Genomic DNA, 115,343 nt, shown 5'->3' on the forward strand with positions numbered 1-115,343 from the left:
GTTGAATCCACGGTTCACACGTTTTCGTATTGCCAAGTACCTCGTCCCTATTTTTTGAATTTCACTGGAGTTTCACCATGAACAAGTCTGTCCGTTTTCTCTCTATCGCCGCTGTTGCCGCTTTCACCGCTTTCGGCGCCCACGCTGACGAAGCCGATGGTTCGCAATTTGCCCTGAAGTTCGACACGAACCGCACCCGTGCCGAAGTGGCCGCTGAAGCCGCCACCGTGGCCCAGACCCGCAGCATCGAGCCCGCTGGTTCGCGTGTGGTGACCTACACGTCCACGGCTGACCGCGCTGCCGTGCGCGCCCAGGCTGCTGAAGCCCTGCGCACTGGCAAGATCCCTTCGGGCGAATTCAGCGCCATGTAATTCGCGCGGCAGGTACTGCGGTCGTTTTCACGGCTGCAGCCCGATGCTGAAAGCAAAGGGCCGAGGCCCCTCACGGGGCCTCGGCCTTTTTGCGTTTGAGGAACGCCCCCAACAACGGTCAAGGGATCAAAGTCACACCCGTTTTGGCTTGCAGGGCATCAAACGTCACGCCCGGAGCCAGTTCCACCACCTTCAGGCCTTGGGGGGTGACGTCCATCACCGCCAGGTCGGTGATGATGCGGTCCACCACGCCCACGCCCGTCAGAGGCAGCGTGCACTGGGGCAGGATCTTCAGGTCTTCGGTGCCGTCCTTCTTCTTGGCAACGTGTTCCATGAGCACGATCACGCGCTTGACACCCGCCACCAGGTCCATCGCGCCGCCCATGCCCTTGACCATCTTGCCGGGGATCATCCAGTTGGCCAGATCGCCCTTTTCGCTGACCTGCATGGCGCCCAGGATGGACAGGTTAATCTTGCCGCCACGGATCATGGCAAAGCTGTCATGGCTGCCAAAGATGGACGAGCCCTTGATGGTGGTCACGGTCTGCTTGCCAGCGTTGATCAGGTCCGCATCCACCTCATCTTCGTTGGGGAACGGGCCGATGCCGAGCATGCCGTTTTCGGACTGCAGCCACACTTCCTTGTCGGCGGGCACGAAATTGGCCACCAGCGTAGGGATGCCAATACCCAGATTCACGTAAAAGCCGTCTTCGAGCTCATGGGCGGCACGCGCCGCCATTTGGTCTTGACTCCACGACATATGTATTTCTCCAGCTTGTTCGGTGACGGCAGGCTTGCACGCCTGCTTTTCGATAAACGCAGGCTTAAACGCCCGCCTTCTCAGTGATGGTGCGCTTTTCGATGCGCTTTTCCGGGTTCGGGTTGTGCACGATGCGGTGCACATAGATGCCGGGCAGATGGATCTGGTCGGGCACCATGGCGCCGGTTTCCACCACCTCTTCCACTTCAACGATGCAGACCTTGCCGGCCATGGCAGCGGCAGGATTGAAGTTACGGGCCGTCAGACGGAACTGCAGGTTGCCCGACTTGTCGGCGCGGTGCGCCTTGACCAGCGCCACCTCAGGCACGAGCGAGCGTTCCATCACATAGGTTTCGCCGTCGAACTCGCGCAGTTCCTTGCCCTCGGCCACGATGGTGCCCACACCGGTCTTGGTAAAGAAAGCAGGAATGCCTGCGCCGCCTGCACGCAGCTTCTCGGCCAGCGTGCCCTGGGGCGTGAACTCCAGCTCCAGCTCGCCGGCTAGGTATTGGCGCTCGAACTCCTTGTTCTCGCCCACGTAGGACGAAATCATCTTCTTGATCTGGCGGGTTTCCAGCAGCTTGCCCAGGCCAAAGCCATCCACACCTGCGTTGTTGGAAATCACGGTGAGGTTCTTGACGCCGGAATCGCGCAAGGCGTCGATCAGCGCTTCAGGGATGCCACACAAACCGAAACCACCCACAGCCATAAGCTGGCCGTCTGCAACCACGCCCTTGAGGGCCTCAGCTGCGGAGGGGAATAACTTGTTCACCACGATCTCCTTGTGAATTTGGATGCGCTACGATACTACGTACCCGATTAAGTAGTATCCCGTAAAGACTTGCACTATGGACGTTGCCAATGGACGTTGATTACCGACTCGCTTTTGACATGGCCCCCGTGGGCCTGGTGCTGTCGCGCAACCGCACCATGGTCGATTGCAACCGGCATGTGTGCGAGATGTTCGGCGCCTCGCGCGAGGTGCTCATCGGTCAGTCGTTCCAGATACTTTATCCAAGCGCCGACGAATACGAGCGCCTTGGGGCGCACATGGAACCTATTCTGAACGCCAAGGGCCACTACGCCGACAACCGCATCATGAAGCGTGCCAACGGCGAGGTCTTCTGGTGCCATGTGTCAGGCCGTGCACTCAACCGAGATGCCCCGCATGAATCAGGCATCTGGAGCTTTGAAGACCTGAGTTCGCAACGCCCCGTGAAGGCCGAGTTGACAGGCCGCGAACGCGAGGTGGCCGCGCGCCTGTTGGAGGGACTGACTTCCAAGGAGATCGGCCGGGCCCTGGAGATCAGCCACCGCACGGTGGAGATTTACCGGGCACGCCTCATGCGCAAGTACAACGCATCCACCGCTGCCGACCTAGTACACAAATTGCTCGCTGGTTGAGCCCTACTTCGGGCCGTCGATCACGTCAGCAGCTGTGCGAAAAGCCTCGACTGCCGTCGGCAGGCCGCAGTAGATGCTGGCGTGCAGCAACACTTCCTGGATCTCTGCCGCTGTAGCGCCGTTGTTGAGCGCGCCGCGCACGTGGCCCTTAAGCTCATGCTGCTTGCCCAGCGCGGTAAGAAACGCCACCGTGATCAAGCTGCGCGTCTTCATGTCTAGCCCCGGCCGCTGCCATACATCGCCCCAGGCATTGCGGGTGATGAACTCCTGGATCGGCTGGGTGAACTCCGTGGCATTGCCAAAGGCATTGGCGACAAAGTCCTCGCCCATGACCTGCTTGCGTGTGGCCAGACCTTTTTCGAAGTCCTTGGTGGATGGGAGTTGTTGTGTCATGCGGGCTCTCCGGTTCAGTTGGGGCCGCCATCGTAGCCGCAGCGCCTGCACGAAAAACACAAAGCCACCGGCCATGCCCCGCGAAGGGCCAGGCAGGTGGCTTTGTCAAAGTCTAAGCCCCAGGTTTACGCTGCCGCGAGATCAAAGCGATCCAGGTTCATCACCTTGGTCCAGGCCTTGACGAAGTCCTGCACGAAGACGGCGTTGGCATCGCTGCTGGCATACACCTCGGCCAGCGCACGGAGCACGGCATTCGAGCCAAACACGAGGTCGGCCACGGTGCCGGTCCATTTCTTGGCGCCTGTGCTGCGGTCCACCCCTTCCTGCACACCGGTTGCGCTCGCTGACTTCTGCCATTGGGTGCGCATGTCGAGCAGGTTCACAAAGAAGTCATTGCTCAACGTTTCCGGGCGCTGCGTGAAAGCTCCGTGAGGCGTCTGGCCCATGTTGGCACCCAGTACCCGCAAACCGCCGACCAGCACCGTCATCTCTGGCGCAGTCAAGGTCAGCTGGTTCGCACGGTCGATCAGCAGTTCGGCCACAGCGCCCTCCAGGCCGGGGCGCACGTAGTTGCGAAAGCCATCGGCCACGGGCTCCATCACTTCGAACGATGGCACATCGGTTTGCTCCTGCGAGGCGTCGGTGCGGCCGGGGGAGAAAGGCACGGTCACGTCCTGCCCGCCTTGCTTCGCGGCAGCCTCCACAGCGGCGCCACCGGCCAGCACGATGAGGTCGGCCAGCGAGATTTTCTTGCCGCCCGTCTGCTCGGCGTTGAACGCGCGCTGGATGGCTTCGAGCTGGCCCAGCACCTTGGCCAGTTGTGCAGGCTGGTTTACGTCCCAGTCCTTCTGCGGAGCCAGACGAATGCGCGCCCCATTGGCGCCGCCGCGCTTGTCGCCGCCCCGGAAAGTTGAGGCAGAAGCCCAGGCCGTCGATACCAGCTCAGAGATCGACAGGCCCGACGCCAACACCTTGGCCTTGAGTGCCGTGATGTCTTGTTCGTTGACCAGAGCATGGTCCACTGCAGGAACAGGGTCTTGCCAGACCAGCACTTCGGCGGGCACTTCAGGGCCCAGGTAGCGTGCACGCGGCCCCATGTCGCGGTGTGTGAGCTTGAACCAGGCGCGCGCAAATGCGTCGGCAAACTGCTCAGGGTGCTCCAGGAAGCGGCGTGAGATCTTCTCGTAAGCCGGATCAAACCGCAGCGACAGGTCGGTGGTGAGCATCGTGGGTACCAGCTTCTTCGACGGATCGTGTGCGTGTGGAATCGTGGCCTCGGCACCCTTGGCCGTCCACTGGTGGGCACCGGCCGGGCTCTTGGTCAGCTCCCACTCAAAGCCGAACAGGTTTTCGAAGAAGTTGTTGCTCCATTGGGTGGGTGTGGTGGTCCAGGTGACTTCCAGGCCGCTGGTGATGGTGTCGCCGCCCTTGCCAGAACCATGGCTGCTCTTCCAGCCCAGGCCCTGCTCCTCGATGCCTGCGCCCTCCGGCTCCTTGCCCACCAGCGCGGCATCGCCCGCGCCGTGGGTCTTGCCAAAGGTGTGGCCACCAGCAATCAATGCCACGGTCTCTTCATCGTCCATCGCCATGCGCGCAAACGTGTCGCGGATGTCGCGCGCGGCGGCGACGGGGTCGGGGTTGCCGTTGGGGCCTTCAGGGTTCACATAGATCAGGCCCATCTGCACAGCAGCCAACGGGTTGGCCAAGTCACGGTCACCGCTGTAACGCTTGTCCCCGCCCAGCCAGGTGTTCTCGGCGCCCCAGTACACATTTTCATCGGGTTCCCACACGTCGGGGCGGCCACCGGCAAAGCCGAAGGTCTTGAAGCCCATGGACTCCAGTGCCACATTGCCAGCCAGGATCATCAGATCGGCCCACGAGATCTTGCGGCCGTACTTCTGCTTGATGGGCCAGAGCAGGCGGCGTGCCTTGTCCAGATTGGCGTTGTCGGGCCAGCTATTGAGCGGCGCAAACCGCTGCTGCCCGGCCCCTGCGCCGCCACGTCCGTCCGCCAGGCGGTAGGTTCCGGCGCTGTGCCAGGCCATGCGCACAAACAATGGCCCGTAGTGGCCAAAGTCTGCGGGCCACCAGTCCTGCGAGTCGGTCATCAATGCATGCAGGTCGGCCTTTACGGCAGCAAGGTCCAGGCTCTTGAATTCTTTTGCGTAATCGAAGCCGTCGCCCATGGGATCCGTGAGCGGGGAGTTCTGGTTCAGGGGACGGATATTGAGCTGGTCTGGCCACCAGTCGGCATTGCCACGGCCCTTGGGCGCGGCAGCCTTGGTGTGGTCAAACGGGCACTTGTTTGTCTCTTGTGTCATGAGGCACTCCTGTTGGCGTTGGTGAGCATCCGATGTTATGGAGTGCATATCCTTATGAAAAGGCAATAGTTTTGATTAATTCAATAGTTTTTCTCTAATTTCGGCAAATGCAGCGGACTACCGGCCTCCTTGCACCCACACGTATCGAACAGCACCGAGCGGACCCAGCGATGCCCCGGCGAGCGGTGGGTGCGTTCATGCCAGGCAGCAGTTTTAACGAAGCCAGGTATGGCCACTGGTGGCTCCAGCACAACCAGCCCGCGTGCATCAGCTACCACCCGCTGGGGCACCACCGCGATCAGGTCGCTATTGCGCAGGATCTCCGGCAGCACCAGAAAGCTGGTGATCGACAGCACCACCCGGCGCGACCGGCCCAGGCGTGCCAGCACCTCGTCCGTCACGCCGCAGAAGCTGCCGCCCGTGTACGAGATGAGCGCATGGTCCAGCGCGCAGAAGCGGTCCAGCGACAGCGCGCCGCCTTTCGCATCCGGGTGCCCGGCGCGCATCACGCACACGTAGCGCTCGTCAAACAGGTGCCGGGCATACAGGTCGGGCGCCGTGTTCTCGGGGCTGATCAGGGCCAGATCGATATCGCCCCGCTCCAGCCGCTCGTACACCGGCAGATGCTGGGCCGGCACCACGGCCACACGCACGCCGGGCGCGTGGCGACGCAGCATGGCCAGGAATGGCACCACCACCGCCTGCAGCGCATAGTCGGTGGATGCGAGCTGCACCGTCATCTGCGCCGTGGCAGGGTCAAAGACCTGAGGTTGCAGCAGCGACTCGATCCCACCCAGCAGTTCCTTTACCGGCGCGGCCAGCTCCTGTGCGCGCAGCGTGGGCGTAATGCCACGCTGTGTCCGCACGAAAAGCGGGTCATCAAAGCTCTCGCGCAGCCGGGTCAGCATGCCGCTCACCGCAGGCTGGGTGAGCGACAGGCGCTGGGCGGCGCGGGTTACGCTGCGTTCGTCGAGCAAGGCATCCAGTGCCTTGAGCAGGTTCAGGTCCATGGCCCTGATATCAATTGCCATGATTTCAGAAATAAGAACTATCGATTTGGTTTATGGCTGCATCGTACCCACCATCTTCACTGTGCGTGGCCGTGGTGTCTTTGCCCCCGCCCCCAGCCCGAAATTCCTTTTCTATTTAACCGACAAGAAAGCAAGCTGCATGTCTGCCCTGTTCACACCGTTCCAGCTCAAAAGCGTCACCCTGCGCAACCGCATCGCGATCCCGCCGATGTGCCAGTACAGCGCGGTGGACGGCTTCACCAATGAATGGCACCAGGCGCATTACGCCGGTCTCGCTCGCGGCGGCGCAGGCCTGGTGATTGTCGAGGCCACGGGCGTATCGCCCGAAGGCCGCATCACCCCGGCCTGCACAGGCCTTTGGAACGACCAGCACGTCGAAGGCATGGGCCGCATCGCCGCCAGCATCAAGGCCGCTGGCGCCGTGCCCGGCATCCAGATCGCCCACGCAGGCCGCAAGGCCAGCGCCCAACGCCCCTGGGAAGGCGATGACCACATTCCCGAGAACGACGCGCGTGCCTGGCAGCCGATAGCACCGTCCGCCATTGCTTACGGCGGCGGTCTGCCCCGGGTACCCCAGGCCATGACACTGCAAGACATTGCCCGCGTGCAGGCCGATTTTGTGGCCGCCGCACGTCGCGCACTGGCCGCAGGGTTCGAGTGGCTGGAACTGCACTTTGCCCACGGCTACCTGGCGCAGAGCTTCTTCTCGCCCCACAGCAACCAGCGCACCGACCAGTACGGCGGCAGCTTTGACAACCGCGCGCGCTTTCTGCTGGAAACCGTGGAGGCCGTGCGCCAGGTGTGGCCCGCGCACCTGCCACTCACGGCACGCTTCGGAGTCATCGAATACGACGGACGCGACGAGGAAACCGTGGCCGAGTCCATTGAGCTGGTGCGCCAGATGCGCGAACGTGGCTTGGATATGGTCAACGTCAGCGCGAACTTCGTGATTGCCGAGACGCAGATTCCCTGGGCAACCCCCGCCTTCCTGGCCCCGGTCGCACAGCGCGTGCGCAGCGAAGCCGACCTGCCGGTGGCCTCGTCGTGGGGCATCGATGACCCGAAAATCGCTGAACGTGCAGTGGCCGACGGCCAGATGGATTTGGTGATGATCGGCCGCGCCCACCTGTCCAATCCGCACTACACCTACCACCTGGCGCAGGTGCTGGGCGTGCAAAAGCCTGAATGGAACACGCTGCCCGCGCCCTACGCGCACTGGCTGTCGCGCTATCGCGGCGCCGCAAAGGTCGCCGCAGCCCAGTAAAGCTCTGAAAAACGCCCTTGCCCTTTGGCCCGACGTTCAGTCCGGGGTCGAGCGGTGCAGGGGTAGCCCCGGCGCATCCAGCTGTGCGTGCAGGATGTGGCCGTGGGTCGAATCGGTCACGAACACCGTTTGTCCGCCCTGCCCGCCATAAGCCAGATTGGTAGTGGAGGCTCCGGCAGACCCCCGCAGCACCAGCACGGGCTCGGCCCGGTGGTTGAGCACCCACACATAACCCAGGCCCGGGTTGGCCACCAACAGGCGCCCCGCCCCATCCACCGCAAGCCCGTCCGGGCCGCTCGGGCCGTACGACGTGAAGAACTGCCCCACCTTGGCCACGCTGCCATCGGGCAGCAGCGGCACGCGCCACACACAATTGCCACGTGTGGCGGCCAGGTACAGCACGCGGCCGTCGGGCGACAGGGCCACGCCGTTGGGGCTGGGCACGTTGTGCAGCAGCAAGTCGAGCTGACCATTGGGGCGCAGCCGGTACAGGCGCCCGCTCGGGTCGTGCAGGCCGCTCTGGCCCTGGTCGGTGAAGTACAGGTTGCCGTCGGCGTCGAAGATCAAATCGTTCACGCCCTTGAAGCGTTCGCTGTTGCGGCGCTCCAGGTACGGCGTGACCCTGCCGGTCGCGATATCGAGCCGCATCAACCCGTTCTTGTAGTCGGTGATGAGCAGCGTGCCCGCATCCATGAACTTCATGCCATTGGGCTCGCCGTCGTACTCGGCCACCAGCGTCCACGCGCCCTGCGGGTCGATGCGGAAGATGCGGCCCCAGGGGATGTCGGTCACGTACAGGTTGCCCACGCCGTCGAACACCGGGCCTTCGAGGAACGAATCGGTGACGGTGCCGCCCCGGTTGGCATCGGCCCAGACGCTGCGCTCGGGGCGGCGGAAGGTGTCGGGCATGGAGCTGAAAAACGCCAGCTCGCGGACCTCGGGGGATTGCAGCAGAAACATGGAAGAGGCTTTCTTTGTCAGGAGGTGGCGTCGAAACCATAAAGCCGCGCCGGGTTGTCCACCAGGATACGGTCCATCGCCGCATCCGAGCCCGCCCAAGCGCGCAGCAGGTCCACCAGGTCGGCATCGTTCACGGTGCCCGGCGCCTCGGTGGTGTGGGGCCAGTCGCTGCCCCACACCAGGTGACTGGGGGCAGCCCGCACCAGGGCTTGCCCCAGCGGCAGGGTGTCGGCGTAGCTGGGGCCCCGCACGGCAGAACGCATGTAGGCGCCCGAGAGCTTGACCCAGGTGTTGCCGCTGTCCAGCAAGCGGCGCAGCACGCCAAAGGCTTGGGCCGATGGCCCTTCGGCCGGGTCGATGCGCCCCAGGTGGTCGATGACCAGCGGCACCGGCAGCGCCTGCAGCACAGGCGCCAGCGCCACGATCTGCTCCGGGTGCGCGAACACCTGGATGTGCCAGCCAACGCAGTCCGCATGCCGTGCCACCTTGCCCGCCAGCGTGCTCAGCATCTGCGCCGTGGTGGTGCCCCACGATTGGGGTGAGACAAAGTTGACCCGCAGCCCGCACACGCGGCGCGCGGCCAGCCGGGCCAGCTCTGCATCGCTCACGCGGGGGTCCACCACTGCCACGCCGCGTGCGTCGTCACCCAGCTGGTACAGCGCATCCAGCGTGCAGGCGTTGTCGGTACCGTAGGTGGATGGCGTGACCACCACCGTGCGTGTGCTGCCCAGACGCTGCTGCAGCTGCCGGTAGGCGGCCACGGGCGCATCGGGCGGCGTGCGCGGCCAGTGGGCAGACTGTGCAAAACGTGCATCGAAGATGTGCATGTGGCTGTCGCACGCGCCGGGCGGCAGCAGGCGTTGCGGGCGGTTCAGACCCACCGAGTGCGGCACGGGCGTGGTCAGCGCGGGCAAAGGCATGGCTCAGTCGAGTTTGATGTTGCCCTTCTTCACCACCTCGCCCCACTTGCTGTCTTCCTTCCTGAGGAAGGCGGCAAACTCCGCAGGCGTGGAACCGATGGGCTTGGCGCCCAGGTCGGCCAGGCGCTGCTTCACTTCGTCTTCTTTCAGCACCTCTTGCAGGGCCTGCTGCAGTTTGGCGGCCACGTCGGCAGGTACGCCCGCAGGCAGGAACACGCCGTTCCACTCATAGGCCTCATAACCGGGGATGGCCGCCTCGGCCACCGTGGGCACATCGGGCAGGCGCTTGGAACGCTCGGGCGCCGACACGGCCAGCGCGCGCAGCTTGCCGCCTGCCACATGCGGGTAAGTCGCGGCCACCGTGCCGAACATGAAGTCCACCTGGCCCGCAATCACGTCGGTGATGGCGGGGCCGCCGCTCTTGTAGGGCACGTGCACCATGTCCAGGCCCAGCTTCTGGGCCATCAGCTCCGCCGCCAGGCGCTGCACCGTGCCGCTGCCGCCCGAGGCAAAGTTGATCTTGCCGGGCTGCGCCTTGGCCTTGGCGATCAGCTCGCCCACGTTCTTGTGGGGCGCATCGGCCTTCACGATGAGCACATTGGGCGCCAGCAGCACCAGCGACAGTGGCTGCAGCGCGGTGCTGGCATACGGCATCTTGGGGAACAGGTGCGGGTTGATGGAGTGCGGCGTGGCGTCGTACAGCATGGTGTAGCCATCCGCCGGGGCCTTGGCCGCAAAACTCGCGCCAATGGTGCCACTGGCGCCCGCCTTGTTGTCCACAATCACGCTGCCGCCCAGCTTGGCGCCCAGGCGGGTGGCCACCACGCGGGCCACCGCATCGGCAGCGCCGCCAGGGGCGTAGGGCACGACGAGGGTGATGGGCCGCTCGGGGAAGGCGGCGTGGGCCAGGCCTGCAGCCAGGGCACAGGCGGCGATCAAGGGTTTGAGAAAACGCAACATGAAGTCTCCTTATCTATTCAATCCATGAAGAACAAACAGGTATCGCTGGCCCATGGCCTGCGAAACTGGCGCTGACAAAGCGCAGGCAGCCGTGCAAGGGCCGCCCCGCCGCACTGGCTGCGTCCCCCTTCCCGCATCGCGCAGCGAGGCGAGAGAGGGGGGAAGGCGCAAAGCGCCTCAGGGGGGTCAATCCACTTTCAGATCAAGCTCGCGTGCAATCTGCGTATAGGTGGCCACTTCGCGGCCGACCTGGCTGGCAAACGCGGCGCCGCAGGTGGCATCGGCGTCCAGCCCCAGGCCGCGCAACTTGTCGTTGGCCGCAGGGCTTTGCACAAAGTCCCTGGCCACGCGCTCCAGCTGCTGGGCAATGGCGTCGTCCAGACCCGCCGGGGCCAGCAGGCCATACCAGGCATCGGCCGAATACTTGCCGCCACCGGCCTCGGCAAACGTGGCCACGTCGGGCAGCAGCGACGACCGCTTGGGCGATGCCACGGCCAGCGCGGTGAGCTTGCCGCTCTTGATCTGCGGCAGCACCGAGCCCAGCGTGGCAAACGAGCTGTCGAGCTGACCGCCCACCAAGTCCGTGACCACCGGCGCCGCGCCCTTGTAGGGCACGTGGTTCAGCTGCAGGCTGTTGGCGCGGGCAAACATCTCGGTGGCAAAGTGGCCTGAGCTACCCACGCCCGCCGTGCCTGCGGACAGACGCCCCGGCTCCTTGCGCGCACGGGCCATGTACTCAGCCAGCGACTTCACGGGCAGGGCCTGCCCCACCACCAGCACCGTGGGGCTGGTGGCCACGGTGCACAGCGGCTTGAACGACTTCACCGCATCGAACTTCACCCGCCCGGCGTACAGCCCCGGGATCATGGTGTGGTTGGTGGCGCCAAACAGCAGCGTGTAACCGTCGGCGGGCGCGCTGGCCACCGCCTGGGCGGCCAGGATGGTGTTGGCGCCGGGTTTGTTGTCCACCACAAAGGGCTGCCCCAGCGCGCGGCTGGCGTGGTCGGCAAACGCACGGGCCACCACGTCGGTGGGGCCGCCTGCGGCAAATCCCACCACCAGCTTGACGGGCTTGTGGGGGAACGCCGTTTGCGCCCCTGCTGCGCTGGATGCTATACAAACAATAGCTATCAGCGCATAATGGACAAGCGCAGAGGCCGTTTTTCTTCTCAAAATTTTGTGCATGTCTTTGTCTCCATGGGCCGGGGCTCCCTGCCCCGTGCCTTTTTTTCTCTTTGCTTTCAGGAAGGGGGCTGGCGTCAGGCTGCAGCCACCGCTGCGCCAGGCACGCGGGCCAACACGGCCAGCAGGTTCTGGGCGGCGCCCACGCCCATGTTCACGTAGGCATCGCTGGTCACACCGCCGATGTGGGGGCTGAGGATGAAGTGCTTCTCGCCCTGGAAGGGATGGCCCGCCACCATCGGCTCGACCGCAAAACTGTCCAGCCCCGCCGCCATCACCTGGCCCGAGCGCACGGCGGCCAGCAGCGCGCCCTCGTCGATCAGGCCGCCACGCGCCGTGTTCACCACGATCACGCCGCGCTTGCACTGCGCAAGCGTGGTGGCGTTCAGCATGCCCCGGTTCTCGTCGGTCAGCGGGCAGTGCAGAGACACGGCATCCGCTTCGCGCCAGATCGTCTCCAGGCTCACACTCTGCACATAGTCCGGCAGGTTCTTCGCAAACGGGTCGAAGCCGATCACGCGCATGCCCAGGGCGTCGGCCATCTTGGCAAAGCGCAGGCCGATGGCGCCCAGGCCCACCAGGCCCACGGTGCGGCCACCCAATTCCAGGCTTTTGTGCGTGGCTTTGTCCCAGTGGCCCGCGTGCATGCGCGCGTCGAGCTGCACCACCGATTTGGCGCAGGCCAGCAGCAGCGCCAGCGCCTGCTCGGCCACGGCCGCAGCGTTGGCGCCTACGGCGGCCACCACCTCAATGCCCCGGGCCTTGGCCGCCACCTTGTCGATGGTGTCGGTGCCACTGCCGTGCTTGGAGATGACCTTGAGCGCCGGGGCCGCGTCCATCACGGCCGCACCCACCTTGCCGTAGCGCACGATGATGGCCACGGGGTTGTGCGCACCGGACAGGGCCACCATGTCCTCTTCCGTCGGCGTCTTGCCAGCGTAGACGATCTCGTAGCCTGTGAGCAGGTCGAGGGCTTGTTGCGCCAGATCGGCGCCGGTGACGATGATGGTTTGGCTCACAGCGATTCCCCTTCCTTGAGCACGCCAGCAGCGCGCAGCGCGGCAGGCAGCCATTTCGATGCGGTGTCGCCGCGTGCAATGGCTTCGATGCGGGCGGCTTCGTCGGCCACCTTCTTGTCGGCCAGGGCCAGCATGGCGGGGGCTTTTTCGCGCTCGATCACCACCACGCCATCGGCGTCGCCCACTACCAAGTCACCCGCGTTCACCACAGCACCACCGGCGCAGATGGGGTGGTTGATGCGGCCGGGCACGTACTTGGTAGGCCCAGCGGGGTTGAAGCCCGCGCTGAACACGGGGAAGTCCAGCTCCAGGATCTCCAGCTTGTCGCGGATGGCGCCGTCCACGATCACGCCCGCCAGGCCGCGCTTCTTGCAGGCGCTGAGCATCAGCGTGCCCATCAGCGCGGCGGTCTGGTCGCCCTTGCCGTCGATCACCAGCACATCGCCCGGCTGGGCCAGGGCAATGGCACCGTGGATCATGAGGTTGTCGCCGGGGCGCACTTCCACGGTGAAGGCAGGGCCCGCCACCTTCATGTTCTGGTGCACGGGCGCCACGCGGCCATGCATGGTGCCGCGGCGACCCGCCACGTCGGCCAGAATGGCGGCCTGGTAGGTGGCCGCTTTGCTCACGACGTCGGCGCTGACGCGCTCGATGGTGCGGATGATTTCAGGGAGTTGGCTCATGGGGAATCCTTGGAAAGAACGCGGAGATGCTGTGGAGCGAATGGGCGCGGCTGACTGGGATGCGCGTGCAAGGCGCCCATGCCGCAGCACAACCAGCCCCGAAGTCAGCGGCTGGTGAAGTGCAGACGAAATGCGAAGGTGAAGAAGTGGGCGGGCAGATACGCGGGACAAACCGCCCCCCAGCGTGAGCCGGTCAGTCCAGGCTGGCGCCCGAGTCCTTGACGATCTTGGCCCAGCGCGGCACTTCGGCTTTGAGCAGCGCGCTGAACTGCTCGGCGGTGCCGCCCAGCACATCACCACCTTCGGAGCGCAGCTTGTCGGCCACATCGGGCTGCTGCAGGGCCGCGTTGATGGCCTTGTTGAGCTGCGCCACGATGGGTGCGGGCGTACCGACTGGGGCCAGGATGCCGAACCAGGTCACGGCCTCGAAACCCTTGTAGCCCGACTCGGCCAGCGTGGGCACATCCGGCAATTGCGGCGAGCGCTTGGCCGAGGTGATGGCGATGACCTTGAGCTTGCCATTGCGCACCTGGCCCAGCAGCGTGGGCACCGACGACATGTACAGGTCGATCTGCCCGCCCACCAGGTCCGTCATGGCCTGGGCCGCGCCCTTGTAGGGGATGTGGCGCAGCTTGATGTCGGCGGCGTTTTCGGCCAGCTCACCGGCCAGGTGGGCCACGGTGCCGTTGCCCGAATAGCCCAGCGTCAGCGCATCGGGCTTGCCCTTGGCGGCCGCCACCACATCGGCGTAGCTCTTGAAGGGTGAATTGATGGGCGCAGCCATGACGATGGGCGAGGACGAGACGAGCGCCACGGGCACCAGGTCCTTGAGCGGGTCGTACGGCAGCTTGGGGTACAGCGTGGGGTTGATGGCCAGGTTGCTGGTCTGGCCAATGACGAGCGTGTAGCCGTCGGCGGGTGACTTGGCAGCGGCGTCCACCCCCAGGTTGCCGCCCGCGCCGGGGCGGTTGTCCACGATGACGTTCCACTTGTTCTGGTCCGTGAGCTTTTGCGCCACCGTGCGGGCAATCATGTCGGTGCCTCCGCCGGGAGGGAACGGCACGATCAGGCGGATGGGTTTGCTCGGATACGTGGCTTGTGCGTGGGCGCTGGCAAAGGGCGCTGCAACGGCGGCAAGGCCGAGGACGGCGGCGCACAGGGGGGCGCCCAGGGCACGGGGAAGCAAACGGGGCGAAAAAGCGGGCATGCAGTTGTCTCCTGGTAGGTGGTTCTTCGCGCCGCCCTGCACATGCTGCTGCAGGCCCGGCGCTGTGGACGCGACTTTACGCAGGCGTTTCAACCCATACAATGACGTTGCACACAATGAAACGAATTGCACCGTGAGCAATCTTCCCAAAAAACCACCCTCGCCCCTCGCCACCGCCAGGGTGCCCTCGCCTGCCAGGTCCCCGTCACCCCGCAAGACCCTGCCGCAGGAGCCCACCGAACCGGAAAACAGCGCTGCCAAAGACACGGGCGGCGGCGTGATTGCCGTCACGCGCGCACTACAGGTGCTGGAAGCCTTTGCACTGGGCGAATCCAGCCTGCCCCTGGCCGAGCTGAGCCGCCGCTGCGGCCTGCACAAGACCACCGTGCTGCGCCTGGCGCGCACGCTGGCGCAGTCGGGCTTCATGGTGCAGCGCGAGGACGGCGACTGGCGCCTGGGCCCGGCCGCAGGCTGGCTGGGGGCGCGCTACCAGGCCGGTTTTGACGTGCAGAACGTGCTGGAGCCCGCGCTGCGCGAGCTGACCCTTGCCACAGGCGAAAGCGCCGCGTTTTATGTGCGCGAAGGCAATGTGCGGACCTGCCTCGTGCGCGTGGAAGGCCCGCAGGCGCTGCGCCACCACGCACGCATGGGCGAAGGCCTGCCGCTGGACAAAGGATCGCCGGGCCGTGTGATCCTGGCGTTTTCGGGCGAGCCGGGCAAGGCCTATGAAGAGATCCGCAAAAAGGGCTACCACTGGTCGATTGGCGAGCGCGAACAGGGCGTGGCCACGGTGTCGGCGCCCGTGTTTGGCATGCACTGGCGGCTGATGGGCTCGGTGTGCATTTCGGGCCCGGCCTCGCGCCTGCCGGCCGAAAAGCTCGAAGCGCTGGCGCAGACAGTGATGGCTGCGGCCACCCAGTTGTCGTATGCGCTGGCGGGCAATTCGGCCGCGCCCGCCCAGAGTCCGGTGCGGGCGACCCACTGGCACCCTTGAGGCATCCGTGATACTTGCGGCATCCACCACAATAACCCCAGGAGACCGCCGTGAGCCGCTACCCTTTTCCCGACCTGAACACCCTGCCCGAAGACATCCGCGCACGCATCGTGGAAGTGCAGGAGAAGGCGGGCTTCATCCCCAACGTGTTCTTGGCATTTGCGCGCCGCCCGGCCGAGTGGCGAGCGTTCTTCGCGTACCACGATGCACTCATGCTGAAAGAAGAAGGCAGCCTGACCAAGGGCGAGCGCGAGATGATCGTCACTACCACCAGCGCGGCCAACCAGTGCCTGTATTGCGTGGTGGCGCACGGCGCGATCCTGCGCATCTATGAAAAGAAACCCCTCATCGCCGACCAGGTGGCCGTGAACTACCGCAAGGCCGACATCAGCCCACGCGAACGCGCGATGCTCGACTTTGCGATGAAGGTCTGCCAGCGCTCGCACGAGATCGAGGACGCCGACTTCGCTGCGCTGCACGCCCACGGCTTTGACGACGAGGACATCTGGGACATCGCGGCCATCACTGCATTCTTTGGCCTGAGCAACCGCATGGCCAGCTTTGCGGGCATGCAGCCCAACCCAGAGTTTTACTTGATGGGACGGGTGCCCAAGCAGAAGTAAGTGCCCTGGCGCAATTACTACATTTTTGATAGCTACTGGCGCTTACCCAATAAGCGCTAGAGCCCAATTTCATTCAAATTCTATCCGCAGAGACCAGCGCCCGCATCCAGTCCGGCAAGGGCGCTGCCTTCTGCTGCGGGAAGTCCACCCAGATGGTGGTGGCGCCACCTGCCGCGCAAATCACGCCGGGCTGGTCCACGCGCTCCATCGTGCCCCAGGTCTCAAACGTGGTGCGGCCCGGGTCGCTCACGTAGAGCTTGAGCAGCACGTCAGCCGGGTATTCGAGCTGCTTGTAGAAATTGCAGAACGCATTGACGATGACCGGCCCCTGCCCGCGCGGATCGGGGTTGCAGCCCACCGACACCATCCAGTCGATGCGCGCCGTCTCCAGGTACCTGAAATACACCGTGTTGTTGACATGGCCCATCGCGTCCATGTCGCCCCAGCGCACGGGGAAGCGCATTTCAAAAACCAGCTTCTTGACTTCCGGGATTTCAATCTTCATGGTTTCGCACACCCGAGGGATCAGACCCCAAAGCCGTCGTCAGCCGCAATCACCGCACCATTGATGAAATGGCTCTGGTCGCTGGCCAGCATCACCAGCAGCGCATCCAGGTCTTGCGCGTTGCCCACGCGCTTGCGGGGCAGCATGTCGATGAGCTTCTTGCCCTGCTCGGTCTGCCAGTGGTGGTGATTGATTTCCGTGTCGATGTAGCCCGGGCAGATCGCATTCACGTTGATGCCGAACCTGCCCCATTCGATGGCCATGGCCTTGGTCATCTGCACCACGGCGGCCTTGCTCATGCAATAGGCGCCGATCTGCGGCAACACCTTGAGGCCCGCCATCGAGGCAATGTTGATGATGCGCCCGCCCGTGAAGCTGCCCGGCGCCGCGCCGCGCGAGCGGGCCAGCATGCGCTTACCCACCTCTTGCGCCACAAAGAAGGCGCCCTTCACGTTGGTGTCGAAGATGAAGTCGTAGTCCTCGGGCGTCACGTCCTGGATGCGCTGCGTGGTGCTCACGCCCGAGTTGTTCACCAGAATGTCGATGGAGCCCATTTCGGTCTCGGCATGGGCCACGGCGGACTTGATGGAGTCGTGGTCGGTCACATCGAGTTCGATCACATGGGCATCACCGCCCTCGCCTTCGATGCGCGCACGCAGCTCCTTGAGCTTTTCCACGCGGCGGCTGGCCAGCACGACGCCTGCGCCCGCGCGGGCCAACGTGCGGGCAAACTGAGCGCCCAGGCCGCTGGAGGCGCCCGTGATGAAGGCCACGCGGCCGGACAAGTCGATGCTGTATGCCATTTAGAGTCTCCCTACTGATCAAAATAGAACGGTCGTTCGATTGTCCATATTCCGTGAATACAATCAGTCGCCAGACAGACAGGGCGCGGTCGGCGCTCTGTAGAAAATAATCCATTATCAAACGCCCGACGAGAAGCCCATGACCAACGAAGAAATCCTCGCCCAATACGGCCCCCGTGAATCCATGGAATACGACGTGGTGGTCGTTGGCGGCGGCCCTGGCGGCCTTGCCACTGCGATTCGCCTGAAGCAACTGGCGGCCGAAAAAGGCCAGGACGTCTCGGTCGTGGTGCTCGAAAAAGGCTCCGAGCCCGGTGCGCACATCCTGTCGGGCGCCATCATGGACCCCAAGGCGCTCACCGAGCTGATCCCCGACTGGAAAAAGCGCGGCGCCCCGCTCAACCAGCCCGTCACCGACGACGCCTACATCTTCCTGTCTGAAAAATCGGGCTTTCGCGTGCCCAACATGTTCCTGCCACCGTTTGCGCAGAACCATGGCAACTACATCATCAGCCTGGGCAACCTGACCAAGTGGCTGGGCGAGCAGGCAGAGGCCCTGGGCGTGGAAATCTTCCCCGGCTTTACCGCCGCAGAGGTCCTCTACAACGACAACGGCTCCGTCAAGGGTGTGGCCACGGGCAATCTGGGCATCGGCAAGGACGGCGAGCCCACCGAGAACTTCCAGCTCGGTATGGAGCTGCTGGGCAAATACACCGTGTTTGCCGAAGGCGCACGCGGCCACCTGGGCAAGCAGCTGATTGCCAAGTACCAGCTCGACAAGGACCGCGACCCGCAGAGCTTTGGCATTGGCGTGAAGGAACTCTGGGAAATCGACCCCAAGAAGCACCAGCCCGGCTTTGTGATGCACACCGCCGGCTGGCCCATGGAGAACGACACCTACGGCGGCGCCTTCCTGTACCACCTGGAGGGCAACAAAGTCGCCGTCGGTTTTGTGACCGGCCTGGGCTACCAGAACCCCTACCTCAGCCCGTTTGAAGAATTCCAGCGCTGGAAGACGCACCCGAACGTCCGCTATTACTTCGAAAACGAAAAAGGCGAAATCACGGCCAAGCGCCTGTCGTACGGCGCGCGCGCCATCAACGCCAGCGGCATCAACGCCCTGCCCAAGACCGTGTTCCCGGGTGGCGCACTGGTGGGCTGCAATGCGGGCTACCTGAACGTGGGCCGCATCAAGGGCAGCCACGCCGCCATCAAGACCGGCATGCTGGCCGCTGAAGCCGCCTACGACGCCGTGGTGGCTGGCCGCCAGCACGACGAGCTGACAGCCTACCCAGAAGCCTTTGAAAAGAGCTGGCTGCACACCGAACTGAACAAGGACCGCAACTTCAAGAACTGGTTCAAGTACGGCCTGACCACGGCCACGCTGATGAACGGTTTCGAACAATTTGTGCTGCGCGGCCACATCCCCTGGACGTTGCACCGCGACAAGCCCGACCACGCGTACCTCAAGCCTGCGGCCGAGTGCAAACCCATCGTCTACCCCAAGCCCGATGGCAAGCTCACGTTCGACCGCCTCTCCAGCGTGTTCATCAGCAACACCAACCATGAAGAGAACCAGCCCGCCCACCTGACGCTCAAGGACGCGAGCGTGCCGGTCAACATCAACCTGGCCAAGTACGCGGGCCCCGAGGCGCGCTATTGCCCGGCGGGCGTTTACGAGTTCGTGCCCGACACCACCAAAGGCGGTGATGCCCAGCGTCTGCAGATCAATGCGCAGAACTGCGTGCACTGCAAGACCTGCGACATCAAGGACCCCACGCAGAACATCGTGTGGGTCACCCCTGAAGGCGGCGGCGGTCCGAACTATGCAGGCATGTGAGCACCATCAAAATTCATAGCGCCTAGTGCTTGAAGGGCCTGCGCTGCAGGCCCTTTTTTATTGATGTATCTGGCACTGGCGCTCACGCGGCTGCCCGCGTGAGTTGAAACTGCCCCATCGCACCCGCCAGCCGGTTGGCCTGGTCCTTGAGGCTCTGGGCCGCTGCAGCGCCCTGCTCCACCAGCGCGGCGTTTTGCTGCGTCATGTGGTCGAGCTGGTCGACCGCCTGGCTCACCTGGCCGATCTGCGTACTCTGCTCGCTGCTGGCCTCGTTGATCTCGGACATCAGCGTGGTCACCCGCTCCACGCTCTGCACGATGTCGCCCATGGTGGAACCTGCGGTGACCACCAGCCGGGCGCCGTCACTCACCTTGTCTACGCTGGTGGAGATCAGCGCCTTGATCTCGCGCGCCGCATTGGCACTGCGCCCTGCGAGGCCCCGCACTTCGCTGGCCACCACGGCAAAGCCGCGCCCCTGTTCGCCCGCGCGGGCGGCCTCCACGGCGGCGTTCAGTGCCAGGATATTCGTCTGGAACGCAATGCCATCAATGATGCCAACGATGTCGGCGATCTTCTTGCTACTGGCGTTGATCTCTTCCATGGTCTTGACCACCTGGCTGACCACTTCGCCGCCTTTGCTGGCCACCTCGGTGGCGTTCAGCGCCAGGGCATTGGCCTGGCGCGTGCTGTCGGCATTGGCGGCCACCATCTGCGCCAGCTGCGCAATGCTGGCCGCCGTCTGCTGCAGGTTGCTGGCGGCATGCTCGGTGCGCATGCTCAGGTCAGTGTTGCCCGCTGCCACCTCCGAACTGGCCACATGGATGGATTCGCCCGAGTCACGCACCTCGGTCACCACGTAGTGCAGCGACTCGACCATCTTGTCCAGCGCCGTGAGCAGCTGGCCAATCTCGTCGGTGCGCTGGGTTTGCATGCGCACCGTCAGGTCGCCCCGCGCCACCAGGTCCGCCGCTTCGCAGGCCTGGCGCAGCGGCAGCACGATGGAGCGCCGCAGCAGCCAGCCAAACAGCGCCGACAGCGCCACCACCACCAGCACCGCCACAGCACTGACCCATTGCGCACGGGACGCGTCGGTAATCATGCTGTCACCCGCTTTCAGGGATGACTGCTCGGAGGCTGCGAGCAACTGGTCAATGGAGCGCAGGTACTGGGTCAAAGCAGCAGCGTGTTCCTGCAACTCCTTCTGGCTGATGATCTTGGCTTCGAGGGCGTTTTGCACCAGCGCATCCCGCAACACTGCATATTTCTGGCGTTGTTCCTGGGCTTCGGTCCACAGCGGCCCGGCGCTCTCGCTGGAGGACGCCTTGGCCATCGCTTCTTCAATGCGCTTGCGCATCGCGTCTTCAGCGGCGATTTGGCTGCGCATCTCAGCCACCAGCGGGAACACGTCGGACGACAACGTGGCGCGCAATGCAATCTGGCCGATATAGACAGACTGCGTTTTCCAGTCCCGCACCGTGCGCTCAATGGGCAGCTGCTCTGCAGTCAGCAGCGTAGCCTGGCGGCTGGTGTCCTGGCCCGTCAGCCAGGTGGTGGCGCCGAGCAAGGCCACCGCGAAGCCCAGAATGCCAAAGCTGGCCGCCAGCTTCTGCCCCACGCTCAGGGTGCGGCTGCGCCGCGCAGGCTCTGGGCTCTGGGCGGCAGAGTCTGTTGTGGCACGGCTGACATCCGCGTGTGCAGGTGCGGCGGAGAAGGTGGCGCCACCAGGCGCCCCGGAAGTGGCTGGCAAGTAGTTCATGAGCGTTCTCCTGGTTCATTTCCCGCACCATGCGGGGGGTGGAAACCAGTGGTGGCAAGCGCTGTGCCCAGTGTGTCCCCGCAGGTACATCGCACACAGCACATGCCCCACTGGGGTCAGCGGCCCATCACGTCACGACGTGACACATTCGCCAAAGCCGCCACCGCCGGGGGTAGCGATCTCGAACACATCGCCAGGCTCCATCAGCGCCGCGCCGATATGGCCCAGCTCTTCCACCTGGCCATTCGCACGCAGCACGCGGTTGGCACCGGGCCGGCCGGGCTGGCCGCCTGCCATGCCAAAGGCGGGGTTCAGGCGCCCGTTGGACAAAATGCTGGCCGTCATCGCCTCCAGAAAGCGCACGCGCCGCACGCCACCATCACCACCCGCCCAGCGGCCTGCCCCGCCAGACCCGCGCTGGATCTCGTAGCTGTCGAGCACCACGGGGAAGCGAAACTCCAGCACCTCGGGGTCGGTCAGGCGCGAATTGGTCATGTGCGTCTGGACCACGCTGGTGCCGTCAAACCCGCGCACCGTGCGGCCCGATGCATCGAACACCGCACCGGCACCGCTGCCGCCGGCAATGGTTTCGTAGTACTGGTACTGCGCATTGCCAAAGGTGAAGTTGTTCATGGTGGGCTGGCTGCCCGCCATCACGCCCAAAGCGCCGAACAGCGCATTGGTGATGCAGGTGGAGGTCTCCACATTGCCCGCCACCACCGAGGCCGGCGGGTTGGGGTTGAGCATGGAGCCCTGCGGGATGATGACCTGCAGGGGTTTCAAGCACCCGGCATTGAGCGGAATGTCATCGTCGACCAGCGTGCGGAACACATACAGCACCGCCGCCATGCACACAGCACGCGGGGCGTTGAAGTTGTTGGTCTGCTGCGCACTGGTGCCTGCAAAGTCGATCACCGCGCTGCGCTCGGCCACATTGACCTTGACCGACACGCTGATCTGTGCGCCGTTGTCCAGCTTCAGGGTGAACTGCCCGTCTTTGAGCTGCGTGATCACGCGGCGCACCGACTCTTCAGCGTTGTCCTGCACATGGCGCATGTAGGCCTGCACGACATCCAGGCCAAACTGCCCCACCATCTTCGAGAGTTCCTGCACACCCTTCTCGTTGGCAGCGATTTGCGCGCGCAGATCGGCCAGGTTCTGCTGGGGATTTCGGCTGGGGTATGGCGTGGTGCCGCCACCCGTCGTCAGCAGGCTGCGCACCTCTTCTTCCAGAAAGATGCCACGGTCCACCAGCTTCACGTTGTTGATCTGCACACCCTCTTCGTCGATACGCGTGGAGAACGGTGGCATCGAGCCCGGCGTGGTGCCACCGATGTCGGCATGGTGGCCCCGGCTGCCCACATAAAAGGTGGGCTCGGCGCCTTCGGCCACGTACACCGGGGTGATCACGGTCACATCGGGCAGATGGGTGCCGCCATGGTACGGGTCGTTGAGCATGTACACATCGCCCGGGTGCATCTTCCCCGCGTTCTCGCGGATCACGGTCTTGATGCTTTCGCCCATGCTGCCCAGGTGCACGGGCATGTGCGGCGCGTTGGCAATCAGGTTGCCCGTGGCATCGAAGAGCGCGCAGCTGAAGTCCAGGCGCTCCTTGATGTTGACCGAGTAGGCCGTGTTCTGCAGCTGCAACCCCATCTGCTCAGCGATGTTCATGAACAGGTTGTTGAACACCTCCAGCAGCACCGGGTCTACCGTGGTGCCTGCGGCGTACTGCACCTTGCGCGCGGTGACGCGGTCCAGCACCAGGTGATCCAGGTCGGTGAGGCGCGCAGACCAGCCGGGCTCCACCACGGTGGTGGTGTTCTTCTCGGCAATGATGGCCGGGCCTGGGATCACGTCGCCAGGGTGCAGGTCCTCGCGCACCACCAGGGCGGCATCGTGCCATGCGCTGCCCGAGTACATCTTCACCGTCTCGCGCTGTGGGTGCTTGCGGTGCGGATGCACGGGAAGGCGCGGCTCGGCGGGGGCATCGCCCGCAATCATGGCCTCGACCGACACGGCCTCCACCACCAGACCCTTGCCTACCATCAGGAAGGCAAAACGCTGGCGATAGGCAGATTCGAAAGCGGCCTGGATGCTGGCCATGTCGCCAAACGGCACCACCAGGGCCGAATCGGTGCCTTCGTAGCGCACGTGCACGTTGTGACGCACCTGCACCGGGTTGGCGCTGACCTGCTGGCGCTCCAGCTCGGCCTGGGCCGCAGAGCCCAGTACGTCCAGGCGTTCTGCAATCAGCGGCAGCGATGCGGCGGCCAGCGGCATCTCCACCGCCTGTTCGCGGATCACCGTCTGGTCCGCCAGACCCATGCCATAAGCACTGAGCACGCCCGCCAGCGGGTGCACAAACACACGCGACATGCCCAAGGCATCGGCCACCAGGCAGGCATGCTGGCCGCCCGCGCCACCAAAACACTGCAGCGTGTAGCGTGTCACGTCGTAGCCGCGTGCCACGCTGATCTTCTTGATGGCGTTGGCCATCTGCTGCACAGCGATCTGGATGAAGCCTTCGGCCACTTCTTCGGGCTTGCGCTGGGTCTGCGCAGCAATTTCTTCAAAGCGGGCACGCACCGCATCGGCGTCCAGTGTTTCGTTGGCGGCGGGGCCAAACACGCTGGGGAAGTAAAGCGGCTGCACCTTGCCCACCATCACGTTGGCATCGGTCACGGCCAGCGGGCCGCCCCGGCGGTAGCTCACCGGACCTGGGTTGGCGCCTGCGCTTTCGGGGCCCACTCGGAAGCGGGCACCGTCGTAGGCCAGCACCGAGCCACCGCCAGCCGCCACCGTGTGGATGCTCATCATGGGGGCGCGCATGCGCACACCGGCGACGTGGGTTTCGAACTCGCGCTCGAACGCACCGGCGTAGTGACTTACATCCGTGGACGTTCCGCCCATGTCAAAGCCGATGACCTTTTCATGCCCGGCCAGGCCCGCCGTGCGCGCCATGCCTACGATGCCACCTGCGGGCCCCGACAGAATCGCATCCTTGCCCTGGAAGGTACCCGCATCGGTGAGGCCCCCCGAAGACTGCATGAAGAACAGCTTGACGCCCGGCATCTCGCTGGCGACCTGCTCCACATAGCGGCGCAGGATGGGTGAGAGGTAAGCATCCACCACGGTGGTGTCGCCCCGGCTCACGAACTTCATCATGGGGCTGGTTTCGTGCGAGGTGCTGATTTGCGTGAAGCCCACCTCTTTGGCGATGCGCTGAGCCGCCTGTTCATGCTGGGTGTAGCGGTAGCCGTGCATGAACACTATGGCCACGCTGCGCAGACCACGTCCGTAGGCGGCCAGCAGGTCGCCGCGCAGGCTGGGTTCGTCCAGTGCCTGCAGCACATCGCCATGGGCGCCCACCCGTTCGCACGCTTCGATCACTTCGGTGTACAAAAGCTCGGGCAACTGGATGTGGCGATCGAACAAGCGGGGGCGGTTCTGGTAGGCAATACGCAGCGCGTCGCGAAAGCCGCGCGTGGTCACCAGCAGCGTGGGCTCGCCCTTGCGCTCCAGCAATGCGTTGGTGGCCACGGTGGTGCCCATCTTCACGCACTCCACCAGCGCGGGTGTGACGGGCTCGCCAGGCTTCAAACCCAGCAGGTGGCGGATGCCCGCCACGGCGGCGTCCTTGTACTGCTCGGGGTTTTCGGACAGCAGCTTGTGGGTGGTCAGCGAGCCATCGGGCCGCTTGGCCACGATGTCGGTGAATGTGCCCCCACGGTCAATCCAGAACTGCCAGCGGGGAATGTGGGTGGTGGGTGCAAGTTGTGTCATGGTGTGATGGTTTGCAAAGTGAAATGAAAGGGTTCGGTGCTCGCTCAGGCCGCCAGGGCCAGAGGGGAGCGGGCCGGGGAGCGCGGCGCGCGAGCCAGTGCCTCCAGCACCGCGCGCACAGAAGGAATGGAGGGCGCTGTGACCATGGCCTTGTCCGCTCCGCACCAGGGGCGGCTAAGTGCAGCGATCCAGGGCATCACGACATGGATGTCCGAGGGCGGCAGGGTCTGCATGCTGTCCACAACAATGCTCAGCTCCTGCGCCAGGCGCGAGCCCGGTGCAAAGCGCCAGTGGTACTGGCCGCAACCCAGGCGCACCGCGCGGCTGTCTTTTTCGGTCATGGCCACGAGCCAGGGGCAGTGAAACTCCGCGCACGCAGGATCGGGAGGATCGGCCAGACAGAAGCTGTACACGTTTTCATAAGTGCGGCCAAAGCGGCGTACCAGGGTTTCGGCAATGGCGTCGCGGCCGTGGGCCACCGGCGGAAAGTCCATGTCGCCCTGCCGCACGTCCATGCGCAGCAGCGCGCCGCCGGCAAAGGCCCGCTCGATCAGGTGAGGCCGGTTGCCATCCTTGGCCAGCAGATACATCTCGATGGTGTCTGAAGGGGTTTGCATGGTGATTCCTTGGTGATGCCAACAATGCAATGGCCTAGCGCTGCGTGTAATACGGGATGAAGAGCTGGTTGGCCTCGCTCCCCACGGACCGCACCCATTCGCGGGAAAACCGTTCACCCAGGCGTTTGAGTTCGGAGTCCAGCACCGCGGTGGGGGGCTCGACCTTGATACCTTTGCGCTGCAGTTCGATCACCGACTCCTCGGCCACGGCGGCGCTCATCGCCCAGCCCCGTTTTTCGGCGTCTGCTGCAGCCTGGCTCACGGCCTGGCGCACCGGGGCGGGCAGTGCGTCAAACGCCTGCTGGTTCACAAAGACGATGTTCTTGGGGAACCAGGCGTTGATACCGTAGTACTGCTTGATCTGGCCCCAGACCTGGTTTTCCACCCCGGTCAGGGCCGATGTGATCATCGAATCCAGCTTTCCAGCCGCCAGGGCCTGGTTGACCTCGACCATGGGCACATCCACGGGCGTGGCGCCCAGCAGCTCGGCAATACGCACCGTGCCCGGGTTGTAGGTGCGCATGCGGGTGCCCTTGAAATCCACCGACGAACGCACCGGGACCGTGGTGAACAGCCCCTGCGGAGGCCACGGCACGGCGTACAAGGCTTTGAGCCCCTTGCGCGCCATGTGCACTTCGATCAACGGTCGCTGCACATCCCACATGCGCCGTGCGTCGGCATAACTACGGACCACGAAAGGCACGGAATCGCCACCTGCCATGGGGATCTCGCGCACCAGGCTCGTCATGATGGTTTCGCCCGCCTGGGCCTTGCCGTCCTGCACCGCCTGAGGAATCTCCGCCAGTTTGAACAAGGCGTTGTTGGCATGCACTTCAATGCGCAATGCACCGGCTGAAGCACGCTCCACGTCCTGCGCAAACTGGACGATATTGCGCGTGTGGAACGACTCCGCCCGGTAGCCCGTGGCCAGCTTCCACTGGGTCTGGGCGTGCAGCACCGGTGCCACGGCGAGCGCGGCCAACAACACGATGGTCTTCATGGTGAGCTCCTGTACGGACTTTTCGGCGAGGGGTGCTGCGGGGTCAGCCCTGCATCTGGCGTGGCAGCCAGAGCACGACGTCGGGCACGAAATACGTCAGGATGACCGCAACGATCATCAGTGCGAACAAAGGCAGTGCAGTGCGGGCGATCCAGGTAACTTCGCGGCGCGTCATGCCCTGCAGCACAAAGAGGTTGAAGCCCACCGGCGGCGTGATCTGCGCCATCTCCACCACCAACACGATGAAGATGCCGAACCACACCAGGTCAAAGCCTGCAGCCTCCACCGTGGGCAGCAGCACCGCGATGGTCAGCACCACCATGGAGATGCCATCCAGGAAGCAGCCCAGCAGGATGAAAAACACGATGAGCAGCAGCATCAGCGCAAAGGGCGACAGGTGCAGGGCGCCGATGAACTCGGCCAGGTGGCGTGGCAGGCCGATGAAGCCCATGGCCAGTGTGAGGAAGGCGGCGCCCGCCAGAATGAGGCCAATCATGCAGTACACGCGGCAGGCAGCGACCAGCCCGTCCTTGAAGCGCGCCCAATCGAGTGATCCCTCGATCTTCGCCAGGATCAGCGACCCGCCCACACCCAGCGCCGCGGCCTCGGTGGCGGTGGCAATACCGCTGTAGATGGCGCCCAGCACCACCACGATGAGCGACACCACAGGAATCAGGTGGCGCGACGCATAGAGCTTCTGCACAAAGCTCAGGCGGGCATCGGGCGCTGGCACCTTGTCCTTGTTGAACAAGGCCCACACGACGATGTAGCCCATGAACAGCGCCGCCAGCATCAGGCCTGGAATCACGCCGGCCAGGAACAGCTTGGAGATCGACACATTGGCCGCCACGCCATAGACGATCATGATGATCGACGGCGGGATCAGCAGGCCCAGCGTGCCTGCGCCAGCCAGTGTGCCCACCGAGATGTCTTCGGGATAGCCACGCTGCTTGAGTTCGGGCAGCGTGATCTTGCCGATGGTCGCGCAAGTGGCCGCCGATGAGCCCGAGATGGCAGCGAAGATGGTGCAGCCCACCACGTTCACATGCAACAGGCGGCCGGGCAGACGGTCCAGCCAGGGCGCCAGGCCTTTGAACATGCTGCTCGACAGCTTGCTGCGAAACAGTATCTCGCCCATCCAGAGGAATAGCGGCAAAGCCGTGAGCGTCCAGCTGGAGGTAGACCCCCAGATGGTCAGCATCATGCTGTCACCCACGGGGCGGCTGGTAAAAAGCTCCATACCGACCAGCGCCACCGCAAGCAGTGACAGGCCGATCCACAAACCCGAACCGAGCACTGCAAAGAGCACCACGATCAGGCCAAAGGCAATGATGACGTCCATGTTGATTTCTCCTGCGGGGGTTACTCGGAACGGGCCGATTCAGACACGGCCATGAAGGCCACGCCCTGAAAGCGCAGGATGAGCGCATGGGCAAACGACAGCGCAAAGCCGATGCAGCCCATGGCCATGCTGATCTGAGGAATCCACAGCGGCGAAGCATCGGCCGCAGGCGAAATGTCGTGCGTGACGTAGGAAATCCACACCGAGCGCACTGCGTAGCAGGCGATATAGGCCGTGAGCACCAGTGCACTGGACAGGCAGAACCATTCAAAGGCGCCGCGCCAGCGTGACGGCAGCCGGTCGAGCAACAGGGTCACCCGGATGTGGTCTCCGTTTTGCAATGTGCCGGGCAAGGCAAAGAACAGCGCTGCGGCGATGGCGTAGCCTGCATACGCGTCGAGACCGTCGATGTTGACGTGAATGACCTCGCGGGCAAACACGCCCAGCGTGACTGCAGCGAACGCAGCCAGCATGGACAGGCCGGACAGCAACATCAGCAGCCTGTAGAAATTTCGGACGAGTTTGTCCATGGCGTACTCCGGTAACGCTTGAAAAAAATGAGAGGGAGTGGCGACGAAAAAACTGGGCAGCATGCGCCTGTGCTACCCCGGCCCCACTGCGGGGGCCCGGAAAACGACGATTACTTCTTGCGGTAGGCGTCGATGATGGCCTGTCCCTCAGGCCCGGCAGACTTGATCCAGTCGGCCGTCATGGACTCGCCAATGCTTGCCAGCTCCTTCTTGATGCTTTCGCTGGGCTCGGCCACGGTCATGCCTTTGGCGCCGAGCTCTTTGATGAACTCCTTGTCCACACGCTCGCTCGTGGCCCAGCCGCGCTCTTCGGCGGCTGCCGCTGCCTTCAGCACGGCGTCCTGCAAAGGCTTGTCGAGGGCATCAAACGCCTTCTGGTTCACCACGGTGGCATTGCGCGGAAGCCATGCGCTGACGGGATAGAAGTGCTTCACCTGCTCATACAGCTTGGATTCCACGCCGCTGGCACTGGACGTCAGGAAGTTCTGCACGGTGTTGGTAGCCAGGGCCTGGCCCAGCTCCGACAGCTGGATCGTCACCGGCTGCGCCTTAAGCAGTTGCGCAATGCGCGTGGTGGCGGGGTTGTAGGCACGCATCTTGGTGCCTGCAAAGTCCGCTGGCGTACTCACGGGCTTGAGCGAGTAGAGCGACTGGCCGGGCCACGGCACGCTGAACAGCACCTTCACGCCTTGGGATGCGAGCAATTTCTCTTGCGAAGGCTTGGCGGCCAGATACAGGCGTTTGGAATCCGCATAGCTCGTGGCCAGGAACGGAATCGAGTCCACACCAAACAGCGGGTTCTCGTTGGATGCGCCCGAGAGAATGAACTCGGCCGAAGGCACCTGCCCGGTTTGCACCGCACGCTTGATTTCGTTGGCCTTGTACAGCGAGCCACCGGGGTGCAACACGATCTTGAGCTTGCCGCCCGTGAGCTGATCCACCTCGTTGGCGAACTGCTGCACGTTCTGCGTCTGGAAGCTGTTGGCGCCATAACCCGTGGGCAGGTCCCACTTGATCTGGGCCTGGGCGGCGCAGACGCTGAGGACTGCGGACAAACAAATTGTGATTTTCTTCATGGTGGAACTCCTTGTTGAAAGCGGATCAGAAACTGGCGAGCTGGTGGTTGAGAAGGTCGGTGACCAGCATGCAGCCCGGTGCATGCGTGATGCAGAACGCGGGTTGGGCATTCAAGATGGCCGATTGCGGGGTGACGCCGCAGGCCCAGAAAACAGGGATTTCGCCCGGCATCAGCGCTACGGCGTCCCCGTAGTCGGGATGGGCCAGATCAGCGATGCCGATCAGGGCCGGGTCACCGATGTGCACAGGCGCTCCATGCACGTTGGGAAAGCGAGAAGTGACTTGCACGGCGCGGATCACATCCGCTGCGGGCATGGGACGCATGGTCACCACCATGGCGCCGCCAAAAGGGCCGGCCGGCTCGGTTTGCACGTTGGTGCGGAACATAGCCACGTTCTTGCCTTCGTCGATGTGGCGCAGGCGGATGCCTGCCTCGATCAATGCGGACTCGAACGAAAACGAACAGCCCAGGATGAAGGTGACCAGGTCCGGCCGCCAGAGGCTGGCAATGTCCGCCACCTCCTCCGACATTTCACCGTGGCGCCAGATGCGGTACAGCGGCACATCACTGCGGATGTCGATGTCCTTGCCCAGCGAAGGCAGGGTGAACTGGCCGGGCTCGCTGACCGCCAGCACGGGGCAAGGCTTGGGATTGCGCTGGCAGAACCGCAGAAAGTCACTGGCAAGCACCTCGGGCAGGATGACCACGTTGCCTTGCACATGGCCGTCTGCGAGACCGCTGGTGTGCGATGTCCACAGGCCCTTGCGGATGGTGTCGCGGACGTGGTTCGGATTGCTGGTGCCCTCAGGGCCAAACACCGCGAGCGAATTTTCTTGAGCTAAGTCCACCGTATTTCCTTGCATTGAGAAAAGTCAATTGCATGACGTTGGACGGATTGTGTTGGGGTGTAACTGCGCTGGCAAATTCAAAAAATTTCTCTTAGCTCATCGATTTTTCCGATGCACTTCATTGGGGCGAAGCAAACCAATTTGGTGCTCAGGGTTAACCCTTGAACTTCTATTTAGGGTTAACCCGGACCCTAGAAAGGAGAATTTGCACAAGCGCAGCCGCACCGAACTGCGCATGTCGCTTCAATGCGAAATTCTCGGGGCTGCGCCGCAAACGCAGACACTGCAGCCGCAGTGCGCGCAGCGGAAAAGGAGCGTGCGTGGTCCCCGCGCTCAGGCGCGGGCCTTGCGGGGCTTGGGCTCTGGGGGTTGCTGCGCTTCGATGAAGCTGAGCGCCGAACGCACGATCGCCTCCATCGCGGGCGAAGACGGGTCTTCGCGGTAGCTCACGTGAATGGGCAGCGGACGCAGCGCAATGTCGCAGGCCAGCGCACGAAGATCCGGGAATGCCAGCATCCTCTGCACCGCCAGGCGCGGCAGCGTGGCAACGCCAAAACCGCCCTGCACCAGCTGCACCATGGCAGAGATTGAGGAAATGGTGTGCACGCAGCGCGGCTCCACCTGCGCCTGGCGCAGCGTGTCCAACAGGTACACATGGGGCTGAGAACCGCGCTGAAAGGTCAGGATGTCGGTGCCGGCAAAATCTTCCGATGCATAGCGCCGCTTGCGGTGGATCTTGCTGTTGCCGACGAACACCATCTCCATCGGCGTCAGCGCCTGGCTGCGAATGCCTTCTGCCGATGCGGGCAAGGCCGCAAACACTGCATCCAGCGTGCCCCGGCGGATCTGATCCAGCAGCACCGGCGTGGATTCGACCGCGAGTTCCAGCTCCAGCAGCGGGTTGTCCTTGCGCAGTTGTTCCACCCAGGGGATGAGCCACGAGTGGAGTACCGACTCAATGGCGCCCAGGCGAATCGACACTTCCAGCGGGCCGCCCGAGCCCATCTCGGCCTTGAGCTGGCGTTGCAGCTCCAGCATCCGCTTGGCGTACGTCAGAAAGCGCGTGCCCGCCACTGTGAGTTTGAAATGTTTGTCGCGCCGGTCCAGCAGCAGCACGCCCAGTTCTTCCTCCAGCGCCGCCACGCGACTTGACATGGCCGACTGCGTCAGAAAGAGCTTTTCCGCTGCGCGCGTCACGCTCTTGAGGGAGGCCACCCAGTAAAAGGCTTCGACAAAACGCAGGTTCATGGTGGTGGTTCTCCGGCCTTGCTGGCACGTTGCAAGCTCCTTGGCGGTGCACCGTGGTGGTGCAACATCCCCCAAGCCAGCGCCGAAAGGCGTGGCCATTCTGCCGTTGATCCGCGTGTTCCACAGCCTTTGAACCGCAAAAACAGAGCATCGCCGGGTTTCCTCGATGCCTGCGCAATGGAATTGCGACCGGATGCAAATGCTATCAAAACAATAGCTATTTACGCTTTACAGATAAGCGCTAGAGTCCATTTTCATTCAAACTCATGCGACAAACAGGGGCAGATCGGCCTTTTTGAGCGTGCGCAGCACGAAGCTGGAGCGGCTGTGCCGGATGCCTTTGATCTTGTAGAGCTTCTCACGCAGCAAGCGCTCGTAGTCGCGCGTGTCCTTCACGACGATGCGCAGCAGGTAGTCGTAGTCGCCCGACACCAGGTGCGCCTCGATCACCTCCGGAATGCTGGCGAGTGTTTCGCCAAATTTTTCGAGCGTGTTGTCGGAATGGCTGTCGAGCGTGACCTGCACCAGCACTGTGTCGGCCAGGTCCAGCAACTGCGGGTTGATGCGCACGGTATAGCCCTGGATCACACCCGCCTCTTCCATCTTCTTGATGCGGCCCCAGCAGGGCGATGCGCTCAGGCCCACGGCCTGCCCGATCTCTTGCAGGCTGGCGCGGGCGTTGCCCTGCAGCACAGCGAGAATTTTTCTATCCAGTCGATCCATCGGCTGGATTATTCACCAATCTTCGCCAACACAGAAAATTATTCTGCGATTCACTCCATTTGAAGCGAATTCAGCAAATTCATCTTATCCGCCCCACGCATACTTCTTCCATCAAGGCGCTCTTACCGGAGCGCACAAACTGACAAGGCCCCGGCTGGTTACCGCCAGCACGGGGCCCTTGGCATTTTTTGGCGTCGCCCATGGCCAACATAAGCGCCTTGGCTAGCGCCCTGGTGGGTAGTTAATAAGCACGCTTACCAGCACAAACCCCGATGCCTGCGCCGATGCTGCACCGCCATAATTTGGCAGAGGCTGGGGTCCGCTCTGCAAGGAGCAACCGTGCATCCCCACCAACCCAGCCCACCATTAACAGGAGACAGCATGCAACTGACCAAACTCGTCGTCGGCCTGAGCCTTGCGCTCGGCTTTGTGGCCACCGCTGCCGCGCAGACCACCATGCGCATCAGCATCTCGACAGCCCAGAATTCCCACCAGGGGATTGCCATCGACACGTTTGCCAAGGAAGTCGAAAAGCGCACGGCCGGCCGCTACAAGGTACAGACGTTCTACAACGGCGCCCTGGGTGGCGAGCGCGAATCGATTGAAGCCGTGCAGCTGGGCACGCAAGAGCTGGCCTTCAGCTCCACCGGCCCCGTGCCCAACTTTGTGCCCGAAGCGCGCATCTTTGACGTGCCCTTCCTGTTCCGCGACAAGGCCCATGCGCGAGCGGTGCTGGATGGCCCCATCGGCCAGGAGATGCTGACCAAGTTCGATAGCAAGGGCTTCAAGGCCCTGGCCTGGGCCGAGAACGGCTTTCGCCACATGACGAACAGCAAGCGCTCGGTGAACACGCCTGAAGACCTCAAGGGCCTGAAGATGCGCACCATGGAAAACCCCGTGCACATCGCCGCGTACAAGGGCTTCGGCATCATCACCACGCCCATGGCCTTCCCCGAAGTGTTCACCGCCCTGCAGCAAGGCACCGTGGACGGCCAGGAGAACCCGCTGCCCGTGATCATCTCGGCCAAGTTCGACCAGGTGCAAAAGCACCTGACGTTGACCGGCCACGTGTATTCGCCTGCCATCTTCGTGATGAACAAGGCCTCGTTCGACAAGCTCTCGGCCGCCGACAAGCAGGCCTTCATCGACGCCGCCAAGGAAGGCACCAAGGCCAACCGTGCACGCGTGGATGAAGACGACGCCAAGGGCGTGGCCGACCTGCGCGCCAAAGGCATGACGGTGGTGGACAATCCGGACAAGTCCAAGTTTGTGGCGGCGCTGGCGCCTGTGAACGCCGAGTTTGAAAAACAGTTTGGCAAGGCCACCCTGGACAAGATCCGCGACGTCAAGTAGTTGCATGCGCATCAGCTACTATATTTTTAGTAGCACACAACGCCCGTAGAATAAGCGCTACGGGCGTTTTTTATCTTCAATCTGATTCTCTCCACCGAATCATCTGAACCCATGGCGTTGTCCGCCCCATGAAAAAAGCTTTTCTGATGTTTGAACGCGGGGCCACGTTTGCAGCGTTGCTCGGCGCGTGCGCCATGCTGGTCATTGCCGCATCGCTGGGCATGTTCCAGATCGTGACCCGCTTTGTGCTGGAGCAGCCCGCCGAGTGGACTGAAGTGCTGATCCGTTTCAGCCTGATCTGGATGGTGTTCCTGGCCATCCCCAGCGCGTTCCGCCAGGGCGCGATGGTCAGCGTGGATGTGCTGTACCGCTGGAGCCCCCCGCGCGTGCGCCGGGTGCTGGACTATGTCGTGGCAGTGGCGGCGCTGGCACTGATTGGCGTGATCGTGTGGTGGGGCTGGGACTATGCCCAACGCGGCGGCGTGCAGTCGATGGCGGGGCTCGAATCCGTCTCCATGTTCTGGGCCTACGTGGCCATGCCGGTGGGTGGCGTGTTCAGCGCCATTGGCATCGTCGGCAACCTGCTAGACCCTCAACGCCTTGAGCTGGAGACCGCGCAATGACGCCCGTCATGATCACCACCATGGTGCTGTGTTTTGCACTCACTGTGTCCGTGGCCGTTTCCATCGGCCTGGCCTCCATCCTGGGCATCCAGGTAGCCAATGCCAACATGCTGATCTCTGTGAAGGAGATGTTTGGCTCCATCAACAAATTTCCGCTGGCCGCCATTCCGTTCTTCATCCTCGCGGGCAACCTGATGGAAACGGGCGGCATATCCCGCCGCCTGGTGGAGTTTGCCAAGAGCATCGTGGGCGGCGTGCAGGGTGGCCTGCCCATGACCTGCGTGCTGACCTGCATGATCTTTGCGGCCGTGTCGGGCTCGTCGGTGGCCACCACATTTGCCATTGGCGCCATCCTGATCCCCGCGCTCATCAAGCATGGCTACCCCACGAGCTACGCCGCATCCCTGCAAGCCACCAGCGCCGAGCTGGGCGTGATCATCCCGCCCTCCATCCCCATGATCCTGTATGGCGTGAGCGCCGAAGTGTCGATTGGCGAGCTGTTCATCGCCGGCTTTGGCCCGGGGCTGCTGATCAGTGGCGCGCTGATGCTTTTTGTCTGGGCGTACTGCAAGTACAAGGGCTGGGGCAAGAACGACGGCGACGGCCGCATGCCTCTTGGCAAGGCCACGCTGCAGGCGGGCTGGGCGCTGCTGATGCCGGTGATCATCCTTGGCGGCATCTACGGTGGCGTATTCACCCCCACTGAAGCATCGGCCGTGGCGGTGTTCTACGCATTGATTGTGGGGGTGGTGATATACCGCGAGATCCGGCTCAAGGACCTGTTTGCCATCCTGCGCAAATCGGCCATCTCGTCCGCAGTGATCATGTTCATCATTGCCAATGCGGGCCTGTTCGCCTTCCTCATCACCCGTGCTGGCGTGCCGGATGCCATTGGCCGCTGGCTGGAGGCGGTGCTGCAATCCCCCACCCTCTTCCTGCTCGGGGTGAACGCGGCGCTGTTCGTGATCGGCATGTTCATCGAGACCAGTGCCGCCATCATTGTTCTGGCACCCATCCTGGCTCCCGTGGCCATCCACTTTGGTGTGGACCCGGTGCACTTTGGCCTGATCATGGTAGTGAACCTGGCCATGGGCATGATCACGCCGCCGTTTGGCGTGAACCTGTTTGCAGCCTGCACCGTGGCGCGAATATCGCTGGACCGCATCGTCGGGCACCTGATTCCGTTTGTGCTTGTCATCATGGCTTGCCTGATGGTGGTGACCTATGTGCCGCAGTTGTCGCTGGGTTTGCGCGATCTGGTCTACGCAAAGTAGTTAGAATCGCCCGGTCAGGAGAGAGTGCGGACCCCGCGGGGAAACACACCGCCGAAGGCGCAGGCAGCAGCCGAACGCTCAGGCAAAAGGACTGACAACCGCCCGCAGTGATGCGGGCGTTCCCTTGCTGGAGAGAGATGGCCCACCGCACCGCGTGTTGAGGCCATCCACCGAAGGAGCAAACCGCACGGCCAGCCAGGGCGCTGCGGTGAATCTCTCAGGTAAAGCGGACAGCAGGGCAAATCCCGTAGCCACCTTGTGGCTGCGGCCCTCATTTGCCCCGGAGTTCCGCCATGTCAGCCACCGCCCCCCTGCTCACCACGCCCCTGAACGCCCTGCACATCGAGCTGGGCGCCCGCATGGTGCCGTTCGCCGGCTACTCCATGCCCGTGCAATACCCCGCTGGCCTGATGGCCGAACACCAGCACACGCGCAGTGCGGCGGGCTTGTTTGACGTCTCGCACATGGGCCAGCTCAAGCTGGTCGGCCCTGACGCCGCAGCGGCGTTTGAAACCCTGATGCCGGTGGACGTGATCGACCTGCCCGTGGGCAAACAGCGCTACGGGCTGCTGCTCACCGACGAAGGCACGGTCATCGATGACCTGATGTTCTTCAACCAAGGCGTGGTGGATGGCGAGCCCACGCTGTTCGTGATCGTGAACGGTGCTTGCAAGGTGGGCGACATTGCGCACATCACGGCCCGCATCGGCCAGCGCTGCAAGGTGGCGCCCATGCCCGACCACGCCCTGCTCGCTCTGCAAGGCCCGCAGGCCGTCACCGCCCTCGCCCGCCTCGCGCCCGGCGTTGAAAAGCTGGTGTTCATGACGGGCGGCGATTTTTCCATTGCAGGCTGTGACTGTTTTGTGACCCGCAGCGGCTACACCGGTGAAGACGGTTTTGAAATCTCGGTGCCCGCTGCGCAGGCCGACACCCTGGCCCGCGCCCTGCTTGCTCAGCCCGAGGTCAAACCCATCGGCCTGGGCGCCCGCAACTCGCTGCGGCTCGAAGCGGGCCTGTGCCTGTATGGCAACGACATCGACACCACCACCACGCCGCCTGAAGCCGCGCTGAACTGGGCCATCCAGAAGGTGCGTCGCACGGGAGGCGCCCGCGCAGGGGGTTTCCCCGGAGCAGACAAGGTGCTCGCGCAGATCGACAACCCCGCCAGCCTGCAGCGCAAGCGCGTCGGCCTCGTCGCACTGGAGCGTGTGCCCGTGCGTGAACACACCGAATTGCAGAGCGAAGACGGCCAGAAGATTGGCGAAGTGACCAGCGGCCTGCTGGGCCCCACGGTGAACGAACCCGTGGCTATGGGCTATGTCACACCCGCCTTCGCCGCCATCGGCACGCGGGTGAACGCCATCGTGCGCGGCAAGGCCGTGCCCATGGAAGTGCGTGCCATGCCCTTTACCCCCGCGCGCTACTACCGCGGCTGACCGTCTGAAACTGCGCCAGCCCGGCTACAGTCTTGGCTGGCATCGGCACTTTTGTTTGTTTTTCCCCTTTTTTCTGGAGCCCCCATGACCGTCAAGTTTTCCAAGGATCACGAGTGGATCGACATCTCCGACCACGAAGCCGCCACCGTGGGCATCACGGTACACGCCCAGGACGCGCTGGGCGATGTGGTGTTTGTGGACCTGCCCGAAGTCGGCAAGACCTTCACCCAGGGTGAAGTCGCCGGCGTGGTGGAGTCCGTCAAAGCCGCCGCCGACGTGTACATGCCCGTCAGCGGCGAAATCGTCGAGGTGAACGAAGCCCTGCGCGCCGACCCCTCGCTGGCCAACACCGACCCGCTGGGCGCTGGCTGGTTCTTCAAGGTCCACGTGACCGACATGATGCAATTCGACGCGCTCATGGACGAACCTGCGTACGCAGAGTTCGCCAAGAACGCCTGATCTCCGGATCTTTTGTTCCCCGAGGCCCGGCGCCCTGCCGGGCCAATGTGCCTCCTTGTTGTCCCACGCCGCCGCCGATGACCACCCTCGCCCCCCTGCCCACGCTCGCAGCGCTTGAAAACGCCACCGAATTCCTGCCCCGCCACATCGGCATCGATGCGGCCGATGAAGCGCACATGCTGTCGGTGATTGGCGAGGCCTCGCGCCGCGCCCTCATTGACTCCATCGTGCCGCGCTCCATTGCACGCAGCAGCGCGATGGACCTGCCCCTGCCGATCACGGAAGCGGCGGCGCTGGCCGAACTCAAGGCGATGGCATCGAAGAACCAGGTCCTGAAGAGCTTCATCGGCCAGGGCTACTACGGCACGCACACACCGGGCGTCATCCTGCGCAACATCCTGGAGAACCCCGCCTGGTACACGGCCTACACGCCGTACCAGGCCGAAATCTCGCAAGGCCGCATGGAGGCGCTGGTCAATTTTCAGACCATGGTCTGCGATCTGACCGGCATGCCGATTGCCAATGCATCGATGCTGGACGAAGCCACGGCCGCCGCTGAGGCGATGACGCTGGCCAAGCGCTCCGTCAAGAGCAAGAGCAATGTGTTTGTGGTGGCCGGTGATGCCCACCCGCAAACCATCGAAGTGATCCAGACCCGTGCCAAGCCCCTCAATATCGAAGTGGTGCTAGCCAACTCCGCCGCCGAATGGGATGCAGCGCTGAATGGCGAGTATTTCGCCGTGCTGGCCCAGTACCCCGCCACCAGTGGCCGCATTGATGACCTGCGCGCTGATGTGGAGAAGGCGCATGCCAAACAGGCGGCCTTCATCGCAGCGGCCGACCTCCTGGCCCTCACGCTGATCACCCCGCCCGGTGAATGGGGTGCCGACATCGTCGTAGGCACCACGCAGCGCTTCGGTATGCCCATGGGCGCGGGTGGCCCGCACGCTGCCTACATGGCCTGCCGCGACGAGTTCAAGCGCAGCCTGCCAGGCCGCCTGGTGGGCGTGAGCGTGGATACACATGGCAAGCCCGCCTACCGTCTGGCCCTGCAAACGCGCGAGCAGCACATCCGCCGCGAAAAGGCCACGTCCAACATCTGCACCGCGCAGGTGCTGCCCGCCGTGATCGCCAGCATGTACGCCGTGTACCATGGCCCCGATGGGCTCAAGCGCATTGCACAGCGTGTGGCCAGCTACACCGCCATTCTGGCCAAGGGGCTCACACAACTGGGCGCACCGGTGCGCCCGCAGGCGTGTTTTGACACGCTGACGCTCAAAACCGATGGCGCTACCAAATCCATAGCTGCTCGCGCAGTACAGCTGGGCGCCAACCTGCGAATTTATTTCGAAAACTACCTGTGCATTTCGCTGGACGAGACCACCACACGCGCCGACATCGAGCTGCTGTGGAAGGTGTTCGCCGCGGATGGCCAGGCGCTGCCCACGTTTGACGCCTTCGAGAAGGGTGTAGAGCCGCTGATCCCCACCGAACTGCGCCGCGCCAGCAAGTACCTGACTCATCCGGTGTTCAACACCCACCACTCCGAAACCGGCATGCTGCGCTACATCCGCCAGCTGTCTGACAAGGACCTGGCGCTGGACCGCAGCATGATCCCGCTGGGCAGCTGCACCATGAAGCTCAATGCCACGAGCGAGATGATCCCCATCACCTGGCCCGAATTCGCCAACGTGCACCCCTTCGCACCCGCTGACCAGTTGCAAGGCTACAAGGAGCTGGACGAACAACTGCGCGCCTGGCTGTGCCAGGCCACGGGCTACGCAGGCATCAGCCTGCAGCCCAACGCCGGATCGCAAGGCGAATACGCGGGCCTGCTGGCCATCAAGGCCTACCACGAAGCCCAGGGCCACGGCCATCGCAACATTTGCCTGATCCCCAGCAGCGCCCACGGCACCAACCCCGCCAGCGCCCAGATGGTGGGCATGCAGGTGGTGGTGACGAAGTGCGACGACAACGGCAACGTGGACATGGCCGACCTGCAGGCCAAGTGCGAACAGCACAGCGCCAACCTGGCCTGCATCATGATCACCTACCCCAGCACGCACGGCGTGTTCGAAACGCAGGTGAAGGAACTGTGCGCCCTGGTGCACAGCCACGGCGGCCGGGTGTATGTGGACGGCGCCAACATGAACGCCCTGGTGGGCGTGGCCGCCCCTGGCGAGTTCGGCGGCGACGTGAGCCACCTGAATCTGCACAAGACCTTCTGCATTCCGCACGGCGGTGGCGGCCCTGGCGTAGGTCCCGTGTGTGTGGTGGCCGATCTGGTGCCCTACCTGCCTGGTCATGCCACGGCCGGTGTGGCCGGCGGCGTGGGTGCCGTGTCGGCAGCGCCTCTGGGCAATGCCGCCGTGCTGCCCATCAGCTGGATGTACTGCCGCATGATGGGCGCCGAAGGCCTGCAGGCCGCGACCGAAACCGCCATCCTCTCGGCCAACTACATCAGTGCACGCCTCAAGGATCACTACCCCACGCTGTACGCGAGCGAAGGTAAGGATGGCAAGCCGGGCCACGTGGCGCACGAGTGCATCCTGGACCTGCGCGGCCTCAAGGACACCAGCGGCGTGATGGCTGAGGATGTCGCCAAGCGCCTGATCGACTACGGCTTCCACGCGCCCACGCTGAGCTTCCCCGTGCCCAACACGCTGATGGTGGAGCCCACCGAGAGCGAAACGCTGTTCGAGATCGACCGCTTCATCGACGCGATGATTGCCATCCGCGAAGAGATCCGCCAGATCGAATCCGGTGCCTGGCCGCAGGACAACAACCCGCTGAAGAACGCGCCGCACACGGCCGAGAGTCTGCTGGGCAGCGAATGGGCTCGCCCTTACGCCCGCGAAGCCGCCGCTTACCCCGTGGCCGCGCTTCGCAGCAACAAGTATTGGTCGCCCGTAGGCCGCGTGGACAACGTGTGGGGTGATCGCAATCTAAGCTGCAGTTGCATCCCGGTGTCTGACTACGCCTGAGACGCCTGAATTGCCTGAACGCAGTGACCTCGACCACCAGCGCCTGCACTGTCTGCCAGCCGCCTGCGCTGGAGGCGCTGGTCCGGTCTGAACCTGCCCTGGCCGCTCTGTGGCAGGCCCTGCCCCGCCGTCAGTTCGGCGCAGGCACGCTGCTGCAGCCCGCGGGCGAGACCAGCACGCGCTGCTGGCAGGTGCGCAGCGGTGTGGTTCGGCTGTTCTACCTGAACGAACAAGGCACCGAGCGCAACCGGTCGTTTCACGGCACCGGCAGCTGGGTGGCTGGCAACCTGCCGCCCCTGGCGCTGCCCAGCCCCTATGCCATCGAGGCCCTGGCACCCGTAGAGGCTGTGGAGCTGGCCTATGCCACCTTGCAGCAGTGGCAACGCAGCTTTGCCCACATCGGCCCCTTGCTGGAAGAGGCCCTGGGCTATGTGTTTCAGCAGCACGCACAGCGCGAAGCCGAGTTGTTGAGCCACCCGCCCGAGGTGCGCTACCAATCTTTTCTCGCTACACACGGTGATTTGACGCCCCACCTGCCGCAGCACCATGTGGCCAGCTACCTGGGCATCTCGCCGGTATCGCTATCACGCATCCGGGCACGGCTGGGCATGCTGGAAGCGTCACGCGGCGTTTGAGAATTTTCAGCGTTCCTGTGGCCACGCACTGACCGTGCGATCCCGCCCTGGCATCACCACCTGGGGCAATTTTTCCTTGTCCATGAGGGCGTCACCTGCCACCAGCCCGTTCAGATGCAGCAGGTGCGCGGTGATGCCGTACACCTCGTCATCGGTCAGGCTCTTGGGCGCGTGCATCGGCATGCCCCGACGCACATAGTCGAACACCGTCGTGGCATAAGGCCACATCGCGCCCACCGACAACACCTGCAGCGGGTACTTGCGCACGCGCAGGGGGCGCAGCGGGTCGCTCCAGCCGATAAAACCATCTGTGCCCACCAGCCGGGCGGCGGGCCCTTCGATGCCCTGTGCGCCGTGGCAGGCGGCGCAGTGCATGGCATACAGCCGCGCGCCCTGCTCCACGCTGCCCCGGCCGGGTGGCAGATTGCGGCCGTTGGGGAAGACGGTGATGGCATAGCGATCGATGTCGGCAGGCGACAGCGGCTGGCCTAAGCCGATGACAAGTGGCGGCGCAGCTGGTGCAGGAGCCGCAGCGGACGGCGCCTGGACCTCGCTGGCTCTGCCTGCACTCAGCAGTCCCACCACCATCGCCACGGCCACGCCCCGCCGCAGGGTGGCGCGTCCTGCGGGCAGCAACTGGCTGCACAGGTCTTCACGCATAGACGTTCTCCACGCGGCCATCGGCCTGCACGCGCCAGGCCTGCACCGCGTTGTAGTGGTTGAACGAGTGCATGGCATAGCGCCGCTTCCATTCACTGCGCAGTGGCTGTGTACGACCATGCTCGTCGGTGGCGCGGCTCATCAGGTCGGCCTTGCGGCCGTTCCACTGCCAGGGCAGCGTGAAGCGCGTAAAGGCCCGGTCCAGTACCGGGCCGTGCAGCTGCGCCGCAGCCCAGGTGCGACCTCCGTCCAAGGACACATCCACACGCGCTATGCGCCCCCGGCCCGACCAGGCCAGACCAGCGATTTCGCAAAACCCATGGGGCTCAGGCAAACGCTGCTGGCCGGAGGGGTGCGTGATCACCGACTTCACTTCCATGTGGAACGCGAAGCGCTCGATCCGTCCATCGGCCAGCACTTGCGTGTACAGACCCGACTCGTCCTTGGTGTAGGCGGGCGCGTCGGTCACTTCGAGCCGGTGCAGCCATTTCACGTTGACGTTGCCCTCCCAGCCCGGCATGAACAGGCGCATGGGGTAGCCCTGCGAAGGCCGCAGCCGCTCTCCGTTCTGGTACAGCGCCACCATGCCGTGCTCCAGCAAGGCCTTCAGCGGCAGGCTGCGGCTGTGCGATCCACCGTCAGCGCCTTCGGCCACCACCCACTGGGCACTGTCCTTCACCCCCGCTTCGTTCAGCAGATAGGCCAGCGGCACGCCCGTCCACTCCGAACACGACACCTCGCCCGCAATCTCGCCCAGCGTCTGGTCCAGAGCCGTGGGCGATAGCGCGTTGGCGGCTGAGTTGCCCGCGCATTCCAGAAAATGCACGCGGCTGACCATGGGGTAGCGCAACAGGCGTTCCAAGTCAAAGCGCAGCGGTTTGTGCACCAGCCCATGCACCTTCAGTGTGTGGCGCTCCGGCGCAATGTCGGGCACGCCGTTGTGGTGCACGGCAAAGTGCAGGCCGCTGGGGGTGATGATGCCGCGCTGGTGCTGCAACGGCGTGCGCCACACCGGAAAGCCTGCCGCAGTGGACAAGGTCCGCTCCACCTGTGCCTCCTGTGCTGCGGGCAGGCCGTACGGCAGATCGGCCCCACCGGGGCGGGTCATCGCATCGGGCAAGCGGGCGGCCAGTGGCTGTGGCGGCGCTGCCTGCGCCACCGCCATACCCACGCCCCCCGTCGCAAGCCCCCCCAAAAAAGTCCTCCGAGCCAGTCCGCTGTGGCCGTTGAATGAACGCATCCGTCATCTCCGCAAAAACAAGCACTCGGCACCCATTGGCCGCAGCTGCAGTGTTGTCATCCGCATGCCGCTGCGCATTAACGTTGGTTAACGCGCCCACAGTGGATTGGCACCAGCCACGGCGCCACGCCCTTTACACTGGCGCGCCGCTTGCAGCCCAACCGTTGCTGACGAGCAAAATGGCGTTCTGACTTTTCCCCCCTTTCTTTTTTGTTTCAAGGACTCCTCGTGCGCATTTCTTCCGCCCTTGTGCTCATTGGCCTTCTGGCTGCCCCCTTTGCCTCTGCCCAGGCCGCAGGCCCCGTCACCACGGCCAGTGGCCTGGTTTATGAATCGCTCAAGGACGGCACCGGCGATTCGCCCAAGGCCACCGACACCGTCAAGGTGCACTACAAAGGCATGTTTCTGGACGGCAAGGAGTTCGACAGCTCCTACAAGCGCGGCGAGCCGACGTCGTTCCCGCTCAACGGCGTGATCCCCTGCTGGACCGAAGGCGTGCAACGCATGAAGCCGGGTGGCAAGGCCAAGCTGACCTGCCCGCCATCCATCGCTTACGGCGCCCGGGGAGCCGGTGGCGTGATCCCACCCAATGCCACGCTCAACTTCGAGATCGAACTCATCTCCATCGGCCGCTGACCCCATGCTGCTCAAGGTCGGTGATCTCGCGCGGCGCACCGGCCTGACGGTGCGCACGCTTCACCACTATGACGAGATCGGGCTGCTCAAGCCTTCAGGCCGGTCCGAGGCGGGCTACCGCCTCTACAGCCAGGCCGATGTGCAGCGACTGCACGGCATCCAGACCATGCGCCAGATGGGCCTGGCGCTCAGCGACATCGGGGCGCTGCTGGCGGGTGACGGCATGGCCCCCGAACGCATCATCGGGCAGCAGATCCGCTCGCTGGACCAGCAAATCGCGCAGGCCACCGAACTGCGCGGACGCCTGACCATGCTGAGGGACGGCCTGATGGCCGGTGCCGAGCCAGACATGGGCAACTGGCTGGAGGCCCTGGCGCTGATGACGACCTATGGCAAGTATTTCAGCTCGGCCGAACTCAAGCACATCTTTCAGAACTGGAACCTCATTGAGGCCGACTGGCTGATCGTCAAAGACCTGGTGCGCAGCGCCATGGACCGCCAACTGGCACCCGACACACCCGAGGTGCAGGCGCTGGCCTACCGCTGGATGGCGCTCATGCTGCACTGTATGAAGGGCGATCTGGACCTGCTGGAGCGCTGGGGCCATATGTTCCGCACCGAACCCAGCACCCAGGGGCGCAACCATGCACCGCCGGGTGAAATGATCGAGTACATCGAAACGGCCATCAAGCTGCGCATGGCGCTGCTGGAAAAGTACCTGACCCGCAACGATCTGCGCACACTGGGCCATGTGCCCCATACCGACTGGGCAGCGCTGGAGCAGGACGTTCAACAGCTTCTGGCCCGCGCCCTTCCTCCCCACCACCCCGATGCGGTGGCTGCCGCTTTGCGCTGGAACGATCTGTTCGACACACTCACGCGGCGCAGACCCGAGTTGCGCCAGAAGCTGCTCATGGCCTCCGCCAACGAACCGCTGCTGCAGGCAGGTTCGCCCCTGAGTGCTCCCGTACGCGCCTATCTGCAGGCAGCGCTGGCGCATGCCATGCCAGCACCTGCGGCCGCTGTGGTATCCCCACACCGCTGACAACAACACCGCCCCAAAAAGTCGGAAAAGTGCTTGACCCTCACGCAACGTGAGGCTTCACAGTCGGTCCCTATGAATGGACCGACTCACACCACAGAATCCGCCGCCGCGGGGCGAAAGCTGCATGCCCTGGACAATCTGCGCGCCGCCATGATGTGGCTGGGCATCGTGCTGCATGTCTCGGTCATTTACATGAGCCGGCCGTCTCCCCTGCCCTGGCACGACGATTTGTCCACGTCGGTGGCCGACTTGCTGGTGGCGGTGATCCATGCGTTCCGCATGCCCCTGTTTTTTATCCTGGCCGGTTTTTTTGTGTCGGCACTGGTGCAGCACCGAGGGCTGGCGGGCATGGTGCGCAACCGGCTGCGCCGCCTGGGCCTGCCTTTTGTGGTGTTCTGGCCGCCCTTGTTGGCGGTCAGCGCCCTGCTGGGCCTGTTGTTCCTGCACCGCATGGCCCATGGCACCTGGGGCGTGGACCGCAGCCTGCTGCCCCACGGCCCCAACGTACCCAAAGGCCCGCCGACCATGCACCTGTGGTTTCTGTGGATGCTGCTGTGGCTGGCCGTGTTCACGCCTGTGGTGTGGGCTGCAGCACGTGCGCTGCCCGGCGGCGTACAAAAAGCCCTGGGGCGCTTCACCGCCTGGCTGGGCGGTTCGGCCCTGGGCATTGTGGCGCTCACACTTCCACTCGCCTGGATCGGCGCCCACTACGACCACGGAATCGTCACGCCCAGCGGTTCCTTTCTGCCTCCCTTGGCGGAATGGCTCCACAACGGGCTGTTCTACGGATTCGGGCTGTGCCTGTATACGCAGCGCATGGACTTGATGGTGCGCTACGCAAGGCACTGGCCCGTGCTGGCGGGTCTGGGGCTCGTGTGCTTCCTGATCACTGCATTCTTGTCGGAAGTGCTGGCCCAGCCTGAGGCTTCGGCCTTTGCTCTGGTCCTGGTCACCGGTGCCTTCACCGAGATCCTGGCCGAGCCCGTCTCTGCCACCCGGCACCTGCAGTTCTGGATGGCACTGGCTTACAACGCCGCGTCCTGGTTGTGGAGCTTTGCGCTGATCGGGCTCTTTCTGCGCCACGTCGGACAGCCCCGTGCCTGGCTCGCCTACCTGGCCGACAGCTCGTACTGGGTGTACCTCGTGCATCTGCCGCTGACGATTGGTTTAGCGCGCTGCTGTATGGGGTGCCGATTCCCGTCCTGGCCAAGATGGCTCTCAATGTGCTGGCCACCACGGCCCTGTGCCTGGTCAGCTACCACCTGTGCGTGCGATTCACTGCCGTGAGCCAGTGGCTCAACGGGCGCCGGCACACCCGCAAATCTTTTGGAGACCCTGTTCATGCGACCTGAAATGCCCCATCACCCTTCGCCCCCCCACCCAAAGAGCGCTCCCCAGGACCCGCGCGCCGCGCTGTTCAAGGACCCCAACTTTCGCTGGATGACGAGCGGCTCCTTCCTGTCCATGCTGGGCGACCAGTTCACGCTGATTGCACTGCCCTGGCTGGTGCTGCAGATGACGGGCGACACCCTGGTGCTGGGCACCGTGCTGGCCCTCATCAGCGTGCCGCGCGCACTGTTCATCCTGATCGGCGGAGCACTGGTAGACCGCCACTCGCCCAAGCAGGTGCTGATGATCACCAAATACATCAACCTGGTGCTGCTGGCCGTGCTGGCGGGGCTGGTGCTTGCAGGCACCCTGACGCTGTGGATGGTGTATGCGCTGTCGCTGGGCATTGGCCTGGCCACGGCCTTCAGCATTCCTGCTGGCACGGCCATGATGCCGCACGTGGTGGCGCGATCGCAGTTGCAGGCCGCCAACGGCATCAGCCTGGGCCTGCGCCAGCTGACCATGTTCCTTGGGCCCCTGCTGGCAGGGCTGCTCATTGCGCTGTTTGGTGCGGGCGACGCAGTCAAAGAAGTCGCCAGTGCACCGGCCCATGCCAACGCCGCCGGCATCGGCCTGGCCTTTGCGCTGGATGCCCTGAGCTTTGCGGTGTCCGCCTGGACGCTTTCCAAGGTGCAGACCCATGCAGGCAACTCGACCCCGGCTGCCGCACCCCAGGCGGTGCTGGCGTCGGTGGCGCAGGGCCTGGTTCACTTCTGGCGCGATGGAGAGCTGCGCACCTGCTTTCTCTACTGGAGCGCCATCGCCCTGTTCATCATGGGCCCCATCCACATCGCCATCCCCGTGCTGGCCAGCAGCACGCCAGCGCTGGGCGCGGCCGCGTTCGGCACCATGGTGGGCGCCCATGGCGCGGGCACGCTCCTGGGCATGGTGGTGTCGGGCATGTTGCCGAGGCTGCGTTTTGGCAGCCTCGGCATGACCATCCTGGCGTTCGACGCCATCATCGGTGTACTGTTCATGCCTCTGGGGCTGATCACGGCCGTGTGGCAGGGCGCAACGCTGATGCTGGTCATCGGCCTGCTCGGCGGCTTCATGCAGGTGAGCGTGTTCACCTGGATCCAGCAACGTGTGCCGCCGGCCCTGATTGGCCGGGCGATGAGCCTGTTCATGTTCATCTTCATGGGCTTGGCCCCCATCTCCGCAGCCGTCACGGGCTGGGTGATGAAAAGCATCACGCTGACCCAGCTGTTTGCGGCCAGCGGAGGTACGCTGGTGGTGCTAGCCGCAATGGCTTTTGTACTGACGCCCATGCGCCGCGTGACGGATGCAGCACCCGCCACACGCTGAGGCTCCCCACGCAAACCCACGCAAAAAAGGCTGGACCACTGTCCAGCCTTTTTTGTGCCTTAGGAGGAGATCCTCAGACTTCAGTCACGAACTGCTCGCGGGGGCGGCGCACCTTCTTCAGGTTCACCAGCCAGTCGCCTTCATCGGCGCGGTAACCCAGCGGCAGGATCGACACGCTGCGCAGGCCACGTGCCCGAAGGCCCAGGATCTCATCGAGCGCGTTGGGGTCAAAGCCTTCCATGGGGGTGGAGTCCACCTCTTCAAACGCAGCGGCGATCAGTGCGGCACTCATGCCAATGTAGGCTTGGCGGGCTGCGTGCTGGAAGTTCACCTCGGCATCGCGCTGGGGGTAGCTGTTCAGCAGCATCTGGCGGTAGTTTTCCCAGCCTTCGTTCTTGAAGCCACGCTGGTCATTGGTCAGATCGAACATCATGTTGATGCGGTCGGCCGTGTAGTTGTCCCATGCAGCAAATACCAGCAGGTGCGAGCCGTCGGTGATCTGGGCCTGGTTCCAGGCGATGGGCTGGATCTTGGCGCGCACAGCGGGATCGGTCACCACGATGATTTCAAAGGGCTGCAGGCCACTGGAGGTGGGCGCCAGGCGCGCGGCTTCGAGAATGCGCTCCACCTTCTCCTGCGGAACCGCCTTGGTGGGGTTCATCTTCTTGGCGGCATAGCGCCATTGCAGTTTATTCAGCAGGGGTTGGGCAAGGGAGGTGTCGTCGATGGGGTTCATGGCAAAAATTCCTGACAGTCAGTAGCGATCGGGTTGGATCTAAAAAATTCGGGATGGTGGAACTGTAGGGATCCGAATCTCCTTCGGTAAGCCCCGTGAGAGAAAAGGATTGTTCGCAATTGATCAACAATCGCCCCTTGAAAGAGGCGCTGAAGCCGTTCACCCCGGTCTCTGCGTGTACGAGACCCCGGGGCCTGCAGGATCCGCAGGCTTGCAGGCGTACACTCGTGGCCATGCTTTCTGGCCCACAGCATTGCGCAGCGCGCGCACTTTCCTCGCGCCAAAACCCCTGGCCGCGCCCCTCCCATGAGTGAACCCGACCTGTCGTTTCTGGACCCTGCGGGGCGGCAGCCCGCTCCCACAGGTCACGCGCCCGGGACTCCCACCCCGCGTGCCACGCCCCCCAGCACAGGAGCCGAGGGCCTGGTGGCTGAGCTGCGCGCCTACCAGGCAGAGCTGGAGAGCCAGAACAAGGTCCTGCGCTACAGCCAGACCGTGGCGGAAAGCGCCTACGAACGCTTCGAGACCCTGTTTGCCAGTGTGCCGCTGGCCCTCATGGTGGTGGACGAACACGACATGGTGGTGCAGGCCAACTCGATGGCGCACCGCTCGTTCCAGCCCACCGAACGCGACCGCCCGCTCACGGCACTGATGCCCTTTGTGCGCCCGCAGGACGCCCGGCGCGTGCGCGAGGCCTTCGCGCTGGCGCAGGACCTGGGCCGCAGCGAGGTCAAGGAGGTCGTTTTTTCCATCAATGCAGATACGCCCATCACGGGCGACCTGCACATCGCGCACATTGAGGCCCCGCAAAGCAGTGGTCCCCCCCCTGTCGCAGTTTCTGTGTGCAGTGATCGACCAAGGCCCACTGCTGGCCGAGCGCCAGGCGCTACAGCACAGCGCCATCACCCTGCAGCAGCGCAACGAACAGATCCGCGCCAGTGAGAAGCGGCTGGAGGCCATCATCAACTCCGCGCTGGACGCCATCATCTGCGTGGACCAGCACCAGCGCATCACCGTGTTCAACCCTACGGCGGCAGCGCTGTTCCAGTGCAGCGCCAGCGACGCGCTGGGCAGTACGCTGGACCGCTTTTTGCCCGATGCGGCGCAGGCACTGGCGTTTGCCCAGCTCACCACCCAGGCCCTGCTGGGCGAGATGACGGCGTTGACCGCCAGCGGCAAGGAACTGGCCGTGGAAGTGAGCGTGTCGTTCGAGCGCCATGCCGAGGGCGAAACCACCACCGTGTTCGCCCGCGACCTGACCGGGCGCAAGAAGGCCGAGGCGCACCGCAGCGAGCTGGAAGCGCAGCTGCGCGAGTCACACAAGATGCAGGCCGTGGGCACCATGGCGGGCGGCATTGCTCACGACTTCAACAACATCCTGGGCGCGATCCTGGGCAATGTCGAACTGGCCAAGGCCGACTGTGCAGCAGGTTCGCCCGTGCTGGAAAGCCTGATGGAGATCGACAAGGCCGGTCGGCGTGCGCGCGACCTGGTGCGCCAGATCCTCACTTTCAGCCGCAACGAGCCACCGCAGCGCTCCGCAGTGTCGTTGGCCGAAGTGGTGCACGACACCGAACGCCTGCTGCGCGTCACCCTGCCCCCCGCCATCGAGCTGCACATGCAGTTGCAAGCAGGCCTGCCCCCCGTGCTGGCCGATGCCACGCAGGTCGAGCAGGCCCTGCTCAACCTGTGCACCAATGCGGTCCACGCCATCCAGAGCCAAGGCACCGAGCGCGGCAGCATCCATGTGGAAGCCGCTGCCGTGCAGCCCGACCAGCGCCTGAGCGAGCGGCTGGGCCTGGCCCCCGTGGACTATGTCGCCCTGACCGTGCGCGACAGTGGCCCCGGCATGGACGCTGCCACGCTGGAACGCATCTTCGAGCCCTTCTTCACCACCAAGCCCGTGGGCCAGGGCACGGGCCTCGGCCTGGCGGTGGTGCACGGCGTGATGCGCACACATGAAGGCGGCGTGGACGTGCACAGTGCCCTCGGCCAGGGCAGCCGGTTCACGTTGTACTTTCCGGTCGCCCACAGCGCGGCGCAAAGCACCCTGGATGCGCAGCCCACTCAAGCGGTGCAGGCCGCACCAGCATCCTCCGCACCCTCGACGCCTCCCGCCACCGATACCCCCGGCAGCGCACCGCGCAAGAAGCACCACGTGATGTACGTGGACGATGACCAGGCCCTGGTGTTTCTGGTTCAGCGCCTGCTGCGCCGCCGAGGCTATGAGGTCAGCGGCTACACCGACCCGCACGAGGCCACGGCCGCGCTGCGCGCTGCCCCGCAGGCCTTTGACCTGCTGGTCACCGACTACAACATGCCCGGCTTCTGTGGAGTGGACCTCGTGCGCGAAGCCCGCCTGATCCGCCCCGACCTGCCCGTGGCCCTGGCCTCGGGCTACGTCACGGCCGAAATTGAACAGGCTGCGCTGGCCGAAGGCGCACAGGCATTGATCCACAAGCCCAACGACGTGGAAGAGCTTTGCGCCACCGTGCAGCGCCTGGTGGGCGGCGACAGCCATGCCGCAGGCTGAAACCAGCGCGCTGGCTGCGGACACTGCTGGCCTACCCGCCCCGGTGGCACTGTATGAGGATGCCGACCTGCTCGTGCTCTGCAAGCCCTCAGGCCTGCTGTGCGTACCAGGGCGCGGCCCCGACAAGCAAGACTGCCTGAGTGCCCGCGCTCAGCAGCACTGGCCCGGCGCACTCATCGTGCACCGGCTGGACCAGGCCACCTCAGGCCTGGTGCTCATGGCCCGGCATGCCGAGGCACAACGGCGCCTGAGCCTGGCGTTCGAACAGCGGCAGATTCACAAGCGCTACGTCGCAATCGTGCAAGGCCTGGTGGCAGAACCGCCCGGCTCCTGGGCAGACATCCATCTGCCCATCGCTGCCGACTGGGAGCGACGCCCCCTGCGCGTGATTGATGCAGAGCACGGCAAGCCCAGCCACACCCGCTGGCGCCCCCTGGACCACAACACGGCGGCAGGAACCACGCGGGTCGAGCTCGAACCCGTCACTGGCCGCACGCACCAACTGCGCGTGCATCTGGCCGCCCTGGGCCACCCGATCCTGGGAGACGCGCTGTACGCCAATGCCGCCACCCAGGCCCAGGCGCCACGCCTGCTGCTGCATGCCGGGGAACTGGCCTTGGCCCACCCCACCACCGGGCAGGCCATGCGGTGGAAGTTCGCAGCTGATTTTTGAAGTTATTTGCCACCCAGCGCTTGAAGGGTGTCATTTATAGCTATATATTTAATAGCAAACCATACTCAATGACTGGGCAGCAGGGCCGTCACCGAATGGCTCAATTGCTCCTGCCAGGGCAAAGCGTCCACCACCGTGGACAGCAGTTCCAGGTTCTTATGCCACCCGGTGTCGTTGCCCGTGGAATACACCAGCATCACGTTGCTGCGGGGCTGGCCCAGCCGTGCCCAGGCAAAGGGCCGTTGCGCTGTCCAGAGACTGATGTGCCAGTCCCAGCCAATGGAAACCACGGGGCAGGACGCGCTCACCCATTCGGTATAGCCGCTGATGGTGGTTTCGCAGCCGCACACGGCGGTGCGCGGCACCACCAGGTCCAGGTCTACCGCCGACATCAGATGGTGGATGGGCAGGGACAGCAACTCGTCAATCGACAGGCGCAGCAGGCCATCCGGCGACACCTGCATGGCGTTCACGCCCGCTCCCCACAGGCCGCCCAGGTTGCGGCCCATCCCAGCTTGGTGCGGTCTGGCTGTGCGCAAGGGCCTACAGCGCCCCCGGGCCGCTGCATCAGCCCAGCAACCCCAGCATGGCGGCACGCACGGTGGCAGCCGTCTTGTTGGTGGTTTGCAGTTTGGTCACGGCATTCTTGACGTGGAAGTTCACGGTGTTTTCCGACACATCCAGCAGCGAGGAGATGTCGGCAGAGGTCTTGCCGTCGGCGGTCCATTTGAGCACCTCGATTTCTCTGGCCGTCAGATGCGGCTGCATCTCTTCGGCCTGGCGTGTCGTAAAGATGCGCGACAGGATCAGGTGCGCAATGTGCGCCAGCCAGCGCATCTTCATCTCGCTGTGGGCAATCTCGTCGGGTGTCAGGGCATCGGACGAACGCGCCAGCGTCAGCATGCCGCGCACCCCGCCCCCGTCAATGCACGATTGCGCCCATCCAAAGCGCAGGCCAAACGATCGCGCGTCCTCCCAGAAATCCTGGGCCGATGCAAACACGTCGTCTGACCAGACCAGCGGGGTCTGCTTGCGGCACCCATGCTGCACCGTGGGGTCCACCTGCACATAGCCCTGCTGCACATACCGCTCCTGCCAGGCCGGCGGGTAGTTGTTCAAGAAAATGGTCTTTGGGTTGGACAGGGGCATGGGTACCCGCAGGCCATAGGCGCAGTACTCAAACCCCAAAGCGTGCGCAGCAAGCTCGATTTTGCAAAAAACCTCTTGCTCAGACTGCGCGCGGTCCATCACCCCCAAAAGATCTTCTTGCCAGCTTGTCATAGGACTCCAACACCGAGCACCACCCCACAGAGACTGACCATCCGCATGCGAATTACGCACCATCAACCGCCGTTACGTTTTTCCACATTCTGGCGGCATTGAAGCCCTTTGGCGAGTTGATTTTGAGAGGGACGGGGTCAGGCAACACCTACCAGAGTTGGTAGTTACAAATATTTTCGGGTGATTTTCTAATGGGGAAAACTCATGAGGGAATCTCCGATGCGCATCACCTCTGGCTGCTCTGCGGAACTGCGTCCACCACTGATGACCCGCATGGCCCGGTACCGGCACCGCGTTTTTGTGGAAAAACTGGGCTGGCAGCTGCACTGCCGCGATGCCCTGGAGCTGGACCAGTTCGACCGGGACGACACCGTCTACGTCATCGCCCAGAACGAAGACGGCGAGGTCATTGGCACCGCCCGGCTTCTGCCCACCACCCGCCCCTACCTGCTGGCCGAGGTGTTTCCGCAACTGCTCAACGGTGCACCGGCCCCCGACGCGCCGGAGGTGTGGGAGCTGTCCCGCTTTGCATCCATGGATTTTTCAGGCCCCACGGGCTCTGCACTCGACCAGTTCTCCTCGCCCATCACCACCGGCCTGCTGCAGGCGGCCAGCCGGTGCGCCATGGCACACGGAGCCCAGCGCATGGTCACTGTCTCGCCACTGGGGGTGGAGCGCCTGCTGCGCCGCACGGGTTTTGAATCGCATCGCCTGGGCCCGCCCACCGTGGTCCAGGGCCATCCGCTTTTTGCCTGCTCCATTCGGTGCAAGTGACAACACGAAACCGCCTGCTGACACGCTCGCCGCCCACAGCCTTTGTCTGACATGACCATGCCGCAGCCTTCTTCGCTCCAGCACCCGGCCCAGGGCCCGACCCCTGCGGCTGCGGCTGCCTCTCCAGGCCTGACGCCCCACGGCCTGCGGGTGGTGATCCCGCATGCCGGACGGGTGACCGGTCCCCTGCGCGAGGACCTGCTGCAGCAGCGCCCCGTCACCCTCTGGCTCACCGGCCTGAGCGGTGCGGGCAAGTCCACCCTGGCCTATGCGCTGGAGGAAGAACTGCATGGGCTCGGGTTTGCGAGTTTTGTGCTGGACGGGGACAACCTGCGGCACCGGCTCAACCGCGACCTCGGTTTCAGCGCCGCCGAGCGCTCGGAAAACATTCGGCGCGTGGCCGAAGTCGCCGCCCTCATGAACGACGCCGGGCTGATGGTGTTCACCGCACTCATCTCCCCCCAGCGCAGCGACCGTGCCATGGCCCGTGCGCTCATCGGAGAACACCGCTTTCTGGAGGTGCATGTGAGCACCCCGCTCAACGTGTGCGAGGGCCGCGATCCCAAGGGCCTGTACACCTTGGCGCGAGCGGGGCACATCCCACAGTTCACAGGGGTTTCCGCCCCCTACGAGGCACCCGAATCGCCTGATTTCAGCATCGACACCGCCCACCTGAGCCTGCCCGATGCCTGCGCCCAGGTGCTCGCGCTCCTGCGCCAGCGCGGGTACATCCGCTAGGGCTGTCTTTTTTTGCACGTTTCTTTCCATGTCTACCGACCACGCCCCAGTCTCCGCCCCGGCGCCAGCCCCCACGGCCCATGGGGTGCACGCCTATGACCTCTTCAACGGTGATGCCGACGGGCTGTGTGCGCTGCACCAGCTGCGCCTGGTAGAGCCCCGCGACAGCTTTCTCATCAGCGGGGTGAAGCGGGACATTGCCCTGTTCGACCAGCTGCCCTCCGGGCGGCCACTGCAGGTGACGGCGCTCGACATCTCGTGGGACCGCAATGCGCAGGGCGTGTGCCGGGTGCTCAATGGCGGCGGCAACGTGACTTATTTCGACCACCACAGCGCAAAAACCCTTTTTCGCCACCCGCAGCTCACCGCCCACATTGACACCGGCCTGGACGTCTGCACCAGCATCCTGGTAGACCGCCACCTGGGCGGCGTTTTGCGCCAGTGGGCCATCGTGGCGGCCTACGGTGACAACCTGGACGCCGTGGCCGACCGCATGGCGCGCGAGCATGGCTGCACGGCGGCCACACGCGGTGCGCTGGCGCAGCTGGGCTACCTGCTCAATTACAACGCCTATGGCGAAAGCCGCGAAGACCTGCACTTTTGCCCCGTGCAGCTGTACCGGTCACTCCATCGCTTTGAAAGCCCGCTCGACTTCATGGCCAAGGCCTACGAATTCCGCCGCCTGCAAGAAGGCCATGCCAGCGACCAGCAGGCCGTGCAGGACCTGGCCCCCTACACCGCCAACGACCGGGCCACCGTGTACGTGCTGCCCGACCGCGCATGGGCCCGGCGTCTGTGCGGCACCCTGGCCAACCAGCTGGTGGCGCGCAACAACGGGCGCTCGGTCGCCGTGCTCACGCCCCGTTCGGACGGCGACTTTCTGGTCAACCTGCGCATCGGCAGCGCCAGCGCCAGCCGTGCCGACATTTTCTGCAGCCGCTACCCGGCGGGTGGCGGTCGCCATGGCGCGGGCGGCATCGACCGGCTGCCCGACCAGGATATGGATCGCTTCATCAACGAGTTCTTCGCGCACCTGGAGTCAGACACACCATGAACCAGCCAACCCGCACTACACGCCCGCTTCCGCTGTTGATGATTCCGCTGCGGCGCTGCGGCAGCCATGCACTGCGCCTGCGCCTGAACGCCAGCCCACAGTTCCACTCCCCCTACCCCCTGCACATCGTGGACTTCATGCCCCTGGTGCCGCTGTATGGCGACCTGCGCGATGACAGCGCGTACCGGCAGATGGTCAAGGACGTGGTGGGACTGCAGCAATCCAGCATGGTGAAGTGGCCGGGGGTGCATTTCGACGCCGAGGAGATCTTCACCGCGCTGAAGAACGAACCCCGCAGCGTGCACCGCATTGTGTGGGAGCTGCTGCTGCGCAGCGCGGAGCAGCACGGAGCCAGCGTGGCCATGGACAAGTCGCTCGACAGCGTCCACTACGCGCACGACCTGATGGCCCTGTTTCCGGAAATGCGTTTTCTGAACGTGGTCCGCGACCCCCGGGCGCAGGTGGCTTCGATGAACCGGGCGATCATTCACGACTTCGACACCACACTCAACGCCCTGGCCTGGGTCAAGGCCCACGCCACAGGCCGCGCACTGGCATTGCGCTACCCGGACCGCGTGCTCACCATCCGCTACGAAGACTTCCTGGGCGACCAGGAACACACGCTGCGGCGCATCTGCCAGTTCATCGGCATCGAGTTCCTGCCGCAGATGCTGGACATCGCAGCATCGCAAGAGGCGCAAGACCTGTCCCGCATGTCCGCCCTGTGGGAGTCCAACTGCTTTGCCCCACTGCCAGCCAACAAGGACAAGTTCAAGACCCAGCTACAGCCCCATGAGATCGAGACCATCGAAAGCCTGGCGTGGGAAACCATGCACTACTACGGCTACGAATGCATGACCGAGGCCCAGGCCCTGCCCCCCACGCCCGTGGTGCTGGCGCAGTGCCACCAGCAGTCAGAAAAACGGCGCGTCGAGGCCTGGGAGCAGTTGCTGCGCAGTGCGCCGCGCGACTATGCGGCCCGCCGCGTGCGGGCCGACTACCTGGAGCGCGTGCGCCAGCGCCTGCAAAGCACCAGCTCCCTGGAAACCGGGGCAGCGGCCTTGTCCTGACCAGCGCGGCAAACCAACCTGGTCCACAGGCACCCGACCCCAGCCCCCTTCACACACCATCGCCACTGCACCCTCAAGGAACCGCCATGCGCATCAAAGACCTGAAACTGGGCATTCGACTTGGAGTGGCATTCGGGCTGCTGCTACTGATCACCATGGTCATCGCTGTACTCGGCGTCATGAGCGTGACCGCCCTGCAGCACAGCAACGAGCACATTGCCACCTCGGAACTCAAGCGCCAGGGCATCGTGCACCAGTGGCAGACCGACATCCAGATGAACTGGTTGCGCACCGAGGCCTTCCTCAAAGCCAACGACGCCCAGTACGCCGGCAAGCTCAAGAAAGACATGTCTGCCGTGGTCGAGGTGCAAAGCAAGCGCATGCAGGAGGTGCACAGCTACCTGTTGCCCGGCAAGGAAATGCAGCTTTACGACCAGGCTATTGCCGCGCGCGATGCCTACCGCGTCAAGCGCACCGAACTCGTCAAAGCCAAGGAGGCGGGACAGGACGTGGCCGCGCAGGCCGATACCGTGCTGGCGCCCGTCTTTCAGAGCTACGCGGCCGTGCTGCAAGAGCTGACCCACACGCTGGACGAAGGCGTGGCCAGCACCCTGAAGGACACCACGCGCAAGGCCGAGGCCAGCACCGCCTGGGTGAGCGGCAGCACCGTGCTGGCCATCCTGGTGGGGTTGTTCCTGGCGTGGTGGACCACCCGCTCCATCACCGCCCCCGTGCGGCAGGCCGTCCAGGCCACCACGGCCATCGCGGCGGGTGACCTGGCCACTCCCATCCCCCTGGGGGCCAAGGACGAGCCGGGCCAGTTGCTCACCGAGCTGGCACACATGCGTGCCAAGCTGGCCGACATCGTGGCCAACGTGCGGCAAAGCGCCGAAAGCGTCTCCACCGCCAGTGCAGAAATCTCGCAGGGCAACCACGACCTCTCGGCCCGCACCGAACGCCAGGCCAGCGCGCTGCAGCAAACCGCTGCTTCCATGGAGGAGCTGGGCTCGACCGTGAAGCAGAACTCCGACAGCGCCCAGCAAGCCAACAAGCTCGCCCGCAATGCCAACGACGTGGCCGTGCAGGGTGGCGAAGTGGTGGCCCAGGTGGTGGAGACCATGAAGGGCATCAACGACAGCTCCAAGAAAATTGCCGACATCATCAGCGTGATCGACGGCATCGCCTTTCAGACCAACATCCTGGCACTGAACGCCGCCGTGGAAGCCGCGCGTGCGGGCGAGCAGGGCCGGGGCTTTGCCGTGGTGGCCACCGAAGTGCGGGGGCTGGCGGGCCGGTCGGCCGAAGCTGCCAAGGAGATCAAGGAACTCATCTCGGCCAGCGTCAGCCGCGTGGACCAGGGCACGGCCCTGGTCGACAAGGCCGGGCAGACGATGACGGATGTCGTCCAGTCGATCCGGCGTGTGACGGACATCATGAGCGAGATCAGTGCCGCCAGCGCCGAGCAGAGCGACGGCGTGGGCCAGGTGGGTGAAGCCGTGATGCAGATGGACCAGGCCACACAACAGAACGCAGCCCTGGTCGAAGAAATGGCCGCCGCCGCCAGCAGCATGAAGAGCCAGGCCCTGGATCTCGTCCAGCTGGTCTCGGTGTTCCAGTTGGATGCAGCAGGCAGCAGCCCCCCGCTGCCTGCTGCCAGCCGGGCGCCCACACCATCGGCCCACACGGCCCACCCAGCCCTGGCACCGGTTGCGCGTGTCGGCGCGCCCCGCGCCATCGCTGCAGCCTGAGGCGCCGCAAGGCAAGGCGATGGTTTAGGGCCTTTTGAGGCCCTGGCGCTTGATGGTTCTCATTGTTAGCTATAACTAATATAGCAAACAAGACCGCATCCAGGCGCGACCAACGAACCTACCCTTGCACCGGCCTCGACATCGCCCACTGCACCGCCAAAATGCTGGCCAGCACCACCAGCATGCCCCCCAGCGCCACCCCTGTCATGGCCTGCCCCAGCAACACCCAGCCCAGCAGCACGGCCGTGACCGGGCTCAGCAGCCCTAGCGACGACACCGCCACCGACGGCAACCGCGCAATACCACGAAACCACAGCGCGTAGGCCAACAGGGCACCCGCCAGACTCAGATAGACATAGCCGCCTACCTGCGTGGCCGAGAGCGCGGGCAGCGGCGGGTCTACCACCCAGGCCACGGGCGCCAGCATGATGCCGCCCGCCAGCAGCTGCCAGCCCGTGAATGCCAGCACCGGCAGGTCCGACCGCCAGCGCCGCGACCAGAACGTGCCCGCTGCCATGCACACCGTGCCCACCAGCGCCGCAGCCACACCCACCATGTCCCACCGTGCCCCGGGCGTCAGCAGCAGCGCCGCCATGCCCAGCACGCCCAAGGCACCCGCTGCCAACGCCAGACCTGGCGGGCGCCGATGGTCCAGCGCCCAGACCAGCCCCATCACCACCAGCGGACCTATGGCGCCCACCACAGCCGCCACGCCCCCCGGCAGCCGATAGGCCGCCACAAACAGCAGCGCCTGGAAAACGCCAATGTTGAGCGCCGACAGCACCAGCAAGCGCCACCAGCCCACCCAATCGCCCCACGCCGGACTGCGGCGGCACCACAGCACCAGCAGCAGCCCCGCGGGCAGGGTACGCAGCAGCGCTGCAGTGAAAGGCCGGTCAGGTGGCAACAGCTCGGTGGTGACGATGTAGGTGGAGCCCCAAATGACCGGGCCCACGGCCGTGGTGAGCGCATCCAGCCAGGGAGAGGTGCGATGGTTTTGCATGGCAATTTATCTTCAATTCAAGATAAATAATCCTACCACGCCCGTACCCTACAATCTTGAATTCAAGATAATTTCATCACCAACACCATGGCCACTCAACGCCAACCCGACGCCGTGGACGCCATCCTGGCCCAGTGGCACCGGGAGCGCCCCGACCTGGACGTGAGCCCCATGGGCCCCATCGGCCGCATCAAACGCTGCGCCGCGCTGTTGCAGCGCAGGCTCGACGAGACCTTTGCCGAATTCGGCCTGAGCTATTGGGAGTTCGATGTGCTGGCCACGCTGCGCCGCAGCGGCGCTCCACACTGCCTAGCACCGACCACGCTGTTTTCCACGCTCATGGTCACCTCGGGCACCATGACGCACCGCATGGGCAAGCTCGAAGCCCAGGGCTGGATCACCCGCCGGCCGAACCCCGACGACGCGCGCAGCTCGCTGGTGCAGCTCACGCCCGAGGGGTTGGCACTGATCGACCGCGCCGTGGAAGCCCATGTGGCCAACGAGCACCGCATCCTGGCGCCACTGAAGGCCGCCGACCTCGCGGCACTTGACGCCCGGCTGGCACTGCTGCTGACGGCGCTGGAGTCGCCCACAGGGCAGTAATTACCCCCGGCCATGGGTACTGCGCAGTAACATGGCGGGATGCCCCAAAACCACCTCACCATCCTCACCGGCGCATCGCGCGGCATGGGCCTGGCCATGGCCCAGCAGCTTTTGAAAAGCGGCAACACCCTGGTCTGCATCGCGCGCAGCACCAACGCCGACCTGGCCATCGAAGCGAAAGCGGCAGGCGTCACCATCGAACAGTGGCAGCAAGACCTGTCGCAGGGCGAACAGGCCGCCCACAAGCTGCAGGCTTGGCTGCAGGCGCAAGGCCCGCAGGCATTTGCCAGCGCCACGCTGATCAACAACGCGGGCATGATTCCGCAGATTGCACCGCTGTCACACAGCAATGTGGACGACCTGGCCACCGCCCTGCGTGTGGGGCTGGAGGCGCCCATGCAACTGACCGCCGCCTTCCTGGGTGCAACGGACAGCTGGACGGTGCCCCGCAAGGTGCTCAACATCTCCTCGGGCCTGGGCCGCCGGGCCATGGCCTCGCAGGCCGCCTACTGCGCGGCCAAGGCCGGCATGGACCACTTCACGCGCTGCGTGGCGCTGGACGAGGCCCTCAAGCCCCACGGTGCCAAGGTATGCTCGCTGGCGCCTGGTGTGATCGACACCGACATGCAGGTCCAGCTGCGCGGCGCCGACCCGGCCGCATTCCCGGACCGCCAGAATTTCGCCAACCTCAAGACGGGTGGCCAACTCACATCGCCCACCGACGCCGCTATCCGCGTGCTCGCCTGGCTGGAACGCGCAGACTTTGGCACCAACCCGGTGGCCGATGTCAGAGATGCCTAAAGCCCCGAAACTCCTGTTTTTATAGCTGCTCGCGCTTTCTGGATAAGCGCTAGCGGCCAATTTAGCCTCAAATTCATCTGAAAGGACCTCCCCATGACCCGTGAAGTCGTCGTCGTCAGCGCAGTGCGCACCGCCATTGGCACCTTTGGTGGCAGCCTCAAGGACGTGCCTCCTACCGAACTGGGCGCACTCGTGGTGCGCGAATCGCTTGCACGTGCCAACGTGGAAGGCAAGGACGTGGGCCACGTGGTGTTTGGCCATGTGGTCAACACCGAGCCCAAGGACATGTACCTCTCGCGCGTGGCCGCCATCAACGGTGGCTGCGGCGAAGGCACGCCTGCTTTCAACGTCAACCGCCTGTGCGGCTCAGGCCTGCAGGCCATCGTCAACGCCAGCCAGTCCATCCTGCTGGGCGACACCGACGTGGCGATTGGCGCCGGAGCTGAAAACATGAGCCGCGTGCCCTTTGCCAGCCTGAACATGCGCTGGGGCGCCCGCATGGGCGACACCAAGATGGTGGACATGATGATCGGCGCTCTGCACGACCCCTTCCACAACATCCACATGGGTGTGACGGCCGAGAACATTGCCGCCAAATGGGGCATCACGCGTGAAGACCAGGACAAGCTGGCGGTGGAAAGCCACAACCGCGCCGAACGCGCCACGCAAAACGGCGTGTTCAAAGACCAGATCGTCCCCGTCACGCTCAAGAGCAAGAAGGGCGACGTGTTGTACGCCACCGACGAGCACTTCCGCCCCGGCGCCACGATGGACGACCTGGCCAAGCTCAAGCCCGTGTTCATCAAGGAAAACGGCACGGTGACGGCCGGCAACGCCTCGGGCATCAACGACGCTGCCGCCGCCGTGGTGCTGATGGAAGCCGGTGCCGCCAAGGCCCGTGGCGCCAAGCCCCTGGCACGCCTGGTGGCCTACGCCCACGCAGGTGTAGACCCCAAGTACATGGGCATCGGCCCCGTGCCAGCCACGCAGCTGGCACTGAAAAAGGCGGGCCTCACCGTCAACGACCTGGACGTGATCGAAGCCAACGAAGCCTTTGCCGCCCAGGCCTGCGCCGTGACCAAGGACCTGGGCCTGGACCCTGCCAAGGTCAACCCCAATGGCTCGGGTATTTCGCTGGGCCACCCCATTGGCGCGACCGGCGCACTCATCACCGTGAAGGCCATCCACGAGCTGCAACGCATCCAGGGCCGCTATGCGCTGGTGACGATGTGCATTGGCGGCGGCCAGGGCATTGCAGCGATTTTTGAACGCATCTGACCTCCCTGCGGGTGGGAACACTGCCATCGCCACCCGCGATGCTGCCACCCGCCATTGGCAAGGCGGGCGCCTCCGGTCATCAGCGATCATTGGCGCCCGCTGACCCAGATCAGCCAGGTGGCGTGTGCCCAGCCACCGCCTGCACATTCCATGAACCGACGGAGACAAACCACACCATGATTCGCACCCTGCTTTCCTTCACCGCGATCGCTTTTGCCGTGGGCACCACCGCGCACGCCCAGGCACCCGCACCGGCTGCGGCCTACCCCACCAAGCCCATCCGCCTGATCGTGCCCTTCCCGCCCGGCGGCGGCACCGACATCCTCTCGCGCCTGGTGGCCACCAAGCTCACCGAAAGCGCCAAGTGGACGGTGGTGGCCGACAACAAGGCCGGCGCGGGCGGCACCATCGGCATTGGCGAAGCTGTCAAGGCCGCGCCCACGGGCTATGACCTGGTGATGGGCCAAAAGGACAACCTCGTGATCGGCCCCTGGCTGTACAAAAACCTGCCCTGGGACCCCACCAAGGACCTGACCGCCATCGCCCACGTGGCCTACACGCCCGTGGTCATCGCCACCAGCGTCAACTCCAAGTACAAAACCCTGGCCGACGTGGTGGCCGCCGCCAAGGCCTCGCCCGGCACCATCACCTATGGCTCGCCCGGCAACGGCACGTCCATCCACCTGGCGGGTGACCTGTTCGAGAAGGCCGCAGGCGTCAAGCTGAGCCACATCCCGTACAAAGGATCGAACCCCGCGTTGATGGATGCGCTGGCGGGCAACGTGGACCTGCTGGTCTCGTCCCTGCCCTCGGCCATGGGCCAGATCAAGGCAGGCAAGCTGCGTCCGCTGGCCGTCACGTCGGCCAAGCGCAGCTCGTCGCTGCCCGAAGTGCCCACCGTGGCCGAGTCGGGCTTCAAGGACTTTGATGTGAGCACCTGGTACGGCGTGTTTGCCCCAGCCGGTACACCCGCCGCCGTGGTGACCACCGTGAACGCTGAAATCAACAAGCTGCTGGCCACGCCCGACATGAAGGCCGCCATCCAGGCCCAGGGCGCCGAGCCCGAAGCCATGTCGCCCGCACAGTTTGGCACCCTGCTCAAGACCGACTACGCCAAGTGGAAGGGCATCGTGGAAGCCTCCGGCGCAAAGATTGAGTGACCCCCTGAGGCGCTTCGCGCCTTCCCCCTGAAGGTGGACGCACCCGGTGGCCTGGCGGAGCCAGATCCACGGGTGCACTGGCGGGGGGCGTGCCTGTTCCGCGAGCTGTGGGATGCGGATGCGCAGCGTTATCGAGAACTGCCATGAAAAACGGCCCCGTAAGGAGCCGTTTTTTTATGGAGCAACGCCCTCAGTCGCGTACCACCAGCACGGGGATGTGCACCACACCCAGCACGCGCTGCGTGACGCTGCCCAGCACCAGCTTTTCAAGGCCGCGCCGACCGTGGGAACCCATCACGATGAGATCGGCGCCTGTGCTCTCCAGCGCGCGCAGGATGCCGTCGTGCACGGCATGGCCCTCGCCCACCACGGTGGTCACAGCCACACCGGCTTCGGCCATGGCTTTGCGCGTGGCTTCCAGGGCCGCGTTGGCTTCAGAGGTAGCAGCATTGATGTACTGCGCCTGGCCATACGCAAAATCGGCCCCTACGCCGGTGAAGGGATAGGGGTCTACCACATAGACCGCCGTCACGGCGCTGCCAAAGGTCTTGGCCAGCCCGGCCGCCTTGGACACGGCCAGCATCGAGGTGTTGGAACCATCGACTGGAACCAGAATGTGCTTGAACATGGTGCTTCTCCTTGGGTTGATGGGTGAGTCAAGCTTGTGGCCCGACTTCTTGAACCAGAGTGTGAACCGCCACCATACCCCGCATCTTGATTCGCATCAAATCGGCTGCACACATGCGCTGCTGCAGGCGCTTGTGTTCAGGCTGCCGGGGTCTGCCCCACCACGTCCGCCCCCTGAAAGTTGCCTCGGCGGCAGGTGACCACCAGGGTGTCACGGTACCCGCCTTCGGCCAACGGTTGAATCGGGGTGGACTCGTGGATCATGCGGGCATCGTCCAGCAGCAGCAAAGACCACGGCTCGGTCAGCGTAAAGCGCTGGCCGCTCGGGCCTGCGGCCTCGAACACGCGCGTCTCGCCGCCCTTGACGCCCTCGCGCCCCACCAGGAAGACGGCCACCAGGTCCACGCCATCGCGGTGCGCCCCCTCGGGCGTGGGTCGGCCAATGCCGTCGGTGGTGTCGATGCGGAACTGGTGCGCCTCGATGAACCAGGGCACGGGCGCATCGGACGGAGCAAACACGGCATCGGACACCCCGGCCAGCGCAGCCAGCAGCTGCTGCCACACCGGCTGGGCCACGGTGGCAGGCTCCATGGGCGCAAACCAGCGCTCCATGCCGCCATGCAGCGCGTTGTATTCCACAGGTTGCCAGTGCGCCCGGTGTGGTGCCTGCTGCAGTTGCCCGCCCTGCACCACAAAACACGCATGGCGACGGCGCCGGTAGCGGCCACCGTCCTTCAGAAAATCATCGGGCGGCAAAGCCGCCCAGTCGCCATTCAGGGCCATCAGCGACGAAAGATCGCAGCCCACCCAGCGGGCCACGTAGGCAGGCGACAAAACGGCGTAACCCGCCTGGCGCAGCTGGCTCGCCACATCGGAGGGAGCCGTGAACGGAGGAGAAAAAGTGACTTGGGCCATAGAAGCCCGAGCTTAACCGCTGGCACCGCAGGTCTTCTGCGGTGGCGCAAGCAAGGTGGGCAGGGCCTGCACCTGCTTGGCACCCCGCAGTGCTGCGATCGGCCTTCCCCCTCAGTCGTTAGCCGTTAGCCATCAATCGCGGTTGCCGTGGCCCTTGCCGTTGCCATGGCCGCGCCCCCGATCATGGTCACGGTCGTGCTTGCCACCGTGGCGGTGGTCATCGTCCCAGCGGCGGTCATCGCGGCCGTGGGCACGGGGTGGAGGGCCACGGCGTGGTGGTGGCTCCTGCACAAAATACACCGGCTGGTTGCAGGCGTTGTAGCGGCCACAGTGTTTGCCCCAGTTCTTGGCATGGCCGGGCGGCACATACAGGTAGATGGGTGCCCGTGGCACCACCACCGCCGGGCGGTGGATGATGACCGGCTCGGCGTAGATGAGCGGCGGCGGTGGCGCGTTGCCGATGTTGATGCGGCCGTACACGCCGGGCGCCAGTTCGCCGCCCACGGTGGCGTTGACATAGGCCTGCGCGTGGGCGCCGCCAGCGGCGGCCAGCAGCAGCGCGGCCATCGCGCCAGACAGGAGAAGACGGAGTGAGAGCATCGTGGTCATGGTTGTGTTTTTCATGGGGGACTCCTTGTTTTTGCCACCCGGAGCCGCCACCCGTTGGGCGGCTGCGGTAGGCTGGCCCTGGTTTGTAAAAAGGCCTGCCACACCCTACACCGCGCAGGGTGCACAGGATGTAAGGAAATGGCGACAGAACCCCTTGCCGGCCTCGCAGCGGTCAATTTCACAAGCAAAATTTGCTTCTAGAGCTTACCTATCAAGCGCTAGCAGCTATCAAAACAGAAGCACCCTCCAACAACAGATGGCCCTACACCACCGCCCCTGCCGGCGCCTCCCGCAGTGCGCTGGCAGGTCCGGGCCGCCCAAACAGGTAGCCCTGCCACATGTGGCAGCCCAGGCTGGCCAGCATGTCGCGCTGCTCGCAGGTTTCCACGCCTTCGGCAATCACGCCCAGGTCCAGACTTTGAGCCAGGGTGACGATGGTGCGAGCAATGCTGGCGTCGTTGGCATCGGTGAGCAGGTCGCGCACAAAACTCTGGTCGATCTTGAGCTGGTCCAGCGGCAGGCGCTTGAGGTAGCTCAGGGACGAATACCCGGTGCCGAAGTCGTCGAGCGAAAACCCCAGGCCCAGCGCCCGCAGCGTGGTCATGCGCTCGATCGTGTCCTCCACGTCGTCAAGCAGCAGGGTCTCGGTCAGCTCCAGCTTCAAGCGCTGCGGATTGGCGCCCGTCTCTTCAAGCACCCCCAGCACCTCGTCCACAAAGTGCGGGTGGCGGAACTGGCGCGCACTCACGTTCACGGCCAGAGTCCAGTGCGCGGTTGCGGGGTCTTGGGCCCACTCCACCAGCTGCAGGCAGGCAGTGCGCAATATCCACGCCCCCAGCGGCACGATGAGGCCCGAGGCCTCGGCCACCGGAATGAACTCGGCAGGCGACACCAGCCCCCGCTGCGGGTGCTGCCAGCGCACCAGCGCCTCGGCCCCAACCATGCCGCGGGCTTGGCTGATCTGGGCCTGGTAGTGCAGCAGGAACTGGCCGTCGCGCAGAGCCTCGCGCATCCCGGACTCCAGGGCCGTGCGCGCCGTGACGGCGGCCTGTGTGCGCGGATCAAAGAACCGCATCGTGTTGCGCCCGGCACCCTTGGCCTGGTACATGGCCATGTCGCCCCGCTTGAGCAGTTCGTCCACTGAGCCCTGCGCATCGGCATACAGCGCCACGCCGATGCTGCACGAGCTGTGGTACGTGTGCCCACCCAGCGGGTAGCCTTGCGCCAATGCGAGCAGCACCGCGCGCCCCACGGTTTCTGCCTGGGCGGCGGCTTCGTGGGCCTGTGGGCTCAGCCCCTCGATCAGCAGCACAAACTCGTCGCCCCCCAGCCGCGCCACGGTGTCGCCGCTGCGCACACAGCCGCCCAGGCGGGCCGCCACCTGGCGCAAGAGCTGATCGCCAAACTCGTGGCCCTGCGTATCGTTCAGATCCTTGAAGTTGTCCAGGTCCACAAACAGCAGTGCCCCGCCCGCACCGGAGCGCGCCGAGGTGGCCAGGCTGTGCTGCAGACGGTCGTTCATGAGGCGGCGGTTGGGCAGACCGGTGAGCGGGTCGTAGAACGCGAGCAGACGGATCTCCTCCTCGGCCGCCTTGCGGTGCGAGATGTCGGTCAGCGTGCCCACATAGTGCGTAACCTCTCCTTGTGCAGAACGCACAGCCGTCACCGTGATCCACGCGGGGTACACCTCGCCGTTCTTGCGCCGGTTCCACACTTCGCCCTGCCAGGCACCGGTGCTGCGCAGCGCACTGTGTAGGCCTTCGTAAAACTGCGCATCGTGGCGGCCAGACTGCAGCAATGCGGGGGTCTGGCCCACCAGCTCCTCCACCGTATACCCCGTGAGGCGTGCATACGACTGGTTGGCCTTCAGGATGCGCTGGTCCGGCCCCGTAACCACCATGCCCTCGAAGGACTCGAACACGGACGCCGCGATCCGCAACGACTCCTCGGCCCGGCGGCGCTCTGTGATGTCGGTGGAGATGCCGCACAGCGCGTGGATGCTGCCGTCGGGCAGGCGAAGGGGAATCTTGACCGACAGGTAGGCACGGGTCACGCCATCGGCCAGGTGGGTATTGACCTCTTCCACCTCCAGCCGCTCGCCGTGCTCCAGCACGCGCCGGTCGTTCTCCTGGATCTGTACGGCAGTGGCTTGGTCAAAAAAAGCCGTGTCGTCCTGCCCCACCACCTCGCTCGCGGGCCGCCCGAACAGCTCCAGGATATGGTGGTTCGCATACTGGTAGCGATAGTCCCGCCCCTTGATGTAGATGAAGGCGCCCACGCTGTCGAGGATGGCAGCCAGCTTCTGCTCGCTGACCTGAAGGTGGCGTGTGCGCTCCTGCACCTTGCGCTGCAGCACCACGGCCGAGAGCGCGGCCAGCAGCCCGAACAACGCCAGCCCCGCCACACCCCACCACGCCCAGGGGGGAATGCGCGCGCCCTGCTCTTGCCCGCCCCAGCGGCGCAGAACCTGGGTGTATTGCGTGTCGGCACCGCTGCGCCAGTCCTGCACTGATCGATCAATGGCATCCAGCACATCGGCGTTGCGTCCGAGGCCGGTGGCAAAGTACAAGGTGGCGGGCTGGAACACGATGCCCGAATCCGCCAGCCCATACTGGGCCGCATGAAAGTTGCCGAACAGGTGGTTGGCAATCACTGCATCCGCATCGCCGTTCTGTACAAATTCGAAAGCCTCGGTCAGTGTGGACGCGTCGATCAGCAGCACCGCGATGCCAAAACTGTCCATCATGCTCTGGAAGGTTGCGCGCTGCACCGAGCCCTTGAGCACCGCCACACGCTTGCCCGCCAGGTCGAACATCGACTGGATGGAACTGCCCCGCGCGCGGTAGACCTGCGACCAGCTGTGCAGCACAGGCGAGGCATGAAAGTCGAACAGCCGCTCGCGCTCGCTGGTGCGGGCGACGTCGGGCATCAGGTCAATCTGCCCGGCTGCCAGCGCATCCAGACAGTCCTGCCAATCGCAGGGCACATAGCGCAGTGTCCACTGCTCTCGGGTGGCCACCAGCTGCAGCAGGTCCACAAAGATGCCTGAGGGCTTGCCCTCCGCGTTCACAAACACCTTCGGTTCGTTGGAATACACCCCCACGCGCAGCTCGCGCGGAGCCGCCATCGCAACGCCACATGCCCACAGCAACGCCAACAGCACTGCCCATCGCAGCCAGCCGACGCAATGGCTCCCGAACCGGTACACGCATGGACTCACAGCTTGGCCCTATCGAAATCAGGGAAATAAGACCCATGGTAACGAAAGCTTGCAAAAACATCCAAATGCAATCTGCCACCGCCGGGCTTGGAGTAGCATGTGCCCACCCCCGCTTCGCCCAGGAGACAGCGATGCCCCACGAACGCCGCCACTTTGTCCGCGTCGGCTTTGACGCACCGGCCCTGCTGACCACATCCACCGACGCATTCAGCGTGCATGTGCTGGACCTGTCCCTCAAAGGCGCGTTGATCATGGTGCCCGCGCAGGCCGACCTGGAGCCGGGCATGCTCTGCCAGCTGACCATTCCCCTGGCCGAAACCGGCAACCACATCGCCATGTCCACCGAAGTCGCGCATACCGAAGGCCTGCACACCGGCCTGCTGTGCCGCGGCATCGATCTGGACAGCGTGACCCACCTGCGCCGCCTGATCGAACTGCAATTGGGCGACCCCGCCTTGCTGGAGCGCGACCTGGGCGAGCTGACGCTGGCTACGCCATCCCACTGACCCGGCGCATGGAAAAAGGGCTACCGATGGCAGCCCCTGATTCCGATTCCCGGCCTGGCCACACGCCCATGGGCCACTGCAACTGCTACTGCCACTTCCCCTACTGAGCCTCCTGCTCCTGCAGCGCCCGCCACATCACCTTGCCACTGCCACTCTTGGGCAACGCCGCCACAAACTGCACGATGCGCGGCACCTTGTAGACCGCCATGTTCTCGCGGCACCAGTCGATGATCTGCTGCTCGGTCGTGTCCTGGTGCGTGGCGCGCAGCACCACCACGGCCTTGACCGTCTCGCCCCGATAGCTGTCTTTGGCGGCGATGATGCAGGCCTCCTGAATGGCCGGGTGGCGGAACATCAGCGCCTCCACCTCGGCAGGCCAGACCTTGAAACCGCTCGCGTTGATCATGCGCTTGAGCCGGTCGGTCAAAAAGAAATAGCCGTCCTCGTCCATGCGCCCCAGATCCCCCGAACGGAAGAACCGCTTGCCCTCGAACTCGATGAAGGCCGAGGCCGTGGCATCCGGCCGCTTCCAGTAACCCTCGAACACCTCGGGGCCATGGATGATGATCTCGCCCTGCTCGCCCACCGGCAGCTCCTGCAGCGTGTCGGGGTCGATCACCCGCGCGTCGGTACTCATGAACGGAATGCCCAGGCACTGCTGCTTGGGGTGGTCGGGCGGGTTGGCGTGCGACGGAGCGGCTGTCTCGGTCAGGCCATAGCCCTCGGAATACCGCAGGCCATACTGCTCCAGCAAGCGTTGCGCCACTGCCTGCGGCATGGCGGCCCCACCCCCACCGATATAGGCCAGGCTGGACAGGTCATAGCTGGCAAAGTTCGGGCTGCCCAGCAGGTCGATGACCATGGTGGGAATGTTGGTCCAGGTGGTGACCTGGTAGCGCGATATCAGGCGCCCAGCCAGGTCGCGGTCCCACCGGGGCATGATGACCAGCGTGGCGCCGCAGTAGATCGACGTGTGCATCACGCTCACCATGCCGGTGATGTGGAACATGGGCACCACCGCCAGCGTCACATTGTCGGCTGACCCATTGCCCCACAGGCTGGCGGCCACCGTGTTGTGCATGATGCTTTTGTGCAGGTGCATGCAGCCCTTGGGCAGACCGGTGGTGCCACTGGTGTAGGGCAGCAGCGCCAGGTCGGCCGGGCCTACCGACAGGGCGGCTGGCGCTTCCGCACAGGCCAGGGCGTCCGTCCAGACATGGGCCTGCCCGCCCTCCAGTGCAGGCAGCGGGTGGCGCGCGCCCAGCCAGTCCATCCATGCTTCAGGCGGCGCATCGATGCCGGTCACGTTCACGTCGAACGCATCCGAAAACTGTGTGACCACCAGATGCGCCAGCCGCTCGCCAGGGGCCAACGCATTGCTGGCCTTGGCCATCTCCGGTGCCAGATCACCGGTAGTGATCGCCACCTTGGTGTCGGGATCGGTGATGTAGTGCTTGAGCTCTTCGGCCCGATTCATCGGATTGACCGGCACCACCACCGCATTGGCCCGCAGGATGGCGAAATGCGCCATCACCAGCTGCGGGCAGTTCTGCATGCACAGCACCACGCGGTCGCCCCGCTGCACCCCCAGTTGCCCCAGCCTGGCGGCCAGGCGCTCAGCGCTCTCCATCAACTGGCGGTAGCTCGTCGTGCTTCCAAAAAACACCAGCGCCGCCTTGTCGGGGTAACGGCGTGCATTGGTTGCCAGGTTGTCCCACAGTGAGGTGGCAGGCAGCGTGATGGACTTGGGCAAACGACGGGGCCAGAACTGGTAGTGAGGGCGCATGGGCAAACAGTCTCCTTGTTCACAGCAGCCTAGATGGCCCACCTGCACCAAGCAAGGGGAATGCCCCCATGATCGTCACCCATGTGACGCATGGCACCCCGCCGAAGGTCGGGCTTACTCGCCTTGTTCACGCAAGCACATGGCCGTGTGCTCGCAATCCATCGCCCTGCCACAAACCATTAACCAAATGTATCGGTCGCCCCTAGAATGGCCCGCAGGGAGGAACACGCATGACGCCAGAGGCGAAGGCCAGGCTAACTATCGATGCACTGCTGACAGCAGCAGGCTGGCACGTGTGCAACGTTGCAGACGCCAACATCCACGCAGCCGTGGGCGTGGCGATTCGCGAGTTCCCCCTGAACCCTGGCTTTGGCTATGCCGACCACCTGCTCTACGTCAACGGCAAAGCCTGCGGCGTGATCGAAGCCAAAAAAGAAGGCGCCACCCTGACCGGCGTAGAGCTGCAAAGCAGCCGCTACGCCAAAGGCCTGCCCACCACCCTGCCCGCCTGGAACCGCCCCCTGCCCTTTGTGTGGGAAAGCACGGGCGTAGAAACCCACTTTACCAACGGCCTGGACCCCGAACCCCGCGCACGCAGCGTGTTCGCCTTCTTCCGCCCCGAACTGCTGGTGCAATGGCTGGCGCTGCTGCCACCAATGATGAACGGCAACGGCGTCAGCGAACCACCCAGCACCTTCCTGGCCCGCATGCGCAACATGCCCAAGCTGGTGACCGAATGGGGCAGCGGCGGCGCGCACTACCAGCTGTGGCCTGCCCAAATCGGCGCCATTACCAACCTGGAAAAATCCTTGGCCGACAACAAGCCCAAGGCCCTGATCCAGATGGCCACCGGCAGCGGCAAAACCTTTACCAGCATCGGCTTCATCTACCGCCTCATCAAGTTTGGCGGCGCGCGCCGCGTGCTGTTTTTGGTAGACCGGGGCAACCTGGCCCGCCAGACCAAAAAAGAGTTTGACGCCTACGCCAGCCCCTACAACAACTACAAGTTTGGCGAGGAATACATCGTCCAGCACCTGCAGGGCGGCCAGCTCGACACCAGCGCCCGCGTGGTCATCTGCACCATCCAGCGCATGTTCAGCATGCTCAAGGGGCGCGAGCTGGCCGAGGAGGCCGACGAAGAAAGCACCGAACGCATCGAAGGCCTGTTCAAAGACCCCGAACCCATTGGCTACAACCCAGCCATCCCCATCGAGAGCTTTGACATTGTGGTCACCGACGAGGCCCACCGCAGCATCTACAACCTGTGGCGCCAGGTGCTGGAGTACTTTGACGCCTACCTCATCGGCCTGACCGCCACGCCCAACAAACAGACCTTTGGCTTCTTCAACCAAAACCTGGTCATGGAATACGGCCACGCCCAGGCCGTGGCCGATGGTGTGAACGTCAACTACGACGTGTACCGCATCAAAACCGAAGTGGGTGAAAGCGGCGCCAAGGTAGACAAAGGCTTCTGGCTGGAAACGCAAGACAAAGCCACCCGGCGCAAAACCGCCTGGCAGCTGGACGACGACTTTGAATACCAGCCCGAAGAGCTGGACCGCGCCGTACAAACGCCCGACCAGATCCGCACCGTGGTGCGCACCCTGCGCGACCGCTGGCAGCCCGACATGTTCCCCCAGCGGCAAGAGCTACCCAAGACCCTCATCTTCGCCAAAGACGACAACCACGCCGAAAAGATTGTCGAAACCCTGCGCGAAGAGTTTGGCCGGGGCAACGAGTTCGCGCAGAAGATCACCTACCGCAGCGCCCAGGGCGGCGGCACCAGCCCCGACCAGCTCATCAAAGACTTCCGCTCCAGCTACTACCCCCGCGTGGCCGTCACCGTGGACATGATCGCCACCGGCACCGACATCAAGCCGGTGGAAATCGTCGTCTTCATGCGCAGTGTGAAAAGCCGCAGCTTCTTCGAGCAGATGAAAGGCCGTGGCGTGCGCGTGTGCAAAGACGACGACCTGCGCAGCGTCAACCCCGGGGAACACATCAAGAAAGACCACTTCGTTATCGTCGATTGCGTGGGCGTGTGCGAGCGCGACAAAACCGACAGCCGCCCCATGGACGCCAAAAAGAGCGTGCCGCTGGACAAACTGCTGCAAGCCGTGAGCCTGGGCAACGTGGAAGACGAAGTGCTCAGCAGCATCGCCGCCAGGTTGGCCCGGCTGGACAAAGACGCCAGCGACGCCGACCGCGACAAGGTGGTAGAGCTGAGCGGCGGCAAAACCCTGCGCGACCTGGCGCGCGGCATTGTGGATGCGCTCAATATCGACGCTACCCAAGACATGCCGCCCGCCGAGGCAGAGCAGCGCTTAAGGGACGCTACAAGGCCTTTCGGCTCACCTGCATTGCGCGAGCAGCTATTAAAAATGAAGCAAAAGGCAGACTTGGTGATCGACACGGTCACCAAAGACACGCTGATCGACGCCCGCTTTACCATGGGCAGCGACCGCGCCACGGCCCTGGTGCAGAGCTTTGAAGACTTCATCAAGCAGCACAAAGACGAAATCACCGCCCTGCAAATTTTGTACAGCCGCCCCACGCGCGCGCCGCTCAAGTTTGAAGACGTGAAAGCCCTGGCCGACGCCCTGCACGCCCCGCCGCTGAATATTGACGAAGGCGCCCTGTGGCAGGCCTACGCCACCCTGCGCAAAGACAAGGTCAAAGGCGCCAAGCAGCGCCGCTTGCTCACCGATCTGGTCAGCCTAGTCCGCTTTGCCATGCAGCAGACCAACGAACTGGTGCCCTACCCCGAGCGCGTGCAGGCCAACTTCAAAGCCTGGCTGGCCCAGCACCAGCAGACAGACACAAACAAGTTCACCCCAGAACAACAACACTGGCTAGAAATGATCCGCGACCACATCGCAGCCAACCTTGGCATAGAGATAGACGACTTTGAATACGCCCCCTTCAACGCCCAAGGCGGCCTGGGCAAAGTGCACCAGCTCTTTGGCGCGGAACTGCCCAAGGTGATTGAGGAATTGAATCGGGAGTTGGCGGCGTGAGTGAGGCTTTTTTGCTGGGTGATGTGGCTGACGTTGTTGCAGGCGTTGGATTTCCAAAAGACATGCAAGGTGGTCAAGACGGTGCGATACCCGTTTTCAAAGTTGGCGACATTTCTGCTGCCTGGCTCCAGGGAAAAAGTCTATTGGCTGACTCGCGCAACTACTTGTCGGCGGAGGAAGCAAAGTCCCTCGGCAAGTGCGTGCCCGCCGGTGCAACGGTTTTCGCCAAGATTGGCGAGGCATTGCGACTGAATCGCAGGGTCATGCTTGGTCGCGATGCACTTGTGGACAACAACGTTATGGGACTGGTCCCAAAGCGAGAAAAGGTTTCGCCCAAATATCTGTACTACTTCATGCAGACGGTGGACCTTGGCGAGCTGTCTCGCTCGACTACTGTCCCTTCCATCAGGAAATCCGATGTGGTGGAGATCAGCATTCCTGTTCCTAGATTGGCCGCGCAAGATCAAATCGTCGCCGAACTCGAAAAACAGTTCTCCCGCCTCGACGAAGCCGTCGCCAACCTCCAACGCGTCAAAGCCAACCTCAAACGCTACAAAGCCTCCGTCCTCAAAGCTGCCGTCGAAGGCCGCCTCGTAGAAACCGAAGCCACCCTTGCCCACCGCGAAGGCCGCACCTACGAAACCGGCGAACAACTTTTGCAGCGGATTCTTGAGGAGCGGCGTGCTAAGTGGACGGGGAAGCGCAAATACCGGGAGCCAGTGAAACCTGAAACCGAGGCACTGTCAGAACTGCCTACAGGCTGGGTATGGGCATCACCCGAGCAGGTGTCTGCAGGCGAACCCTATTCATTGGCGATAGGCCCTTTTGGTAGTAGTTTGAAGGTGAGCGACTACAAAACCGAAGGTGTGCCCTTGGTCTTTGTGCGCAATATCCGTTCTGGGTCATTCGGTGGTGAAAACACTGTCTACGTCACTGCTGACAAGGCCGCAGAGCTTTCGGCACACTCAGTGGATGCTGGCGATGTTCTTGTGACCAAGATGGGTGACCCACCGGGGGATGTGTGTCGCTACCCGGCGAATCGCCCACCTGCCGTGATTACTGCCGATTGCATCAAGTTGCGGGTGACCAAAGTCGGCGTTGATCCGGGATTCATCGAGTACGCCATCGCGTCGCGGGTCGTTCAAGACCAAATCTTGGGCATTACCAAGGGCGTTGCGCAATTGAAGGTCAATCTGGCGAACTTCAGCTCGATTGCCTTGCCGCTACCGCCCTACGCAGAGCAAGCACGAATCGTCGTCGAAGTCGACAGCCACCTGTCCATCATCCGCGAAGTCGAAGCCGAGGTCGACGCCAACCTCCAGCGCGCGCAGGCGCTTCGGCAATCTGTATTGCAACGTGATTTTTCAACGGCGTCGCCAAATGCCGACGCCCTGCAACCTACACACTGATTTGTTAAGCCACACCCATTAACGACTTGATTGAAAGAAGAAGGTCAAATCCCCATGGCAGGTTCCACTTTTCAAACTAACCCCTATGACTTGTCCAAGTTGCTGGAGGACTGCCATCGTGGTGTTCTACAGCTCCCAGATTTTCAGCGGAGCTGGGTTTGGGACGAGGACCGCATCAAAAGTCTGATCGCGTCGATTTCGCGCTCATTCCCAGTGGGTGCATTGATGACGCTCGACACCGGAGGCGATGTCAACTTCAAACCTCGGCCAGTGGAAGGCGCGCCCGCCGCAGCGAAAGACATGAAGCCAAATTCGTTGCTCCTCGATGGGCAGCAGCGCATGACGTCTCTTTATCAGGTGACCATGCGGGGCAAAGTAGTTGAAACAGTGACGCCCAAGAAAAAGAAGGTCAAGCGTTGGTTTTATATCGACATTCGCAAGGCGCTGGACCCATCTGTGGACCGGGAAGAGGCCATCCTGGGCGTGCCCGAAGACAAGATTGTGCGAGGCGAGTTTGGGCGAGAAGCGGGACCCGATCTTTCAACCAGCGAACAAGAATACAAGCTACTCATGTACCCGGTTTCAAAGGTATTTGACTGGGATCGCTGGCAGGACGGCTTTGATAAGGCATGGCCCGGTGATTCCAACGAATCGGTGCGTGAAGAATTTCGCCGTTTTAAGCGTGATGTGCTGGAGAACTTCAAGTACTACCGGGTTCCCGTCATAGCGCTCGACCGTTCAACCACCAAAGAAGCCGTATGCGTCGTCTTCGAGAAAGTGAATACAGGCGGCAAGCCCTTGGACGCTTTCGAATTGGTGACCGCCATGTATGCAGCCGAGGGCCACGAACTGCGCAAAGACTGGTACGGAGATGATGGCCATAAGGGACGTCACAGCAGGTTTGTGGAAACCTTGCGGCCTGCTGGTTCGGAGGCCGGAATCATTGCCAATGTTGGAAACACCGATTTTCTGCAAGCGGTCTCTTTGTTCTACACCCGCGAGCGTCGGCGGGAAGCCGAAAAGGCAGGCAAGCAGGGCAAAGAACTGCCAGCAGTCACTGGAAACCGCCAAGCCTTATTGGACCTTCCGCTAGCAGCTTACAAGCAGTATGAAGAGCAGGTCGAGCAAGGATTCTTGAAGGCGGCGAAGTTCCTGCACATGCTTCACATTTATCGGATTTTCGACCTCCCCTATCAATCGCAAATCGTGCCGCTGGCTGCCATCCTTGCGGACATCGGAACGGACTGGGAACATGAAGCCAATCGCGCAAAGCTGGTCCGCTGGTACTGGAACGGTGTTTTTGGGGAGCTTTATGGCTCAGCTGTCGAAACCCGAATTGCAAAGGACTTCATGGAAGTACCGGCGTGGCTAAGAGGTGGGCCGGAGCCCTCGACAGTAAGCGAGACGATGTTCCGCGCTGATCGACTCAAAACCATGCGCATGCGGCTCTCTGCTGCCTACAAGGGAATCAATGCCTTGTTGATGAAAGAGGATGCCCAAGATTTTCGTTCAGGGCAAAAATTTGACCACACTGTTTTCTTCGGGGAGAACGTCGATATTCATCACATCTTCCCTCAGGACTGGTGCAAAAAGCAGGGCATCAAGCCGTCGGTGTTCGACTCCATCATTAACAAAACTCCTCTGTCGTTTAGAACCAACCGGATCATTGGCGGCGTGGCCCCATCGGTCTATCTAAAGAAATTGGAACAGGGTGACCCAACAACGCCCGGTATCGATCCGCAAAAGCTGGACACGTACCTCCGTTCGCACCTGATCGACCCACCACTGCTTCGCGCCGACAGTTTTGAGTTATTCATGGCTGATCGGCAAAAGCGGCTGCTGGCATTGATTGAGCAGGCCACTGGAAAAGCGGCATATGTTGGAGAAGCCGGGGAGGATGGTGTCGAAGTCGAAGCAGACGACGATGCAGTCGAAGCCGACATGACGATCACCGCGTGACCTCAGATCTAAACCATTGCTGATCGATGAGCACGCTCTCATAGTCCCCACATCGATGCTGTGGGGTCGCCAACCCTCTGAACGAACGGCTGGAGACCGAAAAAGATTCAAGAAACTGAAGCGGCACAGTAAGCCAATCACTTCATTTTTGATAGCTGCTTGTGCTTGACACATAAGCGATAGAGGCCATTTTCACTCAAAGCCTTGCCACTGATGTCAGATCAGCTTATATTCAATATTCGCGATTTACGAATATTGAATATCAATGCAACTCAAGCCCCAAGACTTTCTGGTCGCCCTCAAGCTCGTCGCCTGGGGTGAGCAGCGCTGGACGTATGCGCGGCTGGCGCAAGAGCTGGGCATCAGCGTTTCGGAGGCGCATGCCTGCATCAAGCGCGGGTTGTTGGCGGGGCTGTTACTGCCCAACCGTGAGCCGCAACCTGCTACCAGCGCGGGTGGCCCCGATGCAAACAAGATGGGCAGCGATTTGGCCGCACAAGAGCCCATGGGCATTTACCGCGTCACCCGCAAGCGGGTGCGCCGCGCAGCCCTGCCGGATGATGCGAAGGCGGCAGCCGACAACCCGGTGCGCCCCCACACCCGCAACCTGGCGGAGTTTGCCTTGCATGGGGCCAAGTACGCCTTCCCGGCCGTCAAGCTGCCTTTAGTGGCCGGGGTGCCCACCAGTCACAGCGCGCCCGCCTTTGCCGGGGTGTTTGCGCCGGGCAGCACCGATTTTGTGTGGCCGCACCCCAACGGCACGGTGCGCGGGGTGGGCATAGAGCCGCTGCACCCTGCCGTGCCCTTTGCGGCTATGCAAGACGCCAAGCTGTACGAGCTGCTGGCGCTGTTTGACGCCCTGCGCGTGGGCAAGGCCCGCGAGCGGGGCATGGCGCTGGAGCGGCTGCAGGCGCTGATCGACCCTGAGTCGCCCACCCAAGCCAAAGGCCCATCGTATGGCTAACCCCAACCTGGAACTGTTGCTGGGCATCGCCCGGGCCATGGGGCCGCTGTGCGAGCAGGTGGTGTTTGTGGGCGGCTGCGCCACTGGCCTGCTGGTAGACGACGCGGGCTTGATGGACGTGCGCCCCACCGAAGACGTGGACGCCATTGTGGAGGTGGCTACCTTGGGCGCTTACCACCGCCTGACAGAGCAGCTGATGCAGCGCGGCTTTACGCAAACCATGGCCGACAATACGCCGCCCTTTCGCTGGTTTTGGCACCGCATGCAGCTGGACTTGGTGCCGCTGGATGAAAAAGTGCTGGGCTTTGCCAACCCTTGGTACCGCGTGGGATTTGACGAGGCGTTGACGGCCACACTGACAGACGGACTTGCAGATGGGCTGGTGGTGCGGCACCTGTCGGCACCGCACTTTTTGGCGACCAAGCTGGAGGCCTTCAAAGATCGTGGCGGCAACGATGTGTACTTGAGCCACGACCTGGAAGACATCATGACCGTGCTGGAGGGCCGCGCCGCAGTGGCCCGCGAGGTGGCCGCCGCCAGCGCACCCGTGCGCCAGCATGTGGCGCAAGCAGCCGGTGCGCTGCTGCAAATGCCCGCCTTCCACAACGCCCTGCCCGGCCTGCTGAGCGACCCCGAGCGCGAACCCACAGTGAAAGCCCGGCTGGCACAGATTGCAAGATTGAAAGACTGATGAACACCACCACCCACTCCCTCGTCCAGAAGCTCTGGAACTACTGCAACGTGCTGCGCGACGACGGCATGAGCTATGGCGACTATGTGGAGCAGCTGACCTAACTGCTGTTCCTGAAGATGGCCGACGAACGCGCGCAACCGCCGTACAACCAGCCCAGCATAGTGCCCGCTGAATACGCCTGGGCCTCTCTGCTGGCCAAGGATGGCGACGAGCTGTTTGACCACTACCGCCATGCGCTGGAAAGGCTGGGGCAAGAAAAAGGCACGCTGGGCTTGATTTTTGGCAAGGCGCAAAACAAGTTCCAGGACCCGGCCAAGCTGCGCCGCGTGGTTGTGGATTTGATCGGTGCCGAGACCTGGACGATTCTGGGCGCCGACGTGAAAGGCGACGCCTACGAAGGCCTGCTGGAGCGCAACGCGCAAGACACCAAGAGCGGTGCGGGCCAGTACTTCACCCCCCGGGCGCTGATCCAGGCCATGGTGGAATGCATTGCGCCCAAACCGGCGGAACGCATTTGCGACCCGGCTTGTGGCACAGGTGGCTTCTTGTTTACCGCGCACAACTACATCACCGCGAATAACAAGAGCCTGACGCGCGACCAGCTCAAGCACCTTAAGGAGAAGGCCTTCACCGGCTACGAACTGGTGCAGGCCACGGCCCGTGTGTGCGCCATGAACATGATGCTGCACGGCATTGGCTCTGAAAAATCGGTGCCCGTGGTGGTGGGCGATGCGCTGGCGGCCGACCCTGGCGAGCGTTTTGAGGTGGTGCTGGCCAACCCGCCGTTTGGCAAGAAGAGCAGCACCGTCATCGTGGGCGAAGACGGCCGCACCAGCACCGAGAAAGACACCATCGAGCGCGACGACTTCTGGGCCACCACCAGCAACAAGCAGCTCAACTTTGTGCAGCACATCAAGACGCTGCTCACCACCCACGGCCGCGCGGCGGTAGTGCTGCCCGACAACGTGCTCTTTGAAGGCCGCGCGGGCGAAACCATTCGCAAAAAACTGCTTCACGAGTGCGATGTGCACACGCTGCTGCGACTGCCCACGGGCCTGTTCTACGCCCAGGGCGTCAAAGCCAATGTCTTGTTTTTCGAAAAGAAAGGCGCCAGTGAAACACCGTGGACCAAGCAGCTGTGGATTTACGACCTGCGCACCAACAAGCACTTCACGCTCAAGACCAACCCGCTGACCCGCGCAGACCTGGACGAGTTTGTGGCGCTGTACCAGGCCGACAACCGCCAACAGCGCCAAGCCACCTGGTCGCCAGATACACCTGAAGGCCGCTGGCGTGCGTACAGCTACGACGAGCTGGTGGCGCGGGACAAGGCGAGCCTGGACATCTTCTGGCTCAAGGACGAATCACTGGCCGACAGCGACAACCTGCCCGCACCGGGCGTGATTGCGCGCGAGATTGTCGAAGACCTGGAGGCGGCGCTGGCGCAGTTCAGGCTGATTGCGGGGGACTTGGGAGAGGCTGTGGAAGAATGAGTGCGCAAATCTACCTCTCTGCTGACGGTACAGCGAGCTATGCCTGCCTGCTGCTTTCTTGGCCTGTTGCTTCTTCCGCTGGTATCCAGCGACGGGCATCAGAAGCATCTTGCGCATGAGTCAGGGCGGCCAACGACACTCGCCGCATCGCCCATACACACTCAGCCCCCTCATTTCACGCCATGCTGACCTTCCTTTACTACGCGCTCATGCTCCTTGTTGGCTACGTGTGGTACCGGTATGGGCAAAAGCTGCTGAACCAGGGCCTGCGGGATGAGAACGATGAACTCACTAAGCCTCCGGTCGGGCCTATCGGCTTTCCGCTCGTTGCCGCTGTGGCGTGCTACCTGTTGTTCGCAGCCCTGCGCGCATTGGTTCTGCGCGAAATTCCGTGCGTCGGCAAGGGCTGCGCGGGGCAGATCTACACACTCGCGGAGCACGCTGGCCCGTACTGGGCCAACCTCTTCTTCTTGGTGTGGCTGGTGCTGGCGCTGGGCTATGCCATGTATGTAACCGTCAGGATCTGGACCAGGCCCTAACGCGCGCGGGCCGCAGGCCTGACCTCGCGCAACCCACAGGCCACGGCTCAGCTATTGACCTGCGCCCACAGCTTGTCCAGCCGCTTCACGCTCACCGGCTGGGGCGTTCGCAGCTCCTGCGCAAAGAAGCTCACGCGCAGCTCCTCCAGCAGCCAGCGCAGCTCTTGCATGCGCGCATCAACCTGCCCCTTGCGCTCGGCCACCAGGCGCCAGTAGCGCTGCTCTTGCGGGCGCAGCTCGGCCAGCTTGGCAGCGTCACGGGCGGGGTCGGCGCGGTATTTATCAAGCCGCAGCGTGATGGCTTTGAGGTAGCGGGCGTAGTGGGCCAGTTGCGTCCACGGGGCCACGGCAATGAAGTTCTTGGGCACCAGGCGCTGCAGCTGCTGCAGTGCGTCCGCTGTGGCTTCGGGGGCGTTTTTGGTGTCCTTGATCTTGCGGGCGGCGGCTGCGTATTCAGTAAGGATGGTGGCAGCCAGGCGCGCCACCTCATTGGCGATCAACGTGAGGCGCCCCCTGCCCTCTTCCACGCGGCGTTTGAAGGCAACTTCGTCGGTGGGCAGCGGGTCGAGCAAAAAGGCCCGGTCCAGCGCCACGTCGATGATCTGGGTGCGCAGCTCTTCCTGCGTGCCCAGGGGCATGAACGCCACGGCCATTTTCTGCAGATCGGGGATGTTTTTTTCCAGGTACTTGAGCGCGTCCTTGATCTGCAGCGCAAACAGGCGGCGCAGGCCCGCGCGGTGTTTGGCGGCGGCGACTTCGGGCTCGTCAAAAACCTCGATGGTCACAGCGTCGCCGCCGTCGATGAGTGCCGGAAAGCCGATCAGCGTCTGCCCGGCCTTTTTGATCTCCATCAGCTCGGGCAGCTCGCCAAACGTCCAGGTGGTGTAGCGCTGGCCTGCGGGGGTAGATGGGGTAACGCTCGCAGGTTTCGCGGTGGCGGGCGCTGCCCCCTTTACTCCTGATTTAGTAGCTGCTTGCGCTTTACCATCAAGCGCTGGAGGCATTTTTGACTCATTTTTTTCACTCTCTGCCGCCCCGCCACCGAGCTTGAGCCCTGCCAGCGCCTGGAATGCGCCGCGCGCCTTGGCGCCCCATTCGGCCTTGAGCGCGCCCAGGTTGCGGCCGTGGCCCAGCTGGCGGCCATGCTCATCCACCACGCGGAAGTTCATGAACAGGTGGGGGCTGAGCATGTCGAGCTTGAAGTCCGCCCGCTTCACGTCGAGCGAGGTTTCGTCGCGCACCTGCTTGAGCAGCACGTCGGTGAGACTGCCGGTGCCAAAACGTTCGGGCGTGCCCAGCAGCGCGGCCAGACGGGTGGCGGACTCGGGCAGCGGCACAAAGCGGCTGCGTGGGCGCTGCGGCAGGCTTTTGAGCAGCGCCTGGATCTTGTCCTTGAGCATGCCGGGCACCAGCCATTCGCAGCGCTCGTCGCTCACCTGGTTGAGCACGAAGAGCGGAATGGTCACGGTGATGCCGTCGCGCGGGTCGCCGGGCTCGTGCAGGTAGCTGGCGGCGCAGTCCACACCACCCAATCGCACGGTTTTGGGAAAGGCGTTGGTGGTAATGCCTGCGGCCTCGTGGCGCATCAGCTCATCGCGGGTGAGCTTGAGCAGATCAGGCTGTTTTCTACTTTCTTCGCGGTACCAAGCCTCAAAGCTGTGGCCGCTGCATACCTCGGGCGGCAGCTGCTGGTCGTAGAAGGCGTAGATGAGTTCGTCGTCCACCAGCACGTCCTGGCGGCGCGACTTGTGCTCCAGCTCTTCGACCTTGGCAATGAGCTTCTGGTTGGCGGCCAGAAACGGCAGCTTGGTCTCCCAGTTGCCGCCCACCAGCGCCTCGCGGATGAACACCTCGCGCGCAGCGTGCGGGTCTACCTTGCCGAAGTTCACGCGGCGGTTGTTGTAGACCACGATGCCGTAGAGCGTGGCGCGCTCCAGCGCCACCACTTCGGCAGACTTTTTCTCCCAATGCGGGTCAAGCAGTTGCTTGCGCAGCACATGCCCGCCAATCTGCTCCAGCCACTGCGGCTCAATGGCCGCAATGCCCCGGCCAAACAGACGCGTGGTTTCCACCAGTTCCGACGCCACGATCCAGCGGCCGGGCTTCTTGTTCAGGTGCGCGCCCGGGTGCTTGTAGAACTTGATGCCACGCGCGCCCAGGTACCAGTCTTCCTCGTCGCTCTTGGCGCCCACGTTACCAAGCAGCCCGGCCAGCATCGACAGGTGCAGCTGCTCGTAGCTGGCGGGCTGGGTGTTGATCTGCCACTTGTGCTCGGTGACCACCGTGAGCAGCTGGGTGTGGATGTCGCGCCACTCGCGCAGGCGGCGGATGCTGATGAAGTTCTGGCGCAACAGCTGCTCGTACTGGCGGTTGCTGAGTTTGTGAGTCGCAGCGGGGACGGCGGCGGGTACAGCAGGCGCTGCGGCAGGACTGCCCCCGCCACTGCGCTGCGCCACCGGCAAGTAGGCCTGCGAAGGCGCCTTCTGCGCGGCCATGGCCTTTTGCGCACGGGCCGATGGCAGGCTGGGCGCTCCGCCCCGCGCTTCGTTGATCCACTTCCACAGCTTGAGGTAGCCGCTGAACTCGCTCTTGTCGTCGTCGAACTTGGCGTGCGCCTGGTCGGCCTGCTGCTGCGCCTCCATGGGGCGGTCGCGCACGTCCTGCACGCTGAGCGCACTGGCAATCACCAGCACCTCATCGAGCGCCTTGCGGTCGCGCGCCTCGATGATCATGCGGCCCACGCGCGGGTCCAGCGGCAGGCGCGACAGTTCCACGCCCATGGGGGTCAGCTCGTTGGCGTCGTCCACCGCACCCAGCTCGGCCAGCAGCTGGTAGCCGTCGGCGATCGCGCGGCCCGAAGGCGCCTCGATGAAGGGGAACTGCGTCACGTCGCCCAGGTGTAGCGACTTCATGCGCAGGATGACGCCTGCCAGCGATGACCGCAGGATTTCGGGGTCGGTAAAACGGGGGCGGCCATTGAAACCGGCCTCGTCATACAGGCGAATGCAGATGCCGTTGGCCACTCGGCCGCAGCGGCCAGCACGCTGGTTGGCGGCGGCCTGGCTGACGGGCTCGACCAGCAGCTGCTCGACTTTGCTACGGAAAGAATAGCGCTTCACGCGCGCTGTTCCTGCGTCAATGACGTACCGCACGCCTGGTACGGTGAGCGAAGTCTCGGCCACGTTGGTGGCCAGCACGATGCGGCGGCCCGTGTGGCCGTCAAAGATGCGGTCCTGCTCCGCCTGGGACAAACGCGCGAACAGCGGCAGCACCTCGGCATTGCGCATCACGGGCTGGTGCGACAGATGCTTGCGCAGGTGGTCGGCGGCCTCGCGGATCTCGCGCTCGCCGGGCAAAAACACCAGAATGTCACCGGCCGCATTGCCTTGCCACAGCTCGTCCACACCATCGGCAATGGCTTCGTTCAGGCCGTAGTCGCGGCTTTCTTCAAACGGGCGATAGCGCTGCTCCACCGGGAAGGTGCGGCCCGACACCATGATGACGGGGGCCGGGCCCTTGGCCGACTCAAAGTGCTTGGCAAACCGGTCCGCATCAATCGTGGCCGAGGTAACGATGACCTTCAGATCAGGCCTGCGCGGCAGGATCTGACGGATGTAGCCCAGCAGGAAGTCGATGTTGAGGCTACGTTCGTGCGCCTCGTCAATGATGATGGTGTCGTAGTTCTTGAGCAGCGGGTCGGTCTGCGTCTCGGCCAGCAAGATACCGTCGGTCATGAGCTTGACGGAGGCATCGCGCGACAGGCGGTCCTGGAACCGCACCTTGAAGCCCACCACATCACCCAGCGGCGTGTTCAGCTCTTCGGCAATGCGCTTGGCCACGCTGCTGGCCGCAATGCGGCGCGGCTGGGTGTGGCCGATGAGCTGGCCCTTGGTGCCTGGCTTGGCGTAGCACTTGCCCCGGCCCAGCGCCAGTGCAATCTTGGGCAACTGCGTGGTCTTGCCTGAGCCCGTTTCGCCGCACACGATGATGACCTGGTGCTTCTTGATGGCCTCCATGATCTCTTCGCGCTTGCCCGATACGGGCAGGGACTCAGGAAAGGTGATGCGCAGCGGCGCAGTGCGCGGGGCGGTTGGCAAGGGGTGGGGAGGCGCGGATTCGGTCATGGAGGGCAGCATTATCCGAGCCGGGCGTTGGCCGCGTGCAACACGGGCCATGCGCGCGGTTGCCAGCCCGGGTGCGGGGCTTCCACAATCGCGCCTCGACTGGCGATGCCTCCGCGGCCAATGCCCCCAGGAATACCGAATGCCCCGACAGCCATCCGCCCAGAACCTTGTTGATCAGCCCCGCCTTTTTCCTGCATCGCGCCGTGGTTGGCTGACCTGGGCGGGCACCAGCGCGATGGCTTCGCTGCTGCCCGGTTGTGGTGGCAGCAGCACTGCGTCCCCCACCCTCACAACGACCATTGCCTGGGGTCGCAAGGAAATTCGCGAAGCCATGCAAAGCAGCAAGATGCGGGCGGCCTCCGTGGCACTGCTGCACAACGACCACATCGTCTGGCAAGAGGCCTTCGGGGCGCTGGATGCAAACGCCACCACGCCCGCCACGCCCGACACACGCTTTAACGTCGGCTCCGTCAGCAAGGTGCTCGCGGCACTGGCCATCATGGTGCTGGTAGACCGCAGGCTCGTGCAGTTGGATGCTCCGGTGGTGGCCTACCTGCCGCAGTTCGCGATGCTGTCGCCGGGCTACCGCGACATCACCGTCCGGCACCTGCTGAGCCATGCCTCGGGGTTGCCCGGCACCTACCTGCACAACATGTTTGCCTTTGCGCCGCTGCCGGGCTATGCCGCCGAGGTGGAGGCAGCCATGGCCAATGTGCACCTCAAGCACGCCCCCGGCGCCATGGCGGTGTACTGCAACGACGGTTTCACGCTGATCGAGCGCATCGTGCTGGCCGTCACCGGGCAAACCTACCCGGCGTTTGTGCAGTCCGCCCTGCTCAACCCGCTGGGCATGGCCCGATCAGGCTATACGCTGCAGCCGTTGCCACCGGGCAGCTTTGCCCCCGGCAGCATCAGCGACGCGCCGCAGGGTCAGGAGTTCGTGATGGGCTACGCCACGGGAGGGCTGTGCACCACACCCGGCGACATGATGAAGCTGGCCGCGATGCTCATCCAGGGCGGCGAGCACGATGGCCAGCGCATCGTGTCGAAAACCAGCGTGGCCGAGATGGGCAGGATTCAGAACCAGGGCATGCACCCCAGCCTCACCCCCGACTGGCAGTCGGGCCTGGGCTGGGACAGTGCGCGGCACCCGGGCCTGAATGCTGTGGGCGTGCTCGCGTGGCAAAAGAGCGGCGGCACCATGTTTTATTCCAGCGACTTCTGCGTGCTGCCCCAGGCGGGCATGGCGGTCATGATCACCGGCAACGCCGCCAGCTTCAAGCCGGGCCCGATTGCCGAAGGCATTGCGCTGCGCGCCTTGCAGGAGACGGGGCAACTGCGTGTGCTGCCGCCCCGGGTCTCGACCGCCGCCCCCGCCATGGCCACCGCATCCTCCAGCGCGGTGGATGCCCTGCTAGGCATCTATGGCAACTATTCCGCGCCCATCAAAGCCGTCTCGCCCGACCGCCAACAGGTTGACCTGTGGTCGTGGAACCCAAAACTGCAGGACTGGAAAAACCTGAGCACCGGGCTTCGCCTGCGCAGCGATGGCTGGTGGTGGTCAGACGCCCAGCCTGGTACCCACTACCGCTGGGAGCAGTCCGAAGGCCGCCGCTACCTCCTTGCGCGCGAGGCCGCCACGGCGGGGCACTACTGGATCACCGTGCCCATCGGCCAACAGATGCCGCCCGCACCCGGCCCCCTTGCCGCCCCCTGGACTGCGCGGCTCGACAGCACCTGGCTGCTGACCAACGAAGCACCCACATCCATTCCGCTGGCCATTGGCGTGGGGGCCTCCAGACTTCGGGAGCTGCCCGAACTGCCCGGCTACCTGTTCTGGGACGAGAGCCAGTTCCTGCTGCCCTTGTCGGCGGACCGGGCCGGCATGACCGTGCAGGTGCCGCTCAACGCGGGCCGTGATCTGGTGGAACTGGTCGTGCAGACACGCGACAAGGAGGAGTGGCTGCACGCTGCTGGCTGGATCTACCGGCGCCAAGCCTGAAAACTGCGCTGTTCACCCCCCACCGCACTGTTCTTTTCAAGCGACAAATTCAGCCGATTGCGGCGCCTTCGGCTTGCCAAGCGCCGGGGGCATCGCCACAATTCGCGCTTCTTTCAGGCCGCGCCCGCCGCAACGGCAGCCCCTGAAAACACAGGAGGTCACCACCATGTTTGTTCCCTTGTTCGCTCCCGCCTGACCACAGTCCACCGCCCCGGCTGGACTGTGCATTCACAGCAAGTCCAGCCACGGCAAGCGCGCTCCTGCATCCATTCATTGCAGCGCACCACAAGCCCTGGCTCCATTGCCGGGGTTTTTTGTTTGTGGAGTGCACATGAGTGCCAAAAAACTGTCTCGGGCCTTCGCCCAGGGCGAGCTTAAAAAGCTGCGCCGCATGAAGGCGCCCCTGGTGTTGAAGCTCGAAGCCTCGGGCCCGCCCCGAAATCCTGTGGCCGTCGCACTGGCCCAACGCAGCCTGTCCAGTGCGGCAGGCAAGCACATACGAACCCGTGGGGCCCAGCGCCGTGCGGACAACGTCGCCCTGCGCAAGGCGATCCAGACATCCCGCTTCACCGAAAGCGACTGATACAAAACGATTGAAAACCATGGACCTTTCTACCCTTCAAGAAACCACGCCGCGCGAGCGGCACACACCGGGCGCTGCCCACCGGGAGCTGCTGGCCGAGCGGCAGCAGGTGCTGGCAAATGCCGCAGCACAGCTCAAGGCCGAGCTGTTTGGCATCGACGACGTGATCGACCGCGTGATCGATGCCATCCGCGCCTGGTACGTGTTGCCCCAGCTCATCACCCGCCCCGTCATCGTCTGCCTGTGGGGCCTGACGGGCACGGGCAAGACCCAGCTCACGCGGCGCCTGGCGCAGCTGCTGGGCTTTTACGACCGCTTTGTCGAAGTGCAGATGGACGGCTTCAGCCACGGCGCGAGCTACCGCAGCTCGTCCATCTCGGGCATGCTGGGCGACTCTGGCATCCACGAGGGCGCACCAGGCATGCTGGTGCTGGACGAGTTCCAGCGCTTTCGCACAGTGAGCACAAAAGGTGAAGAGGTCAAGGTAGAGCGCTACCAGGACGTGTGGACGCTGCTGTCCGACGGGCGCCTGCCGCCCGCTTTGAGTGCACTGACCAACATCGAGCGCAAGCTGGCCGACGCGCACTACGAAGCCGAGCGCGCTGACGATAACGAGGAGGAGCGCGCGGGCAAGAAGCCCTACCGCTTTCAGCTCGACGCCTGGGATGCGCAGGAACTCAAGCGCATGCTCAAGCTGCAAGAGCCCCTGGCCGAGATCATGCAGTGGCCGCCCGCGCAGGTGCAGGCCCTGTTCACGCGGTTTCAGCAGTCGCTTTCGTCCTGGGAGACCGACTACAGCAAGCTGCTGGTGTTCGTCTGCGGCAACCTCGACGAGATGTACCACGAGACCGCGCAGCGCGTGGAAGACTGCGACACCGACGCCGACATCTTCCACCGCCTCACGCGCAAGCTCTCGCTCATCGATGTGAAGAAGGCGCTCAGCGAACGCTTCAAGCCTGAGCAGATCGCGCGGCTGGGCAACGAGCACGTGATCTACCCCTCGTTCAACAAGGCCACCTACGAGCAGCTCATCCGCAACCTGTGTGCGCGGTATTGCGACGACATTGCCGCCCAGTGCGGCGTGCGCTTTGCCATCGGGCAGGACGTGCGCGATGAGCTGTATGCCAACGCGGTGTTTCCGGCCCAGGGCACGCGGCCGCTGTTCTCGTCGGTGCATGCCATCCTGAGCGCCAATTTGGTCAACGCCGCGCTCTGGGTGCTGGAGCAGCAGCTGCCCCTGGCGCAGGACTTTGGCATCACGCTGGCGGCCGACAAGCGCCACCTGGTGGTGCGTGGCGCTAGCGCCCACGGCGATGTGCAGCAGGCGCAATTTGCGGTGACGCTGGAGCTCAACCGCCTCAAGCAGCGCGCCAATGCCGACTTCCGCGCCCTGCTGGCCGTGCACGAAGCAGGCCACGGGCTGGTCTACTGCCTGCTGTTCGGCCAGGCCCCGCAGGAGGTGAAGATCAACATCGCCTCGTTCGAGGGCGGCTACAACAGCTTTGCGGGCCTGAAGGTCACAACGCGGCAGAACGCGCTCGACATGATGTGCGTGGGTCTGGCGGGCCGCGTGGCCGAGGAGCTGGTGTTTGGTGAAATGGCCTGCACGACCGGCGCGGAGCAGGACTACAAGCAGGTCACGGCCGAGGCTGCGCGGTTCATTCGCCACCATGGGTTTGGCACGCGGCTGTCCCGCACCGACGTCACGGTGGAGCTGGACAACCACCTCAACACCGACGTGGAACCCAGCAACGCCGCCATCGAGGAACTGCTGCAGTCCCAATACCAGCGCGCCAGCGCCCTGCTGGGCCAGTACCGGGGTGCCCTCACCCGCCTGGTGGAGGCCCTGCTGGACCACGGCATGATCGCCCAGCCCGAGATGCAGGCGCTGATGGCCCAAAGTGGCGTGGCCATTGCGGTGGCAGCCCACACGGGGCCTGACGAAGCTCTGATCCTGGAGCCCTTTGCGGCCCGGCTGGCGGCGTTTCGGCAACAAACCGGGGGCCAGGCTGCAACTGCCCCAGACAGCGAAAGCCCTGCATGCTTATGATGCGCGACTTGGCGGCCCTGCTCAGCTGCCTTTCATTGCCAGTTTTTCCGTAGCTCCAAGGCCACCCACCGCTCTCCACTGCCATGTCCGCCGTTTTCAACTTCACCTTCGTCCCCTGGTTCCGCTCGGTGGCGCCTTACATCCACAAGTTCCGCAACCAGACGTTTGTGATCGGGCTCACGGGTGAGGCCATTGCGGCCGGCAAGCTGCACAGCATTGCGCAAGACCTGGCACTGATCCAGGCCATGGGCGTAAAGATTGTTCTGGTACACGGTTTTCGTCCACAGGTGAACGAACAGCTGGCCGCCAAGGGCCATGCAGCCAAGTATTCGCATGGCATCCGCATCACCGACTCGGTGGCGCTCGATTGCGCGCAGGAGGCTGCGGGCCAGTTGCGTTATGAAATCGAGGCCGCCTTCAGCCAGGGACTGCCCAACACGCCCATGGCGGGTGCCACCGTGCGGGTGATCTCGGGCAACTTCCTGACCGCGCGGCCCGTGGGCATCGTGGATGGGGTGGATTTTCAGCACTCGGGTCTGGTGCGCAAGGTAGACGTTGCGGGCATCCAGCGCACGCTGGACATGGGTGCACTGGTGCTGCTGTCGCCGTTTGGCTTCTCGCCCACGGGCGAGGCTTTCAACCTGAGCATGGAAGAAGTGGCCACCAGCGTGGCCATTGAGCTGCGGGCCGACAAGCTGATCTTCTTGACCGAGGTGCAAGGCATCCGCATGTCGCCCACCGAGCCCGAGAGCGACGACAACCCCATCGACACCGAGCTGCCGCTGGCCGCCGCGCAAGCCTTGCTGGCGCAGCTACCGCCCGCACAGCAGCCCACGGACACGGGCTTCTACCTGCAGCACTGCGTGAAGGCCTGCAAGGCCGGCGTGGAGCGCAGCCACATACTGCCGTTTGCGGTGGATGGTTCGCTGTTGCTGGAGGTGTATGTGCACGATGGCATCGGCACCATGGTCATTGACGAAAAGCTGGAAGAGCTGCGCGAGGCCACGATTGACGACGTGGGCGGCATCCTTCAGCTCATCGAGCCGTTTGAGAAAGACGGCACGCTGGTCAAGCGCGACCGCACCGAGATCGAACGCGACATTGCCACCTACACCATCATCGAGCACGACGGTGTGATCTTTGGCTGCGCAGCGCTCTACCCCTACCCCGAGGCCAAGACGGCCGAGATGGCCGCCGTGACGGTGTCGCCGCAAAGCCAGGGCACGGGCGATGGAGAAAAGCTGCTCAAGCGCATCGAGCAACGCGCGCGGCTGCAAGGGCTGGACAGTATCTTTGTGCTCACCACCCGCACCATGCACTGGTTCATCAAGCGCGGCTTCCAGCCCGTGGACCCGGACTGGCTGCCCGATGCGCGCAAGCGCAAGTACAACTGGGACCGGCGCAGCCAGGTGCTGGTCAAGAAGCTCTGAACGTCTCGCGCGCAGCCGCCACGGCCCGCGCCACCTGGGCGATCGCCGCATCGCGCTGCTCGGGCTTGGCGGTAGACCGCGTGAGGTAACACGTCACCAGCACCGGGGCGCCGCCAGCCGTAGGCCACAAAACCGCTACGTCATTCGCCGTGCCGCTGTCACTGGCAGTGCCCGTCTTGTCCCCCACCTTCCAGCCCGGCACACCCGCGCGCAGGCGCTTGTCGCCCGTGCTCGTCTCTACCAGCCAGCGCTGCAGCCACGCGCGCGACGGGGGCGTGAGTACATCGCCCAGCACCAGCTTTTGCAGGGTCTGCAGCATGGCCTGCGGCGTGGTCGTGTCGCGCGGGTCGCCCACCTTGGCTTCGTTCAACGTGGGCTCGGTGCGGTCCAGCCGTGTGATGCTGTCGCCCAGTGACCGCACAAAGGCCGTGAACCCCGCCGGGCCGCCGTGGCGCGCCAGCAGCACGTTGGCGGCGGTGTTATCGCTCAGGCTCACGGTGGCGGAGCACAGCTCGCCGACCGTCAACCCGCCCCCATCGCCCGCACGGGGGCCGCTGACGGGTGAATACGCCACCACATCGCCCGCAGCGTAGTGCACGCGGGCATCCAGTCGCTCCTTGCCCTGGTCCACCAGCGCCAGCATCCAGCCCGCCAGCACCGCCTTCAAAGTGCTGGCCATGGCAAAGCGCTCGTCCTGGCGCCAGCCCAACTGCAGGCCCGAGCCCGTGTCCAGCATGGCCACGCCCAAGCGGCCCTGGGCAGTGCGTTCGATGTTGGCGAGGGTCTCGTTCCATTCGCGGGTGGTCTTGTCGCGGTTCGCTGCGTTGCTGGTGGCCGCGCAACCCCAAAGAGGCATGGTGGCAGCGGCCGTCAAACCCAAGGAAAACTGTCGTCTTTGCATAAAAATTGGAGGTGAGTGAAGACAAGGCCTGAACGATAAAGAGCTTGAGCCCAAAGCACCATCGACAATAATTGCCGCCAGCCCCTAGAAAAACTTATGCATCTCCCGCTCAATGCCTTGCGCGCGTTCGAAGCCTCGGCGCGCCACCTCAACCTGACGCGGGCGGCCCAGGAGTTGCACGTCACGCAGACAGCGGTCAGCCAGCACATCCGCAAGCTCGAAGAGCGCCTGGGCAAGCCACTGTTTCGCCGCCTGCCGCGTGGCCTGGCGTTGACGGACGAAGGCCAGGCGCTGCTGCCGGTGGTGACGGAATCGTTCTCCAACCTGGCGCGCGCCCTGGAAAAACTGGGCGACACCCGCCCACGCGAGGTGCTGACCGTGGGCGCCGTGGGCACCTTTGCCGTGGGCTGGCTGCTGCCCCGACTGCGCGACTTTCAGCAGGCCTGCCCGTTTGTGGACCTGCGCCTGCTCACGCACAACAACCGAGTGGACATGGCGGGCGAAGGGCTGGACTATGCGATCCGCTTTGGTGACGGCGCCTGGCACGGCACACATGCCGAACGCATCATGGACGCGCCCATGTCTGTAATGTGCACCCCGGCCCTGGCCAACAGCCTGCGGGTGCCATCAGACCTGGCGCGCCAGCCCCTGCTGCGAAGCTACCGCACCGACGAATGGTCCGCCTGGTTCGAGGCGGCCGGCGTGCCCTGCCCCGTTGTGCGCGGCGCGGTGTTCGACTCGTCGCTCACCCTGGCCGAAGCGGCGGCCCAGGGCGCGGGCGCCGCGCTGCTCCCGGCGTGCATGTTCGAACGCGAACTGCGCCAGGGCCGCCTGGTGCGACCGTTCGCGCTGGAACTGCGCCGGGGCGCCTACTGGCTCACACGGCTGCAATCCCGGCCCGTGACGGCGGCCATGCACGCCTTTCACGGCTGGCTCGCCACAGCTCAGAAAACTAAACAAAAATAGGCTTCATCGCTTTACCCATAAGCGTTAACAGCTATTAATTGAGGAGCAATCAAGCCCTGCGCCGCTGCGCCACCATGCCCAGCGCCCCGGCCATCACTCCCAGCAGCAGCAGGGCCCAGGGGGACAGCGCGGGGATCGCTTGCAGGGCGGCGGCGGCCAGCGGCATCACCGGGTCGGCGATCACGCCGGGCGCAGCATCGTCGTCGCCAGGCTGGTTATCGGTCACGTCAAAGCCCACGGTGGTGCTGCCCAGGCCCGCGCTCGCAGGCACGATGAACTGGCCGCTGCCGGTGCGCTTGACGAAGTCCGCCACCGGCTGCGGCCAGGTGGTGGTCACGCGCACCGTGGCACCCGCGTCGCAGCCGATCAGCCTGAAGCGGAACGCGCCCTGCGGCGCCACCCGGCCAGGAGGCGGCGTGGCGGCCTCGAAGGCCGTGGCGGCTGGATCGAACTGGCACAGCGCCCCGCCATCGTTGCCAATTCTGGCGCTGGCCGGGCCGCCCGCGCCGCTGGCGGGCAAGGTGGTGCCAGTGAACGTTTTGAGCAGTGCCACGATGGCAAACGCTTGCTGCTGCCGCGCGGCGGCAGCGTAGTGGGCGTTGCCTGCCTGGTCGGCGTAGATGGTGCAAGTACCCGCGCCGTTGAAGCTGACCACCTGGCCCGCCACCGTGCAAGCGCCCGTAGTGGTGAACACCACGGGGTTGCCGGACGCGCCGCCCGTGGCCGCCACGGTGTAGGTTCTGCCCGCCACTGCGGGGCTGGGCGGCGTGGTGGTGAAGGCGATCACCTGGCCGGCCTGCACCACCGCTGTGCTTTGCGACACGCGGGGCGCGGCGGGATAAACCGCATCGCCCGCCTGGTCGGCGTAGATGGTGCAGGTGCCTGCGCCGTTGAAGCTGACCACCTGGCCGGCCACCGTGCAAGGGCCCACCGTGCTGAACACCACCGCGTTGCCCGACGCGCCGCCCGTGGCCGCCACGGTGTAAGTGCTGCCCGCGACTGCGGGGCTCGGCGGCATGGTGGTGAAGCTAATGGCCTGCGACGTGTAGGTGAAGTCGTCTTCCGGCACGTCGGGGCTGGCGTTTGCCCCCACGGTGTAGCGCACGCGCACGGTGCTGCCCGCCGTGCCGGGCGGCGCGGCTGCGGTCAGGCTCATCGAACCGTCCGCATGGGTGATCGAGCCCGTGGCGCTGACTGGCGTCCCGTCAAAGTTCAGCGTGCCGCCCGACAGGTTGAAGCCCCTGACGGTGACCGCGTAGCCCCCAGCGGGCGGCCCCTTGGCGGGGTCCAGCTCGGTGATGGATGGCAGCGTCGTGCTGAACTGCACCGCCCCGGCGTCGACGACCGCGCCCACCGTGGCGGGCCGGGCCACGCCGCGCTGGTCGGTGGCGGGCTCGCCTGCGGCATAGCGGGAGGCGGCCCAGGCTCTGCTGGCGAGGCCTCCCGGCGGCATGGTCTGCGTGGGGCCACCATAGTCGCCCAGCGGTTGCAGGTAGAGGCCACCCACGCCTGAGGCTGGGGCGCCGATCACGTTCCAGTGGTCGACGGCCAGGTCGTCATCCGCCACGTCGCTGCCATAGACGTCCGTCAGGTAACTCTGGATGGCGTTGCCGGACACGATGGAATTGAACAACTGCACGATCGGCACTGTGCTGCCCGAGGATGGGATGTGGATGCCGCCACCCAAGCCCCCTGCCACGTTGTTCACGATGGTGCTGTTGTCGATGCGCGCCACGCTCGCGCCGCCGATCCAGCCTACGCTGATGGCGCCGCCATCGCCATCGCTGGTGTTGCCGGTGAAGGTGCTGTTGCTGATGCTGAAGTCGTCCGACGAGCGGAATGCGCCGCCTTTGGCGCCGCTGCGGTTGCCCGCGAACGTGCAGTTGCGCACGGTGATCGTCCCGTTGAAGACGGCCAGAGCGATGCCCCCGCCGTCCCCGCCCACGGTGCTGTGGGCGCGGTTGCCCGAGATGGTGCTGTTGCTGATCGTCAGCGCCGATGCCGCGATGCCGCCGCCGCCGCACACGTTGCCATGGCATGCGGACGAGAACACCTGGTTGCCGGAGAGGGTGCTGCGGTCGATGGTGAGCGCACCATACGACGCCACACCACCCCCGCTGTGCCCAAATTCGCCTTCACGCACCGTGTTGTTGGCGATGGTGCTGCGGTCGATGGTGATCACGCCGTTGGGTGAGTTGTAGATACCGCCGCCGCGCCAGCCGGTGGAATTGCCGCTGACCTCGCTGCGCACGATCGTGAGCCTGCCCGCGGGCCCGTTGCCGATGCCCGCGCCTACGTTGCCCGCCCACATGCCCGTGACCTTCACGTCGTCCAGCGTGAGCGTGCCCCAATTGGCGATACCGCCCACCGAGCCGGAGTTTCCGTTCATGTTTACGCCACCGTCCACCGCCGTCGTGCCGTTGGCGAACGCCAGTCCGCTGATATGCACCGGTCCGCTCACTGGCACCCCCGCGCTGGCCGTGCCAGCATTCACCTCCAGCAGGTGCACCGCGTTCTGGCCGTCGAGGGTGAGCAGGCTGGCGCCGGGGCCGCGCAGCGTGATGGCGCGGGCAATGACCAGCGGCCTGCCCACCGCCAGCACCTGCGGCGCCGCAAACACCGCGCCGTCGAACGCTACGGTGTCGCCATGCTGCGCGGCCGCGATCGCATCGCGCAGGCTGCATGTATGCGCATTGCCGGGCGCGCAGCGGGCCGCGCTGCCGCTGGCGGGGTCGTCCACGCGGTTCACCTGCCAGGTGGCTGCCCAGGCTAGCGGCACCGCAGACAGCACCATCGCAGCCAGGCCCAGCCGCATCGATAGAATCAGTACGTTTTTGATCATTATTTGATAGCACACTGTGTTGACTGACTAGGCGATGGAAGGCAATCTGTCTCAAAATCTGGCCATGCGCCACGCCAGTGCGCCCACCAGCAGCGTGAGCAGCAGCAGGCCCCATTCACCCAGCGTGGGGATGGCCTGCGCGGCACCGGGCGCGGCCGCCAACGGCATGACCGGGTCCAGGATCACGCCGTTCGCCGTCCAGTCGTCGTCGCCCAGCTGGCCGTCGGTCACGTCAAAGCGCACGGTGCTGCCGCTGATGACCAGGTTGGAGGGCGCGAAGAAGCTGGCGCTGGCAGCCTGGCCGGAGGCCTTGCCGTACTTCGCGAACGCACTGACGGCTTGGGGCCAGTGGGTGGTGATGGTGACGGTAGCACCGGGGGTGCAGCCCACAAGCCGGAATTCGAACATGCCTTGGGGTGCGCCCTGCCCTGGAGGGGCTGCGTTCGCGGCCGTGTAGCGGGTGGCCGACGCGTCGAACTGGCAGGTAGCGCCACCGCCTGACAGGCTGGCGCTGGCCGGTCCTGAGCTGCCCCCGCCGCCCGAGGGCACCGTGGGCCCGCTGAAGCTCGCGGAGCCGACAGTAAAGCTCTGCCGCACTTGAGCGGCAGCAGAGTAAGCCGCATTGCCTGCTTGATCGGCTTGGATGGAGCAGGTGCCGGCGCCGGTAAACACCACCGCGCCGTTTGCCGCTACCGTGCAGGCGCCCAGCGTGGAGCCGGCCGTGTCGAGGCTGTAGATGACCGGCAGGCCCGAGCCGCCGCCCGTGGCCGCCGCAAGATATGTTCCGCCCACCTTGGCGAAGGCCGGAGGTGATGTGGTGAAGCTGATGGACTGGCCCTGTCGCGCGCCCTGTAGCACGTTGACGGCAAACGTCGCAGTGACGCTGGCGTCGCCCTTGCTAGTGACGGTGAGCGTGCGCGCGCCCAAACCCGAGAACGTGACGGCGAACGCCACACTGCCTTCGCTTTGCTGAATCTCGCTGGGTAAGGTGTCGGCGGGGTTGCTGCTGGTGATGATCCAGCGCGTGGTGTCGTCGATGTTCTGGCCCACCGGGTCGGCCACGGCCAGCACGAAGGGCTGCGGCGCACCGGCACCGACCGCCACCACGGTGGTGCCAGGCGCCGTCTCCACACGGGCCGGACCGCTCAGCGACGGCAAGGGCAGCGGCAGGTTCTCGAAGTCGATGGCGGTGCGCAGGTTGTGCCCCGCCATGCTCACGATGCCGCGGTACGTGCCCACCACGCGGTTGGCCCTGGCTTCGTGAATGCCGTAGCCAATGTAGCTGGCCATGTCGCCCGACAGGCTCTGGGGGCCCAGGTCGGCGGGCACTTGGGCGCTGGCGCCGCTTTGGGGCAGAGCAAGGTCGATGTCTGCCGCATAGGGTACATGGCCGCCCGCTGCGGTGTCGGCCCAGAGCCCGATGACAATGACACGGCCCGAGCTGGTGAACGGCTGCCCGAGGCGGGCGCGCAGCGACAGCGCGCTGTGGCACGTGCCCGCGCTGCCCGTGTACTGCAGGCACAGGCTCAATGCATGTGTGCTGTCGTCCTTGTCGAAGTCGAAGGGTGACCGCCACACGTCCTTCTCAGGTTTGATGACGGTGATGAAACGCGGCGCATGCCCGGTGCGGGTGTTGCGGCTGCTGTCCAGCGTTATCGGCGATTGCACGTTGGTGGTGACAGCCGCCGCAAAGTCCTGGTTGCGGTTGCCGTTGTACGCGCTGGCCAGCGTGTCGATATAGCGATCGGTGGTATCGGCGACCACAGTCTGGCGAGGCGCGCTGCGGTCCAGTGCCGCCGTGGCGATGAGGTCCGCGCCCGGCGGCTCCGCCCAGCCGTCGTTCCACGATCGCACCACCTGACCGCTCACGTTGAACCTGCGTCGCCCGTAGACCTGCACCTGCGGCTGCGGCTGCGGCGTGGTCTGGTCCAGCACCGGCCCGTTCACATGCATGACCAGCGACTGCTTGCCTGCCATCGAACCCGTACTGAACAGCACCTGGCGCAGCGGAAAGCCGACTTCGAGCGGCTGCGGCTGCAACAGTGCATAGGCGCGGTCCCCTGCCGCGCCGCCAAGCCACAGGTTTTCGTCCTGCCGGAAGTCCTGCGCGGCGACGGTCGGGTCGGTGGACGACTGACGCACGCTGGTGGAGGCATAGGGTCTGCTGCTGATGCCCGCCAGACCCTCCAGCGTGATCAGCAATTGCGCCTGGTGCAGCACGCGCGCCTGGCCCACCGGCTGCTCGCGGCTGGCGAACTCGAAGCTGCCGTAGGAACCATCGGTGTCCTGCGCGGCTTCCACGCGCAGCATCGATTCCACACCCTGCGCCAGCCGGTGCTTGACGAGCTCGGTCACGTCGAAGCTGTAGAAGCCGCGCTCGGTAATGCGCAAGGGCTGCGTCGGCCGGTCCGCATCGGTGGCGCGCCCACCGACGGCGCTGGCCAGTTGCAGGTCGCAGGCGGGAGCCGTGCCCTCGTGCGCAAAGCAGTCTGCGCCCCCGGCCTGGTAGGCACCGAAGATGGCGATGTAGCCCGAGGTGGTCACCTTGTCGACATACAGCACCAGCCGTGCGCGCACCACCTTGCCGGCGTCGAGCGTATAGCTGTCATGGCCTACGGTGGCAACCGTGTTGTCGGTGTCCACATTCAACTTGGTCAGCGCACCGTCTGGCAAGGTGGCATAAGAGAACTTCAACTGCGCGCTGGCCCCCTCGCTCACTGGCAGGCTGGTGCCGTGGGGCGCATAGCCCGCGCCGGTGGTGCTTCCGTCGGCCACCAGGGGCGCCTCGATCCACGACGGCTGGGCCACGCTGCAGGCCTGCAGCAGCAGCACCATGGCCAGCGCGCCCAGCGCCACCGCGCTGCGCGCGCGCAACCAGGCCCGGTGCATGAGCGGGGTGTGAAGGACATTTTTGAGCATATTTTTAGCCTCTAGCGCTTTCTGATCAAGCGCTGACAGCTATAACTTCAATAGCAAAAAGCCAGCAAAGCCAGCGCGTGACCCGGATGCTAGGGACAGGGGGCGGTTTCGTATGTCCCCCTTTTGGGCGACATGCCCGTGCCCAGCGGCTGTGGCAGCATCGGTGCATGCCACCGCCTTCTTCCATTGCCTCCACCCCCGTTCGCGTCGCCGTGGTCGAGGACGACGCCGCCTGCCGCACCGCCCTGGCCCACGCGCTGCAAGGCGCCAGCGACATGCGCCTGGCGTGGACGGCCGCCAGCCGCACCGAGGCCATGGCCGCGCTGGCGCAGGACGACGCCGCGCCGCTGGACGTGCTGCTGCTCGACCTGGGCCTGCCCGACGGCAGCGGGCTGGACGTGCTGGCCGCGCTGCGGGCACGCTGGCCGCAGGCGGCGGCCATGGTCAGCACCATCTTCGGCGACGAGGTGCACGTGCTGGATGCCATCGCCGCCGGTGCCATGGGCTATTTGCTCAAAGACTTGCCCGCCACCGCCGTGGTGGACGAAGTGCGCAGCCTGCACGCAGGCGGCAGCCCCATCAACCCCATGGTGGCGCGCAAGCTGTTGCTGCTGCGCCAGACGCAGCCCGCGCTGGCGGCAGCGCCGCCCCCGCCGCCGGGCGCAGGCCTGGGCGCAAGCGCACCCCCGTCCGCGCGCGAGGCCGAACTGCTGCGCCTGGTGGCGCGCGGCCATACGCTGGACGAGGTCGCCCGCGCAATGGGCGTCTCGCGCCACACCGTGCGCACCTTTGTGCGACGCGTATATGCCAAGCTGCAGGTCACCACGCAGGCCGAGGCCGTGAGCGCCGCAGCGCGCCAGGGCTGGATCCATGCGGCCGACTGAGGCGGCGCGCCGGGTGCTGCGGCGTTGGCGGCTGCTGGCAATGCCGTTGGTGCTGCTGCTGGTGATGATGCTGGTGCCGTGCACGCACGCCGCAGAGGCCGTGCACCTGTTGCAGGCCGAGACCTGGTCTTCGCCCAGCGGCGACTGGGCGCCACCGCCTTCGCTGCACGCATCCGGCGATGCGGTGCTGGACGCCGCGACGCCCTGGGCCGCCGTGGCCCTGCCACATGCTCGCCCGCGCAGCACCGCGTCCAGCGCCGAGCAGGCCAGCGCGCCGCCCGAAGTGCAGTGGTACCGCCTGCGCGTGCCCGCCAACGCGCTGCCGCACGGCACTCCGCAGGGTATGCGCCTGTACATCCCGCGCTGGCAGACGGTGGGCACGGTGGCCGTGTATGCCAACGGACGCCTTGCATGGCAGACGCGCGGCAGCCGCGTGTGGAACGGCTTCAACCGCCCGGTATGGCTGGATCTGAAGTGCCTAGACCAAGCGGGTGCAGCGCCGCAGCTGCACGTGCGCATGGCCAGCCTGCCGGGCGTGGGCGGGGCGCTGTCCTCGGTGTGGGCCGGACCGGCTGAGGCGCTGCGGCCAGCCTGGCGGCTGCGCGAGCTGCTGCAGACCGGCCTGGTGACCTACCTGCGGGGCGCCTACCTGGTGCTGGGCGTGCTGGCGCTGATGGTGTGGCTGATGCGGCGGGCGCGGGGCCATGGCGAGGGGCGCGAGGAAGCAGGCTACTTGCTGTTCTTCCTGTTGTCGGTGGCGCACCTGCTGGCGACGCTGTTCTATCTGGTGGACGAGGAAGGCCTGGCCGTGCCCGACGCCTGGTTCTCCTGGCTCACGCTGGTGGGGTCACTGGGCTCCTCGGTGTGTTCCTTCTTGCTGCTGCGGCAGATGCAGGGCTGGCACAGGCCCCGGCTGGCACGGGCGCTGATGGCCTACTGCTGGCTGGTGGCGGCTGCAGCGCTGCCGTTGTGGGGGCTCAGGCACGAGGCGATGCTTCCGCTGCTGCGCCTGGCGCTGTTCCCGCCGGGGGTGGTGGTGCTGTATGTGGCGGCGCGCGGCGCGTGGACGCACCGCACGGGGGCCAACGTTCTACTGTGCGGCGCCGTGGCGCTGTCGTTTCCGATGGCGTTCCATGACCTGGCGATGCAGCGGTATCTCATCAGCATCGAGCACATTTACCTCACCCCCTATGCCTACATGGGCGTGCTCACCATGTTCCTGTGGGTGGCCTTCACGCGCTACCAGCGCGCGCTGGGCGCGGCCGAGCTGGCCAATGCCGTGCAGGCCGAGCGCCTGGCCGCGCAAGAACAGCAACTGCGCGAAACCCACGAGCGGCTGCGCGCCGCCGAGCGCGAACAGACGCTGCTCCAAGAGCGCCAGCGCCTGATGCGCGAGATGCACGACGGCGTGGGCTCGTCACTGATGAGCGCGCTGCGGCTGGTGGAGAACGAGCCCGCCGCGCGCCTGGACGTGGCGCCGGTGCTGCGCGAGTGCATCGACGACCTGAAGCTGTCCATCGACTCGCTGGAGCCTGTGGACGCCGACCTGCTGGCCCTGCTTGCGCGCCTGCGCTTCCGGCTGGGCCCCCGTCTAGAGGGCGCTGGCCTGGCGTTGCGCTGGCAGGTGGACGATGTGCCGCCCCTGCCCTGGCTCGATTCGCAGAGCGCGCTGCATGTGCTGCGCATCCTGCAGGAGGTGCTGACCAACATCCTCAAGCACAGCGGCGCGATGGAGATCACGCTCGGCACCGCTGAATCGGTGCGCGGAGGTGTGCCCGGCGTGCAGGTGTGCGTGCAGGACAACGGCACCCCCTTCACCGCGCCCCCACCCGATGCGCTACCGCCCGCGCGCAGGGGCCTGGCCAACGTGCGCAGCCGCGCACTGGCGCTGGGCGCGCAGTGTTCGTGGGACACCTGGGGGGCGCTGGGGGAGGACTGCGGTTCGCGCTTCACGCTGTGGCTGCCGCTGCACAAGCCATGAGGCATCTCGACCCTGCGAACCCGGTCAGTGGCCAGTGCACTGGGCTTGGCAGCGATCCACTCAGAAGCATTTCAGTCAGGAGAAGCCGAGCGCCGCGATGTCCACCACGTCCATCTGCCCGGGCTCCAGAAAGTCCCGCGCGTAGCGCAGGTACACCCCCTCGCGCACAAACACCTCGAACAGGTCCGGGTCGATGTGCCCGTTGTCGCGCATCCTGCACATGATGGCTATCGCCTCTGACAAGGTCATACCACTCTTGTAGGGCCGATCAGCCGCTGTCAGCGCCTCGAAGATGTCGGCTATGCCCATCATGCGGGCCTGCAGCGACATCTGGTCACGCGTAAGGCCGCGCGGGTAACCCTTGCCGTCCATGCGCTCGTGGTGGCCGCCCGCATACTCCGGCACGTTCTTGAGGTGCCGTGGCCAGGGCAGCGTCTCCAGCATCTTAATGGTGGCAACGATGTGGTAATTGATGGTGTCGCGCTCGGCCTGGTTCAGGGTGCCGGATCGGATGGTGAGGTTCTCCACCTCCTCGGCCGTAAGGAAGCTTGTCTGCACCCCCTGCGGGTTGCGCCAGTGCCGCATGGCGGCAATGTCGCGCACGCGCTGCTGGTCCTCGGGGCGCATGGCCTCGGTGCCGGTATTGCAGCGGCGCAGAAACTCGCGGTCTTCTTCCAGTGCGTGGATTTCGTGCTGCAGGGCTTGCAGCTCCTGCCCCTCGGCACGCGCATCCACCACCGGGCGCAGCGCCAGCTGGCGGCGCAGTGCGGCCAGCTCGGCATCGCGCTTCAAGACTTCAAACCGCGTGTCCACCAGCCCAATGCGGTCGTACAGGGTCTGCAGCTTGGTGGCCTTGTCCACCACGTGCACGGGCGTGGTGATCTTGCCGCAGTCGTGCAGCAGGCCGGCCATCTTGAGTTCGTAGCGGTCCCGGTCACTCATGCGAAAGCCCGCCAGTGGCCCCTGGTTGGTGGCATTCACCGCCTCGGCCAGCATCATGGTAAGGGCGGGCACCCGCTGGCAATGGCCACCGGTGTAGGGCGACTTTTCGTCAATGGCCAGGTTGATCAGGTTCACGAACGACTCGAACAGGCGCTCCAGCTGCGTGATGAGCAAGCGGTTGGTGAGGGCAATGGCAGCCTGCGAGGCCAGCGACTCGGCCAGGCCCTGGTCGGCCTCGGAGAATGTGGTGACCTCGCCGGTCTCCCAGTGTCGCGCGTTGATGAGCTGCAGCACGCCGATCAGTTCATGGTCGTGGTTCTTCATCGGCACGGTCAGAAACGACTGCGAGCGGTACCCCGTGCGCGCATCGAAACTGCGGGTGCCTGAAAAATCAAAGCCCTCGGCGCTGTACGCATCGGCAATGTTCACCGTGCGGTCGTGGATGGCGGCATACGCGGCCACCAGCGAATCGTTGGGGCTGCCATCTGCGTTGCGCAGCGGCAGGTGCGGAAAATCAATGGGCTTGCCCGTGGTGCCACCGAGGCGAATGTCCAGCGAGTCGGTGCGCAGTATCTCGAACTTGAGCGACTTCCCGTCCTCCGTCACGCTGTAGAGCGTTCCGCCGTCCGCGCCCGTGATGGCCTTGGCAGCCTCCAGAATGTTCTCCAGCAGGCGGTCGATGTTGCGCTCGCGGGAGAGCGCAGCCCCAATACCGTTGAGCTGCTCCAGGCGGCGAAACAGGTTGAGGGAGGGTTCCTGGGCCATAAAACACCTTGGGCGCATGTTGGAGACGCCTGCATCGTAACGAAAAGTGACCGCTATCATCACCCCTTCTTTTCCGCTCTCTCCCCCATTTCGTGGACTCGGTCACACCCCGCTTTCTCACTGTTGCGCTTTACCAGTTTGTCGATCTGCCCGACTGCGCCACACTGCGCGCGCCCCTGCAGACCCTGTGCGACGAGCGCGGCGTGCGCGGCATGCTGCTGCTGGCGCCCGAGGGCATCAACGGCACCATTGCGGGCGCACCCGCCGATGTGCTGGCGGTGCTCACCTGGCTGCGCAGCGATGCCCGCTTTGCGAACCTGCAGCACAAAGAAGCCCCCACCGACCGCCAACCGTTCTACCGCATGCGCGTGCGTCTCAAGCGCGAGATCGTGACCCTGGGCGTGCCCGGCCTGAACCCGGCTCGCAATGCGGGCACCTATGTGAAGCCCGAGAAATGGAACGCACTCATCGACGACCCCAGCGTGGTGGTGGTGGACACGCGCAACGACTACGAAGTGGGTATCGGCACGTTTGAACGCGCCATCAACCCCCACACCAAGAGCTTTGCCGAGTTCCCGGCCTGGGTGGCGCAGCAGTCGCAGCCCGGCGGCGTGCTGGCGGGTAACCCGCGCGTGGCCATGTTCTGCACGGGCGGCATACGGTGCGAGAAATCCACCGCCTACCTCAAATCGCAGGGCTTTGACGAGGTGTACCACTTGGAAGGCGGCATCCTCAAATACCTGGAAACCGTGCCCGAAGAAGACAGCCTGTGGCATGGCGACTGCTTCGTGTTTGACGAACGTGTGTCGGTGGGCCACGGCCTGGCTCCGGGGCACCACCAACTGTGCCGCTCTTGCCGCATGCCCCTGGGCGAGGTCGAGCTGCAGTCGCCGCATTACGTGCGCGGCGTGAGCTGCCCGTATTGCCACGGCACGCGCACACCCGAGCAGGAACGCGCGCTGGCAGAGCGGCAACGCCAGATGGACCTGGCGGATCAGCGCGGGCAAGCGCATATCGGCGCGCGGCAACCGGGCAACCGAGCGCGATTCAGCTCCAGCGACGAAAAAAATGATCGCGAGGACGACTCCGCGTGAGCGCTGCCCTGCCCGTCCTCTATTCCTTTCGTCGCTGCCCCTACGCCATGCGCGCCCGGCTGGCGCTGGCTGTCAGTGGCCAGGCCTGCGAACTGCGCGAGGTGGTGTTGCGCAACAAGCCACAGGGCCTGCTGCACGCCTCCCCCAAGGGCACTGTGCCCGTGCTGGTGCTGCCGACTGGCCAGGTGCTGGAGCAGAGCCTGGAGATCATGCTGTGGGCGCTGGCGCAGCACGACCCCGAGGGCTGGCTCATCCCCAGCCACGGCAATCTGCAGGCCATGCTGGCGCTGATTGCCGAATGCGATGGCCCGTTCAAGCAGGCGCTGGACCGGTGCAAATATCCCAGCCGCTACCCCGATGCCGACACGAATGCAGAACGCGCCCGCGCCGTGGCCTGGCTGGGGGGGCTGGAGGCGCGTCTCTGGCCGGACCAGCCCTATCTGTTCGGCACCCATGCGGCCCTGGCCGATATGGCGATTGCGCCTTTTGTACGGCAGTTTGCAGGCATTGATGCCGATTGGTGGGCCGCACAGCCCTGGCCCCGCCTGCAAGCCTGGCTGGCGCAGTGGCAGGCCAGCGATCTTTTGGCCAGCGTGATGCACAAGCTACCCGCATGGGTGGATGGGACAGAGGGCGTGCTGTTTGCGCGTCCGGCAAAGAGGCTCGCGCCTGGGGCCGACACCGCACGGCCAGACTCCGAAGGACGCTGACATGGTGGGGTCTGTTCTCGTCGGCATGCTGTGTGCTCACCTGCTGTGCTTCGCGGTGATGTTTTTGCTCATCAGCAAGCGCTTGCAGGGCAAGAAGATGGGCATGGATTTTTTTGCCATGGGCAACTTGCTGCTGGGGCTTGCCTATGTACTGCAGTTGGTGGAAGGCGGCCCGGCCTGGAGCATGATGAGCGTGGTTAACCACACCCTCACCCTGGCGGCCCCGATCACCTATGGCCTCGGGGTCATGCGGTTCCTTGGATTTCCCGCGCCGCTGTGGCGGCCGCTGGCGGCATTTGTACTCGCCTACTCCACCGCACAGGCACTGATTCAGTGGAGCTTGGGGCCGGTCGCCCGCTACGCCATGCTGTCCGGGATGTCTGCGCTGCTGTTCCTGGTCATGACGCTCGCGGCACTCTATGGTGTTCGCACATTCGCCAAGCACCTGTACCGCGAAATGGCATTTTTCGCGCTCCTGATCAGTGGCATCTGCATTCTGAACGCAATCAAGTTCATAAGGCTACTCCAGGGCGGACTGGAAGTGCTGCACATGGACAGCAGCTTTCAGATGGTGTTCTACATCTATATGTCGTCCCTGGCGACGGTGGTGCCACCCTTCATGATTTGGCTGGTGTTCCGGCGCCTGACCGATGATCTGAGCCAGATGGCGGCGCGCGATCCCATGACGCAACTGCTCAATCGCCGGGGGCTTTCAGAAGCGCTGGAGCAACACTTCAACCTCCACAACGTCGCGCCCGCTTACTTGCTGCTGCTGGACGTGGACCACTTCAAACGTATCAACGACACCTACGGACACCAGGCTGGCGACACCGTGCTGCGCCATGTTGCAGATGTGCTGCGCACCACCGTGCGCCGAGGCGACCTGACGGGCCGCATAGGAGGAGAAGAGTTTGTGGCTGTCTGCCTCGACAGTGATGATGTCGGCGTCGTGCAGTTGGCAGAACGACTGCGCGCAGCGGTCGAAGAACAGGCCATTCACGTGAGCGGCCACGACAAACCGCTGCACTGCACCGTCACCATTGGTGTGTCACCCCGGTTCGCCAACGGCCACGCCTTGGAGAAGGCCCTGCGGGCTGCCGATGTCGCGCTTTACCAGGGCAAGGCAGCTGGGCGCAACCGGATCGAGAAGGCCCATGCATTCGCTCATATCGCACCATTGCCAGGCGCTGGCGCCTCTGCGACCACCTGATCGAATGCTCCCGAAACCTGGGTTCTCAGCGTGAAGACCTGCCATGCCAACGCAAAAAAAAATGGCGCTCACAAGGAGCGCCTTTTTTTCTGATGCAAGTTACGGGCTACGACAAGCGAGCCGACCCCGGCGCATCAAGCCATCGAGTAACCGGAACCCCGACGATTGCCGCTGGTGAACCCGCGCACCAACAGCGCCAGCAGCACCACCGCAAACCCCACAAAACACACAAACGACCAGTTGGCTATCGAGCCGCCCAGGAAGGTCCAGTCAATCGCAGCGCAGTCACCGGAGCCCCGGAAGATCATGGGGATGGCGCGGCTGATGGGATAGTTTTCGATCATGCCGTAGAAGTCGCGGCCGCAGGTGGCGACTTCGGGTGGGTACCACTGCAGCCAGCTCTGGCGGGCCGCCACGAAGGCGCCGAAGCCGGATGCGATCAGGGCCAGCGCGCCCCAGCCCATCCACCAGCCTTTTGAGCCCCTAGCGCTTGCCAGACCTGTGAAGATTGCTACACCAATGAGAGCATAGCGCTGCACGATGCACATGGGGCATGGCTCCAGGCCCACCACATGCTGCAGGTACATGCCAAACGCCAGCATGGCCACGCAGGCCACACTGATCAACGCCAGCACGCGGCGCGGGGCCTGATCGATCCAGTTCAACACCATCATTCTTATCCCTCATCCAACAGTAACCGCCCAGGGCATTGCCTCTGAAACCGTCACAGCCCAAACGCGCGGACGGCCAGCAAGGGCCGTCCCACAGCAAAGGCCGTCGTCCCCCTCAGGGGAAGACGCGAAGCGGCTCAGGGGGAGTCAAATCCCAGCAGCGTGATCCAAGAACACTCGGGCGCGGCGTGGTGTGACCACCAGCGTTTCGCCCTCTTTGAAACCCATTTCCTTGAATTGCTGCGCAGGGATCTGCGCTTCAATCAAGGATTCTGGGGACGCATTGTCCGCTGGTTTGTGGTCGTCGGAGGGAATAAGTTCCAGCCTTGCAATCGGGCCCACCACAATGGCGCGGCTGAGCTGGGCCACGATGCCGCGCGGGCGGCCTTCGGCGTCGAGCCCTGCACCGGGCGAATAGCGCTCCACATCCAGGTCGTGCGGGCGCACGTAGGCAAAGGCCTTGGCGTTCTGCGCCTGGCTGTGCTCGGGCGAGTCGATCTGCATGCCGTCCAGGTGCACCAGGCCTTCATGGGCGCGACCGTGGAACAGGTTCACATCACCCAAAAAGCCATACACAAACGGACTGGCTGGCTGGTCCCATACCTGCTGGGGCGAGCCGCTTTGCTCAATGCGGCCCTGGTTGATCACCACCACGCGGTCGGCCACTTCCAGCGCTTCTTCCTGGTCATGGGTCACGAAGATCGAGGTGACATGCAGTTCGTCGTGCAGGCGGCGCAGCCAGCGGCGCAGTTCCTTGCGCACCTTGGCGTCCAGGGCGCCGAAGGGTTCGTCGAGCAGCAGCACCTTGGGCTCCACCGCCAGGGCACGGGCCAGGGCGATGCGCTGGCGCTGGCCACCGGACAGCTGCGAGGGGTAGCGCTCGGCCAACCAGTCGAGCTGCACGAGCTTGAGCAGGTCAGTCACCTTTTGCTTGATCTGTGCCTCGCTCGGTCGCTCTTTGCGGGGCTTCACGCGCAGGCCGAAGGCCACGTTCTCGAACACCGTCATGTGGCGGAACAGTGCGTAGTGCTGGAACACAAAGCCCACGTTGCGCTCGCGCACATGAACGTCGGTCGTGTCTTCGCCGCTGAAGTGGATGGTGCCCACATCGGCCGTCTCCAGCCCCGCGATGATGCGCAGCAGCGTGGTCTTGCCGCAGCCCGAAGGGCCCAGCAGCGCTATGAGTTCGCCCGAGGCAATGTCCAGGCTCACATCGCGCAGGGCCTGGAAGTCGCCAAACTGTTTGCTGACGTTGCGGATTTCAATGCTCATGGTGTTTGTTCCTTCAGCGTGCGTTCGGCAGGGGTGCGGGCCGCTCGGGGGGCAATTCGGCGGCCGCCTTGAGTGCCTGCTCGTTGCGGTGTTCGGCAATCGTCTTGATGACCAGCGTGACCAGGGCCAACAAAGCCAGCAGCGAGGCTGCGGCAAACGCAGCCACCGATTGGTATTCGTTGTAGAGAATTTCGACATGCAGCGGGATGGTGTTGGTCTGCCCACGGATGTGGCCCGACACCACGGATACCGCGCCAAACTCGCCCATGGCCCGCGCATTGCACAGGATCACGCCGTACAGCAGGCCCCACTTGATGTTGGGCAGCGTCACGTACCAGAAAGTCTGCCAGCCGGTGGCCCCCAGCACGATGGCTGCCTGCTCCTCATCGTTGCCCTGGGCCTGCATCAGCGGGATCAGCTCGCGAGCGATGAACGGAAAGGTCACGAACACGGTGGCCAGCACGATGCCCGGCACGGCAAAGATGATCTTGATGTCGTGTGCCTGCAGCCAGGGGCCAAACCAGCCCTGTGCGCCGAACATCAGCACATAGATCAGGCCCGCCACCACGGGCGACACCGAGAACGGCAGGTCCACCAACGTGGTCAAGAACGCCTTGCCCTTGAACTCGTACTTGGCAATACACCAGGCCGCTGCCACGCCAAACACCAGGTTCAGCGGCACCGCAATCAGCGCGGTGATGAGTGTGAGCTTGATGGCTGACCAGGCGTCGGGTTCACGCAGACCCTCCAGGTAAGCGCCAAAGCCTTTGCGCAGCGCCTCGGCGAACACGGCGGCCAGCGGCAACACCAGGAACAGCAGCATGAAGGCGAGCGCGACAGCAATCAGGGTGTAGCGCACCCACGGTGATTCGGTCGTGCCCGCTTGGGCGCGGCGTATGGTTCGGGAGTTGTTGCCGCTCATGCTGGAGCCCCCGCATGGCGGCGCTGCCATGCCTGTAGTGCGTTGATGACCAAGAGCAAGATGAACGAGATCACGAGCATCACCACGGCCACGGCCGTGGCGCCTGCGTAGTCGTACTGCTCCAGCTTGCCGATGATGATGAGGGGCGTGATCTCCGACACCATGGGCATGTTGCCTGCGATGAAGATGACCGAACCGTACTCCCCCACCGCCCGCGCAAATGCCATGGCAAAGCCGGTGAGCAGCGCGGGCGTGATGGAGGGCAGGATGACCTTGGTAAAGGTCTGCAGGCGCGTGGCACCCAGGCAGGTGGCGGCTTCTTCCAGCTCCTTCTCGGCATCTTCCAGCACGGGCTGCACGGTGCGCACCACAAACGGCAGCCCGATGAAGATCAGCGCAATCACGATGCCTGCGGGCTTGAACGCGAGCTGGATACCCATGGGCTCCAGAATGCTGCCCACCCAACCATTGCCTGCCAACAGTGCGGTCAGCGAAATGCCGGCCACAGCGGTGGGCAGCGCAAACGGCAGGTCCACCAGCGCGTCCACGATCTTCTTGCCCGGAAACTTGTAGCGCACCAGCACCCAGGCGATCAGCAGGCCAAACACCAGGTTCACCAGCGCCGCGAGAAACGATGCGCCAAAGGTCAGCCGGTACGAAGCCATCACACGCGGCGCGCTGATAGCCGCCCAGAACTGCTCCCAGGTGAGGGTGAAGGTCTTGAAAATCAGTGCCGACAGCGGGATCAGCACGATGATGCTCAGATAAAAGAGCGTGTAGCCCAGCGTCAGGCCGAAGCCTGGCAGCACCCTCTTGGCGCTCTTAGTTCTAGTCATAGGAAGCTATTTTTTTACGCAGCGCTCAAAACTGGCGCGACCCAGCCTAGGGCCACCGTGCAAGGGCCGCCCCGCAGCACCGGTGGCGTCTCCCTTCCCGAATTGCGCAGCAATTCGAGAGAAGGGGGAAGGCGCACAGCGCCTCAGGGGGATGTTCACTTAGTGCTGTACAGCTTGTCGAACTGTCCGCCGTCGTTGAAGTGCACCTTCTGCGCTTCGGTCAGCGAGCCGAAATACTTGGCCACGGTGAACTGCTTGAGCGGCTTGAAGGTGGCTTCGTACTTCTTGAGCACCTTTTCCGAGCGGGGCCGGATGGCATGCTTGGCGGCGATCTCCTGCGCCTCCTCTGAATACAGGTAGTCCAGGTAGGCTTTGGCCAGCTGGGCCGTACCCTTCTTGGCCACGGTGCGCTCCACCACGGCCACGGGGTTCTCGGCCACCACACTCACCGAGGGGTAAATCGCATCGACCTTGCCCGCGCCGAATTCACGGTCGATGGAGACCACTTCGGATTCGAAGGTGATCAGCACATCGCCCTGGTTGCGCTGCAGGAAGGTGGCCGTGGCGTCACGCCCACCCTTGGCCAGCACGGGCACATTCTTGTAGAGCTTGCCCACGAACTCGGCAGCCTGTGCTTCGGTGCCGCCCTTTTCGCGCACGGCGCCCCAGGCGGCCAAGTAGGCATAGCGGCCATTGCCACCGGTCTTGGGGTTCACCACGATGACCTGGACACCGGGCTTGATGAGGTCTTCCCAGTCCTTGATGCCCTTGGGGTTGCCGTTGCGCACCAGGAACAGCATGGTCGAAGTGGTGGGCGATGCGTCGTGCGGGAATTTCTTGGCCCAGTCCTTAGCCACCACACCGCTGTCGGCCAGGAACTGCACGTCGGTGGTCGTGTTCATGGTCACCACGTCGGCGGCCAGGCCGTCGTTCACGGCACGCGCCTGGGCGCTGGAGCCTGCGTGCGACTGGTCGATCTTCACGTCCTGGCCGGTGGTCTTCTTGTAGTGCGCGGCAAAGGCGGCGTTGTAGTCCTTGTAGAACTCACGGGCCACGTCGTACGACACGTTGAGCAGCGAATTCTGTGCGGCGGCCATGCCACTGGCGGCCAGGGCCAGGGAGGCGAAAAGAGTCTTGAGTTTCAAGGAAGTCATGGTGATGTCGCCCAAAAGATGCTGGAGATGCCGCATTGTGCGGAGGCATCTTTAAAACTCAAAAGAATATATTTTTGTTAATTAATCGCAATTTCGAATATAGATTTTTCAGAGGATCGCGTCGGGCCATTGCCTGATCCATCGGCAGCGGCCCCTGACTCGGAATTTCAAGCAAAAAAGAGCACCAGCGCTTTCTGGACAAGCGCAAAAAGCTATTAAATTTATAGCAATCAGACAGCAGCAGGCGACATGATCGACCGCGCACCGGGTTGCGATGGCACCGTGTGATTCCCCTCCAGCGACTGCAGCAATGCCCAGCCCAAAGGCCATTCCCCGTGGCCGGAGTCGATATTGATGTGCCCGGCGTTCTGCATACGCACAAACTCGCTGCCCCAGGCCCGCGCATAGGCGCCCGCCAGGCGGATGGGGCAAAACGGATCGTTGCTGCTGGCCACCACGATGCTGCGATAGGGCAACGCGGCATAGGGCACGGGCGCAAAGTCGCTCAGGATGGCGCGGCGCTCCGGGTCGGCCGGGGCCACCAGCAGCGCACCACACACGCGGGCCGCTGCCTCGGGGCCCATATGAGAGGTAGCGATGCAGCCCAGGCTGTGCGCCACGATCACCACGGGGTTCGGCGCGGCCAACACGGTCTTTTCCAGTTGCCCCACCCAGGCCGTCCGGGTGGGCGTGATCCAGTCGTCCTGCACCACGCGGCGCGCATTGGGCAGGCGCTCAGCCCACAGGCTTTGCCAGTGTCCGGGGCCAGAGTCGCGCCAGCCGGGGACGATGATGATGGAGATGGTAGAGGTCACAGCATCGGCATTCTGCGAGCCGCGCTTTAAAACCCAAACGACTTAATTCTTGTTATTTAATCGCCAAAACATCTAAAAAAAGCCTCAGTTCCTGCCCAAACAAACAAACATTGACTATCGAGTAAATAAATTAAACCAAACGGTTTAATTTGCAACCAATCAGTACAATGTAACGAAATGCAAACATGTTGCCATGGCATGCCCCTCCAACGGGGACACCTGGCGGTTTGTATGGGCAACGTCGTCCCAAGACATCTTCAAGAGGCACCTTCAATGCACACATGGAAAATCAGCCAGCGCCTGATGGCGGGCTTCGGCCTGGTCATCGTGGCTTTGCTCGGAATGTCGGTCTACAGCGTGCTCATTGCACGGGGCATCGATGGCGCATTGAGCGCCAATGCCACGCAAAACGCGGTCATCCAGCGCGCTGCCATCAACTTCCGGGGTTCGGCCCACGACCGCTCCATCGCGGTGCGGGATGTGGTGCTGGCGCCCAACGACGAGGCGCGCAAAAAAGAGATTGAATCCATCGCGCGGCTGGCCGACTTCTATGCCCAGTCCGCCACGCAACTCGACAACGTGCTGAAAACCGCAAAAGAGGTCCCACCCGAAGTGGGCCCCCTGGTGCAGGCGCTCAAGGACATCGAAGCACGCACGGTGGCCACCACCAGCAAGGTGGTTGCACTGATACAGGCTGGCGACCGCGCGGGCGCCGAAGCCCTGCTCTGGGCCGAGGCCAAACCGCAGTACGAGCAATGGCTGGCCGCCGCCAACAAGCTCATCGACTACGAGGAAGGCCGCATCATCAAGAACAGCCAGACGGCCAACCAGGACGCCAGCCAATTCACCGGCGTGATGCTGTCCATCACCCTGCTGGCCGTGCTGATCAGCGTGGCGGTGACAGTGCTGGTATCGCGCAGCATTGGCCGCGAGCTGGGGGCAGAGCCCAGCGAAGTGCGCGCCGTGGTGCAGGCCATCCAGCAAGGCAACCTGACGGCGCACGTGCAGGTCAAGGCGGGCGACACCGGCAGCGTGATGGTGGCCGTGCGCGACATGCAACAGCGCTTTCATGAACTGGTTTCGGCCGTGCGCGACAACATTGCGCAGCTGCGCACCACCAGCGACGACATCAGCAGTGGCAACCAGAACCTGGGCCACCGCACCGAACAAGCCGCCAGCAGCCTGGAGCAAACCGCCGCCAGCATGGAAGAGCTGACCGCCACCGTGCGCCAAAGCGCCGACTCGGCCCGCCAGGCCAACCAACTGGCCACCACCGCCGCCAGCACCGCCACCAAGGGCGGAGAGGTGATGCAGCAGGTGGTGAGCACCATGCAGGACATCCACCACAGCAGCCAGAAGATCGCCGACATCATCGGCGTGATCGACGGCATTGCCTTCCAGACCAACATCCTCGCGCTCAATGCCGCCGTCGAGGCCGCCCGCGCGGGCGAGCAGGGGCGTGGCTTTGCGGTGGTAGCCACCGAGGTGCGCAGCCTGGCGCAGCGCAGCGCCGAGGCCGCCAAGGAGATCAAGGCGCTGATCCAGTCCAGCGTCGAAAAGGTGGGCTCAGGCACCCAGCTCGTAGCCAATGCGGGCGAGACCATGAACGAGATCGTGCAAGGCGTGCAGCGCGTGAACGGCATCATCAGCGAGATCAGCACCGCCGCCGCCGAGCAGAGTGACGGCATATCGCAGGTCAACGTGGCCGTGACCCAGCTGGACCAGATGACCCAGCAAAACGGCGCACTGGTGGGCGAAAGCACTGCAGCCGCCGAGAACCTGCGCCAGCAGGCCCAGCGCCTGGCAGAGCTGGTGGCCGTGTTCCAGGTCAGCGGCAGCGCTGCAGCCGGCATGGGCACGCGCGCCACAGCGAGCCACCGGGGCAATGCCCTGCCCACCACCAGCGTGCGACGCCTCGCACACTGAGACCGCAGTGCGAACGGTAGGCCCGCAAGCTTGGGTGCGATGCGGTGCTGAAAACTATTTTTGATTTTTTTCGACACCTCTCAACCCCATTGACCCACCCCGTTCGTTTCATACAGCACCACCACTTTTTTGATGGAGCTGCCATGAAACCCCGTTCGCTCACCCTGTCCGCCCTCGCTGCCCTGACGGCACTGCTGGGCCTGGTCCACCTTCCTGCCCAGGCCATTGGCCGCCTGGCCGATGTCACCATCGTGGACCGTGACACCGGCGCCACGCTGCCGGTGCACTACGCCCGGGGCGAATACTGGGTGGCAGGGCGGCCCGGGGCGCGGTATGCCATCACGGTGCGCAACCGGCTGGAAGAGCGGGTGCTGGCCGTGCCTTCTGTGGACGGCGTGAATGTGCTCAGCGGCGAGACTGCGGCCTGGGACCAGCGCGGCTATGTGTTCTCTCCTTATGAGCGTTACCAGATCACCGGCTGGCGCAAGAGCGACAGCCAGGTGGCGGCCTTCGAGTTTTCCCACATTGCCAACTCGTATGCCGCCCGCACGGGCCGCCCGGCGCATGTGGGCGTGATTGGCGTGGCGCTGTTTCGCGAACAACCGCCGTTGCCCGCGCCCGCCATCATCCCCGAGCCCTACAGCCAGCGTCGCGACAGCAGCAATGGGCGTAGCAACGGGAGCGGCGAAAGCCTGGAGCGACTGCGCGAGGAGCCTGCACCCACGCTGCCCTCGCCGCAGGCAGCACCGGCTGCGCCCGCCGCAGCGGCGCCCGCCCAGGCTTCGGAAGCCGAGTCTTCTGCACGGTCGATGTCCTCCGACAGCGTGGCCAAGGCGGCGCCCATGCCGTCGCCAAAACTCGGCACAGCCCATGGCCAGCGCGAGACGTCCATCGTGTCGCACACCACCTTTACCCGCATGCAGGACCGCCCCAACGAAGTCATTAGCATCCGCTACGACAGTCGCGAGAATCTGATCGCCAGCGGCGTGATCCGAGAACCCATTGCGCGGCCCCATGTGCCCCGCGCGTTCCCGCAGTCGGACAACCTGTCTTATGTTCCCGACCCAAGGTAGGGCTTGAGAGCACCCGCTGCGCACGGACCGGCGGGTGCATGAGGGACTCGCATAATTCGCGGGTGCCTGCCGCCCCCTCCCCCACACCTGCAGACGATTCCGACGAGACGCTGATGCTGCGCTACGCCAGCGGCGACTTGGCCGCATTCGACCACCTCTACGCCCGGCACGAGCTGGCGGTGTGGCGGTTTGTGTTTCGCAGCGTGAAGGTGCAGGCGGTGGCGGACGACCTGCTGCAGGACGTGTGGTTTGCCGTGGCGCGCAACGCCACACGCTACGAGGTCAAGGCCAGGTTTCGCACCTGGTTGTTCACCCTGGCCCACCACCGGCTGGTGGACCACCTGCGCACCGCCAAACACCACACCAGTCTGGACGCCAGCGACGACGACGCGCGCAGCCTGGCAGACACGCTGATGGCCGACTCCGGCTTCGGACCGGTGCGGCAACTACAGTCGCGCGAGCAGGCCGCTGCGCTCATCGCCGCCGTTGAGCAGCTGCCCCTGGAGCAGCGCGAAGCCTTTTTGCTGCAGGCCGAAGGCGACCTGAGCGTGCAGGAGATTGCCGAGGCCACCGGCGTCAACTTTGAAACCGCCAAGAGCCGCCTGCGTTATGCGCGGGCCAGCCTTCGCGCCCAGCTAAAGGAATTTGCACCATGAGCGCGCCAGACGACGAGCTGGTGAGGCGGTACCGCGAAGCCAGCGCGCAGGAAGATGCCCGCCCCGGCGCGCATGTGCGCGGCGCCGTGCGTGCCCATGCGCAGATGCTGGCGGCGGCTGCAGCCCCCGCTGCCCCATCGCCCAAGGCCACCGCCCCTGCCCGCGCCGCTGCCAACCATCCGCGCTGGAAGATCTCGGCCCTGGCCACAGTGGCCGTG

96 protein-coding genes, 1 pseudogene and 2 riboswitches (1 of these 99 running past the window's edge) are annotated in these 115,343 nt (G+C 64.5%); of the genes and pseudogenes, 51 read left to right on the top strand and 46 right to left on the bottom strand.

What is annotated here, in order from left to right:
• Positions 1-77: 77 nt before the first annotated feature.
• Positions 78-371 carry a DUF4148 domain-containing protein gene (locus tag NFX52_RS01300; protein ID WP_121419969.1) on the top strand — a complete coding sequence of 98 codons (294 nt, stop codon included), beginning with the start codon at positions 78-80 and terminating at the stop codon, positions 369-371.
• 118 nt (positions 372-489) lie between these two features.
• On the opposite strand, the gene NFX52_RS01305 is transcribed toward NFX52_RS01300, so the two are convergent.
• Together NFX52_RS01305 and NFX52_RS01310 are read right to left on the bottom strand one after the other, a co-directional pair.
• Positions 490-1,131 (bottom strand): CoA transferase subunit B, encoded by a 642-nt coding sequence (locus NFX52_RS01305; RefSeq protein WP_055402417.1) that lies wholly within the window; start codon positions 1,129-1,131, stop codon positions 490-492.
• A 64-nt stretch (positions 1,132-1,195) separates the two neighbouring features.
• A complete protein-coding gene (locus tag NFX52_RS01310; RefSeq protein WP_055402415.1) occupies positions 1,196-1,903 on the bottom strand; it encodes a CoA transferase subunit A in 708 nt (235 codons plus the stop codon).
• An 89-nt stretch (positions 1,904-1,992) separates the two neighbouring features.
• On the opposite strand from NFX52_RS01310, the gene NFX52_RS01315 reads away from it, so the two are divergent.
• The gene (locus tag NFX52_RS01315; protein ID WP_055402413.1) at positions 1,993-2,535 is read left to right on the top strand and encodes a PAS and helix-turn-helix domain-containing protein; all 543 of its coding nucleotides are present in this window, start codon (positions 1,993-1,995) and stop codon (positions 2,533-2,535) included.
• 3 nt (positions 2,536-2,538) lie between these two features.
• On the opposite strand, the gene NFX52_RS01320 is transcribed toward NFX52_RS01315, so the two are convergent.
• The 3 genes from NFX52_RS01320 to NFX52_RS01330 all read right to left on the bottom strand — a co-directional run bounded on the left by NFX52_RS01320 (position 2,539) and on the right by NFX52_RS01330 (position 6,280).
• Positions 2,539-2,928, bottom strand: coding sequence for a carboxymuconolactone decarboxylase family protein (locus NFX52_RS01320; RefSeq protein WP_055402425.1), 390 nt, complete (start codon positions 2,926-2,928; stop codon positions 2,539-2,541).
• A 125-nt stretch (positions 2,929-3,053) separates the two neighbouring features.
• On the bottom strand, positions 3,054-5,249 hold the full coding sequence (katG, locus tag NFX52_RS01325) for a catalase/peroxidase HPI (RefSeq protein WP_055402411.1): 2,196 nt from the start codon (positions 5,247-5,249) through the stop codon (positions 3,054-3,056).
• A gap of 80 nt (positions 5,250-5,329) precedes the next feature.
• Positions 5,330-6,280, bottom strand: a complete 951-nt coding sequence (locus tag NFX52_RS01330) for a LysR family transcriptional regulator (protein WP_055402409.1) — start codon at positions 6,278-6,280, stop codon at positions 5,330-5,332.
• Positions 6,281-6,419: 139 nt separating this feature from the next.
• Between NFX52_RS01330 and NFX52_RS01335 the strand changes: the two genes are divergently transcribed.
• Positions 6,420-7,544 (top strand): NADH:flavin oxidoreductase/NADH oxidase, encoded by a 1,125-nt coding sequence (locus NFX52_RS01335; protein ID WP_055402423.1) that lies wholly within the window; start codon positions 6,420-6,422, stop codon positions 7,542-7,544.
• 36 nt (positions 7,545-7,580) lie between these two features.
• Here the strand turns inward: NFX52_RS01335 and NFX52_RS01340 are convergent, their stop codons facing one another.
• The 7 genes from NFX52_RS01340 to NFX52_RS01370 form a co-directional block, all read right to left on the bottom strand.
• The gene (locus tag NFX52_RS01340) at positions 7,581-8,504 is read right to left on the bottom strand and encodes an SMP-30/gluconolactonase/LRE family protein (RefSeq protein WP_055402407.1); all 924 of its coding nucleotides are present in this window, start codon (positions 8,502-8,504) and stop codon (positions 7,581-7,583) included.
• A 17-nt stretch (positions 8,505-8,521) separates the two neighbouring features.
• Positions 8,522-9,424 carry an amidohydrolase family protein gene (locus NFX52_RS01345; RefSeq protein ID WP_055402405.1) on the bottom strand — a complete coding sequence of 301 codons (903 nt, stop codon included), beginning with the start codon at positions 9,422-9,424 and terminating at the stop codon, positions 8,522-8,524.
• A 3-nt stretch (positions 9,425-9,427) separates the two neighbouring features.
• On the bottom strand, positions 9,428-10,384 hold the full coding sequence (locus NFX52_RS01350; RefSeq protein WP_055402404.1) for a tripartite tricarboxylate transporter substrate binding protein: 957 nt from the start codon (positions 10,382-10,384) through the stop codon (positions 9,428-9,430).
• 186 nt (positions 10,385-10,570) lie between these two features.
• On the bottom strand, positions 10,571-11,569 hold the full coding sequence (locus NFX52_RS01355) for a Bug family tripartite tricarboxylate transporter substrate binding protein (RefSeq protein WP_055402402.1): 999 nt from the start codon (positions 11,567-11,569) through the stop codon (positions 10,571-10,573).
• 74 nt (positions 11,570-11,643) lie between these two features.
• Complete coding sequence (locus NFX52_RS01360; protein WP_055402400.1) at positions 11,644-12,585, bottom strand: NAD(P)-dependent oxidoreductase; 942 nt, start codon at positions 12,583-12,585, stop codon at positions 11,644-11,646.
• The gene (locus tag NFX52_RS01365) at positions 12,582-13,268 is read right to left on the bottom strand and encodes an RraA family protein (RefSeq protein WP_055402398.1); all 687 of its coding nucleotides are present in this window, start codon (positions 13,266-13,268) and stop codon (positions 12,582-12,584) included. The genes NFX52_RS01360 and NFX52_RS01365 overlap by 4 nt, the downstream gene beginning before the upstream one ends.
• 193 nt (positions 13,269-13,461) lie before the next feature.
• Positions 13,462-14,475 (bottom strand): Bug family tripartite tricarboxylate transporter substrate binding protein, encoded by a 1,014-nt coding sequence (locus tag NFX52_RS01370; RefSeq protein WP_055402396.1) that lies wholly within the window; start codon positions 14,473-14,475, stop codon positions 13,462-13,464.
• Positions 14,476-14,695: 220 nt separating this feature from the next.
• Here NFX52_RS01370 and NFX52_RS01375 point away from each other — a divergent pair, with 220 nt between their 5' ends.
• On the top strand, positions 14,696-15,469 hold the full coding sequence (locus NFX52_RS01375) for an IclR family transcriptional regulator (protein WP_055402421.1): 774 nt from the start codon (positions 14,696-14,698) through the stop codon (positions 15,467-15,469).
• Between the two features lie 50 nt (positions 15,470-15,519).
• Positions 15,520-16,092 carry a peroxidase-related enzyme gene (locus NFX52_RS01380; RefSeq protein ID WP_055402394.1) on the top strand — a complete coding sequence of 191 codons (573 nt, stop codon included), beginning with the start codon at positions 15,520-15,522 and terminating at the stop codon, positions 16,090-16,092.
• Between the two features lie 73 nt (positions 16,093-16,165).
• Here NFX52_RS01380 and NFX52_RS01385 read toward each other — a convergent pair whose 3' ends face one another.
• Together NFX52_RS01385 and NFX52_RS01390 are read right to left on the bottom strand one after the other, a co-directional pair.
• Positions 16,166-16,597 (bottom strand): acyl-CoA thioesterase, encoded by a 432-nt coding sequence (locus tag NFX52_RS01385; RefSeq protein ID WP_055402419.1) that lies wholly within the window; start codon positions 16,595-16,597, stop codon positions 16,166-16,168.
• 20 nt (positions 16,598-16,617) lie between these two features.
• Entirely contained in the window at positions 16,618-17,400 is a 783-nt protein-coding gene (locus NFX52_RS01390; RefSeq protein WP_055402392.1) for an SDR family oxidoreductase, read from the bottom strand.
• Positions 17,401-17,539: 139 nt separating this feature from the next.
• Here NFX52_RS01390 and NFX52_RS01395 point away from each other — a divergent pair, with 139 nt between their 5' ends.
• The gene (locus NFX52_RS01395; protein WP_055402390.1) at positions 17,540-19,240 is read left to right on the top strand and encodes an electron transfer flavoprotein-ubiquinone oxidoreductase; all 1,701 of its coding nucleotides are present in this window, start codon (positions 17,540-17,542) and stop codon (positions 19,238-19,240) included.
• An 82-nt stretch (positions 19,241-19,322) separates the two neighbouring features.
• On the opposite strand, the gene NFX52_RS01400 is transcribed toward NFX52_RS01395, so the two are convergent.
• The 10 genes from NFX52_RS01400 to NFX52_RS01445 all read right to left on the bottom strand — a co-directional run bounded on the left by NFX52_RS01400 (position 19,323) and on the right by NFX52_RS01445 (position 32,168).
• Positions 19,323-20,996, bottom strand: a complete 1,674-nt coding sequence (locus NFX52_RS01400; protein ID WP_055402389.1) for a methyl-accepting chemotaxis protein — start codon at positions 20,994-20,996, stop codon at positions 19,323-19,325.
• 132 nt (positions 20,997-21,128) lie between these two features.
• Positions 21,129-24,782 (bottom strand): hydantoinase B/oxoprolinase family protein, encoded by a 3,654-nt coding sequence (locus tag NFX52_RS01405; protein WP_055402387.1) that lies wholly within the window; start codon positions 24,780-24,782, stop codon positions 21,129-21,131.
• Positions 24,783-24,826: 44 nt separating this feature from the next.
• A complete protein-coding gene (locus NFX52_RS01410) occupies positions 24,827-25,399 on the bottom strand; it encodes a hypothetical protein (RefSeq protein WP_055402385.1) in 573 nt (190 codons plus the stop codon).
• A gap of 34 nt (positions 25,400-25,433) precedes the next feature.
• Entirely contained in the window at positions 25,434-26,399 is a 966-nt protein-coding gene (locus tag NFX52_RS01415) for a TRAP transporter substrate-binding protein (protein WP_055402383.1), read from the bottom strand.
• A 43-nt stretch (positions 26,400-26,442) separates the two neighbouring features.
• Complete coding sequence (locus NFX52_RS01420; RefSeq protein ID WP_055402381.1) at positions 26,443-27,741, bottom strand: TRAP transporter large permease; 1,299 nt, start codon at positions 27,739-27,741, stop codon at positions 26,443-26,445.
• A gap of 20 nt (positions 27,742-27,761) precedes the next feature.
• Positions 27,762-28,271 carry a TRAP transporter small permease gene (locus NFX52_RS01425; protein ID WP_055402379.1) on the bottom strand — a complete coding sequence of 170 codons (510 nt, stop codon included), beginning with the start codon at positions 28,269-28,271 and terminating at the stop codon, positions 27,762-27,764.
• A 110-nt stretch (positions 28,272-28,381) separates the two neighbouring features.
• Positions 28,382-29,347: a TRAP transporter substrate-binding protein gene (locus NFX52_RS01430; protein WP_055402377.1), complete on the bottom strand. Its 966-nt coding sequence runs from the start codon at positions 29,345-29,347 to the stop codon at positions 28,382-28,384.
• Between the two features lie 25 nt (positions 29,348-29,372).
• Positions 29,373-30,212, bottom strand: coding sequence for a putative hydro-lyase (locus NFX52_RS01435; RefSeq protein WP_255577604.1), 840 nt, complete (start codon positions 30,210-30,212; stop codon positions 29,373-29,375).
• A 318-nt stretch (positions 30,213-30,530) separates the two neighbouring features.
• On the bottom strand, positions 30,531-31,445 hold the full coding sequence (locus NFX52_RS01440; protein WP_252635357.1) for a LysR family transcriptional regulator: 915 nt from the start codon (positions 31,443-31,445) through the stop codon (positions 30,531-30,533).
• A gap of 264 nt (positions 31,446-31,709) precedes the next feature.
• A complete protein-coding gene (locus NFX52_RS01445) occupies positions 31,710-32,168 on the bottom strand; it encodes an Lrp/AsnC family transcriptional regulator (RefSeq protein WP_055402372.1) in 459 nt (152 codons plus the stop codon).
• 381 nt (positions 32,169-32,549) lie between these two features.
• Between NFX52_RS01445 and NFX52_RS01450 the strand changes: the two genes are divergently transcribed.
• From NFX52_RS01450 to NFX52_RS01480, 7 genes are all read left to right on the top strand, one after another.
• Positions 32,550-33,521: a TRAP transporter substrate-binding protein gene (locus tag NFX52_RS01450; protein ID WP_121419952.1), complete on the top strand. Its 972-nt coding sequence runs from the start codon at positions 32,550-32,552 to the stop codon at positions 33,519-33,521.
• A gap of 128 nt (positions 33,522-33,649) precedes the next feature.
• Entirely contained in the window at positions 33,650-34,144 is a 495-nt protein-coding gene (locus NFX52_RS01455) for a TRAP transporter small permease (RefSeq protein WP_055397396.1), read from the top strand.
• Positions 34,141-35,418, top strand: coding sequence for a TRAP transporter large permease (locus tag NFX52_RS01460; RefSeq protein ID WP_055397398.1), 1,278 nt, complete (start codon positions 34,141-34,143; stop codon positions 35,416-35,418). The genes NFX52_RS01455 and NFX52_RS01460 overlap by 4 nt, the downstream gene beginning before the upstream one ends.
• 13 nt (positions 35,419-35,431) lie before the next feature.
• Positions 35,432-35,514: riboswitch (glycine riboswitch) on the top strand.
• 21 nt (positions 35,515-35,535) lie between these two features.
• A riboswitch (glycine riboswitch) is annotated at positions 35,536-35,662 on the top strand.
• A gap of 49 nt (positions 35,663-35,711) precedes the next feature.
• Positions 35,712-36,854, top strand: a complete 1,143-nt coding sequence (gcvT, locus tag NFX52_RS01465) for a glycine cleavage system aminomethyltransferase GcvT (protein WP_055397400.1) — start codon at positions 35,712-35,714, stop codon at positions 36,852-36,854.
• An 84-nt stretch (positions 36,855-36,938) separates the two neighbouring features.
• Positions 36,939-37,313, top strand: a complete 375-nt coding sequence (gene gcvH, locus NFX52_RS01470; protein WP_055397402.1) for a glycine cleavage system protein GcvH — start codon at positions 36,939-36,941, stop codon at positions 37,311-37,313.
• Positions 37,314-37,390: 77 nt separating this feature from the next.
• Positions 37,391-40,297, top strand: a complete 2,907-nt coding sequence (gene gcvP / locus NFX52_RS01475) for an aminomethyl-transferring glycine dehydrogenase (protein WP_055397404.1) — start codon at positions 37,391-37,393, stop codon at positions 40,295-40,297.
• Between the two features lie 23 nt (positions 40,298-40,320).
• Complete coding sequence (locus tag NFX52_RS01480; RefSeq protein ID WP_055397407.1) at positions 40,321-40,932, top strand: Crp/Fnr family transcriptional regulator; 612 nt, start codon at positions 40,321-40,323, stop codon at positions 40,930-40,932.
• A gap of 6 nt (positions 40,933-40,938) precedes the next feature.
• On the opposite strand, the gene NFX52_RS01485 is transcribed toward NFX52_RS01480, so the two are convergent.
• Positions 40,939-41,592, bottom strand: coding sequence for a c-type cytochrome (locus tag NFX52_RS01485; protein WP_055397408.1), 654 nt, complete (start codon positions 41,590-41,592; stop codon positions 40,939-40,941).
• A complete protein-coding gene (soxC, locus tag NFX52_RS01490; RefSeq protein WP_082437398.1) occupies positions 41,585-42,832 on the bottom strand; it encodes a sulfite dehydrogenase in 1,248 nt (415 codons plus the stop codon). Before soxC ends, NFX52_RS01485 begins: the two co-directional genes overlap by 8 nt.
• A 234-nt stretch (positions 42,833-43,066) precedes the next feature.
• Here soxC and NFX52_RS01495 point away from each other — a divergent pair, with 234 nt between their 5' ends.
• From NFX52_RS01495 to NFX52_RS01510, 4 genes are all read left to right on the top strand, one after another.
• Positions 43,067-43,468: an FKBP-type peptidyl-prolyl cis-trans isomerase gene (locus NFX52_RS01495; protein ID WP_369801340.1), complete on the top strand. Its 402-nt coding sequence runs from the start codon at positions 43,067-43,069 to the stop codon at positions 43,466-43,468.
• Positions 43,469-43,472: 4 nt separating this feature from the next.
• Complete coding sequence (locus tag NFX52_RS01500) at positions 43,473-44,513, top strand: MerR family transcriptional regulator (protein ID WP_055397415.1); 1,041 nt, start codon at positions 43,473-43,475, stop codon at positions 44,511-44,513.
• 72 nt (positions 44,514-44,585) lie between these two features.
• Positions 44,586-45,800: an acyltransferase family protein gene (locus NFX52_RS01505; protein ID WP_238385568.1), complete on the top strand. Its 1,215-nt coding sequence runs from the start codon at positions 44,586-44,588 to the stop codon at positions 45,798-45,800.
• A gap of 54 nt (positions 45,801-45,854) precedes the next feature.
• A complete protein-coding gene (locus NFX52_RS01510) occupies positions 45,855-47,207 on the top strand; it encodes an MFS transporter (protein WP_255354205.1) in 1,353 nt (450 codons plus the stop codon).
• A gap of 73 nt (positions 47,208-47,280) precedes the next feature.
• Here NFX52_RS01510 and NFX52_RS01515 read toward each other — a convergent pair whose 3' ends face one another.
• On the bottom strand, positions 47,281-47,943 hold the full coding sequence (locus NFX52_RS01515; RefSeq protein ID WP_055397419.1) for an NAD(P)H-dependent oxidoreductase: 663 nt from the start codon (positions 47,941-47,943) through the stop codon (positions 47,281-47,283).
• A 306-nt stretch (positions 47,944-48,249) separates the two neighbouring features.
• Between NFX52_RS01515 and NFX52_RS01520 the strand changes: the two are divergent.
• Together NFX52_RS01520 and NFX52_RS01525 are read left to right on the top strand one after the other, a co-directional pair.
• Positions 48,250-50,476, top strand: a pseudogene (locus tag NFX52_RS01520) (PAS domain-containing hybrid sensor histidine kinase/response regulator).
• The gene (locus NFX52_RS01525) at positions 50,463-51,149 is read left to right on the top strand and encodes an RluA family pseudouridine synthase (RefSeq protein ID WP_055397423.1); all 687 of its coding nucleotides are present in this window, start codon (positions 50,463-50,465) and stop codon (positions 51,147-51,149) included. The pseudogene NFX52_RS01520 and the gene NFX52_RS01525 overlap by 14 nt, the downstream one beginning before the upstream one ends.
• A 65-nt stretch (positions 51,150-51,214) precedes the next feature.
• On the opposite strand, the gene NFX52_RS01530 is transcribed toward NFX52_RS01525, so the two are convergent.
• A complete protein-coding gene (locus NFX52_RS01530) occupies positions 51,215-51,658 on the bottom strand; it encodes a DUF4902 domain-containing protein (RefSeq protein ID WP_055397425.1) in 444 nt (147 codons plus the stop codon).
• A 58-nt stretch (positions 51,659-51,716) separates the two neighbouring features.
• Positions 51,717-52,493 (bottom strand): autoinducer binding domain-containing protein, encoded by a 777-nt coding sequence (locus NFX52_RS01535; RefSeq protein ID WP_488656603.1) that lies wholly within the window; start codon positions 52,491-52,493, stop codon positions 51,717-51,719.
• Between the two features lie 156 nt (positions 52,494-52,649).
• Between NFX52_RS01535 and NFX52_RS01540 the strand changes: the two genes are divergently transcribed.
• The 5 genes from NFX52_RS01540 (at position 52,650) to NFX52_RS01560 (ending at position 57,814) form a co-directional block, all read left to right on the top strand.
• Complete coding sequence (locus NFX52_RS01540; RefSeq protein WP_055397429.1) at positions 52,650-53,204, top strand: acyl-homoserine-lactone synthase; 555 nt, start codon at positions 52,650-52,652, stop codon at positions 53,202-53,204.
• A gap of 57 nt (positions 53,205-53,261) precedes the next feature.
• Complete coding sequence (gene cysC / locus NFX52_RS01545) at positions 53,262-53,942, top strand: adenylyl-sulfate kinase (RefSeq protein ID WP_055397584.1); 681 nt, start codon at positions 53,262-53,264, stop codon at positions 53,940-53,942.
• Positions 53,943-53,970: 28 nt separating this feature from the next.
• On the top strand, positions 53,971-54,996 hold the full coding sequence (locus NFX52_RS01550; protein WP_238385569.1) for a hypothetical protein: 1,026 nt from the start codon (positions 53,971-53,973) through the stop codon (positions 54,994-54,996).
• Positions 54,993-56,066, top strand: a complete 1,074-nt coding sequence (locus tag NFX52_RS01555; protein ID WP_055397431.1) for a sulfotransferase family protein — start codon at positions 54,993-54,995, stop codon at positions 56,064-56,066. Before NFX52_RS01550 ends, NFX52_RS01555 begins: the two co-directional genes overlap by 4 nt.
• Before the next feature lie 86 nt (positions 56,067-56,152).
• Positions 56,153-57,814: a methyl-accepting chemotaxis protein gene (locus NFX52_RS01560; RefSeq protein ID WP_055397433.1), complete on the top strand. Its 1,662-nt coding sequence runs from the start codon at positions 56,153-56,155 to the stop codon at positions 57,812-57,814.
• A gap of 118 nt (positions 57,815-57,932) precedes the next feature.
• On the opposite strand, the gene NFX52_RS01565 is transcribed toward NFX52_RS01560, so the two are convergent.
• A complete protein-coding gene (locus NFX52_RS01565; RefSeq protein WP_207401872.1) occupies positions 57,933-58,817 on the bottom strand; it encodes an EamA family transporter in 885 nt (294 codons plus the stop codon).
• Between the two features lie 87 nt (positions 58,818-58,904).
• Here NFX52_RS01565 and NFX52_RS01570 point away from each other — a divergent pair, with 87 nt between their 5' ends.
• The 4 genes from NFX52_RS01570 (at position 58,905) to NFX52_RS01585 (ending at position 62,659) form a co-directional block, all read left to right on the top strand.
• Complete coding sequence (locus tag NFX52_RS01570; protein ID WP_055397437.1) at positions 58,905-59,420, top strand: MarR family winged helix-turn-helix transcriptional regulator; 516 nt, start codon at positions 58,905-58,907, stop codon at positions 59,418-59,420.
• A 39-nt stretch (positions 59,421-59,459) separates the two neighbouring features.
• On the top strand, positions 59,460-60,221 hold the full coding sequence (locus tag NFX52_RS01575) for an SDR family NAD(P)-dependent oxidoreductase (protein ID WP_055397439.1): 762 nt from the start codon (positions 59,460-59,462) through the stop codon (positions 60,219-60,221).
• A 93-nt stretch (positions 60,222-60,314) separates the two neighbouring features.
• Positions 60,315-61,499 carry a beta-ketothiolase BktB gene (gene bktB, locus NFX52_RS01580; protein WP_055397440.1) on the top strand — a complete coding sequence of 395 codons (1,185 nt, stop codon included), beginning with the start codon at positions 60,315-60,317 and terminating at the stop codon, positions 61,497-61,499.
• A gap of 176 nt (positions 61,500-61,675) precedes the next feature.
• Positions 61,676-62,659, top strand: a complete 984-nt coding sequence (locus NFX52_RS01585; protein ID WP_055397442.1) for a tripartite tricarboxylate transporter substrate binding protein — start codon at positions 61,676-61,678, stop codon at positions 62,657-62,659.
• A gap of 190 nt (positions 62,660-62,849) precedes the next feature.
• On the opposite strand, the gene NFX52_RS01590 is transcribed toward NFX52_RS01585, so the two are convergent.
• The 4 genes from NFX52_RS01590 to NFX52_RS01605 all read right to left on the bottom strand — a co-directional run bounded on the left by NFX52_RS01590 (position 62,850) and on the right by NFX52_RS01605 (position 67,937).
• On the bottom strand, positions 62,850-63,287 hold the full coding sequence (locus NFX52_RS01590; protein WP_055397444.1) for a universal stress protein: 438 nt from the start codon (positions 63,285-63,287) through the stop codon (positions 62,850-62,852).
• Positions 63,288-63,424: 137 nt separating this feature from the next.
• The gene (locus tag NFX52_RS01595) at positions 63,425-64,201 is read right to left on the bottom strand and encodes a 2OG-Fe dioxygenase family protein (protein WP_055397446.1); all 777 of its coding nucleotides are present in this window, start codon (positions 64,199-64,201) and stop codon (positions 63,425-63,427) included.
• Between the two features lie 132 nt (positions 64,202-64,333).
• On the bottom strand, positions 64,334-64,825 hold the full coding sequence (locus tag NFX52_RS01600; RefSeq protein WP_055397448.1) for a hypothetical protein: 492 nt from the start codon (positions 64,823-64,825) through the stop codon (positions 64,334-64,336).
• A 247-nt stretch (positions 64,826-65,072) separates the two neighbouring features.
• Positions 65,073-67,937 carry an EAL domain-containing protein gene (locus NFX52_RS01605; protein WP_238385570.1) on the bottom strand — a complete coding sequence of 955 codons (2,865 nt, stop codon included), beginning with the start codon at positions 67,935-67,937 and terminating at the stop codon, positions 65,073-65,075.
• Positions 67,938-68,161: 224 nt separating this feature from the next.
• Here NFX52_RS01605 and NFX52_RS01610 point away from each other — a divergent pair, with 224 nt between their 5' ends.
• A complete protein-coding gene (locus tag NFX52_RS01610; RefSeq protein WP_055397452.1) occupies positions 68,162-68,536 on the top strand; it encodes a PilZ domain-containing protein in 375 nt (124 codons plus the stop codon).
• Between the two features lie 100 nt (positions 68,537-68,636).
• On the opposite strand, the gene NFX52_RS01615 is transcribed toward NFX52_RS01610, so the two are convergent.
• Entirely contained in the window at positions 68,637-70,322 is a 1,686-nt protein-coding gene (locus NFX52_RS01615; protein ID WP_055397454.1) for a long-chain fatty acid--CoA ligase, read from the bottom strand.
• 230 nt (positions 70,323-70,552) lie between these two features.
• On the opposite strand from NFX52_RS01615, the gene NFX52_RS01620 reads away from it, so the two are divergent.
• From NFX52_RS01620 to NFX52_RS01655, 8 genes are all read left to right on the top strand, one after another.
• Positions 70,553-73,339 (top strand): type I restriction endonuclease subunit R, encoded by a 2,787-nt coding sequence (locus NFX52_RS01620; RefSeq protein ID WP_055397456.1) that lies wholly within the window; start codon positions 70,553-70,555, stop codon positions 73,337-73,339.
• Positions 73,336-74,748 (top strand): restriction endonuclease subunit S, encoded by a 1,413-nt coding sequence (locus NFX52_RS01625; protein ID WP_156358697.1) that lies wholly within the window; start codon positions 73,336-73,338, stop codon positions 74,746-74,748. Before NFX52_RS01620 ends, NFX52_RS01625 begins: the two co-directional genes overlap by 4 nt.
• 54 nt (positions 74,749-74,802) lie before the next feature.
• Positions 74,803-76,707, top strand: coding sequence for a GmrSD restriction endonuclease domain-containing protein (locus tag NFX52_RS01630; protein ID WP_055397460.1), 1,905 nt, complete (start codon positions 74,803-74,805; stop codon positions 76,705-76,707).
• A 265-nt stretch (positions 76,708-76,972) separates the two neighbouring features.
• On the top strand, positions 76,973-77,671 hold the full coding sequence (locus NFX52_RS01635) for a hypothetical protein (RefSeq protein ID WP_055397462.1): 699 nt from the start codon (positions 76,973-76,975) through the stop codon (positions 77,669-77,671).
• On the top strand, positions 77,664-78,362 hold the full coding sequence (locus NFX52_RS01640) for a hypothetical protein (protein ID WP_055397464.1): 699 nt from the start codon (positions 77,664-77,666) through the stop codon (positions 78,360-78,362). The genes NFX52_RS01635 and NFX52_RS01640 overlap by 8 nt, the downstream gene beginning before the upstream one ends.
• Entirely contained in the window at positions 78,362-78,466 is a 105-nt protein-coding gene (locus tag NFX52_RS01645) for a type I restriction-modification system subunit M N-terminal domain-containing protein (RefSeq protein WP_238385571.1), read from the top strand. The genes NFX52_RS01640 and NFX52_RS01645 overlap by 1 nt, the downstream gene beginning before the upstream one ends.
• Before the next feature lie 15 nt (positions 78,467-78,481).
• A complete protein-coding gene (locus NFX52_RS01650) occupies positions 78,482-79,858 on the top strand; it encodes an HsdM family class I SAM-dependent methyltransferase (protein ID WP_055397466.1) in 1,377 nt (458 codons plus the stop codon).
• Between the two features lie 182 nt (positions 79,859-80,040).
• Positions 80,041-80,397 (top strand): hypothetical protein, encoded by a 357-nt coding sequence (locus NFX52_RS01655; RefSeq protein ID WP_055397468.1) that lies wholly within the window; start codon positions 80,041-80,043, stop codon positions 80,395-80,397.
• A 47-nt stretch (positions 80,398-80,444) separates the two neighbouring features.
• Here NFX52_RS01655 and hrpA read toward each other — a convergent pair whose 3' ends face one another.
• Positions 80,445-84,521 (bottom strand): ATP-dependent RNA helicase HrpA, encoded by a 4,077-nt coding sequence (hrpA, locus tag NFX52_RS01660; protein WP_207401871.1) that lies wholly within the window; start codon positions 84,519-84,521, stop codon positions 80,445-80,447.
• Between the two features lie 139 nt (positions 84,522-84,660).
• Between hrpA and NFX52_RS01665 the strand changes: the two genes are divergently transcribed.
• The 4 genes from NFX52_RS01665 to argA all read left to right on the top strand — a co-directional run bounded on the left by NFX52_RS01665 (position 84,661) and on the right by argA (position 90,586).
• Positions 84,661-86,523 carry a serine hydrolase domain-containing protein gene (locus NFX52_RS01665; protein WP_207401870.1) on the top strand — a complete coding sequence of 621 codons (1,863 nt, stop codon included), beginning with the start codon at positions 84,661-84,663 and terminating at the stop codon, positions 86,521-86,523.
• A gap of 331 nt (positions 86,524-86,854) precedes the next feature.
• The gene (locus tag NFX52_RS01670; RefSeq protein WP_055397472.1) at positions 86,855-87,106 is read left to right on the top strand and encodes a hypothetical protein; all 252 of its coding nucleotides are present in this window, start codon (positions 86,855-86,857) and stop codon (positions 87,104-87,106) included.
• 19 nt (positions 87,107-87,125) lie between these two features.
• Positions 87,126-89,156 (top strand): AAA family ATPase, encoded by a 2,031-nt coding sequence (locus tag NFX52_RS01675; protein WP_055397474.1) that lies wholly within the window; start codon positions 87,126-87,128, stop codon positions 89,154-89,156.
• An 83-nt stretch (positions 89,157-89,239) separates the two neighbouring features.
• Positions 89,240-90,586 carry an amino-acid N-acetyltransferase gene (argA, locus tag NFX52_RS01680; protein ID WP_055397476.1) on the top strand — a complete coding sequence of 449 codons (1,347 nt, stop codon included), beginning with the start codon at positions 89,240-89,242 and terminating at the stop codon, positions 90,584-90,586.
• On the opposite strand, the gene blaACA is transcribed toward argA, so the two are convergent.
• Positions 90,573-91,487: an ACA family class A beta-lactamase gene (gene blaACA, locus NFX52_RS01685; protein WP_055397478.1), complete on the bottom strand. Its 915-nt coding sequence runs from the start codon at positions 91,485-91,487 to the stop codon at positions 90,573-90,575. The genes argA and blaACA overlap by 14 nt on opposite strands.
• A gap of 96 nt (positions 91,488-91,583) precedes the next feature.
• On the opposite strand from blaACA, the gene NFX52_RS01690 reads away from it, so the two are divergent.
• Complete coding sequence (locus tag NFX52_RS01690; RefSeq protein ID WP_055397480.1) at positions 91,584-92,453, top strand: LysR family transcriptional regulator; 870 nt, start codon at positions 91,584-91,586, stop codon at positions 92,451-92,453.
• Between the two features lie 49 nt (positions 92,454-92,502).
• Here the strand turns inward: NFX52_RS01690 and NFX52_RS01695 are convergent, their stop codons facing one another.
• Together NFX52_RS01695 and NFX52_RS01700 are read right to left on the bottom strand one after the other, a co-directional pair.
• Positions 92,503-95,295, bottom strand: coding sequence for an IPTL-CTERM sorting domain-containing protein (locus tag NFX52_RS01695; protein ID WP_055397482.1), 2,793 nt, complete (start codon positions 95,293-95,295; stop codon positions 92,503-92,505).
• A gap of 51 nt (positions 95,296-95,346) precedes the next feature.
• Positions 95,347-98,214: an IPTL-CTERM sorting domain-containing protein gene (locus NFX52_RS01700; protein WP_055397484.1), complete on the bottom strand. Its 2,868-nt coding sequence runs from the start codon at positions 98,212-98,214 to the stop codon at positions 95,347-95,349.
• A 167-nt stretch (positions 98,215-98,381) separates the two neighbouring features.
• On the opposite strand from NFX52_RS01700, the gene NFX52_RS01705 reads away from it, so the two are divergent.
• Together NFX52_RS01705 and NFX52_RS01710 are read left to right on the top strand one after the other, a co-directional pair.
• Positions 98,382-99,098, top strand: coding sequence for a response regulator transcription factor (locus NFX52_RS01705; RefSeq protein WP_055397486.1), 717 nt, complete (start codon positions 98,382-98,384; stop codon positions 99,096-99,098).
• Positions 99,085-101,079, top strand: coding sequence for a sensor histidine kinase (locus NFX52_RS01710; RefSeq protein ID WP_055397488.1), 1,995 nt, complete (start codon positions 99,085-99,087; stop codon positions 101,077-101,079). The genes NFX52_RS01705 and NFX52_RS01710 overlap by 14 nt, the downstream gene beginning before the upstream one ends.
• A gap of 75 nt (positions 101,080-101,154) precedes the next feature.
• Here NFX52_RS01710 and NFX52_RS01715 read toward each other — a convergent pair whose 3' ends face one another.
• A complete protein-coding gene (locus NFX52_RS01715) occupies positions 101,155-102,786 on the bottom strand; it encodes an HD family phosphohydrolase (RefSeq protein WP_055397490.1) in 1,632 nt (543 codons plus the stop codon).
• Positions 102,787-102,878: 92 nt separating this feature from the next.
• Here NFX52_RS01715 and trhO point away from each other — a divergent pair, with 92 nt between their 5' ends.
• The 3 genes from trhO to NFX52_RS01730 are packed head-to-tail and all read left to right on the top strand — an operon-like array spanning position 102,879 to position 105,800.
• Positions 102,879-103,880, top strand: coding sequence for an oxygen-dependent tRNA uridine(34) hydroxylase TrhO (gene trhO / locus NFX52_RS01720; protein WP_055397492.1), 1,002 nt, complete (start codon positions 102,879-102,881; stop codon positions 103,878-103,880).
• A gap of 47 nt (positions 103,881-103,927) precedes the next feature.
• Entirely contained in the window at positions 103,928-104,590 is a 663-nt protein-coding gene (locus tag NFX52_RS01725; RefSeq protein WP_055397494.1) for a glutathione S-transferase, read from the top strand.
• 1 nt (position 104,591) lies between these two features.
• Positions 104,592-105,800, top strand: coding sequence for a GGDEF domain-containing protein (locus NFX52_RS01730; protein WP_055397495.1), 1,209 nt, complete (start codon positions 104,592-104,594; stop codon positions 105,798-105,800).
• A 134-nt stretch (positions 105,801-105,934) separates the two neighbouring features.
• Here the strand turns inward: NFX52_RS01730 and NFX52_RS01735 are convergent, their stop codons facing one another.
• The 6 genes from NFX52_RS01735 to NFX52_RS01760 all read right to left on the bottom strand — a co-directional run bounded on the left by NFX52_RS01735 (position 105,935) and on the right by NFX52_RS01760 (position 111,470).
• Positions 105,935-106,471, bottom strand: a complete 537-nt coding sequence (locus tag NFX52_RS01735) for a disulfide bond formation protein B (RefSeq protein WP_199731376.1) — start codon at positions 106,469-106,471, stop codon at positions 105,935-105,937.
• Between the two features lie 147 nt (positions 106,472-106,618).
• A complete protein-coding gene (locus NFX52_RS01740) occupies positions 106,619-107,743 on the bottom strand; it encodes a sulfate/molybdate ABC transporter ATP-binding protein (protein WP_055397497.1) in 1,125 nt (374 codons plus the stop codon).
• 13 nt (positions 107,744-107,756) lie between these two features.
• The gene (cysW, locus tag NFX52_RS01745) at positions 107,757-108,665 is read right to left on the bottom strand and encodes a sulfate ABC transporter permease subunit CysW (protein WP_055397500.1); all 909 of its coding nucleotides are present in this window, start codon (positions 108,663-108,665) and stop codon (positions 107,757-107,759) included.
• Positions 108,662-109,501, bottom strand: a complete 840-nt coding sequence (cysT, locus tag NFX52_RS01750; protein ID WP_055397502.1) for a sulfate ABC transporter permease subunit CysT — start codon at positions 109,499-109,501, stop codon at positions 108,662-108,664. The genes cysW and cysT overlap by 4 nt, the downstream gene beginning before the upstream one ends.
• A 155-nt stretch (positions 109,502-109,656) precedes the next feature.
• Positions 109,657-110,655: a sulfate ABC transporter substrate-binding protein gene (locus tag NFX52_RS01755; RefSeq protein ID WP_055397592.1), complete on the bottom strand. Its 999-nt coding sequence runs from the start codon at positions 110,653-110,655 to the stop codon at positions 109,657-109,659.
• A 230-nt stretch (positions 110,656-110,885) separates the two neighbouring features.
• Positions 110,886-111,470 carry an RBBP9/YdeN family alpha/beta hydrolase gene (locus NFX52_RS01760; RefSeq protein ID WP_055397504.1) on the bottom strand — a complete coding sequence of 195 codons (585 nt, stop codon included), beginning with the start codon at positions 111,468-111,470 and terminating at the stop codon, positions 110,886-110,888.
• Between the two features lie 273 nt (positions 111,471-111,743).
• On the opposite strand from NFX52_RS01760, the gene NFX52_RS01765 reads away from it, so the two are divergent.
• The 4 genes from NFX52_RS01765 to NFX52_RS01780 form a co-directional block, all read left to right on the top strand.
• On the top strand, positions 111,744-113,396 hold the full coding sequence (locus NFX52_RS01765) for a methyl-accepting chemotaxis protein (RefSeq protein WP_055397506.1): 1,653 nt from the start codon (positions 111,744-111,746) through the stop codon (positions 113,394-113,396).
• Between the two features lie 143 nt (positions 113,397-113,539).
• On the top strand, positions 113,540-114,469 hold the full coding sequence (locus NFX52_RS01770) for a hypothetical protein (RefSeq protein WP_055397507.1): 930 nt from the start codon (positions 113,540-113,542) through the stop codon (positions 114,467-114,469).
• A 38-nt stretch (positions 114,470-114,507) separates the two neighbouring features.
• Positions 114,508-115,125: a sigma-70 family RNA polymerase sigma factor gene (locus NFX52_RS01775; RefSeq protein ID WP_055397509.1), complete on the top strand. Its 618-nt coding sequence runs from the start codon at positions 114,508-114,510 to the stop codon at positions 115,123-115,125.
• Positions 115,122-115,343: the 5' end (the start) of an ankyrin repeat domain-containing protein gene (locus NFX52_RS01780; RefSeq protein WP_207401869.1), read on the top strand. It continues 858 nt past the right edge of the window; only the first 222 of its 1,080 coding nucleotides appear in the window; the start codon lies at positions 115,122-115,124; its stop codon lies off the right edge, out of view. The genes NFX52_RS01775 and NFX52_RS01780 overlap by 4 nt, the downstream gene beginning before the upstream one ends.

This window comes from Acidovorax facilis, assembly GCF_023913775.1.
In the GTDB taxonomy this organism is placed as follows: Bacteria; Pseudomonadota; Gammaproteobacteria; order Burkholderiales; family Burkholderiaceae_C; genus Acidovorax; species Acidovorax facilis.

Excerpts from the sequence above, each read along its gene's own strand:
- NFX52_RS01300 (WP_121419969.1), top strand. The coding sequence starts at position 78 with ATGAACAAGTCTGTCCGTTTTCTCTCTATCGCCGCTGTTGCCGCTTTC.
- NFX52_RS01305 (WP_055402417.1), bottom strand. The coding sequence starts at position 1,131 with ATGTCGTGGAGTCAAGACCAAATGGCGGCGCGTGCCGCCCATGAGCTC.
- NFX52_RS01315 (WP_055402413.1), top strand. The coding sequence starts at position 1,993 with ATGGACGTTGATTACCGACTCGCTTTTGACATGGCCCCCGTGGGCCTG.
- NFX52_RS01320 (WP_055402425.1), bottom strand. The coding sequence starts at position 2,928 with ATGACACAACAACTCCCATCCACCAAGGACTTCGAAAAAGGTCTGGCC.
- katG (WP_055402411.1), bottom strand. The coding sequence starts at position 5,249 with ATGACACAAGAGACAAACAAGTGCCCGTTTGACCACACCAAGGCTGCC.
- NFX52_RS01330 (WP_055402409.1), bottom strand. The coding sequence starts at position 6,280 with ATGGCAATTGATATCAGGGCCATGGACCTGAACCTGCTCAAGGCACTG.
- NFX52_RS01335 (WP_055402423.1), top strand. The coding sequence starts at position 6,420 with ATGTCTGCCCTGTTCACACCGTTCCAGCTCAAAAGCGTCACCCTGCGC.
- NFX52_RS01340 (WP_055402407.1), bottom strand. The coding sequence starts at position 8,504 with ATGTTTCTGCTGCAATCCCCCGAGGTCCGCGAGCTGGCGTTTTTCAGC.
- NFX52_RS01345 (WP_055402405.1), bottom strand. The coding sequence starts at position 9,424 with ATGCCTTTGCCCGCGCTGACCACGCCCGTGCCGCACTCGGTGGGTCTG.
- NFX52_RS01350 (WP_055402404.1), bottom strand. The coding sequence starts at position 10,384 with ATGTTGCGTTTTCTCAAACCCTTGATCGCCGCCTGTGCCCTGGCTGCA.
- NFX52_RS01355 (WP_055402402.1), bottom strand. The coding sequence starts at position 11,569 with ATGCACAAAATTTTGAGAAGAAAAACGGCCTCTGCGCTTGTCCATTAT.
- NFX52_RS01365 (WP_055402398.1), bottom strand. The coding sequence starts at position 13,268 with ATGAGCCAACTCCCTGAAATCATCCGCACCATCGAGCGCGTCAGCGCC.
- NFX52_RS01370 (WP_055402396.1), bottom strand. The coding sequence starts at position 14,475 with ATGCCCGCTTTTTCGCCCCGTTTGCTTCCCCGTGCCCTGGGCGCCCCC.
- NFX52_RS01385 (WP_055402419.1), bottom strand. The coding sequence starts at position 16,597 with ATGAAGATTGAAATCCCGGAAGTCAAGAAGCTGGTTTTTGAAATGCGC.
- NFX52_RS01390 (WP_055402392.1), bottom strand. The coding sequence starts at position 17,400 with ATGGCATACAGCATCGACTTGTCCGGCCGCGTGGCCTTCATCACGGGC.
- NFX52_RS01395 (WP_055402390.1), top strand. The coding sequence starts at position 17,540 with ATGACCAACGAAGAAATCCTCGCCCAATACGGCCCCCGTGAATCCATG.
- NFX52_RS01400 (WP_055402389.1), bottom strand. The coding sequence starts at position 20,996 with ATGAACTACTTGCCAGCCACTTCCGGGGCGCCTGGTGGCGCCACCTTC.
- NFX52_RS01405 (WP_055402387.1), bottom strand. The coding sequence starts at position 24,782 with ATGACACAACTTGCACCCACCACCCACATTCCCCGCTGGCAGTTCTGG.
- NFX52_RS01410 (WP_055402385.1), bottom strand. The coding sequence starts at position 25,399 with ATGCAAACCCCTTCAGACACCATCGAGATGTATCTGCTGGCCAAGGAT.
- NFX52_RS01415 (WP_055402383.1), bottom strand. The coding sequence starts at position 26,399 with ATGAAGACCATCGTGTTGTTGGCCGCGCTCGCCGTGGCACCGGTGCTG.
- NFX52_RS01420 (WP_055402381.1), bottom strand. The coding sequence starts at position 27,741 with ATGGACGTCATCATTGCCTTTGGCCTGATCGTGGTGCTCTTTGCAGTG.
- NFX52_RS01425 (WP_055402379.1), bottom strand. The coding sequence starts at position 28,271 with ATGGACAAACTCGTCCGAAATTTCTACAGGCTGCTGATGTTGCTGTCC.
- NFX52_RS01430 (WP_055402377.1), bottom strand. The coding sequence starts at position 29,347 with ATGAAGAAAATCACAATTTGTTTGTCCGCAGTCCTCAGCGTCTGCGCC.
- NFX52_RS01435 (WP_255577604.1), bottom strand. The coding sequence starts at position 30,212 with ATGCAAGGAAATACGGTGGACTTAGCTCAAGAAAATTCGCTCGCGGTG.
- NFX52_RS01440 (WP_252635357.1), bottom strand. The coding sequence starts at position 31,445 with ATGAACCTGCGTTTTGTCGAAGCCTTTTACTGGGTGGCCTCCCTCAAG.
- NFX52_RS01445 (WP_055402372.1), bottom strand. The coding sequence starts at position 32,168 with ATGGATCGACTGGATAGAAAAATTCTCGCTGTGCTGCAGGGCAACGCC.
- NFX52_RS01450 (WP_121419952.1), top strand. The coding sequence starts at position 32,550 with ATGCAACTGACCAAACTCGTCGTCGGCCTGAGCCTTGCGCTCGGCTTT.
- NFX52_RS01455 (WP_055397396.1), top strand. The coding sequence starts at position 33,650 with ATGAAAAAAGCTTTTCTGATGTTTGAACGCGGGGCCACGTTTGCAGCG.
- NFX52_RS01460 (WP_055397398.1), top strand. The coding sequence starts at position 34,141 with ATGACGCCCGTCATGATCACCACCATGGTGCTGTGTTTTGCACTCACT.
- gcvT (WP_055397400.1), top strand. The coding sequence starts at position 35,712 with ATGTCAGCCACCGCCCCCCTGCTCACCACGCCCCTGAACGCCCTGCAC.
- gcvH (WP_055397402.1), top strand. The coding sequence starts at position 36,939 with ATGACCGTCAAGTTTTCCAAGGATCACGAGTGGATCGACATCTCCGAC.
- gcvP (WP_055397404.1), top strand. The coding sequence starts at position 37,391 with ATGACCACCCTCGCCCCCCTGCCCACGCTCGCAGCGCTTGAAAACGCC.
- NFX52_RS01485 (WP_055397408.1), bottom strand. The coding sequence starts at position 41,592 with ATGCGTGAAGACCTGTGCAGCCAGTTGCTGCCCGCAGGACGCGCCACC.
- soxC (WP_082437398.1), bottom strand. The coding sequence starts at position 42,832 with ATGCGTTCATTCAACGGCCACAGCGGACTGGCTCGGAGGACTTTTTTG.
- NFX52_RS01500 (WP_055397415.1), top strand. The coding sequence starts at position 43,473 with ATGCTGCTCAAGGTCGGTGATCTCGCGCGGCGCACCGGCCTGACGGTG.
- NFX52_RS01505 (WP_238385568.1), top strand. The coding sequence starts at position 44,586 with ATGAATGGACCGACTCACACCACAGAATCCGCCGCCGCGGGGCGAAAG.
- NFX52_RS01510 (WP_255354205.1), top strand. The coding sequence starts at position 45,855 with ATGCGACCTGAAATGCCCCATCACCCTTCGCCCCCCCACCCAAAGAGC.
- NFX52_RS01515 (WP_055397419.1), bottom strand. The coding sequence starts at position 47,943 with ATGAACCCCATCGACGACACCTCCCTTGCCCAACCCCTGCTGAATAAA.
- NFX52_RS01525 (WP_055397423.1), top strand. The coding sequence starts at position 50,463 with ATGCCGCAGGCTGAAACCAGCGCGCTGGCTGCGGACACTGCTGGCCTA.
- NFX52_RS01530 (WP_055397425.1), bottom strand. The coding sequence starts at position 51,658 with ATGGGCCGCAACCTGGGCGGCCTGTGGGGAGCGGGCGTGAACGCCATG.
- NFX52_RS01535 (WP_488656603.1), bottom strand. The coding sequence starts at position 52,493 with ATGGTGCGTAATTCGCATGCGGATGGTCAGTCTCTGTGGGGTGGTGCT.
- NFX52_RS01540 (WP_055397429.1), top strand. The coding sequence starts at position 52,650 with ATGCGCATCACCTCTGGCTGCTCTGCGGAACTGCGTCCACCACTGATG.
- cysC (WP_055397584.1), top strand. The coding sequence starts at position 53,262 with ATGCCGCAGCCTTCTTCGCTCCAGCACCCGGCCCAGGGCCCGACCCCT.
- NFX52_RS01550 (WP_238385569.1), top strand. The coding sequence starts at position 53,971 with ATGTCTACCGACCACGCCCCAGTCTCCGCCCCGGCGCCAGCCCCCACG.
- NFX52_RS01555 (WP_055397431.1), top strand. The coding sequence starts at position 54,993 with ATGAACCAGCCAACCCGCACTACACGCCCGCTTCCGCTGTTGATGATT.
- NFX52_RS01560 (WP_055397433.1), top strand. The coding sequence starts at position 56,153 with ATGCGCATCAAAGACCTGAAACTGGGCATTCGACTTGGAGTGGCATTC.
- NFX52_RS01565 (WP_207401872.1), bottom strand. The coding sequence starts at position 58,817 with ATGCAAAACCATCGCACCTCTCCCTGGCTGGATGCGCTCACCACGGCC.
- NFX52_RS01570 (WP_055397437.1), top strand. The coding sequence starts at position 58,905 with ATGGCCACTCAACGCCAACCCGACGCCGTGGACGCCATCCTGGCCCAG.
- NFX52_RS01575 (WP_055397439.1), top strand. The coding sequence starts at position 59,460 with ATGCCCCAAAACCACCTCACCATCCTCACCGGCGCATCGCGCGGCATG.
- bktB (WP_055397440.1), top strand. The coding sequence starts at position 60,315 with ATGACCCGTGAAGTCGTCGTCGTCAGCGCAGTGCGCACCGCCATTGGC.
- NFX52_RS01585 (WP_055397442.1), top strand. The coding sequence starts at position 61,676 with ATGATTCGCACCCTGCTTTCCTTCACCGCGATCGCTTTTGCCGTGGGC.
- NFX52_RS01590 (WP_055397444.1), bottom strand. The coding sequence starts at position 63,287 with ATGTTCAAGCACATTCTGGTTCCAGTCGATGGTTCCAACACCTCGATG.
- NFX52_RS01595 (WP_055397446.1), bottom strand. The coding sequence starts at position 64,201 with ATGGCCCAAGTCACTTTTTCTCCTCCGTTCACGGCTCCCTCCGATGTG.
- NFX52_RS01600 (WP_055397448.1), bottom strand. The coding sequence starts at position 64,825 with ATGAAAAACACAACCATGACCACGATGCTCTCACTCCGTCTTCTCCTG.
- NFX52_RS01605 (WP_238385570.1), bottom strand. The coding sequence starts at position 67,937 with ATGGCGGCTCCGCGCGAGCTGCGCGTGGGGGTGTATTCCAACGAACCG.
- NFX52_RS01610 (WP_055397452.1), top strand. The coding sequence starts at position 68,162 with ATGCCCCACGAACGCCGCCACTTTGTCCGCGTCGGCTTTGACGCACCG.
- NFX52_RS01615 (WP_055397454.1), bottom strand. The coding sequence starts at position 70,322 with ATGCGCCCTCACTACCAGTTCTGGCCCCGTCGTTTGCCCAAGTCCATC.
- NFX52_RS01620 (WP_055397456.1), top strand. The coding sequence starts at position 70,553 with ATGACGCCAGAGGCGAAGGCCAGGCTAACTATCGATGCACTGCTGACA.
- NFX52_RS01630 (WP_055397460.1), top strand. The coding sequence starts at position 74,803 with ATGGCAGGTTCCACTTTTCAAACTAACCCCTATGACTTGTCCAAGTTG.
- NFX52_RS01635 (WP_055397462.1), top strand. The coding sequence starts at position 76,973 with ATGCAACTCAAGCCCCAAGACTTTCTGGTCGCCCTCAAGCTCGTCGCC.
- NFX52_RS01640 (WP_055397464.1), top strand. The coding sequence starts at position 77,664 with ATGGCTAACCCCAACCTGGAACTGTTGCTGGGCATCGCCCGGGCCATG.
- NFX52_RS01645 (WP_238385571.1), top strand. The coding sequence starts at position 78,362 with ATGAACACCACCACCCACTCCCTCGTCCAGAAGCTCTGGAACTACTGC.
- NFX52_RS01650 (WP_055397466.1), top strand. The coding sequence starts at position 78,482 with ATGGCCGACGAACGCGCGCAACCGCCGTACAACCAGCCCAGCATAGTG.
- NFX52_RS01655 (WP_055397468.1), top strand. The coding sequence starts at position 80,041 with ATGCTGACCTTCCTTTACTACGCGCTCATGCTCCTTGTTGGCTACGTG.
- hrpA (WP_207401871.1), bottom strand. The coding sequence starts at position 84,521 with ATGACCGAATCCGCGCCTCCCCACCCCTTGCCAACCGCCCCGCGCACT.
- NFX52_RS01665 (WP_207401870.1), top strand. The coding sequence starts at position 84,661 with ATGCCCCGACAGCCATCCGCCCAGAACCTTGTTGATCAGCCCCGCCTT.
- NFX52_RS01670 (WP_055397472.1), top strand. The coding sequence starts at position 86,855 with ATGAGTGCCAAAAAACTGTCTCGGGCCTTCGCCCAGGGCGAGCTTAAA.
- NFX52_RS01675 (WP_055397474.1), top strand. The coding sequence starts at position 87,126 with ATGGACCTTTCTACCCTTCAAGAAACCACGCCGCGCGAGCGGCACACA.
- argA (WP_055397476.1), top strand. The coding sequence starts at position 89,240 with ATGTCCGCCGTTTTCAACTTCACCTTCGTCCCCTGGTTCCGCTCGGTG.
- blaACA (WP_055397478.1), bottom strand. The coding sequence starts at position 91,487 with ATGCAAAGACGACAGTTTTCCTTGGGTTTGACGGCCGCTGCCACCATG.
- NFX52_RS01690 (WP_055397480.1), top strand. The coding sequence starts at position 91,584 with ATGCATCTCCCGCTCAATGCCTTGCGCGCGTTCGAAGCCTCGGCGCGC.
- NFX52_RS01695 (WP_055397482.1), bottom strand. The coding sequence starts at position 95,295 with ATGATCAAAAACGTACTGATTCTATCGATGCGGCTGGGCCTGGCTGCG.
- NFX52_RS01700 (WP_055397484.1), bottom strand. The coding sequence starts at position 98,214 with ATGCTCAAAAATGTCCTTCACACCCCGCTCATGCACCGGGCCTGGTTG.
- NFX52_RS01705 (WP_055397486.1), top strand. The coding sequence starts at position 98,382 with ATGCCACCGCCTTCTTCCATTGCCTCCACCCCCGTTCGCGTCGCCGTG.
- NFX52_RS01710 (WP_055397488.1), top strand. The coding sequence starts at position 99,085 with ATGCGGCCGACTGAGGCGGCGCGCCGGGTGCTGCGGCGTTGGCGGCTG.
- NFX52_RS01715 (WP_055397490.1), bottom strand. The coding sequence starts at position 102,786 with ATGGCCCAGGAACCCTCCCTCAACCTGTTTCGCCGCCTGGAGCAGCTC.
- NFX52_RS01725 (WP_055397494.1), top strand. The coding sequence starts at position 103,928 with ATGCGCGCCCGGCTGGCGCTGGCTGTCAGTGGCCAGGCCTGCGAACTG.
- NFX52_RS01730 (WP_055397495.1), top strand. The coding sequence starts at position 104,592 with ATGGTGGGGTCTGTTCTCGTCGGCATGCTGTGTGCTCACCTGCTGTGC.
- NFX52_RS01735 (WP_199731376.1), bottom strand. The coding sequence starts at position 106,471 with ATGGTGTTGAACTGGATCGATCAGGCCCCGCGCCGCGTGCTGGCGTTG.
- NFX52_RS01740 (WP_055397497.1), bottom strand. The coding sequence starts at position 107,743 with ATGAGCATTGAAATCCGCAACGTCAGCAAACAGTTTGGCGACTTCCAG.
- cysW (WP_055397500.1), bottom strand. The coding sequence starts at position 108,665 with ATGAGCGGCAACAACTCCCGAACCATACGCCGCGCCCAAGCGGGCACG.
- cysT (WP_055397502.1), bottom strand. The coding sequence starts at position 109,501 with ATGACTAGAACTAAGAGCGCCAAGAGGGTGCTGCCAGGCTTCGGCCTG.
- NFX52_RS01755 (WP_055397592.1), bottom strand. The coding sequence starts at position 110,655 with ATGACTTCCTTGAAACTCAAGACTCTTTTCGCCTCCCTGGCCCTGGCC.
- NFX52_RS01765 (WP_055397506.1), top strand. The coding sequence starts at position 111,744 with ATGCACACATGGAAAATCAGCCAGCGCCTGATGGCGGGCTTCGGCCTG.
- NFX52_RS01770 (WP_055397507.1), top strand. The coding sequence starts at position 113,540 with ATGAAACCCCGTTCGCTCACCCTGTCCGCCCTCGCTGCCCTGACGGCA.
- NFX52_RS01775 (WP_055397509.1), top strand. The coding sequence starts at position 114,508 with ATGAGGGACTCGCATAATTCGCGGGTGCCTGCCGCCCCCTCCCCCACA.